At 34.6% G+C, this 114,382-nt stretch carries 116 protein-coding genes and 1 tRNA gene; 66 read left to right on the forward strand and 51 right to left on the reverse strand.

Annotation, left to right across the window (positions count from 1 at the left end; genetic code table 11):
- Window positions 1-344: 344 nt before the first annotated feature.
- The 11 genes from NZ698_RS18465 to NZ698_RS18515 all read right to left on the reverse strand — a co-directional run bounded on the left by NZ698_RS18465 (window position 345) and on the right by NZ698_RS18515 (window position 10,077).
- A complete protein-coding gene (locus NZ698_RS18465; protein WP_263004724.1) occupies window positions 345-1,709 on the reverse strand; it encodes a DUF5458 family protein in 1,365 nt (454 codons plus the stop codon).
- 15 nt (window positions 1,710-1,724) lie between these two features.
- A complete protein-coding gene (locus NZ698_RS18470) occupies window positions 1,725-2,186 on the reverse strand; it encodes a hypothetical protein (protein ID WP_263004725.1) in 462 nt (153 codons plus the stop codon).
- Between the two features lie 69 nt (window positions 2,187-2,255).
- Complete coding sequence (locus NZ698_RS18475) at window positions 2,256-4,082, reverse strand: type VI secretion system baseplate subunit TssF (protein ID WP_263004726.1); 1,827 nt, start codon at window positions 4,080-4,082, stop codon at window positions 2,256-2,258.
- 20 nt (window positions 4,083-4,102) lie between these two features.
- A complete protein-coding gene (locus NZ698_RS18480) occupies window positions 4,103-4,531 on the reverse strand; it encodes a GPW/gp25 family protein (RefSeq protein WP_263004727.1) in 429 nt (142 codons plus the stop codon).
- A 5-nt stretch (window positions 4,532-4,536) separates the two neighbouring features.
- Window positions 4,537-5,229, reverse strand: coding sequence for a hypothetical protein (locus tag NZ698_RS18485; RefSeq protein WP_263004728.1), 693 nt, complete (start codon window positions 5,227-5,229; stop codon window positions 4,537-4,539).
- Window positions 5,207-5,794 (reverse strand): hypothetical protein, encoded by a 588-nt coding sequence (locus NZ698_RS18490; RefSeq protein WP_263004729.1) that lies wholly within the window; start codon window positions 5,792-5,794, stop codon window positions 5,207-5,209. The genes NZ698_RS18485 and NZ698_RS18490 overlap by 23 nt, the downstream gene beginning before the upstream one ends.
- 9 nt (window positions 5,795-5,803) lie before the next feature.
- Window positions 5,804-6,316, reverse strand: coding sequence for a type VI secretion system TssO (tssO, locus tag NZ698_RS18495; protein ID WP_263004730.1), 513 nt, complete (start codon window positions 6,314-6,316; stop codon window positions 5,804-5,806).
- Between the two features lie 34 nt (window positions 6,317-6,350).
- A complete protein-coding gene (locus NZ698_RS18500; protein WP_263004731.1) occupies window positions 6,351-7,511 on the reverse strand; it encodes a hypothetical protein in 1,161 nt (386 codons plus the stop codon).
- 9 nt (window positions 7,512-7,520) lie between these two features.
- Entirely contained in the window at window positions 7,521-8,492 is a 972-nt protein-coding gene (locus NZ698_RS18505; protein ID WP_263004732.1) for a TssN family type VI secretion system protein, read from the reverse strand.
- A complete protein-coding gene (locus NZ698_RS18510; RefSeq protein WP_263004733.1) occupies window positions 8,489-9,424 on the reverse strand; it encodes a type VI secretion system baseplate subunit TssG in 936 nt (311 codons plus the stop codon). Before NZ698_RS18510 ends, NZ698_RS18505 begins: the two co-directional genes overlap by 4 nt.
- Window positions 9,425-9,426: 2 nt before the next feature.
- Window positions 9,427-10,077: a C40 family peptidase gene (locus NZ698_RS18515; RefSeq protein WP_263004734.1), complete on the reverse strand. Its 651-nt coding sequence runs from the start codon at window positions 10,075-10,077 to the stop codon at window positions 9,427-9,429.
- Window positions 10,078-10,165: 88 nt separating this feature from the next.
- On the opposite strand from NZ698_RS18515, the gene NZ698_RS18520 reads away from it, so the two are divergent.
- The 3 genes from NZ698_RS18520 (at window position 10,166) to NZ698_RS18530 (ending at window position 14,752) form a co-directional block, all read left to right on the forward strand.
- Complete coding sequence (locus NZ698_RS18520) at window positions 10,166-11,266, forward strand: PKD domain-containing protein (protein ID WP_263004735.1); 1,101 nt, start codon at window positions 10,166-10,168, stop codon at window positions 11,264-11,266.
- Between the two features lie 19 nt (window positions 11,267-11,285).
- The gene (locus tag NZ698_RS18525) at window positions 11,286-13,757 is read left to right on the forward strand and encodes an AAA family ATPase (protein WP_263004736.1); all 2,472 of its coding nucleotides are present in this window, start codon (window positions 11,286-11,288) and stop codon (window positions 13,755-13,757) included.
- Between the two features lie 539 nt (window positions 13,758-14,296).
- A complete protein-coding gene (locus NZ698_RS18530; protein ID WP_263004737.1) occupies window positions 14,297-14,752 on the forward strand; it encodes a hypothetical protein in 456 nt (151 codons plus the stop codon).
- 347 nt (window positions 14,753-15,099) lie between these two features.
- Here the strand turns inward: NZ698_RS18530 and NZ698_RS18535 are convergent, their stop codons facing one another.
- The 11 genes from NZ698_RS18535 to mce form a co-directional block, all read right to left on the reverse strand.
- Complete coding sequence (locus tag NZ698_RS18535; protein WP_263004738.1) at window positions 15,100-15,495, reverse strand: hypothetical protein; 396 nt, start codon at window positions 15,493-15,495, stop codon at window positions 15,100-15,102.
- Between the two features lie 8 nt (window positions 15,496-15,503).
- Complete coding sequence (locus NZ698_RS18540) at window positions 15,504-16,283, reverse strand: hypothetical protein (protein WP_263004739.1); 780 nt, start codon at window positions 16,281-16,283, stop codon at window positions 15,504-15,506.
- A gap of 69 nt (window positions 16,284-16,352) precedes the next feature.
- Window positions 16,353-16,754, reverse strand: a complete 402-nt coding sequence (locus NZ698_RS18545; RefSeq protein WP_263004740.1) for a hypothetical protein — start codon at window positions 16,752-16,754, stop codon at window positions 16,353-16,355.
- Between the two features lie 61 nt (window positions 16,755-16,815).
- Complete coding sequence (locus tag NZ698_RS18550; RefSeq protein WP_263004741.1) at window positions 16,816-17,262, reverse strand: aldo-keto reductase family protein; 447 nt, start codon at window positions 17,260-17,262, stop codon at window positions 16,816-16,818.
- Between the two features lie 10 nt (window positions 17,263-17,272).
- On the reverse strand, window positions 17,273-17,707 hold the full coding sequence (locus tag NZ698_RS18555) for a hypothetical protein (protein ID WP_263004742.1): 435 nt from the start codon (window positions 17,705-17,707) through the stop codon (window positions 17,273-17,275).
- Window positions 17,708-17,718: 11 nt separating this feature from the next.
- Window positions 17,719-18,123, reverse strand: coding sequence for a hypothetical protein (locus NZ698_RS18560; protein ID WP_263004743.1), 405 nt, complete (start codon window positions 18,121-18,123; stop codon window positions 17,719-17,721).
- A 27-nt stretch (window positions 18,124-18,150) separates the two neighbouring features.
- Window positions 18,151-18,810 carry a hypothetical protein gene (locus NZ698_RS18565; protein WP_263004744.1) on the reverse strand — a complete coding sequence of 220 codons (660 nt, stop codon included), beginning with the start codon at window positions 18,808-18,810 and terminating at the stop codon, window positions 18,151-18,153.
- A 15-nt stretch (window positions 18,811-18,825) separates the two neighbouring features.
- A complete protein-coding gene (locus NZ698_RS18570; RefSeq protein WP_263004745.1) occupies window positions 18,826-20,001 on the reverse strand; it encodes a PQQ-binding-like beta-propeller repeat protein in 1,176 nt (391 codons plus the stop codon).
- Window positions 20,002-20,680: 679 nt separating this feature from the next.
- The gene (locus NZ698_RS18575) at window positions 20,681-20,950 is read right to left on the reverse strand and encodes a hypothetical protein (RefSeq protein ID WP_263004746.1); all 270 of its coding nucleotides are present in this window, start codon (window positions 20,948-20,950) and stop codon (window positions 20,681-20,683) included.
- Between the two features lie 106 nt (window positions 20,951-21,056).
- A tRNA-Ile gene (locus NZ698_RS18580) sits at window positions 21,057-21,130 on the reverse strand.
- A 62-nt stretch (window positions 21,131-21,192) separates the two neighbouring features.
- Window positions 21,193-21,591 (reverse strand): methylmalonyl-CoA epimerase, encoded by a 399-nt coding sequence (gene mce / locus NZ698_RS18585; protein ID WP_263004747.1) that lies wholly within the window; start codon window positions 21,589-21,591, stop codon window positions 21,193-21,195.
- A gap of 128 nt (window positions 21,592-21,719) precedes the next feature.
- On the opposite strand from mce, the gene rbfA reads away from it, so the two are divergent.
- From rbfA to NZ698_RS18620, 7 genes are all read left to right on the forward strand, one after another.
- Window positions 21,720-22,079, forward strand: coding sequence for a 30S ribosome-binding factor RbfA (gene rbfA / locus NZ698_RS18590; protein ID WP_263004831.1), 360 nt, complete (start codon window positions 21,720-21,722; stop codon window positions 22,077-22,079).
- A gap of 6 nt (window positions 22,080-22,085) precedes the next feature.
- Window positions 22,086-23,291, forward strand: a complete 1,206-nt coding sequence (locus NZ698_RS18595; protein ID WP_263004748.1) for an ABC transporter permease — start codon at window positions 22,086-22,088, stop codon at window positions 23,289-23,291.
- Window positions 23,292-23,340: 49 nt separating this feature from the next.
- The gene (locus tag NZ698_RS18600; protein WP_263004749.1) at window positions 23,341-25,134 is read left to right on the forward strand and encodes an endonuclease; all 1,794 of its coding nucleotides are present in this window, start codon (window positions 23,341-23,343) and stop codon (window positions 25,132-25,134) included.
- A gap of 63 nt (window positions 25,135-25,197) precedes the next feature.
- On the forward strand, window positions 25,198-25,935 hold the full coding sequence (locus tag NZ698_RS18605; RefSeq protein WP_263004750.1) for a shikimate dehydrogenase family protein: 738 nt from the start codon (window positions 25,198-25,200) through the stop codon (window positions 25,933-25,935).
- A gap of 71 nt (window positions 25,936-26,006) precedes the next feature.
- Entirely contained in the window at window positions 26,007-27,812 is a 1,806-nt protein-coding gene (locus NZ698_RS18610) for a DUF349 domain-containing protein (RefSeq protein ID WP_263004751.1), read from the forward strand.
- A gap of 59 nt (window positions 27,813-27,871) precedes the next feature.
- Window positions 27,872-28,900, forward strand: coding sequence for a bifunctional diaminohydroxyphosphoribosylaminopyrimidine deaminase/5-amino-6-(5-phosphoribosylamino)uracil reductase RibD (gene ribD / locus NZ698_RS18615; RefSeq protein WP_263004752.1), 1,029 nt, complete (start codon window positions 27,872-27,874; stop codon window positions 28,898-28,900).
- Between the two features lie 7 nt (window positions 28,901-28,907).
- Window positions 28,908-29,513: a YigZ family protein gene (locus tag NZ698_RS18620; protein ID WP_263004753.1), complete on the forward strand. Its 606-nt coding sequence runs from the start codon at window positions 28,908-28,910 to the stop codon at window positions 29,511-29,513.
- Between the two features lie 2 nt (window positions 29,514-29,515).
- On the opposite strand, the gene NZ698_RS18625 is transcribed toward NZ698_RS18620, so the two are convergent.
- Window positions 29,516-30,223, reverse strand: a complete 708-nt coding sequence (locus NZ698_RS18625; RefSeq protein ID WP_263004754.1) for a zinc metallopeptidase — start codon at window positions 30,221-30,223, stop codon at window positions 29,516-29,518.
- Between the two features lie 107 nt (window positions 30,224-30,330).
- On the opposite strand from NZ698_RS18625, the gene NZ698_RS18630 reads away from it, so the two are divergent.
- From NZ698_RS18630 to NZ698_RS18720, 19 genes are all read left to right on the forward strand, one after another.
- Window positions 30,331-31,455: a GTP cyclohydrolase gene (locus NZ698_RS18630; protein ID WP_263004755.1), complete on the forward strand. Its 1,125-nt coding sequence runs from the start codon at window positions 30,331-30,333 to the stop codon at window positions 31,453-31,455.
- Between the two features lies 1 nt (window position 31,456).
- Window positions 31,457-31,633 (forward strand): hypothetical protein, encoded by a 177-nt coding sequence (locus NZ698_RS18635; protein WP_263004756.1) that lies wholly within the window; start codon window positions 31,457-31,459, stop codon window positions 31,631-31,633.
- Window positions 31,634-31,754: 121 nt separating this feature from the next.
- The gene (locus tag NZ698_RS18640; RefSeq protein ID WP_263004757.1) at window positions 31,755-32,126 is read left to right on the forward strand and encodes an NADH-quinone oxidoreductase subunit A; all 372 of its coding nucleotides are present in this window, start codon (window positions 31,755-31,757) and stop codon (window positions 32,124-32,126) included.
- Window positions 32,127-32,227: 101 nt separating this feature from the next.
- Window positions 32,228-32,788 (forward strand): NADH-quinone oxidoreductase subunit B, encoded by a 561-nt coding sequence (locus tag NZ698_RS18645; protein WP_047447216.1) that lies wholly within the window; start codon window positions 32,228-32,230, stop codon window positions 32,786-32,788.
- 4 nt (window positions 32,789-32,792) lie between these two features.
- Complete coding sequence (locus tag NZ698_RS18650; RefSeq protein WP_263004758.1) at window positions 32,793-33,287, forward strand: NADH-quinone oxidoreductase subunit C; 495 nt, start codon at window positions 32,793-32,795, stop codon at window positions 33,285-33,287.
- Window positions 33,288-33,349: 62 nt separating this feature from the next.
- The gene (gene nuoD / locus NZ698_RS18655) at window positions 33,350-34,573 is read left to right on the forward strand and encodes an NADH dehydrogenase (quinone) subunit D (protein WP_047447218.1); all 1,224 of its coding nucleotides are present in this window, start codon (window positions 33,350-33,352) and stop codon (window positions 34,571-34,573) included.
- A 133-nt stretch (window positions 34,574-34,706) separates the two neighbouring features.
- The gene (locus tag NZ698_RS18660; RefSeq protein ID WP_263004759.1) at window positions 34,707-35,216 is read left to right on the forward strand and encodes an NADH-quinone oxidoreductase subunit NuoE family protein; all 510 of its coding nucleotides are present in this window, start codon (window positions 34,707-34,709) and stop codon (window positions 35,214-35,216) included.
- A gap of 102 nt (window positions 35,217-35,318) precedes the next feature.
- Entirely contained in the window at window positions 35,319-36,674 is a 1,356-nt protein-coding gene (gene nuoF / locus NZ698_RS18665; RefSeq protein ID WP_059125191.1) for an NADH-quinone oxidoreductase subunit NuoF, read from the forward strand.
- A 15-nt stretch (window positions 36,675-36,689) separates the two neighbouring features.
- On the forward strand, window positions 36,690-37,526 hold the full coding sequence (locus NZ698_RS18670; RefSeq protein ID WP_263004760.1) for a hypothetical protein: 837 nt from the start codon (window positions 36,690-36,692) through the stop codon (window positions 37,524-37,526).
- Between the two features lie 56 nt (window positions 37,527-37,582).
- Window positions 37,583-38,581 (forward strand): NADH-quinone oxidoreductase subunit G, encoded by a 999-nt coding sequence (locus tag NZ698_RS18675; RefSeq protein ID WP_263004761.1) that lies wholly within the window; start codon window positions 37,583-37,585, stop codon window positions 38,579-38,581.
- Window positions 38,582-38,670: 89 nt separating this feature from the next.
- The gene (gene nuoH / locus NZ698_RS18680) at window positions 38,671-39,732 is read left to right on the forward strand and encodes an NADH-quinone oxidoreductase subunit NuoH (protein WP_047447228.1); all 1,062 of its coding nucleotides are present in this window, start codon (window positions 38,671-38,673) and stop codon (window positions 39,730-39,732) included.
- A gap of 135 nt (window positions 39,733-39,867) precedes the next feature.
- Complete coding sequence (locus NZ698_RS18685) at window positions 39,868-40,425, forward strand: NuoI/complex I 23 kDa subunit family protein (protein ID WP_047447230.1); 558 nt, start codon at window positions 39,868-39,870, stop codon at window positions 40,423-40,425.
- Window positions 40,425-40,922, forward strand: coding sequence for an NADH-quinone oxidoreductase subunit J family protein (locus NZ698_RS18690; RefSeq protein ID WP_047447235.1), 498 nt, complete (start codon window positions 40,425-40,427; stop codon window positions 40,920-40,922). The genes NZ698_RS18685 and NZ698_RS18690 overlap by 1 nt, the downstream gene beginning before the upstream one ends.
- 3 nt (window positions 40,923-40,925) lie before the next feature.
- On the forward strand, window positions 40,926-41,255 hold the full coding sequence (nuoK, locus tag NZ698_RS18695) for an NADH-quinone oxidoreductase subunit NuoK (protein WP_047447237.1): 330 nt from the start codon (window positions 40,926-40,928) through the stop codon (window positions 41,253-41,255).
- Window positions 41,256-41,258: 3 nt separating this feature from the next.
- Window positions 41,259-43,172 (forward strand): NADH-quinone oxidoreductase subunit L, encoded by a 1,914-nt coding sequence (nuoL, locus tag NZ698_RS18700; protein ID WP_263004762.1) that lies wholly within the window; start codon window positions 41,259-41,261, stop codon window positions 43,170-43,172.
- Complete coding sequence (locus tag NZ698_RS18705; protein ID WP_263004763.1) at window positions 43,172-44,665, forward strand: complex I subunit 4 family protein; 1,494 nt, start codon at window positions 43,172-43,174, stop codon at window positions 44,663-44,665. Before nuoL ends, NZ698_RS18705 begins: the two co-directional genes overlap by 1 nt.
- 140 nt (window positions 44,666-44,805) lie before the next feature.
- Window positions 44,806-46,191: an NADH-quinone oxidoreductase subunit N gene (locus tag NZ698_RS18710; protein WP_263004764.1), complete on the forward strand. Its 1,386-nt coding sequence runs from the start codon at window positions 44,806-44,808 to the stop codon at window positions 46,189-46,191.
- Window positions 46,192-46,294: 103 nt separating this feature from the next.
- Window positions 46,295-46,780 (forward strand): hypothetical protein, encoded by a 486-nt coding sequence (locus tag NZ698_RS18715; RefSeq protein ID WP_263004765.1) that lies wholly within the window; start codon window positions 46,295-46,297, stop codon window positions 46,778-46,780.
- 222 nt (window positions 46,781-47,002) lie between these two features.
- On the forward strand, window positions 47,003-49,306 hold the full coding sequence (locus tag NZ698_RS18720; RefSeq protein ID WP_263004766.1) for a GAF domain-containing protein: 2,304 nt from the start codon (window positions 47,003-47,005) through the stop codon (window positions 49,304-49,306).
- 75 nt (window positions 49,307-49,381) lie between these two features.
- Here NZ698_RS18720 and NZ698_RS18725 read toward each other — a convergent pair whose 3' ends face one another.
- Window positions 49,382-50,554, reverse strand: coding sequence for a Pycsar system effector family protein (locus NZ698_RS18725; protein WP_263004767.1), 1,173 nt, complete (start codon window positions 50,552-50,554; stop codon window positions 49,382-49,384).
- A 26-nt stretch (window positions 50,555-50,580) separates the two neighbouring features.
- On the opposite strand from NZ698_RS18725, the gene NZ698_RS18730 reads away from it, so the two are divergent.
- On the forward strand, window positions 50,581-54,294 hold the full coding sequence (locus NZ698_RS18730; protein WP_263004768.1) for a metallophosphoesterase: 3,714 nt from the start codon (window positions 50,581-50,583) through the stop codon (window positions 54,292-54,294).
- Between the two features lie 39 nt (window positions 54,295-54,333).
- Window positions 54,334-54,933: a hypothetical protein gene (locus NZ698_RS18735; protein WP_263004769.1), complete on the forward strand. Its 600-nt coding sequence runs from the start codon at window positions 54,334-54,336 to the stop codon at window positions 54,931-54,933.
- 24 nt (window positions 54,934-54,957) lie between these two features.
- Here the strand turns inward: NZ698_RS18735 and NZ698_RS18740 are convergent, their stop codons facing one another.
- The 5 genes from NZ698_RS18740 to ruvX all read right to left on the reverse strand — a co-directional run bounded on the left by NZ698_RS18740 (window position 54,958) and on the right by ruvX (window position 58,493).
- Window positions 54,958-55,830 carry a hypothetical protein gene (locus NZ698_RS18740; RefSeq protein ID WP_263004770.1) on the reverse strand — a complete coding sequence of 291 codons (873 nt, stop codon included), beginning with the start codon at window positions 55,828-55,830 and terminating at the stop codon, window positions 54,958-54,960.
- Window positions 55,831-55,835: 5 nt separating this feature from the next.
- A complete protein-coding gene (mazG, locus tag NZ698_RS18745; protein ID WP_263004771.1) occupies window positions 55,836-56,609 on the reverse strand; it encodes a nucleoside triphosphate pyrophosphohydrolase in 774 nt (257 codons plus the stop codon).
- A 254-nt stretch (window positions 56,610-56,863) separates the two neighbouring features.
- The gene (locus NZ698_RS18750) at window positions 56,864-57,427 is read right to left on the reverse strand and encodes a DUF5606 family protein (protein ID WP_263004772.1); all 564 of its coding nucleotides are present in this window, start codon (window positions 57,425-57,427) and stop codon (window positions 56,864-56,866) included.
- An 80-nt stretch (window positions 57,428-57,507) separates the two neighbouring features.
- Entirely contained in the window at window positions 57,508-58,080 is a 573-nt protein-coding gene (def, locus tag NZ698_RS18755; RefSeq protein ID WP_263004773.1) for a peptide deformylase, read from the reverse strand.
- The gene (gene ruvX, locus NZ698_RS18760; protein WP_263004774.1) at window positions 58,077-58,493 is read right to left on the reverse strand and encodes a Holliday junction resolvase RuvX; all 417 of its coding nucleotides are present in this window, start codon (window positions 58,491-58,493) and stop codon (window positions 58,077-58,079) included. Before ruvX ends, def begins: the two co-directional genes overlap by 4 nt.
- 114 nt (window positions 58,494-58,607) lie before the next feature.
- On the opposite strand from ruvX, the gene NZ698_RS18765 reads away from it, so the two are divergent.
- On the forward strand, window positions 58,608-59,090 hold the full coding sequence (locus NZ698_RS18765; RefSeq protein WP_263004775.1) for a SixA phosphatase family protein: 483 nt from the start codon (window positions 58,608-58,610) through the stop codon (window positions 59,088-59,090).
- A gap of 437 nt (window positions 59,091-59,527) precedes the next feature.
- Here the strand turns inward: NZ698_RS18765 and NZ698_RS18770 are convergent, their stop codons facing one another.
- Window positions 59,528-61,069 (reverse strand): serine hydrolase, encoded by a 1,542-nt coding sequence (locus NZ698_RS18770; protein ID WP_263004776.1) that lies wholly within the window; start codon window positions 61,067-61,069, stop codon window positions 59,528-59,530.
- 77 nt (window positions 61,070-61,146) lie between these two features.
- Between NZ698_RS18770 and NZ698_RS18775 the strand changes: the two genes are divergently transcribed.
- From NZ698_RS18775 to NZ698_RS18790, 4 genes are all read left to right on the forward strand, one after another.
- A complete protein-coding gene (locus NZ698_RS18775) occupies window positions 61,147-61,644 on the forward strand; it encodes a metallophosphoesterase family protein (RefSeq protein ID WP_263004777.1) in 498 nt (165 codons plus the stop codon).
- Between the two features lie 234 nt (window positions 61,645-61,878).
- Window positions 61,879-62,373: a DUF8465 domain-containing protein gene (locus NZ698_RS18780; protein ID WP_263004778.1), complete on the forward strand. Its 495-nt coding sequence runs from the start codon at window positions 61,879-61,881 to the stop codon at window positions 62,371-62,373.
- Between the two features lie 18 nt (window positions 62,374-62,391).
- Window positions 62,392-63,108 (forward strand): DUF3822 family protein, encoded by a 717-nt coding sequence (locus NZ698_RS18785; protein ID WP_263004779.1) that lies wholly within the window; start codon window positions 62,392-62,394, stop codon window positions 63,106-63,108.
- Between the two features lie 72 nt (window positions 63,109-63,180).
- Window positions 63,181-63,780 carry an RsmD family RNA methyltransferase gene (locus NZ698_RS18790; protein ID WP_263004780.1) on the forward strand — a complete coding sequence of 200 codons (600 nt, stop codon included), beginning with the start codon at window positions 63,181-63,183 and terminating at the stop codon, window positions 63,778-63,780.
- A 105-nt stretch (window positions 63,781-63,885) separates the two neighbouring features.
- Here NZ698_RS18790 and murI read toward each other — a convergent pair whose 3' ends face one another.
- The 5 genes from murI to NZ698_RS18815 form a co-directional block, all read right to left on the reverse strand.
- Window positions 63,886-64,716, reverse strand: a complete 831-nt coding sequence (gene murI, locus NZ698_RS18795) for a glutamate racemase (RefSeq protein WP_263004781.1) — start codon at window positions 64,714-64,716, stop codon at window positions 63,886-63,888.
- Between the two features lie 64 nt (window positions 64,717-64,780).
- The gene (gene hemW / locus NZ698_RS18800; protein WP_263004782.1) at window positions 64,781-65,905 is read right to left on the reverse strand and encodes a radical SAM family heme chaperone HemW; all 1,125 of its coding nucleotides are present in this window, start codon (window positions 65,903-65,905) and stop codon (window positions 64,781-64,783) included.
- Window positions 65,906-65,957: 52 nt separating this feature from the next.
- Window positions 65,958-66,908: a PorP/SprF family type IX secretion system membrane protein gene (locus NZ698_RS18805; RefSeq protein ID WP_263004783.1), complete on the reverse strand. Its 951-nt coding sequence runs from the start codon at window positions 66,906-66,908 to the stop codon at window positions 65,958-65,960.
- 51 nt (window positions 66,909-66,959) lie between these two features.
- Window positions 66,960-68,024 (reverse strand): RluA family pseudouridine synthase, encoded by a 1,065-nt coding sequence (locus tag NZ698_RS18810; RefSeq protein WP_263004784.1) that lies wholly within the window; start codon window positions 68,022-68,024, stop codon window positions 66,960-66,962.
- Between the two features lie 71 nt (window positions 68,025-68,095).
- The gene (locus NZ698_RS18815) at window positions 68,096-69,151 is read right to left on the reverse strand and encodes a PASTA domain-containing protein (RefSeq protein WP_263004785.1); all 1,056 of its coding nucleotides are present in this window, start codon (window positions 69,149-69,151) and stop codon (window positions 68,096-68,098) included.
- 154 nt (window positions 69,152-69,305) lie between these two features.
- Here NZ698_RS18815 and NZ698_RS18820 point away from each other — a divergent pair, with 154 nt between their 5' ends.
- The 3 genes from NZ698_RS18820 to NZ698_RS18830 all read left to right on the forward strand — a co-directional run bounded on the left by NZ698_RS18820 (window position 69,306) and on the right by NZ698_RS18830 (window position 71,495).
- Complete coding sequence (locus NZ698_RS18820; protein WP_263004786.1) at window positions 69,306-70,295, forward strand: D-alanine--D-alanine ligase; 990 nt, start codon at window positions 69,306-69,308, stop codon at window positions 70,293-70,295.
- A 90-nt stretch (window positions 70,296-70,385) separates the two neighbouring features.
- Window positions 70,386-70,856, forward strand: a complete 471-nt coding sequence (gene coaD, locus NZ698_RS18825) for a pantetheine-phosphate adenylyltransferase (RefSeq protein ID WP_263004787.1) — start codon at window positions 70,386-70,388, stop codon at window positions 70,854-70,856.
- Window positions 70,857-70,862: 6 nt separating this feature from the next.
- Window positions 70,863-71,495 carry a trimeric intracellular cation channel family protein gene (locus NZ698_RS18830; RefSeq protein WP_263004788.1) on the forward strand — a complete coding sequence of 211 codons (633 nt, stop codon included), beginning with the start codon at window positions 70,863-70,865 and terminating at the stop codon, window positions 71,493-71,495.
- A 70-nt stretch (window positions 71,496-71,565) separates the two neighbouring features.
- On the opposite strand, the gene NZ698_RS18835 is transcribed toward NZ698_RS18830, so the two are convergent.
- On the reverse strand, window positions 71,566-72,132 hold the full coding sequence (locus NZ698_RS18835) for a DUF2892 domain-containing protein (RefSeq protein WP_263004789.1): 567 nt from the start codon (window positions 72,130-72,132) through the stop codon (window positions 71,566-71,568).
- A 75-nt stretch (window positions 72,133-72,207) separates the two neighbouring features.
- Window positions 72,208-72,702: a dihydrofolate reductase gene (locus tag NZ698_RS18840; RefSeq protein WP_263004790.1), complete on the reverse strand. Its 495-nt coding sequence runs from the start codon at window positions 72,700-72,702 to the stop codon at window positions 72,208-72,210.
- A gap of 153 nt (window positions 72,703-72,855) precedes the next feature.
- Between NZ698_RS18840 and NZ698_RS18845 the strand changes: the two genes are divergently transcribed.
- The 5 genes from NZ698_RS18845 (at window position 72,856) to NZ698_RS18865 (ending at window position 77,405) form a co-directional block, all read left to right on the forward strand.
- The gene (locus NZ698_RS18845; RefSeq protein WP_263004791.1) at window positions 72,856-73,464 is read left to right on the forward strand and encodes a LemA family protein; all 609 of its coding nucleotides are present in this window, start codon (window positions 72,856-72,858) and stop codon (window positions 73,462-73,464) included.
- A gap of 1 nt (window position 73,465) precedes the next feature.
- Window positions 73,466-73,894 carry a TPM domain-containing protein gene (locus tag NZ698_RS18850; protein ID WP_263004792.1) on the forward strand — a complete coding sequence of 143 codons (429 nt, stop codon included), beginning with the start codon at window positions 73,466-73,468 and terminating at the stop codon, window positions 73,892-73,894.
- A complete protein-coding gene (locus NZ698_RS18855; RefSeq protein WP_263004793.1) occupies window positions 73,875-74,669 on the forward strand; it encodes a TPM domain-containing protein in 795 nt (264 codons plus the stop codon). Before NZ698_RS18850 ends, NZ698_RS18855 begins: the two co-directional genes overlap by 20 nt.
- Window positions 74,670-74,995: 326 nt before the next feature.
- Window positions 74,996-75,517: an NAD(P)H-dependent oxidoreductase gene (locus NZ698_RS18860; RefSeq protein WP_263004794.1), complete on the forward strand. Its 522-nt coding sequence runs from the start codon at window positions 74,996-74,998 to the stop codon at window positions 75,515-75,517.
- 1 nt (window position 75,518) lies between these two features.
- Window positions 75,519-77,405 carry a monovalent cation:proton antiporter-2 (CPA2) family protein gene (locus NZ698_RS18865; RefSeq protein WP_263004795.1) on the forward strand — a complete coding sequence of 629 codons (1,887 nt, stop codon included), beginning with the start codon at window positions 75,519-75,521 and terminating at the stop codon, window positions 77,403-77,405.
- A 1-nt stretch (window position 77,406) separates the two neighbouring features.
- On the opposite strand, the gene NZ698_RS18870 is transcribed toward NZ698_RS18865, so the two are convergent.
- The gene (locus NZ698_RS18870; RefSeq protein ID WP_263004796.1) at window positions 77,407-78,207 is read right to left on the reverse strand and encodes a head GIN domain-containing protein; all 801 of its coding nucleotides are present in this window, start codon (window positions 78,205-78,207) and stop codon (window positions 77,407-77,409) included.
- Window positions 78,208-78,376: 169 nt separating this feature from the next.
- Between NZ698_RS18870 and NZ698_RS18875 the strand changes: the two genes are divergently transcribed.
- Both NZ698_RS18875 and NZ698_RS18880 read left to right on the forward strand, forming a co-directional pair.
- Window positions 78,377-80,518, forward strand: coding sequence for a M3 family metallopeptidase (locus NZ698_RS18875; protein WP_263004797.1), 2,142 nt, complete (start codon window positions 78,377-78,379; stop codon window positions 80,516-80,518).
- A gap of 130 nt (window positions 80,519-80,648) precedes the next feature.
- Window positions 80,649-81,026 carry a YchJ family protein gene (locus tag NZ698_RS18880; protein ID WP_263004798.1) on the forward strand — a complete coding sequence of 126 codons (378 nt, stop codon included), beginning with the start codon at window positions 80,649-80,651 and terminating at the stop codon, window positions 81,024-81,026.
- Between the two features lie 64 nt (window positions 81,027-81,090).
- Here NZ698_RS18880 and NZ698_RS18885 read toward each other — a convergent pair whose 3' ends face one another.
- Both NZ698_RS18885 and NZ698_RS18890 read right to left on the reverse strand, forming a co-directional pair.
- Window positions 81,091-81,591 carry an FKBP-type peptidyl-prolyl cis-trans isomerase gene (locus tag NZ698_RS18885; protein ID WP_263004799.1) on the reverse strand — a complete coding sequence of 167 codons (501 nt, stop codon included), beginning with the start codon at window positions 81,589-81,591 and terminating at the stop codon, window positions 81,091-81,093.
- Window positions 81,592-81,694: 103 nt separating this feature from the next.
- Window positions 81,695-81,946 carry a VF530 family protein gene (locus NZ698_RS18890; protein WP_263004800.1) on the reverse strand — a complete coding sequence of 84 codons (252 nt, stop codon included), beginning with the start codon at window positions 81,944-81,946 and terminating at the stop codon, window positions 81,695-81,697.
- Window positions 81,947-82,202: 256 nt separating this feature from the next.
- On the opposite strand from NZ698_RS18890, the gene NZ698_RS18895 reads away from it, so the two are divergent.
- From NZ698_RS18895 to NZ698_RS18940, 10 genes are all read left to right on the forward strand, one after another.
- A complete protein-coding gene (locus NZ698_RS18895) occupies window positions 82,203-82,373 on the forward strand; it encodes a hypothetical protein (protein ID WP_263004801.1) in 171 nt (56 codons plus the stop codon).
- Window positions 82,370-83,575 carry a metallophosphoesterase family protein gene (locus tag NZ698_RS18900; protein ID WP_263004802.1) on the forward strand — a complete coding sequence of 402 codons (1,206 nt, stop codon included), beginning with the start codon at window positions 82,370-82,372 and terminating at the stop codon, window positions 83,573-83,575. Before NZ698_RS18895 ends, NZ698_RS18900 begins: the two co-directional genes overlap by 4 nt.
- Window positions 83,576-83,578: 3 nt before the next feature.
- Complete coding sequence (locus NZ698_RS18905) at window positions 83,579-86,620, forward strand: AAA family ATPase (RefSeq protein ID WP_263004803.1); 3,042 nt, start codon at window positions 83,579-83,581, stop codon at window positions 86,618-86,620.
- Between the two features lie 41 nt (window positions 86,621-86,661).
- On the forward strand, window positions 86,662-87,105 hold the full coding sequence (locus tag NZ698_RS18910) for an STM3941 family protein (protein WP_263004804.1): 444 nt from the start codon (window positions 86,662-86,664) through the stop codon (window positions 87,103-87,105).
- An 8-nt stretch (window positions 87,106-87,113) separates the two neighbouring features.
- Complete coding sequence (locus tag NZ698_RS19540; protein ID WP_263004805.1) at window positions 87,114-88,202, forward strand: sensor histidine kinase; 1,089 nt, start codon at window positions 87,114-87,116, stop codon at window positions 88,200-88,202.
- A 2-nt stretch (window positions 88,203-88,204) separates the two neighbouring features.
- Window positions 88,205-88,879, forward strand: coding sequence for a LytR/AlgR family response regulator transcription factor (locus NZ698_RS18920; protein ID WP_263004806.1), 675 nt, complete (start codon window positions 88,205-88,207; stop codon window positions 88,877-88,879).
- 334 nt (window positions 88,880-89,213) lie between these two features.
- On the forward strand, window positions 89,214-89,942 hold the full coding sequence (locus tag NZ698_RS18925; protein WP_263004807.1) for a dioxygenase family protein: 729 nt from the start codon (window positions 89,214-89,216) through the stop codon (window positions 89,940-89,942).
- Window positions 89,943-90,045: 103 nt separating this feature from the next.
- A complete protein-coding gene (locus NZ698_RS18930) occupies window positions 90,046-90,690 on the forward strand; it encodes a pirin family protein (protein WP_263004808.1) in 645 nt (214 codons plus the stop codon).
- Window positions 90,691-90,700: 10 nt separating this feature from the next.
- Entirely contained in the window at window positions 90,701-90,964 is a 264-nt protein-coding gene (locus tag NZ698_RS18935) for a T9SS type A sorting domain-containing protein (RefSeq protein WP_263004809.1), read from the forward strand.
- Between the two features lie 110 nt (window positions 90,965-91,074).
- Window positions 91,075-91,575, forward strand: coding sequence for a hypothetical protein (locus NZ698_RS18940; RefSeq protein WP_263004810.1), 501 nt, complete (start codon window positions 91,075-91,077; stop codon window positions 91,573-91,575).
- A 44-nt stretch (window positions 91,576-91,619) separates the two neighbouring features.
- Here NZ698_RS18940 and NZ698_RS18945 read toward each other — a convergent pair whose 3' ends face one another.
- Window positions 91,620-92,639 carry an LLM class flavin-dependent oxidoreductase gene (locus NZ698_RS18945; protein WP_263004811.1) on the reverse strand — a complete coding sequence of 340 codons (1,020 nt, stop codon included), beginning with the start codon at window positions 92,637-92,639 and terminating at the stop codon, window positions 91,620-91,622.
- Between the two features lie 234 nt (window positions 92,640-92,873).
- Window positions 92,874-95,015 (reverse strand): S9 family peptidase, encoded by a 2,142-nt coding sequence (locus tag NZ698_RS18950; protein ID WP_263004812.1) that lies wholly within the window; start codon window positions 95,013-95,015, stop codon window positions 92,874-92,876.
- Between the two features lie 448 nt (window positions 95,016-95,463).
- Between NZ698_RS18950 and NZ698_RS18955 the strand changes: the two genes are divergently transcribed.
- From NZ698_RS18955 to NZ698_RS18965, 3 genes are all read left to right on the forward strand, one after another.
- Window positions 95,464-95,976: a YceI family protein gene (locus tag NZ698_RS18955; protein ID WP_263004813.1), complete on the forward strand. Its 513-nt coding sequence runs from the start codon at window positions 95,464-95,466 to the stop codon at window positions 95,974-95,976.
- A gap of 73 nt (window positions 95,977-96,049) precedes the next feature.
- Window positions 96,050-96,877: a 4,5-DOPA-extradiol-dioxygenase gene (gene ygiD / locus NZ698_RS18960; RefSeq protein WP_263004814.1), complete on the forward strand. Its 828-nt coding sequence runs from the start codon at window positions 96,050-96,052 to the stop codon at window positions 96,875-96,877.
- Between the two features lie 56 nt (window positions 96,878-96,933).
- Entirely contained in the window at window positions 96,934-98,103 is a 1,170-nt protein-coding gene (locus NZ698_RS18965; RefSeq protein WP_263004815.1) for a carboxypeptidase-like regulatory domain-containing protein, read from the forward strand.
- A 59-nt stretch (window positions 98,104-98,162) separates the two neighbouring features.
- Here the strand turns inward: NZ698_RS18965 and NZ698_RS18970 are convergent, their stop codons facing one another.
- Window positions 98,163-99,665 (reverse strand): S8/S53 family peptidase, encoded by a 1,503-nt coding sequence (locus NZ698_RS18970; RefSeq protein ID WP_263004816.1) that lies wholly within the window; start codon window positions 99,663-99,665, stop codon window positions 98,163-98,165.
- 157 nt (window positions 99,666-99,822) lie between these two features.
- On the reverse strand, window positions 99,823-101,313 hold the full coding sequence (gene hutH, locus NZ698_RS18975; protein ID WP_263004817.1) for a histidine ammonia-lyase: 1,491 nt from the start codon (window positions 101,311-101,313) through the stop codon (window positions 99,823-99,825).
- Window positions 101,314-101,439: 126 nt separating this feature from the next.
- Here hutH and NZ698_RS18980 point away from each other — a divergent pair, with 126 nt between their 5' ends.
- Together NZ698_RS18980 and uvrC are read left to right on the forward strand one after the other, a co-directional pair.
- Window positions 101,440-102,204, forward strand: coding sequence for a hypothetical protein (locus NZ698_RS18980; RefSeq protein WP_263004818.1), 765 nt, complete (start codon window positions 101,440-101,442; stop codon window positions 102,202-102,204).
- A 79-nt stretch (window positions 102,205-102,283) separates the two neighbouring features.
- Complete coding sequence (gene uvrC, locus NZ698_RS18985; protein WP_263004819.1) at window positions 102,284-104,077, forward strand: excinuclease ABC subunit UvrC; 1,794 nt, start codon at window positions 102,284-102,286, stop codon at window positions 104,075-104,077.
- A 69-nt stretch (window positions 104,078-104,146) separates the two neighbouring features.
- Here the strand turns inward: uvrC and NZ698_RS18990 are convergent, their stop codons facing one another.
- A complete protein-coding gene (locus NZ698_RS18990; protein WP_263004820.1) occupies window positions 104,147-104,980 on the reverse strand; it encodes an anti-sigma factor in 834 nt (277 codons plus the stop codon).
- Between the two features lie 2 nt (window positions 104,981-104,982).
- On the reverse strand, window positions 104,983-105,549 hold the full coding sequence (locus tag NZ698_RS18995; protein WP_263004821.1) for an RNA polymerase sigma factor: 567 nt from the start codon (window positions 105,547-105,549) through the stop codon (window positions 104,983-104,985).
- Window positions 105,550-105,688: 139 nt separating this feature from the next.
- Here NZ698_RS18995 and msrB point away from each other — a divergent pair, with 139 nt between their 5' ends.
- Together msrB and NZ698_RS19005 are read left to right on the forward strand one after the other, a co-directional pair.
- Window positions 105,689-106,165, forward strand: a complete 477-nt coding sequence (gene msrB / locus NZ698_RS19000; RefSeq protein ID WP_263004832.1) for a peptide-methionine (R)-S-oxide reductase MsrB — start codon at window positions 105,689-105,691, stop codon at window positions 106,163-106,165.
- 138 nt (window positions 106,166-106,303) lie between these two features.
- Window positions 106,304-106,873, forward strand: coding sequence for a fasciclin domain-containing protein (locus NZ698_RS19005; protein WP_263004822.1), 570 nt, complete (start codon window positions 106,304-106,306; stop codon window positions 106,871-106,873).
- Between the two features lie 60 nt (window positions 106,874-106,933).
- On the opposite strand, the gene NZ698_RS19010 is transcribed toward NZ698_RS19005, so the two are convergent.
- From NZ698_RS19010 to NZ698_RS19030, 5 genes are read right to left on the reverse strand one after another with little or no spacing between them, the layout of a single operon-like run.
- Entirely contained in the window at window positions 106,934-107,692 is a 759-nt protein-coding gene (locus NZ698_RS19010) for a hypothetical protein (protein WP_263004823.1), read from the reverse strand.
- Between the two features lie 41 nt (window positions 107,693-107,733).
- The gene (locus NZ698_RS19015; protein WP_263004824.1) at window positions 107,734-108,405 is read right to left on the reverse strand and encodes a hypothetical protein; all 672 of its coding nucleotides are present in this window, start codon (window positions 108,403-108,405) and stop codon (window positions 107,734-107,736) included.
- A gap of 4 nt (window positions 108,406-108,409) precedes the next feature.
- Window positions 108,410-109,492: a putative type IX sorting system protein PorV2 gene (locus NZ698_RS19020; RefSeq protein ID WP_438265587.1), complete on the reverse strand. Its 1,083-nt coding sequence runs from the start codon at window positions 109,490-109,492 to the stop codon at window positions 108,410-108,412.
- Window positions 109,493-109,504: 12 nt separating this feature from the next.
- Window positions 109,505-110,383 (reverse strand): DMT family transporter, encoded by an 879-nt coding sequence (locus NZ698_RS19025; RefSeq protein ID WP_263004826.1) that lies wholly within the window; start codon window positions 110,381-110,383, stop codon window positions 109,505-109,507.
- Between the two features lie 33 nt (window positions 110,384-110,416).
- Entirely contained in the window at window positions 110,417-110,947 is a 531-nt protein-coding gene (locus tag NZ698_RS19030; RefSeq protein ID WP_263004827.1) for a hypothetical protein, read from the reverse strand.
- A gap of 121 nt (window positions 110,948-111,068) precedes the next feature.
- Between NZ698_RS19030 and NZ698_RS19035 the strand changes: the two genes are divergently transcribed.
- The 3 genes from NZ698_RS19035 (at window position 111,069) to NZ698_RS19045 (ending at window position 114,052) form a co-directional block, all read left to right on the forward strand.
- On the forward strand, window positions 111,069-111,329 hold the full coding sequence (locus NZ698_RS19035) for a hypothetical protein (protein ID WP_263004828.1): 261 nt from the start codon (window positions 111,069-111,071) through the stop codon (window positions 111,327-111,329).
- Between the two features lie 428 nt (window positions 111,330-111,757).
- The gene (locus tag NZ698_RS19040) at window positions 111,758-113,386 is read left to right on the forward strand and encodes an acyl-CoA carboxylase subunit beta (RefSeq protein WP_263004829.1); all 1,629 of its coding nucleotides are present in this window, start codon (window positions 111,758-111,760) and stop codon (window positions 113,384-113,386) included.
- 192 nt (window positions 113,387-113,578) lie between these two features.
- Window positions 113,579-114,052 (forward strand): VanZ family protein, encoded by a 474-nt coding sequence (locus tag NZ698_RS19045; protein WP_263004830.1) that lies wholly within the window; start codon window positions 113,579-113,581, stop codon window positions 114,050-114,052.
- Window positions 114,053-114,382: the final 330 nt, after the last annotated feature.

A 114,382-nucleotide genomic window follows, 5' to 3' on the forward strand; every position in this document is an offset into this window, starting at 1 on the left:
ATGGTCTTCCTGTTGGGTCGGTTTCCTGTAGCATTCCGAAATCTACAGCCAAAATGTTGCGCTCAATACCCGAAGATTTGAACTTTGCTTTAAATGACATAATAATATATTTTAAGGTTAAATATCTAATAATACCAAAAATGGAAATATATCCTCCGAATATGCAATATACTTTTTACAATCACCAACAAGGGAATATATCTTCATCAAATGTATAAATTATTTTTAATATAAAAACAATTTTTTTATATTTTTTTTAATTATTATATTATGTTAAATGAAATAATTTAACATAAAAATACAGGAATAGAAAATTCCTGTATGTACATATAGATTCTAAAAATCTATTTTTGCTCGTATTCTGTTTCCCATTCGTTACCGTCATCCCCTTTGTGACCATCCATTTTGATAAGGAAGTTTTTTGCAGGGAAATAAGGTTTCATATGAATATCCAAATGGATTCTGTCTTTCTGAATAGGATCCTGCTCAAATTTTCTGATTTCAAAATTTTCAATCAGTTTACCCGGACCTGTAATACCATCAAGGAAACGAACAATCTGGTTCATAATTTCTTTTCTTGTAACAGCTGTGAAGTTTTCAAATGCTCTTCTGTTTAAGAAATCCATCAAAACTTTAGTTACATAATCAAAAACTCTAACTACAGAATAAGTTTGAAGACCTAAATTATCACCATTGAATAAAGTTTTTCCAGAAAAAGCCATTACTTTTCCATACTCATTGACCATAGGAATCAATCCAAGATTTTCAAGATTTGCGATTTCGCTTTTCTTTAAATCGAATTTAACTCCGTCAACTTCATTGATTCCACCGAATTTTTTACCTGCAGTTACCTGAGACATCAATGTTTTATAAATTTTTCCTGCCAAAGCTGCGGAAGGTGGTATATAAAGATCTTCTGTCTCATTGATGTCTTCAAATCTTCCTCTTCCTACCAACCAGTTACAAGTCATCAAAACATTGGCTCTGTAAACATCACCACCCGTCAAATAAGCCTGGTCAAACATTTCCATAACATCATCCGGTTCGTCAAGATGTTCAAAATCTGTCACCAACATTACTTTGTTCTCATGAGCCAATTTTGCCCATTTTTCAACTACTTTATTTGATCCCAAATATCCCGGAATTACAAGAATTCCATAGTTGCTTTTAAGATCCAATCTGTCATAATTATCTGATAATTCTGCATGAATTGTATCGATAAATCTTGTATTATCAAGATCTTTCAACTGCTCAAGATTGGCATTGACTACGGTAATATTCTTTACTTTCTCAGACTCTGTATTTTTATAAAACAAAGCTGCAGTTCTGTAGTTTGCTTCCAATTCTCTGGTAATATCCACAGCTTTCGAAAGGTTTTTAGAAAGTAAATCTTCAGAAGATTTTCTCTGATCTTCACAGTTTGCCACCATATCAGTCAGAGATTCACTTTTGCTGATCACATTTGCCCAAAGTTCCAATGTTTTCTTCAAAGTCTCTCTTTCTTTTTCTTTTCCTAATTCTGTAAGGAAAATTTTTCTTCTCGCCTTTCTGTCGGGATTAATATTCTGAACCCCTTCAATTGAAGTTTCTAAAAGATCAAAACCGCCGTAACGAGCTAATTTATTAAGACTGCTGTCTAAGGATACTGTGCCTTTTTTCTGCTCCAATACCGGAGCTGCAGTTTGCAAAGATTCTTCTTGTTTTGCCATAATTTGTGTTTTGTTTTAGTTATTATTAATGGTATTGCTCTCCAATTCTTTGATTAATGATTGCAAAGTATCGAGTAATCCTTTTTTTGCATCAGGATCTTCAATAGCAGCTTTCAGAATTTTGTTTGTTTTCAGTTGCTTGATGATTTTCTGGTACTGATCTTTCTCTGTTTCAAGACCGCTCAAAAATCCGCTTTGACCTGTAATTCCTTTTGTGCCAAAATCGCCAAGGTTTTTGAATTTAAGATTTTCCATTTTCACAGAACCTTCTGCGTCTTCAAAATCTACTTTGATCTCTGGTTTGAAATGTTCGAAAACTCTTTCAATGGTATTCAATCCTTCCACCAGTTCAGGTTTTACAGGATCGTCTGCTGTTAGTTTTTGTGCTAAAAGCGTTCTGTTTTGAGGGATTTCAAAAATCGCCTCACTCGCATCAAGTGGAACTTCATTTCCACCAATTCCTTTGTTTGATAACATAATGTTTTTTTTAAAGGGGTTAATAATTGTGTTTAGTTGTCAATATCATAAACTATTTTAAGTGATATTCTATTTTTCAAAAATCCTGTAAGGATAAATATTGGCTGATGATTTTTTGAGCTTAAGCAAAAAACTCTCGCACAAATATTCCCACTCAGACTCTTTTATTGTTTCTTTTATTTCGGGATTACGAATCAGAAAAATGTCTATCGTTCGACTGAAACCTCCCTTTAACGAAACTTCTTTCTTTGTTCCTTTAGAAACTTCAATATTTTTAATGGTATTTTTAAAATGATTTAAACCGAAAATCCTTATATCAGCTACAGTTACAATTCTTCCTCTCGTCAGTAATGAATTTCTGTATTCTAAAATTTTGTCTTGTGGAGAAAGACTTTTTCTTCCTCCAGATGAAGGTTTTATCATCACTGCAGTTTTGTCCAAAATCACGACATCAGAACCTTCAACAATAAGAGTTGTGGCAGGTTTGATATCATTTCCTTCTTCCGCATGGGTAAGCCAGTAAGAAATATTACAAGCAATCTCAGAGTTTTGAGAATCTGAAGTAATGACTAAGTAAGGATTATTTGCCTGTGCAAAGCTTTTCTCTTTTGCCAATTGATGCAATGCTGCAACATTCTGATTGATCTGTCGTAAGGTTTCTTTCGCACTATCTCCACCGATTCCCGAAAAAGCAGCAGTTTCGTCTTTTATTAATTCCAAAAGATATTGTAGTAATTCCGAAGCGCCACGTTGGTCGAATCTGGAAACGCCTCCTTTTCTTAAAACTGCTGAAGTTCCGTTGCTTTCGGCAGTATAATTTTTTAGGTCAAACCTTCTTCCGCTATCATCTGCAACATAATCAAGATCTAAAAAAAAATCATCTGACTGTATCGGAATAATGTTTAATCTTCCGGTAACTCTGTGATAAGACGTTACATTATATACATTTACAACCGGAATACAATTTAATGTTACACTCACATTTTCCAAGACTTCATTAACTACTGCTTCCGAAAATTTAAATTTCAGCCAAATAATATTATCTTCTTCTGCAAGTCTGTTTCCTTTAAAATATTTCTCAAAAAGCTCATCCTCTTGAGGTTTCTCGCTATGCAAGATTTTTTCTTGTATGGTGAAAAAATTAGAAAAATAATATTCATTCACATCTGTATAGATATGTTCCAGATCCGAATAATTTTTTGTAATAATATTGTCAAGATTTATATGTCCTTGATCTACATTATATCCTTCATTTAAAGAAAGTTCTTTCTCTCCGAAATAAATTTTTGCCTGTTTCAAATAATAAAAAAACAACTCTTTCTGATAATTGTTATTGATATCAATATACAGCATCAGATTTTCAAGATCAATTTTGTTGGGACAACGTATTCCTATCCACATTTCTCCGGACGGAATATGCTGTTCACCTTTTGACAGTGTATCTGTGAAAAAAAAGCTTTCAACATGATTCAGAGTATTTCCGTAAACGATATATTCTACTTTTGCTGTGGTCAATTTAGCTTCAATTGTCGGACAAAAGAAAATATCTTTACTTCCACTTTCAGCAGGATTGAAAACATTATGAATTCTTTTGCTCGTCTTAAAATGATTTTTTAATGAAATTTTTGACTGATTTTCTAAAGGAAAAACCTGAAGCAAAGACCTTGAAGGAATCACACCGGAAACTTCTTCCGGAAACATAATTTCAAGAATTCTCTCAATAATACGTGATCTTGAACTTTCAAGTTCGAATCCCAACTTCTCCAACTCCGACGCAGTTGCCGACAAAAGTAAGCTCACTACAGGATCGAAGGACGTTTCAGCTTCCAGCTCATTGTATCCCCAAAGTCTGGCTGCCCGTCGTAATATTCTGTCTTTTATTCTTTCCTGATTCATTTGTTAATCTGGTGTTTATACTAATATGAAAGCGGTCCTACAAAAAAAGAGTTTTGAAAAAGAAAAGGTCTGTTGGTTTCCAAAACCTGCCCTTTTACCGAAATAACTACGCGTTTTTTCATTCTGCTTTTCCCACTACTTCCGAGATTATGATCTCTCACAGAAACTTCTACATCTTCCAGAAGAAGTCTTTTTTCATGCAATACAATAGATTTTTTCATTGAACCTGCAATAAATTCTTTCAATGTATTGTCACTTTTCAGCAGATCAAAATCCATCTCCCAAATCTCTGTTCCGAACGTTTCATCGAACTTGCATTCTCCCAAAGCAGTTGTCGAGATGAGAAAAATCTGTTGACTTATAGAATTGTCAATAGATATTTTCTCGGCATCTTTTTTATTGACGATCATTCCAAAATCTATCGGTATTTTATAATAAATTCCTCTCATTTCTTTTAAAAATAAATTGTTCTCCTAATGTTTCCTTTGTCATCATATTCGAAGTTTTTAGAAACTTTACTTCTTCTGATGATTTGCATCTCTACTTTTGGAGTCAGCTTTAAAAATTTTTCTCGATATAAAATATCTCCTACAAAACTTTTCCCGTCATGATCATCAACAATAATAAAGTACTGTGAAATATCATTGGGTTTTGTAAAATCATTAATATCTCCTGCGTAAATCAATATATTCTGTTTATCTCCTGACAACCGATAGGTCAACTTTTCCTGCGACAAACTCCGGTAACGAGAAATGTCAAATTTTTCAATAGTTTCACTAAGCGGCTCGTAAGCTATATTTTCATATAAAAAAGAAGTTTTATCAAATTTTTTAATTCCTAAAAATGACAGAAAACTTTTCTTCGTAGTCGTTTTTACAAAGTTCAATGTGTCACGAGTAACCTGATAAGCTTCTGTTTCATTGGTTTTATCATCAGTAACTATCAACTTATATGTTGGAACTTCCACTTGGCGATTGTTGATCTTCAGAAAAACTTTTCCTACTTCCTGATCAGAAATTATAATAGATATAGTATGTTTATGCAACGCAGAGTCAGTACGCGTTACAATAATCTCTTCCTTATCTGAAGAAAAAGATTTACCATTATTAATTCCTAGATTAAGATTAAGTTCCGGAAGCGGGCTCATTTTTCTTTTTTTTGATTTTTACTTCTTCTGTTTTTTTAATTTTATAAGCAGACAGGCAATCCAATTGATTATCAATATCAATATTCTGCACTTCGCTTACATATAGTTCGTAATTTTTCTCATAAGTATATAATTTGATCATATCAATATCGTTTAGCCTGAGTTTTTGAAACTCTTTTTTACTAAGTTGCTTGGCAAAAAAACCATCACAATTGAGTGCAAATCCGTTTTTATAGGTTACCACTTCACCTGTTTTAAAAAAAACATCTAAAATCTTATCTTTCTTCACGCATACATTTTTGTCTAAAATCTGTATGTACATGAATATTTTATTTTTTCTTTTACCTAACTGGAGGGTCGCATATACATAATTGCTATTATTTACCCTTAAATGCAGAGGCGTTGTACTTGCAAATGCTTTTTTGCTGAGCTTTTGTTTGGTCTGCACAATTCCACAATCGAAACTTGCAAATGATAAACTGTCGGAAACATTTTGATCCTGAGCTTTTGTCGAGCTTATTCCGAAAAGAAAAATTAAAATAAAGAATATATAGCCTGTTCTCATTCTTATAAATTATTGAGCCTGATACAATTGACGGCAAACATCAAGATCTGTTCTCATTTTATCATACTCCGTTTTCAATGTTTTATTGATCGTGCTCAAACTATCCATTGTTGCCTGATTTCCTGATAATTGTTTGATCTGTTTTTTAGAATCAATAAGATCTTTAAAAGTAAGAATGGTATTATTATACATTACTTTATTCTTCAAAGTGTCTTTAGGAAGCTGTTTGTACATGTCTGCAAGGATTGACAGAGATAATTTTTCGTTAAAGAAATCATTTTGTCCGGGAACACCTATTGAATCTACAGCAGCTTTTACTTTTTCCAATTGAAACGAAAACTCATCCTGCTTTTCCATTTCTTTTTTCATTCTGGCGTTTTCTGTTTTCAATAAACTGTTTTCTTTAAAAGGAAAATATGCGTTGAAAAAGACTGCAATAAGTAAAACGATTACCGTGATTACAAAGAATAAAATGAAAAATGAAAAGGCTCTCGAACGTTCTTTTTTATTAAGGACTTCCATATAAATGAATGATATTTGTGTTTTTAATTAATATTTAATCTGCTAAAAAAGTTCTGCTTCGTTTCGCATGAATTACAGAATCTCTGTCATCAGTATTTTCAGAAACGAAAATGCTTCCGTCACGTTTTTTACCAATGTAATCAAGCCTGTTAAGCACTGAATATAAATCTTCTAAAGTCTTCATAAAAGTTTTCACTTTGGCAATCGTCACATCCATATGATTATGATTATAATCTGAATTGATGACATCTGAGAAAATAGTTTCAAAATGTCCCTGACTTACATTACACCATTCAGCAAAATAATTAAGCAACTCTTCTTTACCTGCTCCCGATCTTGCATCAATAAAATTTTTCAGAACTCTTGCTAATGCAACCACAGATAAAAGCATATTTGCCGGTGAAGTTTGAGGAGAAAGCCATCTGAATCTGTTGATTTCATGACCGAGATAATTCAGAGTTTTATCTGACATCAATCCCATCATCAGTGCTAAAGAATTATTCTGTTTTTTTACATGAATTTTTTGTTCGATCTGGACAGAATACAACTCAATCTGACCATAGAAACGATCAATTTCAACATATAAATCCTGCAATTTTTTATAACTTGAAACACTCACACATGGTGGAATGTAGTTCTCATCAATCTTTGATTCTCCTGCATTGACCAAAATTTTACCAATTGTTAAGTAACTTGTTCCAAAGCCTAATGTATTTTTCAGCTCGTTTTCGGGAACAAGATTTAATGAATATTCAGGTTGTGTGTAAGGATATCTTGGCGGATTTTCTTCAGGATCTGGTTCTCCATAAGGCGTTCTTTTGAAATGATTGACAGAAAGACAAGCCATTAAAACTACACTTTCGTCATTTTTTATCTCGAATGCCGCTTCAGGATATGGAATTGAGAGATTTATTGCTTCGGAAGTTCCAGTACCAATGTCTATTCTTGCTCCGCTCGGAGTAATTGCGTGACATTCTTCTACTTTTATCCTTAATAATTTATGATTATCGATGATGAGGCTCAATTTTATGGAATCATTCACAGGCAATAATCCATAATTGATCATAGAAGTATGAATACCTACAGCATCCCTTATCGAATCGCTCACGAAATTCTGAACATCAGCAAAGTGGTTTTTATTTATTTTCATCCCGTCGATCCAGTTTACGGGAAAATGATTTAGTTTCTCTATCATGGTGTCTTTTTATTCGCTTAAAACTCTTTCGTTGTCTTTTTCTTTATTATATTCAAAATCAGGAACTTCACTTTCCGATCTCCCTTCCGGAAGTGCCAAATCATTGGTTCTCATACAGAAAATCACGCTGTTTTCTTCAATTCCGTTCATGTAAAGTGTGAGATCGGGATCAATATATTTGGTTGATTCATACCATTTTGGCTGTAAAAAGAAAACCCAGCTGTATAGTCCGTTTGGTCCTTCGATTTCTATCTGATCTTCAGTATGTCTTTCATTATAATCTACTACAAAATTGTAAAACAGTCTTCCAAAATCTACTCTGGTTGGTCCTTTTGCACGGTAAACGCTATATTTTTTGGCATGTCGATCTTTATCCATCAGAAAAGTAAAAACCACAAGATCCCTCATTTCTTCATCGCTCACTCCTGCAAGTTCTTTATAGTTCTCAGGAAACTGCCATGTTTTATATATCCTTGGTGGGATTGCCATAGCTTTGTTAAATGTATCATTCAGAAAAGTCGGAATAAAGAAAACAAGGTAATGTCCCAACATCAAAAAAGTAAAATCAACTCCATTTAAAAATGTAAAAATCAGAACAAAAGGAATCGCTGAATACATTATGGTAACCAAAGCAAACAAATATTCATTCCCTACTTTTTTTGTTCCGAATTTCTTAAAATAAGTTCTGTACATCGAGCAATGAATGATTCCGATTACTAGTGAACAGAATTGATAGAAAATGAATTCGTACAAATTGTTATCTAAAAACAATTTATTATATCCCAAAAATGCAATGATCGAATAAATAAACACAATGGAAAACAGGTAAGTGTAAAATCTTCCTCTGTATTTTTGTTTAAACTCAGGAACTCTCTGTGAAAAGACCATCGTCAGAATGATGCTGAATGCCAGCAAAATAAGAAGTGCAGCCAGAATTTTAGGCTCTAATAAATGAATAAAATATTTTTTCAATTGCATCATATACGTGTGTTATATCCTAATACTGAATTTTGTTGTGAAGAGAATTCAAAATTTTCTTTTTCTTCAGGAAGTAAAATCGTTGTTTCTATTTCCACCTCGATTGGAAAAAAATATTCATAAAAAAGATCTACGAACTTCTTCATTGCCCCATCATGAATGTATTCTGAAAAATTTAACTTTTTCAAAGGTCCGATCTGCAGGTTAAAATGACTTGAATAATCATCATAACTATTACCTGTAATGAGTTCCAATCCCAACCTGGATTCGCCCAACAGAATACTTTGATCATCATCTAAGTATTTTTGATAAGTTCTGGTGCTCGTGGTAACTTTTTCCTCTAATAGAGATGAGAGTATTTCACAGGCTAAATTAATATTGCCGACAATTTTATAAGCAAATGGCAAAATCCTGATAAATTTTGAAACCAATAATGAGGGAAGATCTCTACTGATGCCCCAAAAGTCATAAAACATATCCGGAACTAAAAGACCATTTAAATCTGATAAAAAATCCTGCTCAAATCCTTCAATCTGAACTCCATAGCTGAAAATTTCGTTCTCAAAAGGCTGAAAAAATAATCTTGACTCCTTTTGCTGCTTTTTTTGAATCTGATATTCCCGGATCATCCCATCGACATCCTTTTCCGGAGAATCGTTTCTGGCTGCATGAATAAGATTTTGTGGAAGCATATCATAAAAGCCGTCTCTGGAAAGCACAATTTTCAACATTTGATTGGTGTCCAAATCATAATCGATCACGTCAGAATCTAAAACATCATAACGAAAAGCTCTCGAAAACTGACCATTCTTAAAGATTACATACTGCGACTCATCAATATCATTATTTTTCAGAAGATTATTGACAATCACTTCAGCTTTTATATCGTGTTTTAGCCACGTTATCTGCTTTGCAAGATTTTGTATCTTTTCCATGATTAGTTTTTAGGTTTTAATCTTCCTGCAGCTACATACCTCAACTGAAAATACTCGTCGTTGAAGTTATAAATATTAAGACCTTTTTCCGTACAAGCCAATATTCTGTCATTATGCAGATAAATTCCGACATCTGATATAGGATGCTCTTTATTATATCTGAAAAATAAAAGATCCCCTTCTTTCAAAAATGTTCTTCCGGTAAATAACTGAACAGCTTTTGACCGGAAAATACCATCCGGAGTTTTCTGAAAAGTTTCTCCATACACATCGCTGTATAAAGACTGTACAAAATACGAACAGTCGACACCTATTTTTTCGTCTAAGGACTGTTTTTTATATGGAGTTCCAATCCAATGATCAATATAAGTGTAGAGTTTATAGTTATTGACTTCTTTCGGCATCACTTCCATGATGATAGAATATTTTTCTTTAATTCTTAATTCCTCATCACTCAATTTTTCAAGATTATCATCCAGATTCGAGTATTGAGAATCTAAATTATTTTTTAATCCATATGAAGAATTGCTGAAATCATCCGATGAAAAGTTGTAAGGAATCTCCTGAATATATTTCTGAGAACTGCAGGATATTAAGAAAAGTATCAACCAAAATGCTGTTCCCCATCTGTAGAAGTATTTAATATTAATCATCAATGTCTTTGTGTGTTTTTACAAATGTATTTAAAAAATCAATACAAAAAACAATTTTCTATAAAAAAAACACTTGCCTGTGATTAAAATGATAAATATATTTGTACCCGACACAAAAAACGCAATGAAGAAAACTAAGATTAATTTATTTTCGAATGTTGATCCCAAAGTATACGCAAGTTTGGGAATCCTTTTAATGATCAGTCTAATTGTACTTTCTTATCAGTACACCCGACATGTAGATTGTGAAAACGCAAAGTTCATTGTTCATTCTGATGAATTTATGACCAATCGGGTTGTAGAGTTTTACGACAATACCGACGGAGCCAAATCCTGGGAGTGGGATTTTGGAGACAGTACAGCTGTTGATATAAGGCAAAGAACTCTGCATAAATATAAAAAACCGGGAGATTATATTGTAAAACTGAAAATTAACGGAAACTGTACTCACGAAAAGCTAATAACAATCTCAAGCATCAGTCAGCAAAAAGGATATTTGCCTACAATTATAAGTCCGAATGTAGTTGCTGTAGGAGAAACGATAAACTTTGATGCCGCTAAAGAAGGTGGAGAATCCTGGGAATGGAGCTTCGGAGAAACCACCAGAACGGATGCGTTAGAAAGAAACCCTTCTTATAAATTCAAGTCAGTCGGTGAAAAAAAAATAACATTGATCGTAAACGGTGATGTAGAACATACAGCTGTAAAAACAATTTATGTTGCACCAAAAACAATCAGAGCAAAGCAAAATTTAGACATCAAATCTTACGAATTTGAAAAGCCTCACGTTGCCTTCTCTTTACCAGTCGGAGCTGCTCAGAAAGATCCTTTGGTAGATATGCTTCAATATATTCCGGTGTCTCCTAAATCTAAACTGAAGAAAGATTCTCTCGTTGCAGAAAAGAAAGCTCCGGAAATCTCAAACGAACAAATGCAATTGCTTCTAAATCAGGTTACTGCGCAACTGAAAACAAAAGATGATTTTAAAGATTATGTGTGCGGAAAATATGATATCCCGGTGGTTGTCAATGATAAAAAATTAGTTCCGTTTGATCAGTTTTGTCAATTAATTGCCGGAAAAAAAATAAAAATCACAGCATTAAGAATCAATAAGGATCAAAAAAACTGCATTCAAAATTTAAATATTCAGTATAAAGTCAAAAAAATGATGATTTGGATCAAAGAATAAAAACACAAAAACCAATACGATGAATCAAGAAGAAATTACTTACAGCCAGGAAGTCACCAAAGCCCTGAATATTGCCCAAAAAATAGGGAGAGAAAATCTTAACGCTCAATATACCGGAGCTCATTTATTAAAAGCGATGCTCAACCGTGATCTGTCTTTATTGAAACATTTAGAAAATCTATGTGTAGATGTTTTTTATCTCGAAGAATGGGCAGAGGTAAGAATCGAAGAACTTCCAAAATCTCCCAACAAATACTCTTGTGAACCCGATGAAGTAATCGATGAAATATTTGCAGAAGCAGATCAGATAAGAGAAATTTTAGAAGAACAGGAAATTTCACTTTTTGCAATCATGGCAGCAATCAGTTCTCCGGGAGTTGCATTCAGTTTTGATCAGATGAAAACGTTTCCTGTAACAAGAAACGAATTATTAAAAGACGTAAATTTATTTGGAGAAGACCATATGACAGGGACAGCCGAACCTACACAAAAAGCAAGTAAGGGATTTATTCAAAAATACTGTATTAATACAAAAGACAAAGTCAAGAAAAAAAACAGAAAAGAATTATTGGTTGGAAGAGATACTGAAATCAATAAAATCACAGAAATCCTGTGCCGATACAGCAAACAGAATGTTTTGATCATTGGCGATCACGGAGTCGGGAAAACTGCGTTGATTGAAGGCTTTGTACAGAAAGTTTTATTAAAACAAATTCCGGATATATTAGGCGGACTGGAAATTTTCGAACTCGACATGGGAGCACTTATTGCAGGAGCTTCGTATAAGGGAGAAATCGAGGATCGCATCAAAAATATTGCACAGGAAATGAAGGCTATTCCAAAAGCCGTTTTAATTATTGAAGAATTTCATTCGCTGTTTGGAAACCATGGTTCAGATTCAGGAATTATTAATCTTTTAAAAAGTGAACTTTCTAATGGTCTTACCTTGATCGCAACCTCAACGATTGAAGAATATACCAAAAAAATCGAAAAAGAACAAGGTCTTGCAGGAATGTTTGAACTCCTGAAACTGGAAGAGAGCACTGACGAAATCCATTTCAGAATGCTGAAACAAACTCTTGAAGATTATCAGATTCACCATAAAATCAGTATTGATGACCAAACGATGAGAGAAGCGATAAGACTTTCTCAAAGATATATGAAAGAGAAAAGTCTTCCTGCTTCTGCGATTGATCTTATTGATCATACAATGTCGGTATTAAAAACTGCCGGAGAATCTTTTTTAAAGGAAAGAAATCATCTTCTTACAAGAATTATTCATCTTGAAGACAATACCAATAATTATCTTGAAGATGAAAGAAAAATGCATGCAGACTGGTTGCTAAAGGATTTAGTAGAAAAAACAAAATACCTCATCAGTACTGCCGAAACAAATGAACATGAAAACGAACTTCCTGAATTTGAAAGTACAGACCCTCTTTTAGCCTATTCCCGAAATCTTATTGTGAAAACCGAAAAAATTGCTCAGGAAAAAAGAACAAACATTACCGATTTTGATCTTGCATTGATCATTTCACAAAAAACTAACATTCCTATCGGAAAACTGAAAGAAGAAGAAAAACAGAGACTCAACGAGATGGAGGGAGTTCTCGCCAAAAGAGTTGTCGGACAGGATCATGCAATTACCATTGTCTCGGAAGCTGTATTGGAAACCCGTTCAGGATTGAGCAAAGCAGGACAACCGATCGGTTCTTTCTTTTTCCTGGGACCAACCGGAACTGGGAAAACGGAATTGGCAAAATCTTTGGCAGAGTTTTTATTTCAGGATGAAAATGCTATTATCCGTTTTGACATGTCTGAATTTAAAGAAGAACATTCGGCAGCGTTACTTTATGGAGCTCCTCCCGGATATGTCGGTTACGAAGAAGGTGGACTTTTAGTCAATAAAATTAGACAAAAACCCTATTCGATTGTACTTTTTGATGAAATTGAAAAGGCGCATACCTCCGTATTCGATGTCTTTTTACAAATCATGGATGAAGGGAAACTTCATGACAGACTAGGAAAAGAAGGAGATTTTTCAAATGCTATCATTTTATTTACTTCAAATATCGGATCAGAATTTATTGTTGAATCATTCGGGAACGGTGAAATTCCCCAATCTTCTAAATTACTGGAAATGATGAGTCGTTTTTTCCGTCCGGAGTTTTTAGGAAGATTGACCGAAACGATTCCTTTTGCACCAATCAGTAAAAATAATGCATTGAAAATCTTTGAAATTCACTTAAAAAAAGAATTATTGGATCTTGCAAAAGGTTTAAATATCAATTTAAACATTACCGAAGAAGCAAAAGAGTATTTATCAACCGAAGGTTATGACATAAAATACGGAGCAAGACCACTAAAAGGTGTTATCAGAGGAAGATTAAGAAGACCTTTGGCAAAAAAAATCGTGTCTGGAGAATTTAAGGAGGGAGATGATATTGAAGTTTCACTTAGCGATCAGGAATTAATTTGGAAAAAATTGTAATTAATAATTCATAAATCCAAACAGGAGAAATATTAACACAGAAGAAAGGTTGCAAAATTTGCAACCTTTTTTTAAATAAAATCATGTAATTTAATTTACATCAGAATCATCATACTTTATTTTTCCATCAACTCCCTTTTTATTTTTTATACAAAAAACATCATATTTTATAAAAGGCATTTAATAAATCAAATTATAAAAATTTGTAAGAAAACATTGATCAACAGCAAAATTTCACATAAAAAAGTAAATGGATTTTTACATTTTCACCTTTAAAAAGTTCCTAAAAACAGATTAATCTACAACAAACACACATACTACATCATTTACATATATAACTAATTATCAATACGATTACACTATTAATATTTGTAAAAATTTACGAATATTTACAACATAATGCATTATTTTTTAAAATTAATAGTACAAAAAATCTTTAACGGTACTATCTTTGGTATAAGCAGCATGAGAATATATTTAAAGCAGATTCTTAACATTAACCTAAACCTATACTAAACTTAAATATTATTCAAGGAAAAATGAAAGTCTCCAATTGCACCATCGCGAAAATCACGGCTTACAGCCTGTTACTAATGACCGCCGTTATGCTGGTCTGTGTTTTACTAATTGATCAAACAATCTTTGACAGTGTACTTTTTGCGGCAATTGTATTATTGCTTGTGATACTGACCAAAATCAGAATTGTAACTTATGAATTTTCAGGCGGATGCGTCACTATACGAAAGATACATCCTTTCTCATTCAGAAGATTCATTTCTCCGGCGGTAGAATTTCCTCAAAATTATATTCGTGATTACAATGTCAATCACCATATGGTTTCAGGGTCTCTGGTATTGAAAGTAAGATCTAAAAGAAATAAAAAATACGCGGTGAAAATCAAGCTTTTCGGATTCACCTACGCACAGCGACAAAAAATATCATCATCACTGGTTTCTATTGTCTCCCAAAATAATTTCAACCAAACTTTTAATTAGCAGAAAGTTGCTCATAGAAACGCTTTTCAAATAATTGACACCAAATCATCATTATATTCATTAAAAAATCCCCATAGTTTTATTGTAAACTGGGGATTTTGCTTTTTGTACTACTTTGGAAGATAAGATAATTCTACTCAATAATATTTTAACATGAAAAAGCACCTACATTACGTAAGTGCTTTTGCGTGGTCCCACTTGCGCTCTAATATTTTAATTTCCATTATTTGTGGGACTTTCAAACATTGTAATTTTGAAAGGAGGCGTTCCACATTATAAAGATTCACATTTTCCGTGTCCGCAAAGAAAATTAATCTTTTGTATTTACTTTTAAAAAAACTATTAGTTTAATTTTTACTATTTAAATGATCTAAAATCTGAACGATCTCTACTACATGATTAACTTCTAAATATATTTTTCGACGTCCGAAGATCATGATCTCTACCGCATTTTCGGTGTCATTGTATTTTAAATGAAGCTGAGCATCGCCCGATTCCCAAAAAAAATCATCCTCATCTCTTTTGTAAAGCTTTTCGGTATATGGCTTTTTTATAAAGCTGGGATCTTCCCATATTTTTCGCGAAACTTCAGTGAGTATTCCGGCAATTTCATCGGCATCAGAATAGGTAAGAAAACATGATGTATTGTTTTCTTCATGTAGCTCGATCACAATATGATGCTCATACTGATCGATGATGACATTGCCTCTTTTTACACTCCAGCTGTAGATTTTTCCGTCCATATATTTTTTTAACCTCTGATTCCCACCGCAGTCATCGATTTGCTTTCTATTTTGTTTTTTCCGTTGGTGAATTTTTCACGGAGCTTAGATTTTACAAACCCCACCGGATTGAATGGTTTTTTGGGCAGATTGCTTTTCTGATAAAGGATGCTAACTTCCATCGTTTTGGCATCATATTTTTTTGTTAAAGTAATTCCAGGCTCTACAATTTCCTGAAATTCTACATTCTGATCTGTTATTACCTGAATGTAAGCAGTCTGATTGATGGTGGTATTTTTAAACTTCGCTAAAATAATCGATTTTGTCTTGGTATCTGCAGACAACATACTTGCTTTAATACCGCCAAAATCTTTGGTATACACAGATCTGTCTTCTGCTTTACCCGACCATGAATACAGCGTTTTTGGGTCTGTCGTAAAATCACCCGGATTTTTTGCCAGCTGATCACTGAGCTGTTTCTGGCATTCTTCCATCGATTTGCCTGTTTTGAAACTTACGACATCAGAACTACAGTTCCAGCCGGATATTTTTTTCTCATACCGATAGATCAATACGCTCTCTTTGTTTTCTACAAATGCGATTCTGGAAGTGTTGATATGCTTTTTTTGAAATTCGGTTTTTTTGATCACAAAATCTGCATAATCTTGTACTTCCTGAGTTTCATAACCGTAGTCGCTACAGATCCCGCGTTTTGCTTTTTCATAAATACCGATGAGAAGACCCGATTTTTCTTGACCCGGCAGTCTTGAACAGAATAGAAAAAGAATTGGTAATACGATTGATTTCATAGCTGTGATTCTTAGATCAAAAATTAATTGGAAACGGTTGAAAGTTCCCAATTAATTCAGGAAAAAAAATTATTCGGAATATTTGTAATTAATGGTATTGAAATATACAATTTCATATCCTAATCTTTTAAGCCTTGACATTTCCGAGCTTCTGCTGTCTGCAGCTGCTTCATAAGAATCTCCGCCGTTGCTCATGTAAGAAGAGTAACCTCCTTCTGCTCTGTAGTTTGTACGTTCCGGAATGTAATCCATCATATATCTTCTCAGCGACAGTTCGCAATCCGTCAGTTTTGTATATTTGTCTACAGTGCTTGAAACAACCTGCGTAAAGCCTACTTTATTCCCTTCCAAAAGTGTGTAAGAATAATAGTAATGAGTTTGGTTCTGAGCTTTCATTGTTGCTGTACCAATAAAAAAGAAGCTCAGCAACATTGCGATGCTTAATGCGATTTTTACAGTTGTTGTTTTCATGATTATATTGTTTGTTTAAAGTTTTTAAATATTTAAAAAAAATTAATCGTTTGATATTTAATCAGTCAAAAGGATCTTTTTCTTTTACACATAGTGTCTGTAAGTGTTTAAGTGCTTTTTCAAGCTTTGAAATGTATGTCGGCGGAAAACGGTATAATCTACCGATCATTTTATTGTCTTTATCCAATAGCTCAAAGAATTTCCAGTATTCATTAAATTTTTCAAAATCAAATACATTAAATGATCCTTTTAGATTTTTGGTCTCTTTACTGTAATTTAAATTTCTGTCAAGATGCGAATAAAGAATTATTTTGCCGTTTTTTTCTGCGATGATCCCATGGATTAGATCTCCACTGTCACTGCCGTTATTAAACCAGCTAATATTTGAACCAGAGTTTTCCTCAATAATCTTATTGATGTAATTTACGGTTTCGTCAAATGTTAAGCTTTGTGCATTCGTAAATCCCAATCCTAAGAATAAGACGAAAATTGTAAGTAGTTCTTTCATGATTTTTTATTTAAAATGTTTCTTTTTTCTTGGGACAAAAGGTGTTCAGGTGATTTATGGCTTTTTGTAGCCTCGTATAAATATCCGTTTCACATTCCCTTACATTTATAACTTCTGCTTCTTTATAATAATATGTTGTTGAATTCCAGTGCCAAAAATGTTTTATTGTCGATAGTTCACTTTCTATTTTTTTGGAAATTATTATTCCTTCTGTAGGTATTGTCACAGTATGATAAGATGGTGAGCCATCCTTTTGAGGGTTATTATATTTTACAATAATTTCACATTCATTAATGCTGATTATTTTCAAATCGGTATAGTAATTACTTAGACTAAGACAAGATGCTAATTTTTCTTTCAGCCAACTTATTGTCTCTTCTTTTGTCTGTGCATTTGCAAGAACTGGAACTGCCATCATCAAGCAAATTGTAAATAGTTTTTTCATATTGTCAAAAATTAGTTTTTCTTATAAACATCATTCCCTACCTCGAAAGACTGTTTGTCATCTTTCATTTTAAGAAGCACCTCGCCCTGTTCTACGGTATGGCCGTTCTGTTGCCTGTAGACATTGTTTACTGCTTTCCAGGTATTTCCACTGACGTATTTTATCTGAGTAAATTTATACAGATAGCCTACAACACTTTTTGGCCAACCACTGTTGCCAACATTCTGAATTGTGGCAAGAGTTCCGTCAAATAGATCGGCGCCTAATATGTTTATTTTCATCCCGTCTTGTCTTATCCAGGTTCCGTCGAGATCTTTTGCTCTGAATTTAGTCTGTGCATTGATTTCTGTAATACTCATTAGCATTAAGAATAATATTAAGACAAATTTTAAAACTGATGTCTTTGTTGTTTTCATGGTTTTATTTTTATATTTAATATGGTTTTATTCAAAATTGATGGGTTCCGGTGCGCCGCAGAGTTTGCGAAGATGGTTGAATGCCTGTAAGATTTTTTTGTGTTGAGATTTGTAATCGACATTATCACTTGTTGAGTAAAAACTTAATGGGAATGAAACATTTTTTTTGAGAGATGAAGTTTCTGGTAATTTCATATCATTGTAATCTTTTTCAGTATCTTTCTGCTGGCTTAATGTCATTTCTGTTAAGAAGTGTTGGCTCGATTCACCAGTGGCAGCTACAAATGTTAAATTAGCATCCATCATATCTGAACGAGCATTTAAATAATTGGACGCAATGAATATTTCTTCAATTTTTTTCAGATCTATTATGATTTTGTTTTTTGTTAAAATTTTATACATACGCACGGAAGTATCATTTTTATAATCATATGAAAATGTAGTGTTATAGTGAACGGTTGGTTTACATTTATCCAAACTAAAATCGATAGAATAATTGTCAACCCTATTTTGTAGTATTTCACTTACAGGATATGTGTTTGCTTTTCCATTATATTCTCCACTATTAAAATCTTTCAGATAATCCTTAATAAAATCGATAGTCTGCTCTTTTGTTGGTCCGCTTTTTTGTGCGTGAGCTGTAACAGAAATAATGGCAACTAAAAATATCGTAAAGATTTTTTTCATAGTTCTTTATTTTAATTAATTTTTAAATTTTTCTTCAGCTGCTTTCGCTGCTTTTATTTTATCAGGATTTGGGAGATCACATTTTAAATGATCTTGTCTGGCTTTGGTTTCCTGCATTATTCTGTTGATGTTTTCATCCGGTTCAAATTCGAGATGATACAGCTGTCCGTCGTTTGCGGAGATCAGCCAAATATTTTTGCCATCTAAGATCATCTGTTGCGGTCGCCAGTTGCCGAGAAAAACATTCCGAAGCATTTTTTCTTTTTTCACATCGTAATGAATGAGATGATTTTGATGAATGAGCCAGATTTTTTTGTTTTCAGCATTAAGAATAGCTGATAAAGTCTGGTTTTCATATTCTTCCGGTGATATAAGGTTCTCCAAATCCAGCTGTATTTTTTTCTTGCCCTTTTTCCCTATTACGGTGAGGTATTTTTCGTTAAGGACAAAAGTATAGTGCTGATTTTTCTCTATCTTAAATTCTGAATCCGCAAGTTTGTTTTTCCTGAGCCATTCTTTGGTAAGGGGTGTTTGGTCGTGGCTTAAAAAAAGAAACTTTTTTGCAGTCACTTTCATTTCGTCAATATAAGTGAATGTTTCAGATTCTTTGTTGATGAAATTCCCTTTAAAATCCACCTCAAACCACAAATCATCTTCTGCGTTCACCACAATCCTGTCATTTAAATAAACCGGCTGCACATCGGCTCCGAAATTGATCTTGTGCTGCCATACAACTGTATTTTTTTCAAGATCATAAGCAATCTGTTTTCCGCCGTCATTCATTGCTGTTGTATACATTACTGATTTTTCGAAATGCGGTTTTGTATTAATCGATTCTATTCCTAATTCCCGAATAGTTTTGCCCGTCTCAATATCATACTGATGAATTTTCCGATCGCTACCATTATAATTTCCGTAAAAAAAGGTGTTTTTGAATATATATGGAGCTGTATTTGAGCGCCATCCGATTTTTCTTTCCCAAACCGTCTGATAGCTATCTTTATCGATTGCATACAACACAAAATTATCTGCATTAAAGACAATTTTATTATTGGCCATTACAATAGATGAGGTAAATTTTTTATTTTTTGATGTGTCTACAACCATCGTAGATTTGTACATCTGCTTTTGGGCAGAAAGATGTACAATGAAAAAAATCAGCGAATATTTTAATAATCGTAAATTATTCATCAATAGCTATTAGTGTGATAAATTTAAGATAATTTTATTAAAAATTAAAATTATTTTGTAATTTTTCCAAACGTATCCTGCACTAAGATCAATTATGTTTTTTTTATTATTATTCAAAACGGAAGCTGAAATCTGACATTTAATGAAGTTTCTTTTAAAAAACATCATATTTCTGATTTCAGGATTTGTGAAAAACAAATTAACAAAAAAACGCGGCTTTCCATGAAAAAAAACTTTTTTGTATTATATTTTTTGTAACCTTTCTGTTTCCTTATAACTGAGCTGTTTTCCCGGGATATTGAGGTTTGTACTTGTCCACCAAATAAAAATTCGGTTGTATAATTTTTTTTTAAATTCTTAATTCCCTGATTAACATCACGTTATTAATATTATCAGCTTTTTCGGATTACGTTTTTATAAATCTGCAATATCATTAATATAATAATAAAGTGTACAACTTATTAAAGATTGAACTGACTTGGGAGCATAATTACTTACAAGGCTCAAAGTATCTTTTTCATCACATTTCTGTGCCGAAACACGACAGAGATGGCATAATGTAGCTAATGAGTTATTTTATTACCATAAGCAATTTTTTAACATGAAAATTCACGCAACTGTTTCCTTCTCAATAATCCTTATATTTATTTTTTTTCCGAATAAAATTTTAACTGTTGAACTAATATTTACAGGGAATAGTATCTTCTGTATCTCTTGCAACAGGTACACCATTTGGGTCTAAAATCATCGCTTCCTGAATATTGGTTTGATGCAGTGTGGCTCCGCTTGCAATCAATTTATATCCATTTTCGTATTCCGTGAAATATCCGCTTGGATAAGCTGAATATCCGTTGGGTAACAGCACTTTGATCTCATGCTGAAATCCCCAAGATATAACTTTTTGATTGAGTATATATTTCTCAAATGCTTCGTAGAAGTTTTCTGTCATAGTTTAGATTATTTAAATTTTCATTATCTAAAACTCAAAAATAATAAATTGTTGTATTGAAAAGCAAAAAAGCACCAACATTTCTGTAAGTGCTTGATTTAAAAAGTGGTCCCACTTGGGCTCGAACCAAGGACAACCTGATTATGAGTCAGGGACTCTAACCAACTGAGCTATAGGACCTCAAAACTTGGTTAAATTTTGTGTTTGCAAAAATAGTAAAAATTCTTTCACTACAAAATTTTTTATGCCTTTTCTTGACAAAGTTCTACCAAGACTCCATTGGTAGATTTCGGGTGAAGGAAGACAACTAATTTGTTATCAGCGCCTTCTTTCGGTTCTTCGGAAATAAACTGAAATCCTTCTTTTTTTAATCTTTCTACCTCTTCTAAAATATTTTCTACTCCAAAAGCCAAATGATGAATTCCTTCGCCTTTTTTTTCGATAAATTTCGCAATCGGACTTTCAACATTATCGGCTTCTAATAATTCTATTTTACTTTCACCTGTGTTATAAAAAGAAGTCGTAACCCCTTCCCTTTCAACTGTTTCGTTTTTATAAGATCTTTTACCTAAAAGTTTTTCGAAAAGTTCGTCAGAAACTCCCAAACTTTTTACAGCAATGCCGATATGTTCTAATTTCATTTTAAAATGTATTTATGATGATACGGAATACCCATTTATGGGGTTTGATTTGATTGAAATCGTAAATTTGACAGACCTTGCAAATTTCAATGAGCAATTCAAACAAAAATAGTAAATTTGCAGAACTTATGGAAAGCAACAGACAAAGAAAAGTAGCACAGATTATACAGGAAGATTTCGCAGAACTTTTCCGCAAGCAGTCGGCAGAAAGCAAACAGAGTTTTTTAGTATCAGTTTCTGATGTCAAAATTTCACCGGATTTAGGTGTTGCCAAAGTTTATCTCAGTATTTTCCCACAAGAATTCAGAGCTTCAATCATGAAAGAAATTGAGGAAAACAAAGCACAGTACAGAAATTTCCTCGGTCAGAAAATGGCAAAGCAGGTACGAGTGATCCCTCATCTGAATTTTTATCTTGACACTGCCCTTGATGACGTAGAAAAAATAGAAAAAGAACTGAGAGGCGACGGCGACAATCCTGTATTGTAGAAAGACTTGAAAAACATTTCATTTTATATAGCATCCCGATACCTTTTATCTAAAAAAGGCAGCACCGCTGTTACGTTTATTACGTGGTTGGCAGTTGGTGCTATGACCGTTGCTGTTGCTGCGATGTTTGTCATCATTTCTGTTTTCTCAGGTCTTGAAGTTTTCAACCAGAAACTTATCTCGAATCTTCATGCCGATCTGACGGTAAAAAGTACTTCGGGAAAAACCATCGCCGACCTGAAGAAAACCAACAGCATTTTAAAAAACAATAAAGATATTCTTCATTTTTCCAGAGTTATAGAAGAGAAAGTATACATCAATTATAACGGAAAGGGCGACATTGCTTATCTCCGAGGTGTAGATTCTGCTTACATTAAAGTAAATCCTATTGACAGCACCATTTTCTACGGAAAATATCCCAGTTTCAGATATTCCAACGAGGTCATCATGGAAAATTCTCTGGACAACCGACTTTCTATTCCCGTTGACACGATACAAGACTTCGCCACTGTTTTTATGCCGAAATCCGGTACCGGAATCATCCAAAAAGAAGAAGATATTTATAATAAGAAAAACATTATGGTAACAGGTGTTTTTCCGGGAAATGACCAACTGAACAATTATATCATTGCCCCAATTGAGCTTTCTGAAGAATTGTTGCAGCTGCCTAAAAAATCAGCTTATCAGATTGTCATTAAACTTAAAAATCCTGAAAATGCAGATCAGGTAAAAAAAACATTGATCAAATCTCTCGGTAAAAATGTTGAGATCAAAACGAAACAGGAAGAAAACGCCGCTTTCTGGAAGATGATCAACACCGAAAAACTCTTCATTTATCTTATTTTTGCGCTGGTGATTTTCATTACGACTTTTAATCTAGCAGGAGCTATCATTATTTTACAGCTTGATAAAAAAGAACAGGCAAAATCATTGATTTCATTAGGCTTTCCTTTAAGCAATTTGCGTACAACCTATTTTTATACAGGACTTTTGATTGTTGTTTTAGGAGTAATTGCCGGTTTGCTTTTAGGAAGCATACTTTGTCTCTTCCAACAATACACAGAATTTTTCAAAGCAGTAGAAAACGTTCCTTTTCCAGTAAGAATTGTTGCAGAAAATTATTTGATTGTCGCTGCAACCGCTTCCCTATTCGGAATTTCTATTTCCTGGTTTTTCTCAAAAATCAGTAAAGATTACATTACTAAAAGTTAACATCTATCAGTTAATTTTTTTCGTAAATTTGCCTTCCAATTTAAAAAAAATGAAGCGAATATTATATTCTTTATTGCTAAGCATTCTATCCATCAATGCTTTTGCACAAATTCCTACCGGATATTACAGTACCGCTACAGGAACCGGAGCAACCCTTAAATCTCAATTAAAAGCGATTATCACGAGCGGTCATACAGATCATGGATATACAGGTTTATGGACTGCTTATCAAACAACTGATCGCGACAATATTCCAGGACTTCCGGGATATGAAAACGATAATACGATTTTAGACATTTATTCTGAAAATCCAAACGGAGCAGACCCTTACAATTACAACATTATCGTCAACCAATGCGGTAATTACAGTGGTGAAGGCTCTTGCTACAACAGAGAACACATTGTTCCGCAAAGTTTATTTAATGAAAATTCGCCGATGGTTTCCGATGTACATTTTATCAGAGCTACAGACGGTAAAGTAAACGGTATGAGATCAAATTATCCTTTCGGAAAAGTAAACAGCTCACCTTCTTTCACATCACAAAACGGTTCAAAATTAGGAACTTCCGTTTCTCCGGGATATTCAGGAATTGTCTTCGAACCCATCGACGCCTTCAAAGGGGATGTTGCAAGAATGATTTTTTATTTTGTAACCAGATACGAAACTCAACTTGCCGGATTTAATTCAGGAGATATGCTCGGAGGTTCTGCTTATCCCGGATTACAGACGTGGGAATTAAACCAATTATTAGCATGGAACGCTTTAGATCCTGTTTCTCCGGCGGAAATTGCAAGAAATAACGCTTCTTATAATTATCAGGGAAACAGAAACCCATACATCGATAATCCTTCTTATGTCAATCAGGTTTGGGGAACTCCGGTTGTTGATACACAAGCTCCAACTGCTGCGACCAATTTGACTACAAACACTCCGACTGCGAATTCAATTTCATTAGGCTGGACTGCTTCTACTGACAATGTTGGAGTTGTTGCTTATGATATTTATAAAGATGGAGTTTTTTATGCTACAGTTTCAGGAACGACAGCTACAGTTTCAGGACTAAATCCGTCTACAACGTATAATTTTTACGTGATTGCAAAAGATGCAGCAGGAAATGCTTCTGCGGCAAGCAATACTGCTACGGGAACTACTCTCGCAGGTGGACAGCCAGGCGGAAGTTGTGGTACAGAAGATTTCACCAATATTCCTGCAAGTGCATCAAGCTATGGAGTTCAAACATGGACCAGCAATAATATTACATGGACTGCAACAGATGCAAGAACAGATCAAACCATCAACGGAAGGGCAATCAACATAAGAAACGGAAATCTGACAACTTCTACTATTTCCGGAGGTATTAGCAGCTTAACGGTTACTACCAAATTGCCATTTTCAGATACAGCAGGTAACCTTATTTTACAGATCAACGGAAATAATGCGGGAACCATTCCATTTGGTACAGCAGCTATAACTACTACGATCAGCAATATTAATGTTGCTAATAATGTTGTAATAAAGATTATAAATGCAGAAACAGGAAAAAGAATTTCAATTGATGATCTAAGCTGGACGTGCTATACCGCACCACTGGCAACTTCAGAGGTCTCAAGAGATAAATCATTCAGTATTTACCCAAATCCGGTAAAAAACAATGAATTGTCTGTAAAAGGTGAAAACCTAAGCAAAGTTTTAAAAGCTGAAATCTATGATCTCTCAGGGAAACTGATTCAGAGTATTGCCAATCCTTTTAAAAACTCCAATAAGATCAACCTTCAAGGAATTACAAAAGGAACTTATATTCTGAAAACCGACAACAGTTCTTCAAAATTCATTGTAGATTAATTTAAACAAAATATAATTTAACTTAAAGACCGATTTTTTCGGTCTTTTTTTTATTTTTGATTTATGGATTCCAAAAAAAAACTAGGTCTTGTCGGGAGAAATATTTCCTATTCCTTTTCTAAAAAATTCTTTGAAGAAAAGTTTCAGAAACTGATGCTTGATCAGTTTTCGTACAGCATTTTTGATTTTCAGGAAATTGACGAAGTTGAAAGTCTTTTCAAAGATCCTGAACTCTTGGGTTTTAATGTAACCATTCCCTATAAAGAAAAAATCATTGATTATCTGGATGAGCTCAGTGATGAAGCCAGAGAAATAGGTGCAGTTAATTGTGTTTTAATTAAAGACGGAATAAAAATCGGTTACAATACTGATGCATTCGGTTTTGAGAAAACTTTAAAGATCCATAGAAAATCTCACCAAAACTCTGCGCTGATTCTAGGCAACGGAGGTGCCGCAAAAGCAGTACAATATGTTTTAAATAAAAACGGAATATCCACGCAAACTGTCTCAAGAAAATCTGACTTAAATTTTGAAAATTTAGATAAAGAAACAGTTCAGAATCATCATATCATTGTGCAATGTACTCCTTTAGGAACATTCCCAAATACAGAAGACTGCCTGGAATTTCCTTTTGAAGGACTTTCAAAAGAACATCTGGTTATTGATCTGATTTACAATCCGAATTACACCAAATTCATCATTAATTCTGCTGAAAGAGATTCAAAAACCGTCAACGGATATTACATGCTTGAGCAGCAGGCAGAAAAAGCCTGGGAAATTTGGAATTTTAAAAAAAAATAACATAAATTAGTACTTTATTTGGCTTTTCCCTATATTTAAAGAATAAACGCCACTCACATAAAAGATTTGCTATGACTACAGAAAACAATCTTTCTGAAAACGAAGAAAACAAAATTTCTACCGAGGTAACTCCACAGGAAACACCGGAAAACACTGCTCCTGAAGAACAAAGTACCCCAGAAGAGGAAACGGAACATACAGAAGAACATGTAGATGCCGAAATCTCTCTGAGTGAAGCCCTCAAAGAAATGGAAACAATCATCAATTCTAACAACGCAGGTGAGAATTTTAAAAGATTCAATGCGTTGAAAGAAAAAGCAAATCACGCTATCCATGATGAGATCGAAGACAAAAAGCACGAATACACAGATGCAGGAAACGCACCTGAAAACTTCAGCTTCGAACATCCTGCACAGTCTAAACTTTCCGGATTGATTCATATTTTCAAAGAAAAACACGATACCTTTCAGAAAAGTCAGGAAGAAGAGCAGAAAAAGAATCTTGATCACCGTCAGGAACTGATCGACCGATTAAAAAATCTGTATACAAATTCTGAACCGGGAACCAACCTTTTCAAATCGATCCGTGAAATTAAAGAAGAATGGTCAAAAGCAGGACAGGTTGCAAAATCTGAATTTAAAATCCTTAACAATAATTATTTCCATCATCTGAATCAGTTTTATCAAATGCTGGATCTGAATAAAGAATTTCTTGAGCAGGAATACAGCCACAATCTTGAAAAAAGACAACATATCATTGCCCGCGCAAAAGAATTGGAAAACGAGCCTGTTGTACAAAAAGCTTTGAACGAATTACAATATCTACATAAACTCTGGAAAGAAGAAGCTGAGCCGGTTGCAGAAGAATTCCGTGAGAAAACCTGGGACGAGTTTAAAGAAATTTCAAATAAAATCCACGAAAGAAAATCTGAGCTTTCTGCAGCTATTGAAACGGAGCAGAACGCCAATCTTGAAAAGAAAAATGAGCTTATTGCTGAGATTAAAAAATTATCTGATCCAAAAGACACTCCCAACCACAATTACTGGCAAAACTCGATCAAAAGAGTGGAAGAACTCCGTTCTGAATTTCTGAAAACAGGAAGTGTACCCAGAAAATTATCCAACAATAACTGGAATGATTTTAAAACCACCCTTAGAAATTTCAACACGACAAAGAACAATTACTATAAATCATTAAAAGGTTCCCAACAGGAAAATTTAGATGAAAAATTAAAACTGATTCAAACAGCAAAAGACAATATGCTTTCTGAAGACTGGGATATTGCCGTTGCACTTTTCAAAAAACTTCAGGAAGACTGGAAAAAAATAGGTCACGTTCCGAAAAGCATGACCAATAAGATCTGGGACGAATTCCGTGAAGCCTGCAATACATTTTTTAATAATTACAGAGAAAAAAGCAACGCTTCTACCGACAACTGGAAAGAAAACTATAAGCTTAAAAAAGAAATTCTTGAAGAGCTGAAAACAATTTCTGACGAAGAAGGAAGCATTGAAAAAATTGAAAACATCAAAACTTCGTGGAATAACATCGGAAAAGTACCGAGAGATAAAATCGGAATCAATTCTGAATTTAATAAGGCTTTAAGAGAAAAATTGAAGCTTAACAAAATCAACGAACTTGAACTGAAAGAAGAAGGCTTATCTGAAAATCAACTGACCGACAAAGCCAGAAAGATCAAAAATCAGATTGCTGATCTGGAAGCAGAAATCGTAAAACTTGAAAACAATTTATCGTTCTTTAAAAATCCATCAAGAGAAAATCTGATGTTAAGAGATACGTACAATACGATTGATGATAAAAAAGCTCATCTGGAAACATTGAAGCAAAACCTCCATAGTATTATTGCTGGAGAATAAAATATTAATACAACTGATAACGGCGAAGCAAAGAAATTTGTCTTCGCTTTTTTAATATCATGCAGGACGAAATTTACATTAAAAGATGCATTGAGCTGGCTAAAAAAGCTTTAGGAAACACTTATCCTAATCCTTTGGTCGGAAGTGTGATCGTACATGACGGAAAAATCATCGGAGAAGGTTATCATCACAAAGCGGGTGAAAATCATGCAGAAATCAATGCTATCAATTCTGTTGAAGATAAAAGTCTGATTCCTGAATCCACCATTTATGTTTCTTTGGAACCTTGTGCTCATTTTGGGAAAACTCCGCCGTGTGCTTTAAAAATCGTAGAATTAGGATTTAAAAAAGTCGTCATCGGCGCAATGGATTCTCATGATAAAGTCAACGGAAAAGGCAAGAAAATCATCCAAGATGCAGGAATTGAAGTGGTATCCGAAATTCTAGAAAAAGAATGTGTTGATTTGAATAAAAGATTCTTTACTTATCACGAGAAAAAACGCCCTTTTATTGTCCTGAAATGGGCACAATCCAGCGATGGATTTATGGATAAGGATTTTAAACCTACACAGATTAGTAATTCTTTAACGAAACAATTTGTACACGAACTTAGAAACAACGAACACGCTATTTTGATCGGAACAATGACCGCTCTGCGTGACAATCCAAGTTTGACAACGAGAGAAATTACCGGAAGAAATCCTGTAAGAATTTTGATTGATATCGATTTGAAAGTTCCGGCTGATTACAATATTTACAATAATGAAGCTGAAACTCTTGTTTTTAATTCTGTAAAAAATTCTGACGAAGGAAATATTAAATTTATTAAAACTGAAAGAGAAAATTTCATTGAAAAACTGATTAAAAAATTATATGAATTACAGATCCAATCTGTAATTGTTGAAGGCGGAAGTGTGGTTTTACAACAGTTCATCGATGCTGATTTGTGGGATGAAACGATCATCATTAAAAATGAAAACCTAACCATTGGAAACGGAACGAAAGCTCCAAAATTCCAACATGAACCTTTTGAAATTAGACCATTCAGAGATAATCTGATCGAGTTTCATCAAAATATCAATTCTTAGCTGAACGATGCTGCACGAATACAAAACCATTGAAAAACCTGTTGAAAACACACTTCTTAAGGAAAAAGGAAGTAAGTTTATCGGGTTTGCCTTTCCCGTCAATAATGAAGATGAGCTTAAAAATGCTTTAGAAAAAATAAGAGCAGAACATCCAAAAGCGACCCATCATTGTTATGCATTCAGAATGGGTTTAAATGGAGAAAATTACAGAGCAAATGACGACGGCGAACCTTCGGGAAGTGCAGGATTGCCGATTTACAATCAACTCTTAGCTAACGAAATCACCAATGTTGTGGTGATCAGTGTACGTTATTACGGCGGAACAAAATTAGGTGTTTCAGGTCTGGTAAAAGCATATAAAGAATCTGCTAAAATCACTTTAGATGATGCTGAAATTATCACCAAAGAATTAGAAACAGAAATTGAAATTCAGTTTCAGTTTAATCAGCAGAATGTCATTTTCACACTGCTCTCAAAATTTGACGCTAAAGTTTTAAATTTTGATGCTGATGAAAACTGTATTTTATCCGCCTCGTTAAAAACAGTACAAAAAGAAAACATCTCAGAAAAACTTTCTGAGATGCAACATATTTCTTTTGAATTTAAAAACTAAATTTATCTTCTGCTACTCATTAAGATTGAAACCCAATATAAAAGCTGAGCCAGAGATCCGATTGCTGCTACAAGATAGGTTCTTGCTGCCCAAGTCAAACTGTCTTTTACTCCTACAAATTCTTCTGAAGTCACTGTTCCTGAATCTTTCAGCCATTTCATCGCTCTGTTGCTTGCATCGTATTCTACAGGCAAAGTGATAAAAGCAAAAAGTGTTGTTGCCGCAAACATGATTACACCGATCATCAATACCAAAGTGTTTCCATTCGGATTATCAATTGATCTTGTTGCTGCCATAATTCCGATACCTGCAATGATGACAAACTGCATCAGATTTGAACTGATGTTGACAATCGGAACTAGTTTTGATCTTAACTGCAACATTGAATATCCTACTGCATGCTGTACTGCATGACCGCACTCATGAGCTGCAACAGCCGCTGCAGCTGCATTTCTCTGCATATAAACGCCTTCTGAAAGGTTCACTGTTTTGTCTGCTGGATTATAATGATCTGTCAATTGTCCCGGAACTGAAATAACCTGTACATCATTGATTCCGTTGTCTCTCAACATTTTTTCTGCCACTTCTTTTCCTGAAAGTCCGTTTCTAAGATGTACGTTGGAGTAATACTCGAATTTAGATTTCAATCTTGAGGAAACCAGCCAGCTGATCAGCATCGAGATTCCTATAATAAGATAATAACCTGTCATTTTTTCTGAAATTTTATATATAATAATTCTATTAAGGGATGTAATAATTGTGCCAAAGTATTAACAATTATTAATTATATTTGTGGTTGAAATTACCCCAAAATACTATGTCAGAAGTTTCAATTCTTGAAGTAAAAACACCTTACGAATTAAAACAATTTGTAAAATTCCCGATGGATTTGTACAAGAACAATCCCTATTATGTTCCGTCTTTTATTAAAGATGAATTGAATGTGTGGAATTCTCAGGAAAACCCAGCGTTGCAGTATTCCGAGGCAAAGCAGTTTCTGGCATTTAAAAACAGTAAAATAGTTGGTAGAATCGCAGTAGTCATTAACCATAAAGAAGAAAAAGAACTCGGCATCAGAAAAGTTCGTTTTGGATGGATTGATTTTATTGACGATAAAGAAGTGTCTAAAGCATTAATCGACACTGTGATCAATTATGCTAAAAGTCATCAGATCGACAATATTGAAGGACCGATGGGTTTTACCAATCTTGACAAGGCGGGAATGCTGACCTTCGGATTTGAAAAAATCGCGACAATGATTGGTATTTACAACCATGAGTATTACCCGAAACATATTGAAAGTCTTGGACTTATAAAAGAAAAAGAATGGGTAGAGTTTGAAATGAATTTCCCTAAAATTCTTCCTCCAAAAGTGGAAAAATTCAGCAAACTGATTGCTGAAAAGTATAATTTAAGAGTTTTAGATTTTAAAAATAAAGAAGAGATTTTACCTTACGTAAAACCGATGTTTAAATTGCTCGACGAGACGTATAAACATCTTTCCACCTACACTCCTATTTCCGAAGAACAGATTAAAACCTATAAAGAAAAATTCTTCCCGATGATTGCTAAAAACTATGTGATCTGCGTAGTTGACGAGTATGATGAATTGGTTTCTTTTGCCGTGACGATGCCTTCCTATTCAAAAGCTTTGCAAAAAGCCAAAGGAAAACTTCTTCCTTTTGGATGGTGGCATTTCATGCAGGCACAGAAGAAAAATGACAGAGCCAATTTCTATTTGATTGGAATTCATCCGGAGTATCAGAGACGCGGTGTAACGGCTATTATTTTTAAAGAAATCTTTGTCCGTTTCAACAATATGGGAATCGACTTCGCAGAAACCAATCCCGAACTGGAAGAGAATAAAAGTGTACAGGTTCTCTGGCAGGACTACAACCCTGTGAATCATAAAAGAAGAAGAACTTATTCTTTAAAATTCTGATATGAAAATACACCTTATGATTTTCGCAGTATTAATTGCCGGATTTATCTCTTACAATCTCTTTTTACAGTCTGAAGACGGCCGTCATAATACCATCATCAATATCCTTTATGCAAGTGTACTTTTTGGATATATTGCTTTCATGGCGTTTGCTCTACTTAAAAAAATGAAGAAATAAACACTATTTTTATTGATTCTAAATTATCGGTTTTTCCTATTTTCATCAGACTTTTAAGTTGATTAATTTCATGCTTTATTGTTTATTGTCTAAATTTGCAACTTGAGATAATAATGTAAAAATGAATTTACCTGAAAGTTATATTCCAATACTTATACAAGCCGGTGTAGCCATTGGTTTTGTTGCCATTTCTTTGCTTGGCGCCCATTTTTTGGGTCCACAGCAGAAAAAAGGGAATTCTGTAAAGAACTCAAGCTGGGAATGTGGTATTCCTGTTGAAGGAAATGCAAGAACTCCATTCTCTATTAAATATTTCCTGACGGCAGTACTTTTTGTACTGTTTGATATCGAAATCGTATTCTTTTATCCATATGCAGTTAACTTCAGAGAATTCGGATTAGAGGGATTCTTTGCAGTATTAATGTTCGTTGCCATTTTCTTCCTTGCATTCTTCTATGTATGGAAACGTGGAGCACTGGACTGGGATAAATAGTCATCATCATTTTAAATAAGAGATTTAGATAAACACAATCAAATTAAAGTTAACATTAACGGCAATTTGGAATCTAAATTAGAATATTAAAAATCAACAAAATGTCAGATCAAAAACCAATTATAAGAACAGATGCACCAGCTCCCGAAGGATTTGAAGGAGAAGGTTTTTTCGCAACAAAACTGAGCAGTGTGATCGGTATGGCAAGAAAGTTTTCACTTTGGCCATTGCCTTTTGCAACTTCTTGTTGTGGTATCGAATTTATGGCGACGCTTAACCCAACATATGACGCATCACGTTTTGGTATGGAAAGAAACTCTTTCTCACCAAGACAGGCAGATATGCTGATGGTTTGCGGAACTATATCTAAAAAATTAGGCCCTGTTTTAAAAGAAGTATACACGCAAATGGCTGAACCGAAATGGGTTGTTGCTGTTGGTGCATGCGCTTCCAGCGGTGGTATTTTCGACAGCTACTCTGTTTTACAGGGAATTGACAAAATTATTCCTGTGGACGTTTATGTTCCTGGATGCCCGCCAAGACCGGAGCAGATTATTGAAGGAGTTATGCAGGTTCAGGCTTTGGCAGAAAGCGAAAGCATCAGAAGAAGAGATACTCCTGAATATCAGCATTTATTAGACTCTTATAATATTAGCAACTAAGAGAATGACGAACGAATTTGTATTAGAAGCCATTACAAGAGAGTTTCCTGAAACGGTAATTACCAGCTCAGAGCCTTACGGAATGCTGACAATTGAAGTTAAAAAAGAAGACCTTAAGAAAGTAGTTCATTATCTGAAAGACTCATCGATGGAAATCAATTTCCTTACCGACGTTTGTGGAATCCATTACCCGGAATTCCCAGATAAGGAGATCGGTGTGGTTTATCATTTACAGAATATGATGACGAACTTCAGATTACGTCTGAAGATTTTCATGACAAGAGAAAATATCGAGGTAGACTCTCTCACTGAACTGTATGCAGGAGCCAACTGGATGGAAAGAGAAACTTTTGATTTCTACGGAATTAAATTTAAAGGTCATCCGGATCTCAGACCTATTTTAAATATGGAAGATCTTGGATACCACCCTATGTTGAAAGAATATCGACTTGAAGACGGTACCAGAACCGATAAGGACGATGCAATGTTCGGAAGATAATATAGCCAATGGCGGATGGCAGCTAGCCAATAGCCAGAAGCAAATAGCTAAAAGCAAATATTATGAAAGATAACTCATTATCTAATATACTTAACCAACACGAAAGTAAAGAACAGATTGACGGGCAGTTATACACCCTGAATCTTGGTCCTACTCACCCTGCAACACACGGAATTTTCCAGAACGTGTTGACGATGGATGGAGAAAGAATTCTTCATGCTGAGCAGACCGTTGGTTATATCCACAGAGCTTTTGAGAAAATTTCTGAAAGAAGAAACTATTCTCAGATTACTACTCTTACAGACCGTATGAACTACTGTTCAGCTCCTATCAATAATTTAGGATGGCACATGACGGTTGAAAAACTTATCGGTATCAAAGTTCCAAAGCGTGTAGATTATATGCGTGTTATTTTAATGGAATTGGCAAGAATCGGTGATCACCTGATCTGTAACGGGGTAACCGGAATGGATGCAGGTGCCATTACAGGATTGACGTATATGTTCATCGAAAGAGAGCGTATTTACGATATGTATGAGCAGATTTGTGGAGCAAGGATGACGACCAACATGGGAAGAATCGGAGGTTTTGAAAGAGATTTCACTCCAAAATTCCATGAGTTGCTGAAAGATTTCTTAAAAACTTTCCCTGCTAGATTTGCAGAATTCGGTCAATTGTTGGAGAGAAATAGAATCTTTATGGATAGAACCATTGGTGCAGGAGCAATTTCTGCTGAAAGAGCTTTAAGCTATGGGTTTACTGGTCCGAACTTACGTGCAGCAGGTGTAGATTATGATGTAAGAGTTGCAGAACCTTATTCTTCTTACGAAGATTTCGACTTCATTATCCCTGTAGGAACTGCAGGTGATACTTATGACCGTTTTATGGTTCGTCAGCAGGAAATCTGGGAATCATTAAAAATAATCAATCAAGCTTACGATAATCTTCCAGAAGGACCATTCCACGCAGATGTTCCTGACTTCTATCTTCCTGAAAAGGCAGATGTTTACCAGAAAATGGAAGCGTTAATCTACCATTTCAAAATTGTAATGGGAGAAACTGATGTTCCGAAAGGAGAAGTTTACCACGCAGTAGAAGGAGGAAACGGAGAATTAGGATTCTATTTGGTAAGTGACGGTGGTAGAACGCCGTACAGACTGCACTTCAGAAGACCATGTTTCATTTATTACCAGGCTTATCCTGAAATGATTACAGGTTCTGTGATTTCAGACGCCATCGTTACGATGTGTAGTATGAATATTATTGCGGGAGAATTAGACGCATAGGAAAATTATAAATTTTAGATTATGAATTTTAAATTAATCTAAAATTATTAAACATAAAATTATAAAATTGATAAGATTTTTAGAACAAGATTTTCATCTAAAATCTAAAATCTAAAATCTAAAATCTTTAAGTATGAGCGAAACAATAGCTTTTAAACCGGAAAGTTTACAGCAGGTCCATAAAATCATGGCAAGATACCCTGAAGGAAGACAAAAATCTGCTCTTCTTCCTGTGCTTCACATTGCACAGAAAGAATTCGGAGGTTGGTTAGACGTTCCTGTGATGGATTATGTTGCTGAATTATTAAGTATTAAGCCAATTGAAGTATACGAAGTAGCTACTTTCTATACCATGTTCAATATGAAACCAGTTGGTAAATATGTTTTGGAAGTTTGCAGAACCGGACCTTGTATGGTTTGCGGAAGCGAAAAAATATTAGACCACATCAGAACGAAACTGAACATAAAAGACGGTGAAACTACTGCCGACGGAATGTTTACCTTAAAGCCAGCTGAATGTCTTGGTGCATGTGGATACGCTCCAATGTTACAGTTAGGAAAGTTCTATCACGAAAACTTAACGATAGAAAAAGTAGACGAAATCCTTGATCTTTGCAGAGAAGGACAGGTTGACCTGGACTAAAAAAAATTTAAACTAATTAAAAAAAGCATAAACTGTCACACTGAGCTCGTTTAAGTGTAAAGGCCAAAAGCCAGCAGCTAAATGCTAAAAGCATAATTAAAAATGAGTAAAAAACTTTTACTTAAAGACGCACACATAGAAGGCATCCGCTACTTTGAAACTTACCGCAAACAAGGAGGTTACACGGCAGCAGAAAAGGCCCTGAAAATGACACCCGAAGAAATTCTTGAAGAAGTAAAAGTTTCAGGTCTTCGTGGTCGTGGTGGTGCAGGTTTCCCAACAGGAATGAAGTGGAGCTTTCTGGCAAAACCTGAAGGCGTTCCGAGACACTTGGTAGTGAATGCTGATGAATCTGAACCGGGAACTTTCAAAGACAGATATTTAATGGAATTTCTTCCTCATCTTTTGATTGAGGGAATGTTGATTTCATCTTATACTTTAGGTTCAAATGTTTCTTATATCTACATCCGTGGTGAGTATTCATGGATTCCGGATATTTTGGAAGAAGCGATTGAAGAAGCTAAAGCTGCAGGATTTTTAGGTAAAAACATCTTAGGAACTGGTTTCGATTGCGAAATTTATGTTCAGAGAGGTGGTGGAGCTTATATCTGCGGTGAAGAAACTGCTTTGCTTGAATCTCTTGAAGGTAAAAGAGGAAACCCAAGATTGAAACCACCTTTCCCTGCTGTAAAAGGACTTTGGGAAAGACCAACGGTTGTTAACAATGTTGAATCGATCGCAGCTATTGTTCCGATTATCGATATTACCGGTGCAGAATATGCTAAAATCGGTGTTGGAAGATCTACAGGTACAAAATTAATTTCTGCCTGCGGAAATATCAATAAACCGGGAGTTTATGAAATCGACATGACCATTACGGTTGAAGAATTTATTTACTCTGATGAATATTGTGGCGGAATTCCAAACGGTAAAAAGTTGAAAGCATGTATTCCTGGAGGAAGTTCAGTTCCGATTGTTCCGGCAAACTTATTACTGAAAACCGTAAATGGTGAACCAAGATATATGAACTATGAATCTCTTGCTGACGGTGGTTTCGCTACCGGAACAATGATGGGTTCAGGAGGTTTCATCGTTTTGGATGAAGACCAGTGTGTTGTAGAACATACCATGACTTTGGCGAGATTTTATCACCACGAAAGTTGCGGACAGTGTACTCCTTGCCGTGAAGGAACGGGATGGATGCACAAAATTTTAAAGAAGATAGAAAAAGGAGAAGGAAAAATGGAAGACATCGATTTGCTTTGGGATATCCAGAGAAAAATCGAAGGAAATACCATTTGCCCATTGGGTGATGCGGCAGCATGGCCTGTAGCAGCAGCGATCCGTCATTTCAGAGATGAATTTGAATGGCACGTGAAAAATCCTGAATTAAGTCAAACTCAAAACTACGGATTGGCCAATTATGCAGACCCTATCCCAGTTGCAGCAAGTAATTAATAGAGTCTCAAAGAATTGAAAAATATAATCGTTCTTTTATTATTAATCGGATTCAGTTCAGTTAATGTAAAAGGACAACAACAGGAGGAAAACAGCAGAGTTTTCAAAAAAGGAAGCTTCTTGGTGTTTTGGGGATGGAACAATGCAAAATATTCAAAATCAGATATTCACTTTAAGGGTGATGGTTATGATTTTCAGTTGGATAATGTAGTTGCAAATGACAGACAGACCAAATTTGACTGGGGAACCTATTTTAATCCGGGAAGCATAACAATTCCTCAGGTTAATTACAGGATTACTTATTTTCCGAAAGATAATTTAGGAATAACTTTAGGAATGGATCACATGAAGTATGTGATGGATCAAAACCAAACTGTAAATTTAAAAGGATATATCAATGATCCTAAATATGCAGGAATGGTGAACAATGGGACAGTAGACCTGAACAGTGGAGAATTTTTGACATTTGAACACACAGACGGTCTTAACTATATCAACATTGGAGCACAGAAATATCATAACGTTTTAAATAAAAAACATATTGCTATTTTTGCGAGCTACGGAGGTGGATTAGGTGCTTTACTACCAAAATCTAACGTTCAGCTGATGGGAAATGAGAGAAGTGACAGATTCCATTTAGCAGGATTTGGAGTGGATGCCAGAGCTGCGGTGAGTGTGGTAATCATTAAGCATATTGTTCTTCAGGCAGAAGGAAAGCTTGGATACATCAATATGCCGGATATTAAAACAACACTGAACAATAAGCCGGATAAAGCCAATCAGGATTTTGTATATGCACAGTTTAATGTAGGAATTGGATATACTTTTAATACGACAAAAAGATCAAAGTAATTTGATTTTAATTAATAAATAGAACTATTGCTTAGCGCATTATAAAGCGAAAGAATATGAGCGAAGAGGTTAAGAAATTTAAAATAACGATAGACGGACAGACTGCTGAAGTTTTGCCTGGAACTTCTATTTTGGAGGCAGCAAGACAAATCGGCGGAAAATCTGTACCACCTGCAATGTGCTATTACAGTAAATTGGAAGCCAGTGGAGGAAGATGTAGAACATGTTTGGTAGAGGTTTCTAAAGGTTCGGAAGCAGATCCGAGACCGATGCCGAAATTGGTAGCAAGCTGCAGAACGAATGTGATGGACGGAATGGAAGTGAAAAACCTTTCTTCTGACAAAGCACAGGAAGGCCGTAAAGCGGTTACCGAATTCTTATTAGTGAATCACCCGTTAGACTGCCCGGTTTGTGATCAGGCTGGAGAATGTCATCTTCAGGATCTGGGTTACGAACACGGAAATCTTGAAACCAGAACTGAATTTAAGAGAAATACCTATGATGCAGACGACTTAGGTCCACACATCAAGTTGAATATGAACCGTTGTATCTTGTGTGCAAGATGCGTTTTGGCGGCTAATCAATTGACGGGTGAGCGTGAGCACGGAATTTTGTTCAGAGGAGATCATGCTGAAATTTCTACGTATTTAAATAAAGCTTTGGATAATGATTTCATCGGAAACGTAATCGACGTTTGTCCGGTTGGAGCATTAACTGACAGAACAGCACGTTTTGCAAGCAGAGTTTGGTTTACAAAACCAATGAATGCATCTTGTAAATGTGATAAATGTTCAGGGAAAACTACTGTATATTTGAAAGGTGATGAAGTAGTAAGAGTTACTGCTAGAAAAGACCAGTGGGGAGAAGTAGAAGAATTTATCTGCGACACTTGCCGTTTCGAAAGAAAATCATTGTCAGACTGGAACATTGAAGGTCCTAGACATATCGACAGACATTCAGTTATTTCATTAAACCATTACGAGAAGCCTAAAGACGAATTGAGAGTTTTAGATAATCCGATGGCTAAAGAAATCAGCGAAAAAGACGAAAAATAATTTTTAAAGACGTAAGATTTCAGATATCAGACCTCAGATTTAAAATCTGATATCTAGCATCTGGTATCTATTATCTAAATAAATAAAAAATGGATTTACTTACATTTAAATTGATACTTGTACTGGCACTTTTCCTGTTATCATTGACGATAGCGGCCTACTCTACCTGGGCAGAAAGAAAAGTGGCAGCAATCATGCAAGACAGAATTGGACCTAACAGATCTGGACCATTCGGTTTATTGCAACCTCTTGCAGATGGTGGAAAATTTTTCTTTAAGGAAGATTTTACTCCTCAAAATGCAGAAAGATTCCTTTTTGTATTGGGACCTGCATTGGTGATGTTTATTTCACTGATTACCGGAGCGGTAATTCCTTGGGGTAAAACATTGAATATTGGTGGTGAATCATTCGATTTACAGGTTGCTAACATTGATGTAGGTGTACTGTTCATTATCGGTATGGCTTCTATCGGAGTTTACGGAATTATGATCGGAGGATGGGCTTCCAACAACAAATATTCATTATTGGGTGCCATCCGTGCTTCTTCGCAGATGATTTCTTACGAATTGGCGATGGGTCTTGCATTGCTTTCCATCATTATGATGACAGGAAGTTTAGATTTAAAAGTAATTACAGAAACTCAGACTTCAGGGAAAATCTGGGGTCTTTTTGAGATAGACGGATTAAACTGGAATATACTTTACCAGCCTTTAGCATTTTTAATTTTCTTCGTATCGGCGTTGGCTGAAACCAACCGTCACCCTTTCGATTTACCTGAGTGTGAATCTGAATTGGTAACAGGATATTCTACAGAATATTCTTCAATGAAGTTAGGATTGTATATGTTTGGTGAATATGTGAACATGTTTATTTCAAATGCATTTATCGTAGTTCTTTTCTTCGGAGGTTACAACTATCCGGGAATTGAGTGGGTAACTCAGAACTGGGGAGAAAATGCAGCCGGAATCTTAAGCATCGTAGCATTCTTAACAAAAACGGTTGTCGGAATTTTGATCTTTATGTGGATCAGATGGACGCTTCCAAGATTCAGATATGACCAATTGATGCACTTAGGATGGAAAACTTTAATTCCATTGGCATTGGTTAACTTAATGATTACAGGAGCGGTTATTTTAGCTTTCGGTAATTAATAAAGAATTTGAAAATTTGATAATGAGATAATTTGAAGATTAACATTATCATTTTAAAATTAAATAGTAAATAATTAAGATAACAGACAAGATTAGTCTAAAATCTAACGTCTAACATCTAATATCTATAATTAAATGAAACTTACAAACAGATCAAAAGTTGTTTCGAATAAAGAAATGACCCTTGCTGAAAAAATCTACCTTCCGGCGATTTTCAAAGGTATGGGGATTACTTTTAAGCATGCTGTGAGAACCGTTGTAAAACGAGCTCCGAATGTTTATTCTTATCCGGAAGTACAAAAACCGAGAGCAGATATCTGGAGAGGTCAGCACGTTCTGAAAAGAGATGAAGAAGGCAGAGAAAGATGTACAGCTTGTGGTTTGTGCGCGGTGGCATGTCCTGCTGAAGCGATTACAATGACCGCTTCTGAAAGAACAAGAGAAGAAAAAGATCTTTACAGAGAAGAAAAATATGCATCAGTATATGAAATCAATATGTTGAGATGTATTTTCTGCGGTATGTGTGAAGAGGCTTGTCCGAAATCTGCAATTTATCTGACAGACCGTTTGGTAGATGTAGAAACCAACAGAGGTTCTTTCATTTATGGAAAAGATAAATTAGTTGAAAAAATTAATGAAAGGATTGACATCACTGAAAGACAGTCCGAGAAACAAAAAAATGCAGTAAAATAATGGATCAGTTTTTATTTTTCTTGGTGGCGTTTTTAGCAGTGTCAAGTGCGGTTTACTTCGTATTTGCGAGAAATCCTCTCTACGCTATTCTGTCATTAATTGTTACAATGTTTTCAATCGCCGGAATGTACATTCTTCTGAATGCTCAGTTCCTGGCCATCATACAGATCATCGTTTACGCAGGTGCGATCATGGTTTTATTCCTTTATATCTTAATGATGCTTAACCTTAATAAAGAAGACGAAAGTAAGAAGAACAATACTTTAAAGTTTGTCGGAGTTTTTACTGCAGGTCTTTTATTAATTGGGGTTTTAGGTGTTTTCAGAGGAGTTCAGGAACAACACGTAGTGGTAGAAAACGTAGACAAAGGCGTTGGTCTTACAAAGAATCTGGGAAGACTTTTATTCAACGAATATGTTTTGCCGTTTGAGCTTGCTTCCATCCTGATTTTAGCAGGGATTGTAGGTGCGGTATTAATCGGTAAAAAAGATTTATAAATTATGGGAGAAGTAAATACTTTTATGCAAAGCGTCCCTTTGGAATATTTCATTATCCTTTCGTCAGTACTGTTCTGTCTTGGGGTTTTGGGAGTATTGCTGAGAAAAAACGCGATTGTAATTTTGGGTTGTGTGGAGCTTATGCTTAATTCTGTAAACCTTTTGCTGGCTGCATTTTCAGCGTACAACGGGAACAGTGACGGACAACTTTTAGTTTTCTTCATTATGGTGGTTGCCGCTGCAGAAGTTGCTGTAGGTTTGGCAATTATTGCGATGCTATATAGAAATACCCGTTCTGTGGATGTAAGTATATTTAATAAATTAAGAGGATAAAGAATGGAGAATTTAGTCTATGCAATAATACTTTTACCACTTTTAGGTTTTCTTATTAACGGTTTATTCGGAAAAAATCTTCCAAAAATAGTTGTTGGAAGCCTGGCTACCATTGCTGTTTTCGGATCTTTCTGTATTGCGGTAAGCTTATTTCTGAATTTCGATTCTGAAAGCCAGCCCGTAATCGTAAAAGCTTTTGAATGGTTCAGAGTCAACGGAATTCAAATTAACTTCGGTTTCCAGATCGATCAGCTGTCATTAATGATGGTGATGATCATTACAGGAATCGGATCTCTGATTCACCTCTACTCTATCGGATATATGAGTCATGATAAAGGTTTCTATAAGTTTTTTACTTATTTAAATCTGTTTATCTTCTCTATGTTACTTTTGGTAATGGGAAGCAACTACCTAATCTTATTCATCGGATGGGAAGGTGTAGGTTTGTGTTCTTACTTATTGATTGGTTTCTGGTACACGAACGAAGAATATGGGAAAGCGGCAAGAAAAGCTTTCATCATGAACAGAATTGGTGACCTTGCTTTGTTGATCGGAATCTTCATGATTGCTTCTCAGACAAATGCAGTTGATTACTTAACAGTTGCTCAAAACGCAGGAAAATTTGAACTAGACGGAACAATTATCATCTTTATCACGGCGAGTTTATTTATCGGTGCTACCGGAAAATCTGCTCAGGTTCCTTTATATACTTGGTTACCAGACGCAATGGCTGGTCCGACTCCGGTTTCTGCATTGATTCACGCAGCGACGATGGTAACGGCAGGTATTTATTTAGTGGTAAGATCAAACTTCCTATTTACTTTAGCTCCAACCGTACAGGACGGCATTTTATTAATCGGATTTTTAACTGCGGCTTTGGCCGGTTTTTATGCACTTCGTCAGAACGACATCAAAAAAGTATTGGCATACTCTACAGTTTCACAATTGGGTTTCATGTTCATCGCTTTAGGTTTGGGAGCTTACACAACTGCGATGTTCCACGTAATGACACACGCTTTCTTTAAAGCTTTGTTATTCTTGGGTGCAGGTTCTGTCATTCACGCAATGAGCAACGAACAGGATATGCGCTTCATGGGAGGTTTGAAAAAATATATTCCAATCACTCACGCAACTTTCCTGATCGGAACTTTAGCAATCTCAGGATTCCCTTTATTATCAGGGATGATTTCAAAAGACGAAATTTTAGTTGCAGCTTATGCTAAAAACCCTGTTTACTGGGTGATGCTATTCATCTTGGCGGCTGTTACTGCAACCTATATGTTCAGACTGTACTACTTAACTTTCCACGGAGATTTCAGAGGTACGGATGATCAAAAACATCATTTACACGAAAGTCCATTAAACATGACTTTGCCGTTAATCGTTCTGGCTGTCTTTTCAGTGCTTGGAGGTTTCATTAACCTTCCTCACTTCATTGGTCACGGTCATTATGCTAAATTAATGGAATGGCTGAAACCTGTATTGACAGAAGAAAGCTTTAAGCAAATGGAAACTACACTTACAGGAGTGGCAGAGAGCACCGAATTTATTCTTTTGGGAGCGACTGTTGCTATGTTCTTTGCAGTTTGGTTTATCGTGAAAAATACTTATGTAAATAAGAAGAAAAGAGCTATTGCTGAAGACGATTATACAGGATGGGAAAAACTTTCTGCTAAAAAACTGTACGTTGACGAACTTTACAATGCATTGATTGTAAAAACCGTTGAAGGACTGGGACGTGGCGGAAAAATGTTTGACAAAGGCGTTCTGGATCGTTTTGTAGACTACATCGGAGAAGGCGCTGAAGACAGCGGAAGATCGATGAAGCGTATACAGAACGGAAATGTAGAAAACTACATTCTGATCATGTCTTTAACTGTGGGAATTATACTGATTGTTAACTTTATATTACAATAATGTCTTATTTACTATTAACATTATTACTTTTACCTCTAGTAGGTTCGGGATTGGTCTTTGCATGGAGGAATACTTCCAGCAAATACCTGGCATTAGGAATTGCTTTGATTCAAATGCTGCTTACATTTTACGTTGTTTCGGATTTTGATTTTAATCCAACCGTAGACAGCGTATTGCAGTACGAGATCAATTATCCTTGGTCACAATTTATAAAAAGTAACCTTCATTTCGGAATTGACGGGATGAGCTTGCTTCTTTTATTGCTGACCAATATTTTGATGCCGATCATTATTTTATCATCTTTTAATGAAAATGTAAGCTATAAAAATTCTTTCTACGGTCTGATTTTGCTAATGCAGTTCGGATTGGTAGGTGTTTTCACTGCTTTAGACGGATTGCTATTCTACATTTTCTGGGAAGTAACTTTGATTCCGATCTGGTTTATCGCCGCCCTTTGGGGTCAGGAAAATAAAAGACTGGAGTTCACTACAAAATTCTTCGTGTATACTTTCGTAGGATCTTTGTTTATGTTGGCTGGTTTAATCTACGTTTACACGCATTCAGCATCATTTGCTTTAACAGATCTGTATAACGCAGACCTTGGTGAAACTCAACAGATTGTTGTTTTCTGGTTTATCTTCTTTGCATTTGCAGTAAAACTTCCGGTTTTCCCATTCCACACTTGGCAACCGGACACATATACATACTCTCCTACTCAGGGATCGATGTTGTTATCAGGGATTATGCTAAAAATGGCAATCTATGGTGTACTTCGTTATCTGATTCCGATCACACCGACAGCAATCTTCGGAATTTCAGGACAGATTGTAATCATTTTAGCGATTGTAGGAATTGTTCACGGAGCGTTAATCGCAATTATCCAGACTGATATGAAGAGAATCATTGCGTATTCTTCTTTCTCTCACGTTGGATTGATGGTGGCAGGTATTTTCTCTTCTGCAGTACTTACTTTAAGAGGAACATTTACCATTGAAGGAGCTGAAGGAGCCTTAGTACAGACATTTGCTCACGGTATCAACGTGGCAGGTTTATTTTTCTGTGCCGATATTTTATATAAAAGATTTAAATCAAGAGACATCAGACAGATGGGAGGTTTGGCGAAAGTCGCTCCTAAGTTTGCCGTTTTGTTTTTAATTATCATATTAGGTTCAATGGGCGTTCCGTTGACGAATGGTTTCATCGGAGAATTTATTTTGATTAAATCTATCTTCGACTTTAATGTACTGGCTTCAGTAATTGCAGGTCTTACTGTTATTCTTTGTGCAGTATATTTATTGAGATTCTACGGAAAAGCAATGTTTGGACAGGGCGATGAAGCAGTTTTAAGTACAGCTAAAGATTTATCAGCGGTAGAATTCTCGGTATTGGCAAGTATTGCAGTATTTGTAATTGTATTGGGAGTTTTCCCTCAGCCGGTCATTGATATGGTAAGTAGTTCACTGAAGTTTATTTATACTTCAATGATTAATTAACATTAAAAGATTTAAATAGTAAAAGATTAAAGAATTAAGAGGTAAAAAGTAAATAGAGTAAAAGAAAAAGTTCAACTTCAAACACTGACCTGAAAACTTTAAACTAAAAACTTTAAACCTTCTCATCTCAAATATAAATTATGAGTGTTTTAATTATTGTTTTCCTAACTGCAGTTGCTGCGTTATTTTCGGGAGTTTTTGAGCAAGGAAAATTCGCAAGATACATTGGGATTTTTGGATTAATCGTTGCCTTGTATGTGAGTTTCTTACCTGAGGCTTCATTCTTTGCGCAGTACAGACACATGTATGACTACACCGCAAACACTGCGTTGTTTACAAAAATATCTTTGGTAACAACTTTACTGCTGTTCTTTTTAGGAGGTTTTGCATTCAGCAATCACAGAAGCCACCAGTCAGAATTGTATGCCTTGATGCTTTTCGCTTTGAGTGGCGGAATCATCCTTTTCGGTTTCCAAAACCTAGTGACTTTATTCTTAGGAATTGAGATTCTTTCTATTCCGTTATACGTAATGGCGGGAGCAAACAAAACAGATTTAAGATCAAACGAAGCTTCTATTAAGTATTTCCTGATGGGTGCATTTGCGACAGGTTTCCTGTTGTTTGGTATCGCATTTATCTACGGAAGTACAGGAACTTTCGATTTATACAGAATTCAGGAATTCACCATTACGAATCCTAAAAATATCATGTTAATTTTAGGAGTGATTCTAATGCTTTGTGCAATGTCATTCAAAGTAGCTTTGGCACCTTTCCACATGTGGAGTCCTGATGTTTATGCAGGTTCACCTTCACTGATTACGGCTTTCATGGCAAGTGTGGTGAAAATCTCAGGTTTCTTTGCTTTATTCAGATTAATGACCATAGGATTCTCCGGCGTAACTGCTGAATGGATTAACATTCTTGGAGTTTTCTTAATCATCACTTTGGTTCTTGCCAACGTTATGGGACTTGCGCAGACCAATGCAAAAAGAATGTTGGCCTACTCTTCAGTATCTCACGCAGGATATATCGGTTTGGTTTTCTTCGGAATGAATGCACTTTCTACGTATACATTAGCTTTCTATTTATTTGCATATTCACTTTCTACAGTAGGAGTTTTTATGTGTTTAATCTGGGTAGAAAAAATCAAAAGAGAAACCTCTTTCGGAGCTTTCAAAGGATTGGCGAAAACAGAACCTTTATTGGCTGTTGTAGCAACGATCTCTTTATTATCAATGGCGGGAATTCCCTTGACGGCAGGATTTATGGGTAAATTCTCATTATTTGCTCAGGCGTTGACAAAAGATGACAATACTTTCTTAGTAATTGTAGCAGTTTTAGGTTCGGCAATTTCTATTGCCTATTATTTAAGACTGATTATTGCCATGTTCTTCTTTAAAGAAACGACTTTTAAAACTTCAGAAAAAGTAACGGTTACTTACAACATTGTTGCGGTCGTGATTATTGCTTCATTAGTGGTACTGGGCGTTTTCCCTGATTTGTTTGCAAAGCAGTTCGGATTGTAAAAATTCAATTCTAAAATATACTTAACCTTTCAATTTATTTTGGAAGGTTTTTTTTGTACTTTTTTTAAACTAATTTTACTCGATAATAATTTATAAAAGATATATGAGAAAAATCGTATTAGCAGGAATAATAGTTTTTGGAGGATTTTTAACAGCAAATGCTCAATGTAAAACAGTTACCACAATTACAGAAAATTTTGACACCTGGAAAGACATTAATAAATGTTGGACTGCCCATCAGGGAAAAGCGATGCTTTATGCAAGTGACAAAAAAATCGTTTTCTATTCGATGACTAGTCCGGGAGAAAATATGTATTTGGTGACTCCAAAAATTAAAGCAGGAAAATATACTTTGAATCTTGATATTTCAGATAACGGCGGTGAAACCACATTGGAGCTGTTTTCAATAAACAACCCATCAGACACAAAATCATTCATTTCAATAGCTAAATCCGCAAAAATTGCAGGAGGCAAAAAAACATATGATATTTCTTTAAAAAAAGATTCAAATTTGGGTTTGAAAGTTTTATTAAATGGAATACATCAGGCAGTTTATGTAGATAATTTTTCTCTGAAACCAAAAAAATAAATCATTCCAGATTCTAAAAAAAATGTTACTCAAAACTTACAGATTTTGAGTAACATTTACATTCTATTCTGCTACAGAAAACATTGCAGAGATTTAACTTAAAATAAGTAGCTGAAACTTATTTATTATATATTTTGACAAATATTTCACTATAATTCTCCCACTACATTCGCCTTTTAAAAAACCTTTTTTCATACCTTTACCCTCACATTTTTTCACATTTTGGCAAATCTTTACAAGAAAGAAAGTCCGTTTCAGGTTTTTATATCGTTCAAAAAATATTTGGATGTGCTTGAGCATATCCGATACAACGACCGATTGGAGTATCGTGCCAATTATGCAGAATCTTTGATTGAAAAAACCAAGAATTTCCAGGAATTGCGGGATGGTTTTCAGGATCTTGCGGTGTTTGAAAAACATAAAGACCTAATAAGACTTTTATTAGCTGATCTCTTCCCGACCGGTTTGACGAAAAATGAAATTAAAGCCGCCGGAATTCCTTTAACGAATCTTACCTTCAATTATACCGAAAGATTTCAGAATATTCTGAATGATGCAGGAAAAGATTTTGAAATCGAATTCAGAGACATCAGCGATGACGAATATTATGTTTTCTGTTGCTGCCTCATTTTGCAGACTTATCTGAAAAGAGACATCAGAGTCACCATTCCTTTTTATTATGATATTCCCGACAAAAATGGGATTATTAAGCATTATAAAATTACAGTTAACTCAGATTTCAGCTATGTTTATCCGGCAGAAGGAACAAAAATCCCGGCTGATGATGTTATCGATATGCTGCTCGAAAACTTAGATGATATTCAGCTTTGGAAAAAACATTTCCCGTCAGAATCTTGGATTTTAAACGGATTTAGCATTATTTCACTCGTCGATTGTACTACAGAAGTTGCTTTATCGGATCTAAAATCTACGCTTATCAAAGTTGATCTTGAAAACCCTTCACCGGATGAAAATCTGAAAGAAATTTTCAAATCCTATTTTGATGTTGCCGAACTCAATTTTGGGCTGATGCTTTTTAACAATAAAAATAAAAGGCTTGAAAAACTTCCAATCTATGACAGCGTTTTTACCAATTATCTCTTAGATTTTTGGTTAAACACATTTGATGAAGAGGTTCGTAAAACTGCTTTTGAAAACATCACATACAACTCAAAGCCCGTCGTTATTTCTGATGTTGATAAAATAGATGAAGAAATCAAAAAACTGCCTTCATTTAATATTTTGAAAGATCATCAGATCAACAGCTTCATGGTTATTCCGATTATGAAAGATGGCGAACTGCTGGCTATCATGGAGTTTACATCACCTACCGCTAACAGCTTAAATGGTTTAAAACTGAAAAAACTCGAGTTCGTAGCAGACATGATTATTTTCTCTCTGAGCAGATTTTCTTATGAAAGAAATAATCAGATTGAAGCCATCATTCAGCGGGAATACACCACGATTCACGACAGCGTCATCTGGAAATTCAGAAATGAAGCTGAACGATATTTTAATGCTTTTTTATCTAAAAAAATATATACTTTAAAGGAGATTTCGTTTAAAAATCTTACCCCTTTATTCAGTTTTTCAGACATCCGCTCTTCATCAGACAAACGTTTTAATCTGATGCTTGAAGATCTGAATCAGCAAATAGAAGGACTTCACGAAGTAATTACTTTGCTCAACTCGTCAAATGCCGAAAAATATTTATTGGCACTCGATGTTTTTGAAAATGAACTGAATAACGAAATTAAAGCCGATACTGAACAGCGTTTTCAAAGGCTTTTACGGGAAGAAATTCACCCATATTTACAAGGTCAGCTTGAGATAAAAAGCGATGAAAATATTAAAGATAAAATCAAAAATTATTTCAGTCAGGTTTTTGTACAGAATGATCTTTTTTATGCCAACCGAAAAAATTTAGATGATTCCATTACGCTGCTGAACCGTAAGTTAGCAGATATTTTGGATCAAAAACAGGTTATTGCTCAGGAAATTTTCCCACATTATTTTGAGAGGTTTAAATCTGATGGCGTTGAACATAATCTTTACATTGGCCCCAACATCGCACCGGAACTAGCCTATTCTGCAAAAGTCGTTCACGAATTGAGATACTGGCAGCTGGAAACCATTTGTACGATGGAACATGAATTTCATTTATTCAAAGAAGACCTTCCTATTTCGCTGGATATTGCATCGTTGATTTTTGTTTATAATGAAAAAATAGACATTCGTTTCCGAATGGATGAGAAGCGTTTTGATGTTGACGGAGCATTTAATTCTAATTTTGAAATCATTAAGAAAAGATTAGAAAAAGCCCACGTTAAAGATTCAACAGAAAGAATTACCTGCCCCGGGAAAATAACGATTGTCTATTTCGGGATGGAAAATCAACGGGAATATCTGCAATACATCAACAGACTTCAAAAACTAAATGTTCTGAAAGCAGATGTTGAGTTTTTAAGGGTTGAAGATCTTCAGGGAATTACAGGATTGCTGGCGATCAGAGTTTCTTTTGTTTGATTTAAATTTTCGCTTATTTCTTTTCAATCTAATAAATTTCCGCTTTAAATATACCCAATTTAAATTCTCATTTAATTACAGACTAAGAAAAGCATACGCAAAAGCAAGTACCGAAGAGATAATTCCTGCCATAAAAATGGTGTAGGTAATAGAAAGTAATTTATATTTTCTATCTAAAACTTTCCCGAGAAAATATAAATCTTTCACCATAGAATCATAAATATAATCTCTGTCTTTGATGAGATCATGCATCGAGCTCAGGTAATGATCAAATTTCATCTGATGAAAATTTCCGAAGAATAAAAGATTCACTTTTCGGTCTTCAATATCCTGATTGGTAAAAGTAGTCTTTGTAACATTCGGTTTTGTAGAAAGAATGGCAAAAATGATCGTCATAACACTCGAAATCAACAGAAAAAAAGTTGGGATAATCAAATGTGCATTTTTCGGAGTATCTAGTTTCGGAACCAAAACAGACAAACAAACCGAAATGATAATCGCATTTACCGAAAGCAAAATATTTGCCTTGCTGTCTGCAATATCACTCAATCTTGTATGATTATTCAAAGTCACTCTGAAAAGCGTGTCTACACTTCTGTCAGACTTTGGGTCTTTATCTTTTTTTGAATCTGAATTTTCCTTTTTTGGTTTATCTTCTTTATCAATCTTCTTTTCCAATTTTTTTACATTTTTCAGTTTGAGTGGCTCCCAGTTTTCTTTGGCGTAATCTGTAAAATATCTATGTTTGTTTTTCAGAAAATCTACATTCATCACGTTCCATTCATCATTAGAAAAGCACATTCCGCCGGTCAATTCCCATTCTTTACGCAGAGCTTCCGCAGAATCATTGTAAAACGGACTTGCAAAATGACTAAAATCTGCATCTTTCATGATTTGCTCAAGAAAATTTTGTGGCTGATGATATTTTTCGGTCGAAAGAATCAGTTTTGAAACTTCATCAATATATTCTCTGGATGCATTCTCACGAAGCAAAAATTCGGTAACGATTTCCACTCCTTTTTTCTCATGCCCTTCTGCATTACAATCGGTAAAACCAACGTCATGAAACCAAAGTGCAAGCAAGATTTTTTCTCTATCTGCCTCAGAAACTTCAGAGTGGCTGATGATCTCTTCAGCTTTGTTGACAGCGTATGTGGTATGAATAAAATTATGATAAAAATATACGGAAGATAACTTATCTTTGAATAAGTTTTCAACATAATCTTTGGCTTTGTTTAAAACGCTCATTTCTGAATTTTTCTTAATGTAAATGTATGAATTTATCCTTTAAATTTGACCGAAAAATGTTCTCAGCAATTGCGAGAATGATTCTTCTCTCCGGATTTCTATTTTCGTGTGCAACCTATAACGTACAAAAAGGAAAAAACTTGCATGAAATACGAAATTCTGATATAAAAACTGAAAATGATTTTAAAATTTTCCTCGTTGGTGATGCCGGAAACGCCGATGAACCGCAAGCGCAGCATACTTTAAATTTCATTAAAAACAAATTGGATTCCGCTGATAAAAACTCAATGCTTCTGTTTTTAGGAGACAATATTTATCCACTGGGAATGCCAAAAGAAACTGACAAAGGGTATCCTTTAGCCAAACAAAAACTGGAAAACCAATTAGCGATCACTAAAAATTTTAAAGGAAAAACTTTAGTCATTCCCGGAAATCACGATTGGTATCACGGCGTAGAAGGCTTAAAAGCACAGGAAGAATTTGTAAAATCTTATCTGAATGATAAAAAAGCTTTTTTGCCTAAAAATTCTTGTCCGATTGACGATATCAATTTAACCAAAGACATCAAACTGATTGTTCTTGATTCTGAATGGGCCTTGATCAACTGGGACAAATATCCCGGAATCAATAAAGGCTGCGACATCAAAACAACAGCAGATTTTTATGCCGAGTTTAAAGATTTAATTACAAAAAATCAGGATAAGAGAATCATTGTGGCGGTGCATCATCCCGTGATCAGCTCGGGTGTTCATGCGGGTTTTAATTCTGCTAAATCTCACCTTTCCTCTTTTCAGGGAAAACTTCCCGTTCCGGGAGTTGCGAGTTTGATTAATGTTTTGAGAAGTTCTTCCGGAGCGAGTATGGAAGATATTACGAATACTCATTATGCCGAATTTGCCAACAGAATCAAAAGCATTATTCAAGATAAAGAAAATGTGATTTTGGTCTCCGGTCATGATCACAATCTTCAATATCATGAAAACAAAAATATTAAGCAAATCATCAGCGGCGCAGGCTCTAAAACGGATCCGGCAACGATTGTTGAAAAAACGGATTTCTCTTCAGGCGGAAGCGGTTTCGCTGTTTTAAACCTCAGAAAAGATCTAAGTTCTGATGTTGAATATTTTTCGACTAAAAACAATAAACTTGAAAAGCTGACTCAAATTGCAGTCCTTAAAAAACCTGAAGTATTTCAAAATAACTATCCTGATATTTTACCTGCAACCGTAACATCAACAATTTACTCTGAAAGACAGGCAAAAGCAGGAAAATTCTATAGTTGGCTTTGGGGAAATCATTACAGAAAATATTACGCTCTTCCTATTGAAGCCCAAACTAAAAATCTTTCAGACATGAATCCCGGATATTCTCCTGTAAGAGAAGGTGGTGGAAATCAGTCGAACAGTCTCCGCTTGAAAACCAACGACGGACAGGAATTTGTAATGCGCGGAATCAAAAAAAGTGCAGTCCGTTTTCTGAATGCGCAGGCTTTTAAGAAAAACAGTTTCGGAAGCGAACTTAACAATACTTTCCCTGAAAGATTCTTACTGGATTTTTACACAACCAATCATCCGTTTACAGGATTTGCCGTCAACAATATGATTGACAAATTGGGAATTTTCCATAGCAATCCTGAATTGTATTATATCCCCAAACAAAAATCTTTAGGACAGTATAATCAAAATTATGGCGATGAACTGTATATGATCGAAGAACGTTTTTCATCTGATCCGAAAACTTTACAGTCATTGGATAATGCTTCAGACATTCTTTCGACTGCAGATGTTCTGAAAAACATGAGAAAAGACGGAAAATATTCTGTTGATCAGGATCTTTACATCAGAGCAAGAATTTTTGATATGCTAATCGGCGATTGGGATAGACACGAAGATCAGTGGAAATGGGCAGAATATAAAGTTGGTGACAAAGTGATTTACAAACCCATCCCTCGTGACAGAGATCAGGCTTTCAGCAATTACGATGGTGCAGCTTTTAAAGTGTTGATGAATATTCCTGCAATCCGTCATATGAAGACATTTAAAGACGATATTAAAAGCGTGCGTTGGATGAATATGGAGCCTTATCCTATGGATTTAATCTTCTTAAAAAACGCCAATCAGGAAGATTGGACAGCTCAGGCAAAATATATTCAGGAACATTTATCAGACAACGATATCGACCGCGCTTTTGATAATTTACCAAAGGAAGTTCAGGACGAAACAATTAAAGACATTCAGAGAAAACTGAAACTGAGAAAAGGCAAATTGGAAGATTATGCAACAAAATATTTTGATGTTTTGCAGGAAAAAATTCCTTTAACAGGAACCGTGAACAAAGATAAGTTTGTCATTATTAAAACCGGAAATTCTGTCGAAGTTAAACAATATCAATTAGACGAAAACAAAGGAGAAGAACTGGTTTTTGAAAACAAATATGACGATACCAAAACCAAAGAACTTTGGATCTACGGTTTGGAAGAAGATGATATTTACGAAGTTTCAGGAGAAGGAAGATCTAAAATCAACATCCGATTAATTGGTGGTTATAATCATGATACCTACAATGTAGAAAATGGAAGTAAAGTGAAAATTTACGATTTTAAATCACAGAAAAATACCTACAACGCAAAATCTGCAACCAAACACATCAGTAACGATTATCATGTCAACACCTACAATTGGAAACATCCGAAATACAATTTCTTCGCAGGTTATCCAATGGCAAACTTCAATCCTGATGACGGAGTTATTCTGGGGATTGTTGCAAACTATACAGTTAACAATTTCATCCGTGATCCTTTCACCCAAAAACATAGTTTAAGCGCTAATTTTTACACAGCAACTGGAGGGTTTAATGTTGGTTACAAAGGAATTTTCAAAAAAGCAATTGCTGGTTGGGATGCAGGAATTGATGCGACTTACACTACTCCGTTTTTTGCAAGAACTTTCTTTGGTTTGGGGAACGAAACGGTGTATGAAAAAGATGAAGTAGAAAGAGATTATAACAGAGTCCGAATTTCTCAGTTTAAATTTGCGCCCTCTATCTCAAAAACCAGCTGGCTGAATCTGAAGCATCAGTTTCAGTTGAATTTTGAACATGCAAAAGTGGAGTTCAATGATGATCGTTTTATAGCTGTTTCTCCAGAAGTAAATCCTGAAGTGTTTAACGGACAACAATTTGCGGGAGCGAACTATACATTTAGTTTTAAAAATTTAGACAATAAAGCCTTCCCAACTTTAGGGTTGGAAATGATCTTAAATGCAGGCTGGAAAGCCAATCTATCAGAATTCAATCAAAACTTCGCTAATTTCAACGGAACTCTAAACATCTTCCACAGAATTGATAAACGCGGAAAATTTGTGTTTGCCAACTCGAGCAACGCAATGATTATTAACAATAACAATTTTGAATTCTACCAAACTGCAGCAATCGGCGGAAACAACGGAATGCGCGCTTATAGAAATGAAAGATTTGCTGGGAAATCATACTTTGCCAACAATTCTGAGATCCGTTGGAATTTCGGAAGAGTAAAAAACAATATCGTTCCTACGAACTTGGGTATTTTAATTGGTTATGATTTGGGAAGAGTCTGGAAAGATGGTGAGCAATCCGACAAATGGCATCAAGGAGTCGGTGCAGGTTTCTGGATGAATATTCTGGAAACTTTTTCTGCGAGAGTCGATTATTTTATTGGTGAAGATGGAGGAAGGATTTCCGGTGGTGTGGGATTGAGCTTTTAAAAAAATAATTTCTCCGTTATTATTAAATTGTTTGTACTGATGAAAAAAATCTACCTTCGACTTATATTTTTAACCATCATTGTTGCCGCATTTATTATGCATGATTTAAAACTGCGTGATCAATCGCATAGTATTGGAAATGATGTAGACATGAAAGTAGTAATGAGCCCTGAATTATTAGTGTTCCAGTTTCAACCTTCACTGAATGAAAATACAGAAGTAATTATTAGCTTTGAAAAAAAATATTTAATCTTCAGAAGCATATATTCATATTTTCCTGAACCTCCTCCACCTCCATCAATGAAACGAAATGATAATGAAGAATTTATTGATAGAAGAAAACCTGTAAAACCATATTATGCTAATCTTTCTAATGAAGAAGTAAAATACTTAGAGAATATACTTAATATATTATCTGATAGAGATTATAAACGACTTGAATCGCCTAATATAGACGGCATGTCGTACAATTTCAGCACTCTTTATTCAAACAAAAATTTAAAAAACGGATTTATTGCTCAAGATAAAACCGATAATCAAAGAAAACTTGTTTTAGAAATTTTGAATATTCTTCAAAAAACAAATAATTTCGAAGAAAACAAATCTCTCATTTCCTATTACTATAAAAGCATTCATTGAGAAACCGTGAAGGTTTCTCAATATTTATTTTAAAGAAAACTGGTACACATTCCCACCCGTTTTCTTATCCTTTTCATCGGCAATCAATAACGTTTTATCATCCACAAAAACGACTGCCTCTTTTTGTGAATTGTGATTTAATGATATTTTCTGAATTTTAGCTGAACTAAAATCAGTTGCTGTAAATCCTGAAAGTACATTGATATTTTTATGATTCAACAAAACAATTTCATTTTTAGAATTGATAGTTGCTGAAGTAATAGCAGCATCGCTGTAACTTCCTTCCAGTTTAAGTTTACCAACCAATTTCGCTTCAAAATCACCTTCCTTATTGGGAATCTGGAAAATCAGAAAAGTTCCGTCAAAACCTTTGCTTCTGTTTTTGGTGAAGAGGTAAAAACTTCCGTCTTTCTCTACAAAAGCCTCACAATCGTACAATAAATTTGATTTTTTTGGAGGAAATTCAGTCTGCCCTTCATAATGAAATTTCGTTGTCTGAATAACCTTTGTTGACTTTTGAGAATCGGTTTTCAAATCTAATTTTAAGATAGAAAGATTCTGTCTGTCGTTTTCATTATTTCCAAAATCTCCAATGTAGATATTTCCGGCTGCATCTTTAGTAATGTCCTCCCAATCGTTATTTTCAGCGTTTTCCACCAAAACGTCAGTAGTCAATTCGCCTTGACGGTTCAGTCCGTACACTACATTTTTATTTCCTGCATCTTCAATGGCCCAAATCATTTTCTGATCCTGCGAAAGAGCCATTCCTGAAACTTCTTTCAGCTTTTTTGGTAGAGAAAATTCTTTTTTTAAAGTATCTTCTGTAGCCTGAACTTTTTCAGTTTTTGGATTACATCCGATAAACACGAGCGAACAAATCGCGTAAAGAATATACATTTTCATTAGTTTTTATTTAAAAGTTTTGCTTGCTCCCAAAGTTCGTCCATTTCTTCCAAATTCATATCAGCTAATTTTAAATCAGCCTCAGCTGCAAGCTGTTCCATTTTCTGGAATCTTGAGATGAATTTCAGATTGGTTCTTTCCAAAGCCGAATCCGGATTTAAACCTGAAATTCTTGCGTAATTGATCAATGAGAAAAATACATCTCCCAATTCCTGTTCTTTTTTATCTGAATCAGTCTCCTCATGAAACTCCTGAATCTCTTCATCTACTTTTTTCCAGGCATCTTCCGCATCATGAAATTCAAAGCCAATTCCTTTTACCTTATCCTGAATTCTGTACGCTTTTACCATACTCGGCAATCCTTTTGGAACTCCGCCCAAAATAGATTTATTACCTTCTTTAAGTTTTAGTTTTTCCCAATTCTGTTTTACCTCTTCTTCATCTTTCACTTCAACATCACCATAAATATGAGGATGACGGAAAATCAGTTTTTCGTTTAATGAATTGATGACATCTGCGATATCAAAACTCTCTTTCTCTGAACCTATCTTAGCATAGAAAACTAAATGAAGAAGTACATCACCCAATTCTTTTTTAATTTCAGTTAAATCTTCCTGCAACAATGCATCTGAAAGTTCATATGTTTCTTCCAACGTTAAATGACGAAGCGTCTGAAGCGTCTGTTTCTGATCCCACGGACATTTTTCACGAAGGTCATCCATAATATCCAAAAGTCTTCCAAAAGCTTCGATTTTTTCCTGTCTGGTGTTCATAGTTGAGAATTAAAAAAGTGGTACAAATTTAATTATAATAATGTTTCTTTAATGTCTGTTCAAAATAAAAATCAATTTATTTCCCCGACCCTAAAGGGAGTAAATCGATTTTTAGGTAATACCTTTGGAATATAAATTTCTTCCTCCCTTTAGGGTTGGGGTAAGAAGAAATTTCCCCAAACAAATTTTGTAGATTGATACAAAAAAACCTCATCATCACTGATAAGGTTTTGTATAAATTCAGATAAATTGAATTATCCCATTTTTCTGTGTGTACTTTTTGTAGCTGCTTTTGCTCCTGAGCTTGCTTTTACTTTGGGAGTTGCAGGTTTGTCAGCTTTTGGAGCTGCTTTTTTCGGAGCTGCTTTGTCTGCAGTGATATCACCTTCAGCACTTTCTCCTTCCGTAGTTTCAGCCTCAGCTTTTACGAAGCTTTCCGGAGTAATATATCCTGCTTTGTGAAGGATATTGTACCATTGAGCCAATTTTTTGATATCAGAAAAATATACTCTTTCTGTATCATAATTTGGAAGAGATGCTCCCATAAACTCTTTCAACTCATCTTCAGTAGATTTGTGAGAAATAGTTTCTTTGTACTCATAGTTTTTAGCAATATTTTCAAAAACTTCGAACAAAGGAACTTCTTTATCGAATGTGAACATTGCAATATTATCCAACAAACTCACCTGGCTTGAGTTACCGATGCTTACTTTCTTTTTTGTTGTAACGTCTTCAATAATAAATCCGTTTTTCAATTGCGAAACTAATTTGTAAAGACCTGGTTTACCAGAAATCGAAATTATTTTTTCTAACAGCATAATCTTATTTTTTTTAAAATTTTAGCAATTTGCTCAAGACAAACTACAGTTTATTATTTATTTACTTATTTTCTATTTTATTATTTAGGAAATCTCATTTTGTAGTTGATTGCTACATCACCCTGAGAAATTTTCACCAATTTACCTTTTACCAGTTTTTTCTTTAGAGAACTCAAATGATCCGTAAATAACGTCCCTTCAATATGGTCATATTCATGCTGAATTACGCGGGCTCTAATATCGGAAAAAGTTTCTGTATGCTTAACAAAATTTTCGTCATAATATTCTATGACGATCGTACTTTTTCTCTTCACATCTTCCCTTACATCAGGAATTGAAAGACATCCTTCATTAAATTTCCATTCTTCACCCGACTCTTCAAGAATTTGAGCATTGATAAATACTTTTTTGAAGTCTTTCAACTCTTCAGCAATATCTTCATAATCCTCATCTTCTGCCAAAGGCGAAACATCTACGATAAACAGACGGATGTCTAAACCAATCTGTGGTGCTGCAAGACCAATACCATTGGCACTATTCATCGTATCAAACATATTGTCGATGAGTTCCTGCAAACCAGGATAATCTTGATCTATATCTTTTCCTACTTTTCTCAAAACAGGATCTCCAAAGGCTCTAATTGGTAAAATCATCTTGTTCTTTGTTCTAAAAAATTCTGCAATATGATGGTTGCGCTTACTTTATCTATTAATCCTTTCTCCTGTCTCTGTTTTTTACTTTTTCCGCTTTGGGAAATAAAAAACGAAGCCATTTTTGATGTAAATCTCTCATCCAAACGATGAACCTGAATATCCGGAAACTCAATTTTGAAACTTTCTATAAATTTCAGAATATCCGTTTCCACTTCAGAAAGATTTCCCTTTAAATCTGTCGGAAGACCTACGACAATGTCTTCTACTTTGTTTACATTGAAATATTTCTTCAAAAATTCCATCAAAAACTTAGTTTCTACAGTCTGCAGTGCACTGGCAATAATCCTCATATCATCGGTCACCGCAATGCCACAACGAGCCTTTCCGTAGTCTATCGCAAGGATTTGTCCCATAAGTCTGCAAATTTAAGAAATTTTAATGATTTTATCCATAACGCAGTTTTTTTTATAAAATGATGTGACTTTCCACAATTTTTTTTATAATTTTAATGTTCCAAACTCCGAACTATGAAGAAACTCATCCTGGTAAGACACGCCAAAAGCGACTGGCCGGAAGAAACCGAAGACTTTGACAGACCATTGGCAGACAAAGGGTTACAAGACGCTTTAAAGATGTCTAAATTTTTAAAGAACAGTAGTGTGGCAATCGATTACTTGGTTTCCAGCCCCGCTGTGAGAGCGCTGAATACGTGTAAAATTTTCAATCAAACGTACAGACTTAATTATATTACCAACGAAAAATTGTATAATCCTTCTGAAAATAATTTCCAGTCGGTGATTTATGATTTGAATGACGATGTCAATTCGGTCGCATTTTTCTCACACAACAATGGAATTTCCAATTTTGCCAATTCTATTTCAGAAGATATTTTTCATTTTCCGACTTGTGGAGTTGCAGGTTTTGAGATCAATTGTGATTCGTGGTCTCAGTTTGATGGTGCTGATAAGAAGCTTTTATTTTTTTACGAGCCGAATAAAATTCAGTTTTAAAATTCTATTTTAATGAAAACCCGATTGAATATTTTCGTTTTGACAGCAAGCATTTTTTGTTTGGGATACATTTTATTTTTAGTGTATTATTCTTCAAAAATGGAAAAGATCAATTTAATAAATATTTTTGCGGAAATTTTGACAATTCCGATCATCCTTGGAATCGTTTTCTTTTTCTTCTTTAATATTTATATTTTAATTAAAAATAAATTTAAATCTGCTTCAATAAATATTTTGAGTTTTTGTGTACAATTAGTCTGCTTTATAACAATGTTTCTTGCTGATTAATAATTATCTTACTAAGTTTTGGCTAAAGCCATTTTAAAAAATTAAAATTAAAAAAACGGACTAAAGTCCGTTTCTATTGATAAGTGAGCCATTAAGATTTATAAGGTTGATCAATATATCTAAGTTTATAAATCTTAATGGTTCTTTTTTTATTTTCTCTTCAAATCCAGATCATCAAAATCAAAGCTAAAATCGGTAACATCAGAAATCGCTTCCATTTTTGCAGATTGAGCTTTCCCGTTTTCATTATAGGTGAAAATAATGTAGGCATCGGCATCATAGCTTCTGTCGTCCCATTTAATAATAAAAGAATTATTCGAATATGGCAGCAATTCGCCTTTTAATCTTGGCGAGTTCTGGCAAGAAATTCTAAATGTATTTCCTTGTTGAATAATTTCTACATCACCAAACCAGATATCATTGTATTTTCCAACAAATTGTTCGGGTCTTGGCTGAAGATTTTTTTCTTTTTTAAAGGCTTCAGATTTCGCAAAGGCATCTTTCTTTTGTTTCTCATAACCCTCTTCCATTTTCTTCATTCTGTCACCGTAAGTCTTCAACCAATTTCTATCGGAAATTCCTAAATAAGAATCTTTCAAAGTGTTTGTAATCGTATTGAAAGCCGCTCCGGATTGTTGATTGGTCAAAACTACAATTCCTAATTTCATATCAGGAATCAAAGTAAACTGAGTTACCGTTCCGATTAATCCACCTGTATGCTGAACTTGCTTATGACCTTTAACGTCACTTAAAAACCAACCCAAACCATAACCGTAAAAACCTGTATCATAAGGATTTTTCATTGCAACCGGACTTGCAATCTGCAAATTCCAAAGCTGCTGAATCTGTTTGTCTGAAACTAATTTCTTTCCATCTTTCGTTGTAAATCCGTTTAAAAGAAATTCTGCCCAAGTCGTCATGTCTTTGATGTTACTCATAATTCCACCAGCAGCATTTCCGGTTTCGTTCCAGTCATGAGGAACGGCGATTGCTTTTCCGTCAACCGGAGCATGAGCATCAATTTTATTTGTTATAGCTTTTGCCCTGTTGTAACTTCCGAAACTTGAATTCATTCCGACAGGTTTCATAATTCTTTGTTCGATAAAATCTGCCCAAGATAATCCCGAAACTCTGTGAATCACTTCTCCGGCAACGATAAACATGATATTATTATAATCTAAAGTCGTTCTGAACGGGTTTTCAGGTTTTAAATATCTCACATTGTGAATAATATCATTGACAGTCAGATTTCCGCCTTCCGGAAAAAACATCAAGTCACCTTGTCCCAAACCTAATCCGGCCCTATGTGTAATTAGATCTTTAATCGTAACATTTTGAGAAACATAAGGATCATACATCTGAAATTCAGGAATATATTTTGAAACTTTATCATCCCAGTTCAGTTTTCCTTCATCTGCCAAAATCGCCAAAGCTGTACAGGTAAATGCTTTGGAGTTTGAAGCAATACCAACCAAAGTGGTATCATCCATCGATTGTTTTGTCGTCAAAGAACGGACTCCAAAACCTTTTGAATAAATGATTTTACCGTCCTTGATCACTCCGACAGACATTCCCGGAACATCGAAAGTTTTTAAAGTATTTTGAATTAATTCATCTAATTTCTTTTCTTCGATCTGAGCGAATGTTATAAAAGAGACAAGAACAAACAATAGAGATAGCTTTTGCTTCATTTTTTTAATTTTTCCAAAGTTAATCAATTCGGTATTATTGAGTAAATTTGCACTTCAAAAGAAATTTTCATTTAACAATGACAAAAATCCTTCTCCTCTCTGATTCACACTCCTACATTGATGAACGAATTTTAGATTATGCGAAGCAAGCTGATGAAATTTGGCATTGCGGAGATTTTGGAAGTTTTGAAATCATTGAACAGCTTGAAAAAATCAAACCATTAAAAGGTGTTTACGGAAATATTGATGGCGCAAAAATCCGTTCTGAATTTCCGGAAGTGACACGCTTTTTTTGTGAAAATGTAGAAGTTTTAATGATTCACATCGGTGGTTATCCCGGGAAATATACTCCTTTAGCTCAGAAAGAAATTTCTGAAAAAGCTCCGAAGTTGTTTATTTCTGGGCATTCTCATATTTTGAAGGCAATGTTTGATCCGAAAAATAATCTTTTGCATTTAAATCCGGGAGCTTGCGGAAAACAAGGATGGCACAAAATGAGAACGATGATGCGTTTTGTAATTGATGGTGCGGAAATAAAAGATTTGGAGGTGATTGAATTGGGAACGAAAGTCTGAGACTTTTTGTTTATTGTTTTTAAAAGTTTAATTTAATGATTGAGAAGTTTAAAAATTAAAATTTAAACCATTAAGGTTTATTAAGAAGTTGAGAATAGTTAAGCGGGGCTTCGCTTTAAGAAAAGTTTTTTTAAAAAAAACCTATTTGATTTTCCTTAATGAAACGAAACTCCTTAAAATCATCTTAGTATTTCAAAATAACTTTGTTTCTCGCAATAACAAAAAGAAAAATATATGAAAATTAATGATAAAGTTTCGGTGGTAGATGAAGATTTGAGCGGAGTAATCACTTCTGTAAATGGAAATATCGTAGTTTTCAAAGACGAATATGGTTTTACTTATCAATATCCAAAAGAAAAACTGGTTCCCAAAAATGCTTCTATCTATGAAAATATGAAAGTAGTACAAAAGGCTGAACCCAGAAAAGTAGCGTCTAAAAGACATGATAAAAATCCTTTGGTTCTTGATCTGCATTTTCATAATTTAGTTAAAAATCCGAATGATTACGACAGTTTCGAGAGATTGTTTATGCAGAAGGAAAAGCTGATTCAGACCATTAATTTTTGCCGAAGAAATCATTTAAAAAGACTGGAAATCGTTCACGGAATCGGCGATGGTGTACTTCAGAAATTAGTCTGGGACGTGCTTGAAAGTCAAACAGGTCTGGATTTTTACAACAAGGAAATACTTCATCATCAATCGGGTGCGGTAATGGTAGAATTTCACTAAATTTGCAGCAATTGTCATATGAACGTACTTAATTTACTTTTCACGAAAGACGGACTGATCTATCAGATTTCCAAGAACAAAAATGTTTTGGAAGAGAAATCTTACCTGGTTGATGAAGAATCTCCGAAGAATTTTATTGCTCAAAAACTTGAAGAAGTTTTACTGAAACAAAGGTTTGATGAAGTTTCAGTAATTTCAGCTTTAAATCATTTTACGCTAATGCCTGAAGGTTTTGCGGAACATGATTCGGGATATGATCTCATTTCTTTCAATGCGCCTGTTGATAAGGAGAATGAAGAACTGATGCTTTCGGTCAATAAAAAATTTAATGTACAGTTTTATTATACTTTTCCGAAAGATTTTTATCGCAAAATTAAAGACCTTTCAATTCCTGTGAGATTTAATTTCTCGGGAGAAAAGTTTTTAAACTCGATTCATAATAAGAACAAGAAGGAAATTCATATTAATCTTTATCATAATCAGTGCGAGTTTTTTGCCATTGATAACAAGAAAGTAATTTTATACAATAATCTGGATGTCAATTCGGAAGTTGACTTCCTTTATTTCGTGATGTTTACATTAAGCAAAATTGGTTTTGGAATCAATGACACCAACTTTTTTGTTTATGGCGAAACAACAGAAAACGAAACGTTTATTTCAGAACTTCAGAAGTTTGTAAAAAATATAAAGATCGTTTTTGATAACATTCCAAATAAGAATTTCATCCTTAATTAGGTTGCAGGATGCAGTTTTTAGAATTTAGTTTCTAATGCTACCTTTTACCTACTATCTAAAACCTAACAAAAAATGTACAGAATAATTGCCGGCAAGTGGAAAGCCAAAAAAATAGCAGCTCCAAAAAATTTTGATGTAAGACCGACCACTGATTTTGCAAAAGAAGCATTATTCAGCATTCTTGAGAACACTTATGACATGCAGTCGATCTCGGTTCTTGATCTTTTTGCGGGTATCGGATCCATCACTTTTGAGTTTGCTTCAAGAGGCTGCAAAGATCTTACTTCGGTCGAAATGAACCCGAAACATACTTCTTTTTTAAATTCTACAGCTTCAGAACTGGGTTTTAGTTTAAATGTAAGTGTGCAGCGTGGTGATGTTTTTGACTGGCTAAAGAAATTCAGAAATAAAAAATCCTACGAAATCGTATTTTCTGATGCGCCTTTCGAAATGGAAGAGAAAAAATATTACGAATTGATTTCATTGGTTTTAAACAATAAATACTTGAAACCAAATGGTATTTTGGTGATTGAGCATCAAAGCAGGTTGAAATTTGATCATCCTAATTTTGTTGATACAAGAAGATACGGAAATGTAAGTTTTAGTTTTTTTAAACCAAATCAGGAAGATATAACGGATTTAGAAGAAACAGATAATCAGGAAGAAATATAATTCCTGTTCATACTTTTATGAGCTGATGTCTCAGAGATAGTTGCGTAATCGACGAAACCAGTTTCAAAACTCATTGTATAAAGACTCATTTTTTGAGTCTTTTTTTTATAAAACTTTCAATTCTAAATCTATTGTCTTTCCAAAGAATTTTTTTGAAATTTTCTCAAAGTTTTTGGTGATGTCCGAAAGATAAAACTGATACTGTGGTTTCGGATTATTATGATTTAATAAGTTGTATTTATCCAAAATAATATTGAGGTGATTTGCCACAATATTTGGCGAGTCTATTACACGAACACGATTTCCGTAATATTGCTTAATCTCGTCAATCAAAAGCGGATAATGGGTACAACCTAGAATCAGTGTTTCGATATTTTTCAATTTAGCATTACTTAAATAATTGTAAATGATTGAATGGGTAATCGGATGATTTTTAAAGCCCTCCTCAATGGCAGGAACCAACAACGGAGTCGCCAATTCATCAACTTTGATAAATTTATTATGCTTACGGATGCTTTTTTTGTATAAACCTGAATTTACGGTCGCTTTCGTTGCAATCACTCCAACATTCGTATGAATCTCGTAAGCAACCTTTTCAGCGACCGGATTGATCACATCAATTACCGGAACTTTTCCTGCGACTGCTTCCATCACATCGTTTAAAGCATTTGCTGTAGCAGTATTGCACGCAATTACAATCGCTTTGCAGTTTTGCTCAAGCAGAAAATTGGTAATTTTCGTAGAATATCCTATAATTGCTTCTTTGGATTTTTCACCATACGGAAGATGTTTGGTATCTCCGAAATAAATCAGATCTTCATTGGGAAGAAGTCTCTTGATCTCTTTAGCCACCGTTAAACCTCCCACTCCACTATCAAAAATTCCGATAGGCTGCTTTGCTGAAAGATGCGAATAATCCTGTTTTTTAGTTTTCAAACGAATGAAATTTTATGCAAAAATACTTAAAGATTTTAAATTGTAGATTCTAGTTTTCAGTTTTTTAAACCTGAAACAAATCTGAAGCAATTCCGTCTGCCATAAACCAATGTTTTTCAGGAATTTTGAGGTGATTATTTTCTTTAATTAAAATTCCATTAGCCAATTTTTGTTGAATTTCTTTATTAAATGTATCTAAAATTTCTTCTTTAAATTTATTTTTCAAACTTTCAAGATCTACGCCCCAAGTTGTTCTCAATCCGATCATGATCATTTCATTAAACTGATCTTTAGTTGAAAGAATTTCTGTCTCTTTAGCTAAAAGATTTGAGTTTAATTTTTTGATGTACTGTTGATTATGGGCAATATTCCAGCTTCTTACATCAAATCCGTTGTAAGAATGTGCAGAAGGCCCGATTCCTAAGTACTCACTATACTTCCAATATGCAGAATTATGCCTTGAATGAAAGCCTTTTTTTGCAAAATTGGAGATTTCATAATGATCAAAATCATGATCTTTCAGAAAATCAATCATGTAATAAAACTCTCTGTTCTGTTCTTCTTCCTTCGGATTTGAAACTTTTCCGTTGGCAATCCATTTTTCCAAAGCAGTTTTTGGTTCGACTGTCAATGCATAAGATGAAATATGGGGAACTTCAAGCGCGATGGTTTTATTTAAATTTTGTTTCCAAATTTCTAAATTGGAAGTTGGTGAGCCGTAAATCAGATCTATACTTAAGTTCTCAAAGCCAAAATCCTGAGCTCTTTTGATAGAACCTTCCGCATCAGAAGCATTATGCGCACGATTCATCAACCGTAGATCTTCATCAAAAAAGCTTTGTGTCCCGATTGAAAGACGATTAACAGGAGAACTTGACAGTTGTTTTAAAAAGTTTTTATCTAAATCATCTGGATTTGCTTCTAAAGTAATTTCAATATCCGAATTAAAACTAAAATATTTCAAAACCTCATCAATCAATGACTTGATTTCGTCACCAGTAAGAATGGAAGGAGTTCCGCCACCGAAATAAAGGGACTGTAGATTTTTATTTTGAAGTTCATCTTTGCGGAGAAATATCTCTTTTTTCATCGCGGCAATCATTTCATCTTTAAAATTTAAAGACGTTGAAAAATGAAAATTGCAATAGCTGCACTTCTGTTTGCAGAAAGGAATGTGAATGTAGATCATAAAAAAAGCTCTGAAAAAATTCAGAGCTCAAATTTATTTAAATTAAATCAGATTAATATCTAAATCCTCTATGATTAATAAAGTTATCAAAGTTGTAACCTAAACCGATCATGAAGCTGTTTCCACCGTATTCCTGAATGTCAGACATTCCAAGGTTGTAAGTAGCACCGATCATAAATTTGTTGAATCTCACCTTTACAATCGGAGAAATACTCAACTGTTGGTTATCAAATCTGTTTTGAACACCTCTGTAGCTAACTCCGAAAGAGAATGCATTGATGTCATTTGAGAATGTAGCCATCAAGTTTAAATCCATCATTCTTGTAGAATTTGTATTTAAGTTGATTAAAGCTGAAGGAGTAATTGCAATATTATCTGCGATCTTCCAGTCATATCCTAAGTTTAAGAAGAATTTGATTGGTGATGGCTCATAGTTGTTAACGATAGATTCGTCATTGCTCAATGCAATATCATTTACCGAAACACCTCCAAATAACCCTTTGTATGTAGCAGCTAAACCGAAGTTTGCATAAGCCATAAAGATATTGCTTTCGTTTCCTTGCAACAATGGATCGTAACCGTCTTCTGTATTAATTTTAGAATAATCAAAATTCATATTATAAAAATTAACACTCGTACCAAAAGAAAACTGATCTTTTCTATCCCCTTCACTGCTTAATGGGATAAAATAAGAAGCTCCCGCTGTAATACCTCCTGCAGATATAGGACCGTTGCTATCTCTGAAAACGGAAATACCCGCTCCCACTCTATCAAAAATATTAGCGTTGATTCCCACAGACTGTACGTTTGGAGATTCGCTAAATTTTGAAAATTGTTGTTGATAGTTTAGATTAAGCTGTACATAGTCCGTTTTACCATATTGTGCAGGGTTGAACAGGAACTCACCATCTAATAGATATTGCTGATAGTATGGTAATGATTCTTGTGCTTTGTACGCATTAGACAAAAGAGCTAAACATACGATAGCATATAGTTTTCTCATAACAAATCTTGATTTCAATTCAACAAATATAAAAAAATTCTCAATATATTTTTAGTTTTCTAAATAATTTCTCCATTTTTTTACGGCATCCGCCATATCTTGAGGCATTGGGCTCTCAAAATACAATTCCTTTTTGGTCGTGGGGTGTATAAATCCGAGAGTATGGGCATGAAGTGCATGTCTTGGCAAAATATCAAAAACATTTTTTACAAATTGCTTGTATTTAGGCAAATTAACTCCACGAAGGGCGATATTTCCTTCATATCGCTCGTCATTGAATAAAGTATGACCAATATGTTTAAAATGTGCACGGATCTGATGCGTTCTTCCTGTTTCCAATTTGCATTCTACCCAGGTCATGTATTTAAATCTTTCCAAAACTTTATAATGCGTTACGGCATGCTTTCCTGCGCTTCCGTCGACATAAGTATACATCTGCATTCGATTCTTGGGATGTCTTCCAATATGACCTGTAATCGTTCCTGTGTCTTCTTTTACGTTTCCCCAAACAAAAGCCCAATATAATCTCTTGGTTTTTCTTTCAAAAAACTGTTTAGCAAGAAAGCTTAATGCATATTCGTTTTTAGCAATAACTAAAAGTCCGGAAGTATCTTTATCGATTCTGTGAACCAATCCTACTCTATCCAGATCTGACTTTTCACCTTTCTTATCAAAATGAAAAGCCAAAGCATTCACTAAAGTTCCGTCCCAGTTTCCGAATCCGGGATGCACTACCATTCCCGGCTCTTTATCGACAACAACAAGATCATCATCTTCATACACAATATTGATTGGAATATCCTGAGAAATGATAACATTCAATCTCGGTGGATGAGCAAGCAATAGAGAAATTTGATCCCCCGGCTTCACACGATAGTTCTGCTTCACAGGATTTCCGTTTACTACAACGTTTCCAGCTCTGCACGTTTGCGAAATTTTATTTCTTGAAGAATTCTGACGGAAATTTAAAAGGAATTTATCTATTCTTAAAGGTTCTTGTTTGCCATCAACAGTAATGTTTACATGCTCGTACAAACCCTTATTTTCCTCATCAATATCTACATTGTTGGGATCTAATAATTCTTCGTCTAAAAATTCTTCGTTATCTTCTGTCATTCTATTCTTTTTTACATAAAAGGCTCCAACATTTTAAAGTTGAAGCCTGAATTTTATTATGAAGCTATCTTTTAAATGATAACTTTTTTACCTTTTGGTTTTTCAGCAGCAGGCGTTGCCGGCTTCGCTGAGTTGTCTGGATTTCCACCAGAAGTTTTTGGCTTCGTCTCAGTAGTTTTTGTCGTACTGACTGGCTTAGTGGTTGATTGCACACTCGCTTTTGGAGTTACCGGTTTCGGAGTTACTGCGGGAGGCGGAACATTATTTACCGGTTCATCCTGAAAATTTGGAACTTCTTCATACCTGATTGGAGGCAATGTAGTATCAATTTTCATTCTGTAAGTAGAATTCAGCTGATCAATTTTATCACGAAGTTCTGCCGGAGTTTTTTTACTCGCCCAAAGATCAATCTGCATTCCCTGATCTCTCGCATCACCTGCAGCCGGATCCTGATAATAAATGATATCAGATTCATCTTTACCGCCATCTTCATGGTCTACGATTCCTACTTCAAACAGGTTTCTAGCAATAAGTGCTCTAGCTTCTTTCACCGTCAAACCTACAACATTTGGTATTGAAATATTTCTCATCGGTCCAGAACCTACTACAACATCAATAATTGAGAATCTTGGAATTTTTGTTCCCGGACTTAAAGACTGTCCTTTAAATAATATTCTCAAAACCGCATCTTTCTGAATGCTCGGTTCAAAAATAGTATCTCCCACTTTCAGACCAACCTGATCCAATCTTTGGAATGCAAGACCCGAATATTTATTGATAACATCTGGTACAGCAACAGGAGCCCAACTTCTTGGGTTAACTTTTAAAGTGATTGCTCTTCCGTCCTTTACACGAGAGCCCGGAGCTGGATATACCTGAAGAACCTGAAAAGGTCTGTATTTAGGATTATAGGTTGCGCTGTCTACTTCATAATCGAGACCTGTGTCTTCTAAAATTTTGACAGCATCATGTACAGATTTATTAACAACATTAGGAACAGGAATCTCTTGCCCATGGTTTGTATGGTACTCCAGCCAACGAAATGTAAGCCATACCAATCCCACGAAAACAGCGATCGCTACTAATAAATTAACTAAAACTTTCCAATTGAAAAGTGATTTAAGCATACTTAAAAATACTTGAATTATAACGGCAAATATAACTAATAATTTTTGATTGCACTTTTTATTTAACAGAATTAGCATTTGTTTCAAATTTTCCTAAATTCAATTCGTGCGTGATATAATTTCATTAAATTTGCCTTAAATGATATAAACGGATATGAGCAAAAAACACGTTGCTGTAGTGATGGGAGGCTATTCTAACGAATATAAAGTTTCCCTGAAAAGTGGGCAGTTGATCTATGATTCTTTAGACAGAGATCAATATAATGTATATAAAGTAGTCATTCTAAAAGACGAATGGTACTTTTTAGATGAAAACGAAAACAAACTTCCTATTAATAAAGGAGATTTTTCAGTTAGTTTAAATACAAATGAAACTTTAAAATTTGACGTTTGCTTCAACATTATCCACGGAACTCCCGGCGAAAACGGAATCTTACAAGCTTATTGGGACGCTATCGGACAAACTTATACCGGATGTGATTTTTATCAGAGTGCTTTGACGTTTAACAAAAAAGATACTTTAGCCGTTTTATCAAAATACGGAATTCCGTCTGCGAAAAGTTTCTATTTAAGAAAAGGAGAAGAAATTAATGTTGGCGAAATTATAGAAAATCTTGGACTTCCTGTTTTTGTGAAGCCCAATCAGTCAGGTTCGTCACTTGGAATTTCTAAAGTGAAAGATCAGTCTGAACTGATTGCCGCAACGGAAATTGCTTTTAAAGAAGATGACGAAATTTTAATTGAAAGCTTTCTTGACGGAATGGAAGTTTCTGTTGGCGTTATAGATTTCAAAGGAGAAACCATTGTTTTAGGAATTACAGAGATTGTTCCTCAAAATGAATTCTTTGACTACGAAGCCAAATACGAAGGTGCTTCAGAAGAAATTACTCCTGCGAGAATTGATGATGAAACCACAAAAAGAGTAGAAGAAATTGCGAAAAGAGCTTACGATTCTCTAGGAATGAGTGGCTTTTCCAGAAGTGAATTTATTTTGATGGATGGCATTCCGTACATGTTGGAAATGAATACCAATCCTGGTTTTTCTCCTGCAAGTATTCTTCCTCAACAGGCAAAAATCTACGGAATTTCCATTAAAGATCTTTGCGGAAATGAAGTTGAAAAAGCTTTAAATAAAAAGAAATAAAGACTGGAAGATAGATGTTGGAAGATCAAAGTGAGATACTTTGATTTTTTCAACTCCAGATTTAAGCCTATAACCTATAATTAATTACGCATGAAAATTGCCGTTTTTCCGGGATCTTTTGATCCTATTACATTAGGACATTACGATATTATTGAGAGAGCTGCGGCACTTTTTGACAAAGTCATCATTGCAATCGGGCAGAATTCTCAGAAAAAATATATGTTTCCGCTCGAAAAAAGAATGGAATTCATACAAAATTCAGTCGCCGAATTTCCAAATGTTGAAGTAGATCATTTTGAAGGCTTGACTGTTGATTATTGCTTTGAGAAAAATGCTCAGTTCATTTTAAGAGGCCTTAGAAACCCTGCAGATTTTGAGTTTGAAAAAGCAATCGCACATACCAATCGAACTTTAGCTCACAAAAAACTTGAAACTGTTTTCTTGCTAACTTCATCTGGAAAATCATTCATCAGCAGCAGCATTGTAAGAGAGATTATCAATCACGGTGGCGAATATGAATTGTTGGTTCCAGATGCGGTTCGTGTTGAGAAAAACAAGTAGAAATATATGCATGAGCAGCTCAATTTAGCTATAGAAATTCTCGGGACGATCTCATTTTCGATGTCGGGAAGTTTTGCTGCAATGCAGAAAAGACTTGATCCGTTTGGTGTTTTGATTATAGCTTTCGTGACTTCTGTTGGTGGCGGAACGGTGAGAGATTTACTTTTAGACATTCCGGTTTTCTGGATGCATGATCTTTTGATGTGCGGTTTGATCCTGGCAACAAGCATTTTCTCGATGATCTTTAAATCTATTGAGAAAAATTTCAAAGTCACTTTGTTTATTTTTGACAGTTTCGGATTGGGATTATTTACGATTATCGGCGTTCAGAAAGGTTTAAATTTAGACATTCATCCTTTAATATGCATTGGTTTAGGAACCATAACAGGTTGTTTTGGTGGAATTATTCGGGATATTTTATTAAACAGAATTCCTTTGATTTTCAGAAAAGAAATTTATGCAAGTGCCTGTATTATTGGCGGTTCAACATTTTTATTATTGACACATTTCACAACTCTTTCTTATACTTTTATTCAGATTTTCACAATTTTAATGATTGTAAGCGTAAGAACTTTAGCCGTAAAATACCAATGGCAAATTCCTAAATTTTATGGGTATGAAAGTAATTCGGAAATGTAGATTAAGCTATTAGACATAAAAATGCACCAAACAATTTGGTGCATTTCTTTTATTTAAATGAGTCGTCTTATTAGAACTTCCCTCTGTTTCTCATGTGAGGATTGTGAATATGCTTTTGCATCGTAGGCATTTTCAACTGATCTTTCATCATTTTAATCTGATCGGTCATCATTCCCGCAGTATCCAATGCTTTTGCTTCATCCAAAAGTCTTTGTCCTTCCTGTCTTCTTCCTTTAGAAATTGCTCCGGCTGCCAAATTTAGTGTTGCCATCGCTCGGTCATGCTTCATATTTAAGCCATATTCTAAAGCTTTTTTCATCAACGGTTCAACTTTCGTTGGGTGATCCTGAGCTAAAACCAACCCTTGAAGATAATGGTAATAACCATATTGAGTTTTGTGAAGCTGAGATTTATAATCAGTGATATTAGTTAAAAATTTCGAAGCTTTTACCATATCCTGTTTTCTCAGTTGCCAAAATGCCAAAAGAATATTTTCATTTTTAAAAAATAAGAAAATAGGTAAAGCAGATAAAAGGAAAACCACGATTCCCCATCCTAAGTTTCTTGTGAAAATCATCATGTAAAGACCTCCCAGAATCAGAAGTGCCGCAACTGCGATTTTTATGTATTTGTTCATTATTAAAATTTAGAAGTGCAAAGATAAAGAATTTTGATGTTAGAAGCTAGATGTTAGAAGCTAGAATTATAACAACTAATCTGTCTTTATTTTTTCATAAGACTGAAAAGAGAAATCGTATTGATTTTTCTCATCTTTTTCATGGAAAACTTCTTCAGATAATCTCCAGATTTTTGAATCAATCTTAGGAAAAAAAGTATCGGCTTTTAATTCTGCTTTTACCAGAGTAACTTCTAATCTGTCAGCGATTTCCATTGTTTGTTCGTAAACATTTCCGCCACCAATAATGAAAATATTTTCATCGATTTTTTTTGCAAATTTCACGGCTTCTTTAATACTTCCTACAATTAAAATCCCTTCCTCAAACCAGTTTTTCTTTCTGGAAATAACAATATTAGTACGATTTGGCAGTGCTTTCCCAATGCTCTCATAGGTTTTTCTTCCCATAATGATCGGATGTCCCGATGTAATATCTTTAAAATGTTTTAAATCTTTCGGAAGATGCCAAAGCAATTGGTTATCAGCACCAATTTCGTTTTTCTCGCCCATCGCGACCACTATTGTTGTCATTTAATTAATTTTCTGCAAAATTAGCACATAATTTGTATATTTGGGTAGCACAAGAAAAATTAAAAATAATCAATCTGCATCATTAGAAAACTCTCTTAAAGCTGCAGAACAACACTTCAAATAACTATTAAAAAAATAAATAAAAACTCACATATGAAAAACAAAGGTTGCCTGAGCGCCGGAACCATCGGTATTGCTCTTTTAATTATCGTTGCTGTATTATTTTTCTGGGGAAAAAGCGGATACAACAATTTCGTCACCAAAGAACAGACTGTCAATACCAAATGGTCTAATGTTGAAACCGTTTATCAGAAACGAGCCAACCTGATTCCAAATTTGGAAAGAACAGTAAAATCTTACTCAAAATTCGAACAGGAAACTTTAACTAAAGTTGTGGAAGCTCGTTCAAAAGCCACATCGATCAACATCGATCCAACAAATATGACCGAAGCTGATTTGGCTAAATTCCAGGCAGCGCAGGGAGAATTATCAGGAGCATTGAGCAGATTGATGGCTGTGGTAGAATCTTATCCAAATTTGAAAGCTGATCAACAATATATTAATTTCCAGAGAGAATACACTGCGATAGAAAACAGTATTAGAACCGAAACCGTTTATTATAATGGAGCTGCTCAGGATTACAATACTTCAATCAAGACATTCCCGAATAATATTCTGGCGAATTTCACCAATTTTAAAGAAAAACCATACTTCAAGGCAGCTGCAGGTGCAGAAAAAGCACCGGAAGTTTTCACAGAATAAGATGAATCAGTTTCTTACAGATCAACAAATAGCTTCCCTCGTGGAAGCTATTCAGTCGGCAGAAGATCATTCTACTGGAGAGATTCGGGTGCATATTGATTCAACTACTGATAACAACAATGCAGAAACTGCTTTTGAGGTATTCACTGAACTTTGTAAGGATAAAACTGCAGAAAAAAACGCGGTTCTTTTTCATGTTAATTTTGAGCAGAAATACCTTACAATTATAGGCGATACTGGAATTCACGCAAAAGTAAATCAGTCGTATTGGGATCATCTTCATGATTTTATCACGTCAGAATTTGCAAAAGGCAATTATTATAAAGCCTTAAAAAGTGCTATTCTAGAAACCGGTCTCGAACTCAAAAAACACTTTCCCATAACTGGAGAAAACCACAACGAATTACCCAATGAGATTACGTTCTCTTAAAATACTGTTTTCATTTTTCCTTATTTGCTTCTACTCTTTTGTATCGGCACAATACACTATTCCTGAAAAACCAGCAGTCTTATATCCTGTTTACGATGAAGGAAATCTTTTAACCAATCAGGAAAAAACTGAACTCAATAACAAGCTTATCAAATTTGCAGATTCTACTTCAACGGAAATTGAAGTCATTATCATTCCTTCAACTAAAGGCGAAGACATCAATTATCTTGCAACCATGTTTGGTGAAAAATGGGGGATCGGACAAAAAGATGTAGACAATGGGGTTGTTTTCCTAATTGCAACCGAAGACAGAACCATGTCGATTCAGCAAGGTCGAGCTGTTGAACAATATTTAACAGCTTCAGTTGCCGGACAGATTCTTGATTATATAGTCACTCCAAATTTTAAACAGGGAAAATGGTATGAAGGAATCAACAGAGGAACTTCTGCGATTATGGAAGCTGTTCAGGGTAAATTTAAGCCTTTAGCCAATAAAAAAAAATCGGGAGAAATCAGTGTTACTAAATTAATTGTTATCGGCTTTGTAATTTTCATCATTCTTATTGTTTTGTTTAGAAACAGAGGTGGTGGTGACGACGATGGAGACGTAATTCTAAGCCGAAGAGGGCGCAGAAATTATCCCGGAGGATTCTTCCCTTTCCCTGGAAGTTTTGGCGGTGGAGGTTTCGGAGGAGGAAGTTCGGGCGGCGGCGGTTTTGGAGGATTCGGCGGTGGCGGAAGTTTTGGAGGTGGCGGTGCTTCTGGAGGATGGTAAAATCACTTTTATTTACTTTGTTGTCATTCCGGAGGAATCTCAACGAATATTTAAAAGAAGTCTGGTTTCTTTCGGAATGACAAACGAAACTCTTATTTTTTACGAATTATTTGCATACATCATTTTTAAATCAGTTTAACAAATATAGAATCGGTCATTTTCAGACCGATTTTTCCTTTTTTGATCAAATTTAAAACTCTACAATTATAAAATTTCTTTATATTTTAATATTAAATTCAATTTTTCATGTTGAAAAGTTAATAGAAACGACTCAAAAACGGCTTTTATCTAATATTTTTTAATTATATTTACTAAAAACAGGTTCTATGAAGAAAACGCTGGCAGTTTTTGCGCATCCTTATTTGGAACACTCAAACTCAAACGTAGAGTTGATCAACTTCTACGTTCGTCATCAGCATTTTACCTTACGCGACCTTTACGAAGAATATCCTGATTTTCATATCGCAGCTTTTCGTGAGCGAAAACGCCTGAAAAATTACGACCGTTTTATCTTTCAGTTTCCACTCATCTGGTTTGGGATGCCACCTTTGTTAAGACTCTGGATCGACGAAGTTTTCGATAGAAACTGGCTAAATGAGGGAGAAGACAATCCCTTAGAAGGAAAAGAAGTCTACATCGTTGTGACAACCGGTGGAAAAGAAAGATCGTTCAGCAAAGAAGGCACTTATGGTTACACGGTTGAAGAACTAATAAGCGGACTGATTGTTTCTTTAAAGGTTTTCAAAGCCAACATCAAAGACATCATTATCGTTTACGAAGCCAACAAACTTTCAAAAAAAGAAATCATTTTACACAAACAAAAATTTGCAAAACTTTTAAATCAATAGTATGGAATCTACTTTAGCCATGAACACTCTCCTCTTCTTAGGAGTTGCTATTATTATGGTTCCGTTGGCGAGAAAGCTGGGTCTAAGTTCGGTGATCGGCTATATTTTAGGTGGAATTATTATTGGTCCTTACGTTCTCAAACTCACAGGAAAAGATGTTAACGACATTATGCACGCCAGTGAATTTGGAGTTATCATGCTTCTTTTTTTAGTTGGTCTGGAATTGGAACCGAGAAAGTTCTGGGAAATGCGGAAGAAAATTCTCGGCTTGGGAATGACTCAAATGGTTTTGACGATTGCATTATTATTTTTAATATTCATCGCCGTTGGCTGGAAAATCGACAAAGCTTTTGCCGTTGCCATGTGTTTTGCGCTTTCCTCTACAGCTATCGTCCTTCAAACTTTGCAGGAAAAAAATAGTTTCAAAACCGTTGCAGGTGAAGCCTCGTTCTCTACCCTATTATTTCAAGATATTGCGGTGATTCCCATTTTGGCCATTTTGCCTCTGCTTGCTCATTCAAAGGCGAAACAGAATGAAAATGAAGTTCAGGTTTTAATCCAGAAACTTCCTGAATGGCTTCAGGCAGGAACGGTAATCTTGGGAGTTGTCATTTTGATTTTATTGGGAAGATATGTTTTCGTTCCATTTTTAAGATATGTTTCAAAAGCCGGAATGACAGAATTGTTGACCGCCTCTTCCCTTTTTTTAGTTATTGGAGTTTCTGAATTAATGGTTTCCATCGGGCTTTCTCCCGCTTTGGGAGCTTTCTTGGCAGGTGTCATGCTGGCAAACAGTGAATTCCGACATGAATTGGAGGCGCAGATCGATCCGTTCAAAGGATTGCTACTTGCCGTCTTTTTTGTGAGTGTAGGTTCAACGATGAATTTTAATGTCATTGCAGCAGATCCTTTATTTATATTCTCAACAGTATTCACAGTTTTGGCTGTAAAATTTGCTGTTCTTTTTTCTATAGGTAAGTTTTTTAAAATGGATAATCCGCAGAGTTTGTTCTACGCATTTGCATTATCGCAAGTCGGGGAATTTGCTTTTGTATTGATCAATTACGGATCCGATCTCTATCTTTTTGGAGCAGAATTAAATGCACAAATGATGGCAGTTACAGCAATTACGATGTGCATCACTCCGTTTTTTTTAATCATTAATGATAAATTGATTACACCAAAATTCTTAAGTGGAATTCCAGACGAAAAAAGTGATTTTGATATTCTCGAAAACAATATTCCACAAAAGAAAATTATCATCGTTGGATTTGGTCATTTTGGAAGTACAGTTGGTCGTCTTCTGAAAGCAAATAAAATTAAAGCAACCGTTCTCGATAGAGATTCCGACCGGGTAAAATTACTTAGAGGTTATGGTTTTAAAGTGTATTACGGAGATGCCACAAGAATTCCGGTTTTGAGAGCTGCAGGAATTGAGGATGCCGAAATTTTGGTTTTATGTCTTGATAATTCAGGCGACAATAAATTTATTGCGGAACTGGTAAGTGAACATTATCCTGATGTGAAAATATTTGTCCGTGCGAAAAACAGAATCGATGCCTATTCATATTTAAATAACGGAATCGACAATATTTACCGTGAAACTTTAGGAACTGCTGTCGATATGGCAGTCGATGTTCTTCACGAAACCGGAATGCGAAAATATGCAGCAAGACGTCTCGGTCAAAGATTTATGGCAATTGATAAAGCATCCATCAGGAAACTGGCAAAATCCGATGACGATGACGAAATCCGTTTATTTACAACAAAAGAAATCCTCCAGAGAGAGGAGGATTTATTGGCTTATGACAATCTCAATTTTGATGGTAAAAATTGGGAAGGTTCTTCATCTTCCGCCGAAGAAGACGATGAGGAAAACAAAGACTAATTTATTGAATAGAAACACTTCCACCGCTGCTTTCTTCTTTTTTCACGGTCGTCACATTTCCTTTTTTATAAACATTCACACTACCTCCAGAAGAAGCTTCTGCATCAACTGTTGACGTTGCACTTACTTCTAAACTTGCACCACTTGAAGCATCTGCTTTCAGATTTTCAACAACGACATCTTTTCCGTTGATACTGCTTCCTGAAGAAGAACTCAGTTCTGCATTTTTAGATTTTCCTGAAATTGAAATACTTGCTGCCGAAGATGCATCTACATCCAAATCTACAGCCCAGATTTTTCCGTCAAAACTACTGCTGCTGTCAACAGAAATTTCCAGATCGTTTGCTTCCAAATGTCCTGTGATACTTGCAGCGCTTGAAGCTTCAACATCTGTTTTTTCTTGGGTAAATTTATCTTTTACATTAATACTTGCTGCAGAATTGGCAATCAGCTTCACGAAATCTTTCGCATAAATTTTAGCTTTTACATTGTTCGTGTTCATCACTCGGAATCCTGTGTTGTAATGAATATGAATTTTTCCGCCTCTTCTTTCTACCAAAACCTCATCAATAATATTGGCAGGTGCAGAAATAACTACTTTTTCGACATCAGATTTGATGATTTCAGCTTCAATTGCCTGAGAAACTTCGATTTCGTCAAAATCTCCACTAAATTCTTTTTGTTTTAATGGTCCGTGATCTTTATTGGTAACATCAGGAAGCCACCTAGATTTTTCAGATTTTTCATTGCATGCGGAAAGAACAATCAGGCCGGAAAAAAGTAAAATTGCTGGATATTTCATGGTTGGTTTTAATGAATTTTGTTTGTATTAATAATGACAACTAAAATATAAAAAATATTACATCATTTAAGAAATTTGTGAATGAGTGTTTGTTCTGATGCATAAAAAGTAGTTGCACATCATTTATCAATTACTTTTAATACCTTTAGACTTTAATAATAATTCATTTATGAAAAACATTTCATCAGCATTATTAATTTCTGCTTTGGCATTCAATTACTCATGTACCACAATGAAAACAAACGATATAAAACAGGAAATTCCTGTTCCGGATTCTTCGCTTTCCTCGAATCCGTTTATGAAAAAAAGTAAGCTTCAGTACGAAGCTCCGGAATTTGATAAGATTAAAAACGAACACTTCAAACCTGCTTTTGAATTTGGTCTAAAACAGCATGACGCTGAAATCCTCAAAATTGCCAACAATTCTGAAGCAGCAACTTTCGAAAATACAGTTGTCGCCTTAGAAAAAAGTGGCGAAGTTCTGAAAAGAGCTGTAACAGTTTTTTCAAATTTGACCAGTGCAAATACAAATCCTACATTACAGGCTTTAGACGAAGAATTTGCTCCTATTTTTGCGGCCCATTCTGATAAAATGTATCTGAATGAAAATTTATATAACAGAATTAAATCTATTTCCGAAAACGGTTTAGATTCTGAAAGCAAAAGATTATTACAATTCTACAAACAAAATTTTGAAATTGCCGGAGCTAATCTTTCGGGAGCAGATAAAGAAAAGCTAAAGCAGTACAATCAGGAAATGGCTTCTTTGTCAACGCAATATTCCAATAAATTGCTTGAAGCGAGAAAAGAAGGCGGAATTATCATTGATAATGTTAAAGAATTAGACGGACTTTCAGCTGATGAAATTGCAGCTGCCGCAGCCGACGCAAAAACTGCAGGAAAAGAAGGAAAATATCTTTTAGCACTTCAAAACACAACACAACAACCAGTCTTACAAAACCTGACCAATCGAGCAACCCGTGAAAAAGTTTTTAAAGCTTCATGGATGAGAGCCGAAAAAGGTGGAAACAGTGACACCAGAGAAACCATTGAAAAATTGGCAAGCTTAAGATTGAAAAAAGCTCAGATTTTAGGAAAAAAAAGTTTCGCAGAATGGAAATTGCAGGATCAAATGGCAAAAAATCCTGATGCAGCAGTTAAATTAATGAATCAATTGGCAACTCCTGCTGTAGAAACTGCAAGACGTGAAGCAAAAGATATTCAGGATTTGATCGACCAACAAAAAGGTGGTTTCAAATTGGAACCTTGGGATTGGAATTTTTACGCTGAACAGGTGAGAAAAGCGAAGTTTGACTTAGATGAAAACCAGATCAAGCCATATTTTGAAATCACAACCGTTTTAGAAAAAGGTGTTTTCTTTGCTGCCGAAAAATTCTACGGTCTAACTTTCAAAAAGAGAACAGATCTTCCGGTTTATCATCCCGATGTTGTAACCTACGAAGTTTTCGATCACGATGGAAAATCTTTCGCAATCTATTATTTAGATTTCTATACGAGAGATTCAAAAAATGGTGGCGCATGGATGAGTAATTTCGTTGAACAATCTTATCTGTTAGGAACAAAACCGGTGATTGTCAACTGTTACAATTATCAGAAACCGGCTCCGGGAAAACCTTCATTAATCAGTTATGATGATGTGACTACCATTTTCCATGAGTTTGGTCATTCGATCCACGGAATGTTTGCCAACCAGAAATATCCTTCACTTTCAGGAACTAATGTTCCGAGAGATTTTGTGGAATTTCCTTCGCAGATCAATGAACATTGGGCTTTAGATCCTATAGTTTTGAAAAACTATGCAATTCATTACGAAACGAAACAGCCGATTCCACAAGCTTTGGTTGATAAAATTAAAAATGCAGCAACATTTAATCAGGGTTACATGACAACTGAGTTGGTTTCTGCCGCTGCTTTGGATATGGATTGGCATTCTGTAACAAACGCAGGACAATTGCTTCCAGTTTTAGATTTCGAAAAACAATCTTTAAATAACCACGGATTTAATTTATCAACGGTTCCGCCAAGATATCACACTCCTTATTTTGCACACATTTGGGGAGGTGGTTATTCAGCAGGATATTACGCATATTTATGGTCTGAAACTTTAGACAGCGACGCGTGGGAATGGATTATGAAAAACGGTGGATTGACCAGGGAAAATGGTGACCGTTTCAGAAAATATATTCTTTCAGTAGGAAATTCAGTTGATCTGAATCAGGCATTCAGAGATTTCACGGGACACGATCCGGATATCAAGCCGTTGTTGAGAAATAGAGGTTTTATTAAATAAATTTTAAAAGCATTCATTTTGAGTGCTTCTTTCTTTTAAAGATAAAATATAATCCCTAGCAGATTTCAGCTTTATGATATTCGCGCAAAAAATATTCGTGTAAATTTGTTTTTAAATAAAAATCAAAAAAATGAACTGCCCCTGCTGCTCCGGAAAACACTACGAAGAATGTTGCAAACCTTATCACACAGGAGAAAAACATGCACCAACTGCAGAAGCATTGATGCGTTCAAGATTTTCGGCATTTGCCATTCCGAACGGAAAATATTTAATGGAGACAACATCTCCGAGCAAGAGACAATTTCACAATACAAAAGATTTGCAGGAATGGGGAGAAATTAATGAATGGACAAAACTGGAAATTGTAGATAAACCATCCATGAATAAAGTGGAATTTAAAGCATATTACACTGATGAGGACGGACAAAGACAAATTCATCATGAATTATCAACATTCAAAATGATTCAAAACCGTTGGTATTATGTTTCTGGAGAATTTTTAGAATGATTTAATTAATAACAACAAAATGTCCGATCAAAAGTCGGACATTTCATATTATATTTAAATATTATTAGTGAGCTTCGTCTCCGTCAACTCCATGAGCGTGACCGTGAGCCAATTCTTCTTCTGTTGCAGGACGCGTATTCAAAATTTCAACCTGGAAATCCAAAACTTTCCCAGCCATTGGATGATTAAGATCTGCAATGACAGCTTCAGGAGTAACTTCTACCACAAACGCCTGGAAATTATTTCCCTGATCATCAGATAATGGTAAGATAGCTCCTACTGGTGGAATTCCAGCTTCACCAAACATATCGATTGGCAATTGTGCAATAGCATCTTCCTGTTTTTCACCGTAAGCTTCTTCCGGCTGAATTACAAAATCGGCTTTATCACCAGCTTTCAAACCTAAGATATTTTGTTCAAATTTTGGAATCATCATTCCAACTCCATATAAAAATGTAAGCGGATTTTCTGCAGTCGTTTCTTCTACAAGGATTTTGCTTCCGTCCTCTTCGATAGTGTGAAGAATGTACTTTACAGCTACCACATGATTGTTATCAATAGTCATATTTCTTTTTTTGCGTGATCTTTTTCACGATTAAACGGCACAAATATACTGTTTTTGAAAGAATTGATTAAGGAAATATGTTTAAAGAATTATCTGAAGGATACTACTTTTTGTTTTTTGCTTCAGCCTTTTTTTTCTGTCTCAAAACATACAGATACAGACTTTCTACTTTCGCTCTTGCCCAATCGGTTTTCCGTAAAAATTTCAGTGAGGAATTGATACTTGGGTTGTCCGTAAAACATTTGATATTGATTTGTTTTCCTAATTCCTCAAAGCCGTTATAATAATCTACCAATTCTTCCAAAATGGCATCAAGACGTTTTCCGTGTAAAGGATCTTTTGATTGTTGCTCCATGCTGTAAAAATAGAAATAAAATTGTATTTCGTTACAAACAAGACTGTATAACTCCGGTTGTTTTACACAATACCGTTTTAAATAACCTAAAAAATTGCTCGTTCTCAAACTGACTGGTTTTAAATAAAATTATTTTTGAATAAATAAAACTTTATATTTAAGTACTGAAATACCATTTGAGATAAGTTTTCTCTAAAAGAATAGATTAATTTAGCAATACCAATTTTAAAGTAAAATCTACCTAAAGAATGTTGAGATGAGTAGAAATACAGACGCCAATAAAAAAACATACAATAAGATAATCGCCAACAAAAAGCGAAAAATTCAGGAAGCAGAACTGAAAAGAAAAAACCGCTTGAAGGAAATGCGTGAAAATACGAAAGCTAAATCAGCTGCAGAAAAGGAACAAGAAGACGAAATAAAATGAAAATCCTCCACACCGCCGATTGGCATTTAGGCAAACGTCTCGATCGTTTTTCACGTCTGGAAGAACAGGTCTTGGTTTTAAATGAAATTGTTGAAATTGCCGATGAACAAAATGTTGATCTTGTTTTAATTGCCGGAGATTTGTTCGACAATTTTAATCCGAGTGTTGAGGCGACAGAACTTTTTTATAAAACTTTAAAACGTTTATCATTAAACGGAAAACGTCCTGTCATTGCGATTTCAGGAAATCACGATTCACCAAATCTCATCGACGCTCCGGATCCGTTGGCAAGAGAATGCGGAATTATCTTAATCGGTCATCCAAAAGCTAATATTACTCCTTTTGAATTGGAACATTTTAAGATTTCAAATTCTACAAATAGTTTTATTGAATTACAATTAAAAAATCAAAACTTTCCTATAAGAATTTTACATACACCTTATGCGAATGAAGTTCGTTTAAAAGAATATTTTGGCGAAAACAAGGAGGAAGAACTCAACAAAGTTTTGGCAGAAAATTGGGCAGCCATCGCCAATGAATTCTGTGATGAAAATGGAGTCAATCTTTTAATAGCTCATTTATACATCAATAAAAAAGGAGCGCCGATTCTTGAAGAACCGGAAGGTGAAAAACCGATCAAGATTGGTAATGCAGACCTTATTTATTCTGATATTATTCCTCCGCAGATCCAATATACAGCTTTAGGACATTTACATGGATTTCAAAATATCGGAACTTTGGAAAAGCCTGTTGTTTATTCTTCGTCACCACTTTGCTACAGTTTCAGCGAAGCCGGACAAACGAAATATGTTTCTATCATTGAGGCTGAACCCAATAAAGAAGTTTCATTTGAAAAATTAGCTTTAAAAAACGGAAAAATACTCGTGAGAAAAACTTTTGATTCTGTTGAAAAAACGGTTGAGTGGCTAAGCGAAAATCCGAATGCTTTGGTCGAACTCACTTTAGAAAGTAGAACTTTTCCGAAAGTTGAGGAAATAAAATTGATTCATCAATCTCACGACGGAATTGTGCATTTTATTCCGAAAATTAAAAATCAGAATTTTAATGAAAATCCGTTGAATGAAATTAATATTAGTCGAGATCCTCTCCCTTTATTTATTGAATATTTTAAATTTAAAAATAATGGACAGGAGCCTAATGAGGAATTAATAAATTTATTTAAAGAAATCGAAAACTACTAATCTATGATTCCTGTTCAGTTAATTATTGAAGGTTTGTATTCATATCAAGAGCGTCAAACAATTGATTTTAAAAGCCTTACAGAGGCTGGTTTATTCGGCATTTTCGGTTCAGTAGGTTCGGGAAAATCATCGATTTTGGAAGCAATTTCGTTTGCGCTTTACGGCGAAACCGAGCGTCTAAACAGGCAAGACAAACGTTCGTATAATATGATGAATTTAAAATCAAGCAAATCATATATTGAATTTGATTTTATCAATTTTGAAAATAAAAAATTTAGAATTACAAGAGAAGCAAAACGTAATTCAAAAAACTTCAGCGATGTTAAGCCCTCTTCAGTAGTTTTGTATGAAGATCAAAATAACAAATGGATTCCTTTAGATCATACTGATATAAAGAAAATAAATGGGAATTTGAGCTACGAAAATTTCAAGCGCACAATCATTATTCCGCAAGGTCAGTTCAAAGAATTCCTGGAACTTGGAGCAACTGAAAGAACGAATATGATGAAGGAGATTTTTAATCTTCAAAGATTTGATCTTCAGAATAATGTTTCGGTTCTAAGTGCTAAAAACAGATCAGAACTGGATCAATTGGAAGGTCAGTTGAAAGGTTTTGAAGAAGTAAACGAAGAACAGATTTCCAATCAAAAAGAAACTTTGCAGCTTGAAAATCAAAAACTTGAATTGATACAGATTCAGTTTAAGCAGATCGGAGAAAAATATCAGCAACTCAAAAATTTAAAAGAAGATTTTGAACTTTTAAAAAAGAAAAAAGAAGATTTCGAAAAACTTTCTGTTGAAAAAACTGAAATTGATATTTTAGATACACAAACTGAATTGTTTGATCAGGTTTTTCGCACTTTTAATCCTATAATTATTGAGAAAAATAAACTTCAAAAAGAAATTGAATCTCATCAAAAGGATAAAGAAAATCAGACTAAAATTTTGTTGGAAACTGAGGCTGAATTTAAATCTTTAACGGAAAAACTGTCAGCGATTTTACCCAAATTTGCAGCTTTGGATCAGTCAAAAATTCAGGAAAACGATCTGAATTTAATTTTGCAAATGCTGAAGTTTTCTGATGAAATAGAAATTCTGAAGGACAGAACCAAAAAAGGTTCGGAAAAAGTACAGGAAGTTGAAGCCAATAATAAACTGATTGAAAAGAAACTTACCGAACTTGCACAGGAAACAGAAGTTTTAAAGCCAAAAAAATTAGAATCCACTTTAATCATTAATGTCGGAAATTGGTTTTTAGAAAAGAAAAATCTGAGTGAATCTTTTCAAAAACAAACCGAAAAAACCGATCAAAAAAAAGCCGAAATTGAAAAGATTTCAGCAGAATTAAAACCTTTTGAAATCAATATTGAAAGTTTTAAAAATGATTTTAAAACTCAAATTGATGCTTTAGAAATTCAGAAAAAAGAACTTACGGAAAAACAAAAACATCTGGAAGTTCAGCAAAAGTTATCACATTTTGCGAGTGAATTGCATGACGGAGAATCTTGTCCACTTTGTGGATCGTTGGAACATCCGAACGTTGTAGAATTTGATGATGTAAACTCTGAACTGAATGAATTGCAAAAACAAATTGAAAATCTTGAAAATCAAAAGCAGGAAATTCAGAAAAAATCTTTAGAAATTGAGAAAATTCTAGATCGTCAGATTATTTTTGAAGAGCAATTGAAATTTGAAGAGGAAATTTTAAAACAAATTCAGATCAATGTTCAAAATCATACCCAGAACTTTATCTGGAAAGAATTTAATTCCGAAAATGAAACTGAATTTGAACAAAAACGTTTGCAGTCTTTTGAAATAGAAAAACAGATTGAGCAGATCAGTCAGAATTTTTCTCAGGAACAGAAAAATCTTGAAAAAGAGCGCGAAACCCTTGATTATTACAACAAAGCTTTGGAAAAATTCAGGTTGGATGAAGCGAAAAAAGCCGAACAGATAAAAACCAATGAATCAAATCTGAAAATTATGAATTGGAAAGATTATGAGGAAAAGGCGATTGTTGAAGTTGAAGAAAGCTACCAAAAACTCGCACAGTCAAATCTTGAAACAGAGCAGAATTATCAGAATTTAATAAAAAAAGAGAAAGAGCTTTCACCAAAACTTGCGGAACAAAAAACAATCGTCAGTCAACTCGAAAAAAGAATTTCAGAACTTGAAAAAGAAATTTCTGACAATGAAAATTTGATCAAGCAATCGTTAACCGAACAAAATTTTACAGATTTAATCGAAGTTCAGTCAATTTTATCACAGAAAATTGATATTCAAGAAACAAGAAATAAAATTCAGAAATTCAGAATCGATTTTGAAACGCTGAAAAACGGAATTTCTGAACTCGAAACGAAACTGAAAGATTTTTCATTTGATGAAGAACAGTTTTCAGTAGTTGAAATTCAGTTTAAAACGATTGAAAGTGAAGTGAAAATTGCTAATGATTCGGTTGTGAAAATCAGTTCAGAAATCGAAAGATTAGAGAAAGAATTTAAGAAAAAAGGAAATCTTTTAGTTGAATTATCCAAACTTCAGAAACGTGCAGACAATCTGAAAGTAATGACCAATCTCTTTAAAGGAGCCGGTTTTGTGCAATATGTTTCGTCAATTTATCTTCGTCAGTTGTGCGATCATGCAAATGTCCGTTTCCACAGAATGACCAGAAATCAGCTGAGTCTTCAACTCAATGAAAACAACGATTTTGAAATTGTAGATTATCTCAACGAAGGTAGAAGCCGAAGTGTAAAAACGTTGTCTGGCGGACAGGCTTTTCAGGTTTCTCTGAGTCTGGCTTTGGCTTTGGCAGAAAGTGTTCAGGCGAATGCAAAATCGGAAAAGAATTTCTTCTTTATCGATGAAGGTTTCGGAACTCAGGATCTGGAATCTGTGAATGTTGTTTTTGAGACTTTGATGAGCCTTCAAAAAGAAAACAGAATCGTAGGAATTATTTCGCACGTTGAAGAACTGAAAGAAAAAATTCCTGTGTCGCTCAATATTACGAAAGATGAGGAAAGAGGAAGTTTGATCGAAATATCTTAATTACGAAGCTTTTTATATACATTTGAATTTTAAAAATTATCATGCAGAAATTACCAATTACATTTTATCCGGGAAAAACTAAAAATATTTTTCTAATGTTGATCAGTTTAGGCTTTGTGATTTTAGGGATTAGTCTTTTAGATAAAAATATTTGGGTTGCTGTTTTAAACATTCTCTTTTTTGGAATGTGTTTTATTGTTTACGTCATTAATTTTATCCCGAATGCTACTTATTTGAAACTCAATGAAACAGGAATCGAGATGAAAACGCTATTCAAAACCACTTTTATACCGTGGCAAGCGATAAAAAGTTTTGGTACCAGAAATATCGTTGTCATGAAAACGGTGACTTTTGAGCTTGATGAAAATGTGATTGACGCCACAGTAAAATCGAAAACTGGAGCATTTCCCGATACTTATGGAATGTCTGCGAAAAATTTTGCGACATTAATGAATGAATATAAAAATCAAATCGTTAACTCTTAATTTTTTAGGTGAAAAAACTTCTGCCCCATATCATCCTGATTCCGTTGCTTTTAACGATTCCGATTGTTTCGTCGCCGGATTTTGATGGTACTTTATCGGTTTTCAGGGTTTCACCTTTTCAGCGGGAATTCATCAGATTTGTACTCGTCATTATCTTTTTTTATTTAAATCTAAATCTTTTTCTCCCAAAGTTTTTCAGTAAAAAGAAATACACGATCTTTTCAGTTTGCGTGGCAGCAAGTTTTGCATTGATGGTATTTTTGCCTTATTATCTTTCTTCACAAAACTTATTTGCGTCAGAACCTTCAATGCAAATGAGACCTCCCGAAATGCGACCACCGAATGGAAATATGCCTTCTCCACCGATGGTAGGAAGACCCCGTTTTGAAAATTTCGGTCCGAGAAATGACGGATCTTATTATCAGATGATTTTTTCTTCTGTGCTTCCGTTTTTATTTTCTTTTTTATCTTCATTATTTATCTATCGGAACAACGAGAAAAAAGAGCTGGAAAGATTAAAGGCGAAAGCAGAATTGCTCAATTTAAAATATCAATTGCAGCCACATTTTTTATTTAATATTCTCAATTCTATTTACTCATTAGCATTGTTAAAATCCGACGATGCGCCCAACGGAATTCTGAAACTTTCCAACGTGATGCGATATGTCGTGCAGGAAAGCAGCAAAGATTTTGTAGAATTGACTAAAGAAATTGATTACATCAAAGATTATATTGCATTGCAATTGGTAAGAACCGACAACAGTTTAGATTTTTCGTACACGGAAATTGGTGATCTGAAGAATCTGAAAATTGCACCTTTTATTTTGGTTACGTTTGTTGAAAATGCTTTTAAATATGGCTTTAATGCTGAAGAAAATTCAAAAATTGCAGTAAAATTGATTGTTCAGGAAAATGTTTTGAATTTTACTGTTTTCAATAATATTGTTAATACGAATATCTCCGACGAAAACAGTTTGAAAATTGGTTTAAGAAATACTTTCGAGCATTTAAATCAAATTTATCCTGAAAAACACACTGTGAAAATCAACGAAACTGAAAAGACTTATGAAGTAGATTTAACCATCAATTTAAGCTAAATATGATAAGAGCCATTGCTTTGGATGACGAAATTCTTGCCCTGAAAATCATCGAGAATTATTCCGAAAAAATTGAAAATTTAACGCTGGAAAAAATTTTCAACAAACAAAGTGATGCCCAAAAACACCTCAACAAATTTCCGGTCGATCTCATCTTTCTTGATATTGAAATGCCGACAAAAAACGGACTTGATTTTTATAAAAGCATTTCCCAAAACACAAAAGTGATCTTCACGACGGCTTACTCTGAATATGCAGTTGATGCTTTCAATGTGAATGCGGTTGATTATCTTCTGAAACCTTTTTCATTTGAAAGATTTAAAACTGCCGTTGAAAAAGTAAAAATGAATGACGAAAAAGATGAAGCAAAACATTTGTCGATTCGTGCAGATTACAAGCTTCACAAGATCAATTTTAATGACATTCAGCTGATTGAAGGTTTGGACGATTACATTCAGATTCATTTAAAAGATTCTTCAAAAATCACCGCCCGTTCTTCGATGAAAAATATTATGGAAAAGCTTTCCGAGAAAGATTTTATCCGTGTTCACCGTTCTTATATTTTACCTGTGAAAGATATAAAAACAATTGTCAATAGAAATATTCACGTTGGAGATTTTATTATTCCGATTGGGGAAACGTATAAGGATGATGTGATGAGGATTGTGAATGGATAATATTAATTTCTTTTGTCTTGAAACAAAAGAAACAAAAATTCAAGACTTGGAAACCTCTGCTAAAAATTAAAACCTAATCCTAAAATTCCCAAAACTCGCGCGAATTAAAGATTGGTTTTTCTATTTAAGATTTGTCTCGCGCTTCAAACAGTGGGAATTTTTTTTTGCGGATTAAATTTCAATTTTCTTAACGCTTCAGTTTCCTAAGTCAGTACTTAATATCGTTAAGGTTTCTTAAAAAATCATTATTTACCGACACATTTTTTCAGTTTACCTCATAAATTTTCTGATCTCTTTATTTGAAAATACCTTTGACGTAAGAAAAATGAAAGAGATGAAAACAATTGACAGAAAAGGCTTTTTGAAAAGTTTAGGTTTAGCAGGAGTAACTGCTTTAGCTGCACCGGTTTTGATGCATTGTAGCAAGGATGATGAAGATTCTGCAGCGGCAGTTATCGACAATAGTATTTCTACCGCTTGTTCGGTGACCAATTCTGAAACTGAAGGCCCATTTCCAACGAAAACTCCATCAAGTTTGGTGCAGACCAATATTGTGAGCGACAGAACGGGAGTTCCCTTTACGATCGGGATTACAGTTCAGAATACCAATGCAAATTGCGCGAATTTACAGGGCGCAATCGTAGACATTTGGCATTGCGACAAAGACGGAAATTACTCAGAATACGGAGGAACAGGAATGCAGTCTGCCAATTACACATCCGTTCATTTTTTGAGAGGAAGACAAACTACCGATGCCAATGGAAAAGTGAATTTTACCTCGGTTTTTCCGGGTTGGTACAATGGAAGAGCAACCCATATTCATGTACACGTTTACAATTCTTCGGGGCAATCACTTTTGGTGACACAGATTGCGTTTCCTGAAGGCAATGACAGCGCAGTCGTACAAGTCGGCGCAAGTACAGGTTATAAAGGAATGAGCGGTTACACCTACAATTCGAATGATAATGTTTTCAGTGACGGAACCTCCAACGAAATGTCCAGTATTTCAGGAAGCGTAAGCGGAGGTTTCGCTCTGACACACACGATAAAAGTTTCGGCTTGAGTTTAAGTTTTTAGTCATTGATGAAGCGGTAAATGATCATGAAATGATTTTGATGAAGATTGAAATTCATTTATCGCTTTTCTTTTTTTTAATTATTAAAATTATGCTCGTACAGACTCCATCAAAGATTTTCAAGTCAGATTTTGCAATCTGGAAAGAAGACAATTCCTGTATGATCAGGGAAATTTTTACAGAATGTGAAAATTCAAACCTGAAAAAAATTACTGAAATAGTTTTTGATGAAGATGGAAACTACGATTTTCAATATGTAGCGAACTGCAACGTTCTGATTTTGGTCTTGTATGGTGAGATTTTAATTAATGATTTTAAAAAGAACATTTCTGCCCATCAGGTTTTCACCCTAAAATCGACAGAAACGGACGTTCTGACAATTAAAAATAACCTCGAAGGCGAAAAAGCAGACATTCTCATCATTGAGCTGACATCAAAAAAGCATGACAACTCTTTCAGAATCAAAGATCTGAATATTGATTTCAGAAATTCATTTATTCAGATTGCAGAAGATGTCGACTATCCGAATTTTATTGGATTGTATGACGGCAGAAAAGAAGATAACTATGTTTTGTATCATCCTCAAAGATCGGTTTTCGGAATGGTAATTAACGGTGCTTTTGAATTTCAAAACAGGTTATTGGAAACCAGAGATGCAATTTTATTGAATCAAATAGACAGATTGGAATTTGAGGCTTTAAGTGAAAATGCTTTGCTCTTATTTTTAGAAGTCTGAGAAAAATAAAGTGAAAAAAAATCATCCCAACGCTTTTCGGCAGGAAACTGTTTTTTCGATTGATTTGGAGGAAAAATCTGCGGTCAGCATCGAACTATTTGAAGCAGACGGGAAAAAACTATTTTCTGTTCTGAACCATCAGAATCTTTCGGCTGGGAAACAGGAAATAAAAATTTCCAGAAATCAATTGGATTCCGGAATTTATACGGCAAAAATTACAATTGAAAACTCTAAAGGTGAGTTTATAGAAAATATAGAAGTTATAGTTCATTAATACAGTCTAGCAATAGATTATTTTTTCATTATGTGTGTTTAGGATCAGGGCAGAATGGAAGACTGCCCTGTTTCTTAAAATGAAATTAAAATCTTTCACTAAAAATTAATATGAAAGCTAAAATAAAATTGGCATTTCGAATTGTGATCGACCAGAATTCTACGTTGCCTTGGGATAAATTCGTTTTTGAAGACTCTCATTTTGAATATAAAATTCAGCATCAGGTTTTTGATGATAAAGAAAATCCTGTGAAAAATTACTGGGAACTTTTAGCTAAAAATCCGAATGCAGAAAAGATTGCCTTTCTGTTGAGTTCGGCGGTTGTTAATTATGTTTCGCAACTCAACGGAGAAATCAAAAGTCTTCCTGACGTTTTAGGTAATACTTTTTTCCCGGTTGATACATTTAAACTTGATCTCATCAGCTCAAATATTGAAGATGCGGCAAAACACAAAATCGGTTTGACTTTTTTTACTCCCGAATTATTATTAATTGATATCATCGACAACAAATATCTTCTAAGCAAAGACACTGAAAGCGAAAACGGTTTTGAAACCTTCATGTTCGCTTTTCATCCGCAAGTCGGAATTTCTCATTATTTAATTTTGTGAAAAGCGCTCCGTTGAAATTCAACGGAGCGCTTATTTTTTTATTTCTATCTCACTTTCGGAGCAACTTTTTCACCGAATAATTCGATTGATTTCATCATGATATCGTGATTCGGATCTCCAACATCCATATGACCGACAAATCTTGTAATCCCGAAAATCTCTTTGATGTAATTGATTTTATCGGCAACCTCATCTGCATTTCCGATAAATAAAGCTCCGTCTTTTGCTCTTCCGCCTTCATACTGCATTTTTGTAAATGGAGCCCAACCTCTTGCACCTCCAATTCTATCCATCTGAGATTTATAATTATTGAAATATCCGTCGATAACCTCTTTATCATCGCTGACAAACGTGTGTGAATGAATGGCAATCTGCATTTCAGATGCATCATGACCTGCTTTAAGGTATTCCTGTTTGTAGAAATCAACCAAACTCTTAAACTGAATCGGCATTCCGCCAATGATGGCAACAACTAATGGCATTCCCAATTTGGCAGCACTCAAAAGTGATTGCGGAGTTCCGCCAACGGCTCTCCAGATCGGAAGTTTACCATTGTTTTTCGCTCTCGGATAAACAGTCTGGTTCTGCATCGGAGCACGAAGTTTTCCTGACCACGAAACGTTTTCTTCAGAATTAATTTTTAATAATAATTCTAATTTTTCATCAAAAAGCTCTTCGTAATCATTCAGAGAATATCCGTACAAAGGAAAAGATTCGATGAAGCTTCCACGTCCCACGAAAATCTCTGCTCTTCCATCGGAAATCAAATCTAATGTCGCAAAATCTTCATAGACTTTCACGGGTTCAGAAGAGCTCAGAACAGTTACTCCACTTGCTAATTTTATATTTTTTGTAATGCTTGCAGCAGCTGCCAAAACCATTTCGGGTGAAGAAACTGCATAATCGGGACGGTGATGTTCTCCCATCGCGAAGACATCAATTCCCACCTCGTCCATCAGTTTTACCTGGTCAAGAATTTCACGGATTTTTATTCCTGCATTTTTATATTTTCCGGTTTTCTGGTCTAAAGCCAAATCGCCGAACATTCCTATTCCTATTTCCATATTGTTGATTTTTATAACAACAAAATTAGCTTAATGATTGTTTAAAAACATTGATGAATGATAAGAAAGAAATGATGTTTTAACAGGAAAAATTAACACTTATTTTGTCATTCCGTAGAAATCTAGATTTAGTTTTAAATACTTTGTTGAGATTCCTCCAGAATGACAAACCGAATGGATAAGTAAAATTTTTAGACAAAAAAAATCCAGCCTAAAAAATAGACTGGAATTATATTATTTTTTTAAATTCTGATCAAAATAATCCGTGACTTTCTGCATCAGATGCACTCTGTCTTTTCCGATCACGTTATGCGGGTGTCCAGGATAAACGAAGTAATCTAACTGTACCCCATTATCAACTGCTGATTTGATGAATTTCATCGAATGTTGCCAAACCACAACATCATCCTGCGCTCCGTGAATCATTAACAGTTTCCCTTTCAGGTTCTGAACCTTATCTAAAAGATTTGAGGTTGCATATCCTTGAGGATTTTCCTGTGGAGTATCCATATATCTTTCTCCGTACATAATTTCATACATGCTCCAGTCAATTACAGGTCCTCCTGCAACTCCTACTTTGAAGGTTTCAGGATGACGAAGCATGAAACTTGTTGTCATAAATCCTCCAAAACTCCATCCGTGAATTCCTAATTTTTCAGAATCTACATAAGGAAGAGATTTTAAATAATCAACCCCTTTCAATTGGTCATTCATCTCTGTAGTTCCTAAATTTCTGAAAACAGCCTGTTCGAATTTCATCCCACGATTAGAAGAACCTCTTCCATCCATTGTGAAAATGATGTATCCGTTTTGCGCCATATATTCATACCAAAGATTTCCTGAAGCCGGGAAACTGTTTGTAACCAATTGCAAATGCGGACCATTATATAAATAAACAATTGCAGGATATTTTTTATTCGGATCAAAATTGGTCGGAAGAATGATCTTTCCATATAATAAAGTTCCGTCGTCTGCTTTTAAGTTGATGTTTTTAATTTCCGGTCGCTGATAATTTTTTAACGGATTTTCTGCAGTCAGAAGATTTGTTGATTTCAGAGAATTGGTATTGATGATATTGGCAATTCTCGGTGTATTTGAATTGGTGTAAATGTCATACAGATAGTTTCCATCCTTACTTAAAACTCCTGAATGCATTCCTTCTGCATTATCCAATTTTTGAGTTTTGAATGTAGCCCAGTTGATTCTGTACAAATGTCTTTCTGTCGGACTTTCCTGAGTAGAAACGTAGTAAATTTCTTTTTTCTTTTCATTAAATCCTAAAATATCGGTCACCAACCAGTCACCTTTAGTAATCTGCGCAATCAGACCTTTTTCCAAACTGTAGTGGAACAAATGATTATATCCTGTTCTCTGACTTTGCCAGATAAAATCTGTATTAGAATTTGGGAAGAATAATAAAGGATGTTGTGGCTCCACATATTTGCTGTCGGTTTCTTCGAATAAAGTTTTCATTAAATTTCCTGTAGCAGCGTCGTACTGATTCATTTTTAAATGATTCTGACCTCTGTTTAAGACTCCCACAAAAATATATTTAGAATCCGGACTCCACGTAATTGCCGTTAAATACTGATCTTTTTCACCTTCAACTTTTAAGAACGTCGTTGATTCATTTTTAATGTTGTAAACACCCAATGTTACTTCGTGCGAAGTTTTTCCTGCCATCGGATATTTGATGTTGGTATTCACAGCCGGAGTTACAGACCAGTCGATGATCGGGTAATCTGCAACCATTTTCTGATCCATTCTGTAAAAAGCTACACTTTCAGAATTCGGAGCAGGGAAAATTCCACTATCAATTCCGAATTCGTTTCTGTGAACGTTGGAAGCTCCGTTAAGAATATTTTCGTCAGAATCGTTGGTTACCGCAATGGTTTTCCCGTTTTTGCTGATGAATAAATTGTTCTTTACCGTGTAAGCAAAAGTCTGGTTGTCCGCAAACATCTTCATGTTTGAAACATTCTCATCCATTGCAGATGAACGTTTTATCTTCCAGTCGTTTCCTGATTTCTCTACCCAGTACATTTGATTATTTGCACTGAAATAACCGTTTGAAGTATTAGTAAATTTAATCGGTGGAACACCTTTCAGCTTTTTATCTGCAAAATTTTTGTTGAGCTGCGTCAGAGAAACCAAAGTATCCTGTTTGTTGGTTTTCAAATCTGTCACCAAATATCCTCCTTTCACAGCCTGAATGTAAGATTTACCGTCATCTGACCACGAAAACTGAGAAATACTTTTCACTGCAAGATTGCTTCGCAGTCCGTTTACAGCTTCTGCCATGGTATATTTCTGGGTCTGCGAAAATGCAGATCCGCCCAAAACTACCATCAATAAAGAAAATTTATATAATTTCATTGCATAAAAATTGAATCTGTCAAAAGTAAGAAATAAAACCCGTCCGTTAAAAAATGTTAAATAAAAGATCTCTTTATTTGAATTTAGTAAATTAGAGAGGATTAATGAAATCATGACTTGTTAGATTTCTTGAAAACATTTGATTATTATCAAAAAGTCTTTACAATGGCGTAACACACTTTCCCTTCTTCCGGAAAACCTGTTGCAGGGGTGCGACAAGCTTTCCTGCTTTCCGGAAAGTTCGCTGCAGGGGTGCGACAGACTTTCCGGTAACAGGGAAAACACTGTACAAGGGTGCAGGAAGGTTTCCGGTAGAGCTTTTGATTTTGGTTTGCTACAGTTTAATAAATAATATAAGAGAAACTCATTTCTTATCCTAAATCAATGAATCGAGCATCGTTCTTGTTATACATTTGCATCATACAATAACAACTAAAAAATAAATACAATGGCTACAAAATGGAATTTAGACCCAACGCACAGTGAAATTACTTTTAAAGTAAAACACATGATGATTTCTAATATCAAAGGAAATTTCACCAATTTCACTGCTGAAATCGATGCCGATGACGATACTTTTAAAAATGCAAAAACTACGGCAACGATTCAGGTTTCTTCAATCTCTACGCACAATGCAGACAGAGACACTCACTTGAAATCTGCAGAATTCTTTAACGCAGAAGCGAATCCTACAATCACTTTCGAATCTGATGCTCTGAACGATTCTATTACAGGAAATCTTACAGTAAACGGTATTACCAAGCCGGTAACTTTGGATGTAGATTTCGGAGGAATCAACGTAGATCCTTGGGGAAATACAAAAGCTGGGTTTTCTTTCGAAGGAAAAATCAACAGAAAAGACTTCGGACTAAACTGGAATGCAGCTCTTGAAGCAGGAGGTGTAATGGTAAGCGAAGATGTAAAAATTGCAGGAGAACTGCAATTTGTAAAGCAAGCATAGTAAATTAAATATAGTTTTCTGAGGATCCGGTGGTTTACTATAATCACCGGATCTTTATTTTAAAACCAATATTATGAATCTCAACGATCTACAAAACATCAGCGACAATTTTAAAAATACTCAGAAAATGCCTGTCCTTTTTCTGGGACACGGTTCGCCGATGAATGCTATTGAAGAAAATCAGTTTGTACAGGGTTTCAGAAATGTAGCGAAGGAAATTCCGAAACCGAATGCTATTTTGTGTATTTCAGCACATTGGTTTACAGCTGGAACGTTTGTCACCGCAATGGATATGCCCAAAACCATTCATGATTTCGGAGGTTTTCCACAAGCTTTATTTGATGTAAATTATCCTGCTCCCGGAAATCCTGAACTCGCAAAGGAAACTGCCGAACTTTTGAAGCCAATTTTGGTGGAGGAAGATCACAACTGGGGTTTGGATCACGGTGCATGGTCGGTCATCAAGCACATGTATCCCGAAGCAGACATTCCTGTGATTCAATTAAGTATCGATTACACAAAACCTCCGCAATATCATTTTGATTTGGCTAAAAAACTCAATAAGCTCCGTGAAAAAGGAATTCTGATTATCGGAAGCGGAAACATCATTCATAATTTAAGATTAATAGACTGGCGAAACATCAATACTGTTGGAGCCGGTTGGGACTGGGCAATTGAAGCAAGGGAAAAAACCAACAATTGGCTTTTGGACGGAAACTTCCAGAATATTATTGATTATCAAAAACAAGGTGCTTTTCTGCAATACGCAGTTCCTACTCCTGATCATTACTTACCATTAGTTTACAGTCTGGCTTTGAAAGATCAATCTGAAGATCTTGTTTTGTTTAATGATGAATTGATCGCCGGAAGTCTGAGCATGACGAGCGTAAAGATTGGGTAAAATAATTTTTTTAACAGTCTTTTTTTATCACTATAAATTTAGTAATATTGTTTACCATGAAAAAAACGATATTACTTTTAATTATTTTTTTACCGTTTTATCTCACAGTTGCTCAAACAATTAAAGGAACGGTGGTGAATGACCTTGAGAAACCGATCTCTAATGTGAATATCTATCTTGATGGAACGAAAACAGGAACAGTTTCTGCACCAGACGGAAGTTTTACCTTAAATCTTCCATCAGCAAATAACAACAGTCTGGTTTTTCAGAAAGACGATTATGAAACATTTACGATCTCTGTTTCACAGGTTTTAAATAAAAAGCTGAAAGTTGTTTTAATTAAAGCTAAGGAAATTGAGGAAGTAAGAATTGTTCCTTACACTGAAGCTGCATACAAAAATTACATCCGCTTTTTCCTGGATTCTTTCATTGGAAATGATAAGGAAAATGTACGCATAAAAAATCAGCGCTCGCTCAAGTTTTCATTTGACAAAGAAAATAATATTCTCAAAGTGAAAGCTCCACAAACATTGATTATTGAAAATAAAAATCTCGGTTATACCATTGATTACAATCTCGTGGAATATATTGCTGATTTTGAAAACAACACGACCCGATTTATGGGAACGAGCTTTTTTAAAGAAACAAAAAGCACCAGTAAAGTAAAGCTCAACCGAATGAATGCTTACGACGGAAGTCAGGTTCATTTCTTCAGAAGCGTTTATGAAAGTAAGGTTGCTAATGAAGGTTTCATCGTGAATCAGATTACTAAATTCCCCAATTCCAAATACCCAACTGAAGAAGAATTACAGCGGCTGAAAGATTTTGCAAAAACATTAAAATCAAAAAAAACGCTGAATGTTCCTGAAGATATTTTAGATATCGGAAATAGAAAACGTAACGAACCTCCGTACAAAATCGCTGTTACGAAAACTCAGATTCCTGAGTCTGATTATACTAAAAAGACTGATGGAAAATTGTTTTTGGATTATGATTACATGATGCAGATCAATTTCAAAAAGTTTTTTTATGAATTGAAAAAAGATCAGTTTGTAAAAGGTACAATACCGATTATGCAGACCTCATTTCTCCATCCTGAAGGAGATACTTTTGAAATTTATTCGGATGGAAACACTTCAAATCCTGGTCAGTTAATCAATCAGGGAGAGTTTGCAAAAGATAAAATCGAGAAATTATTACCGCTGGATTATAAATTAGGAGATTGATTTTATTACAACAAAAGCCTCCAAAAAGGAAGCTTTCATCATTTAAATTTAATATTAAACTATTGTACAGCCTGTAAAACATTAATATTTCCATAACCAAAATCTGAATTTGGTGTTGGATAATAGGTTGAAGACTGTCTCATTTTGGTTAAAACCTGTTCTCTAGTCCATGAAGGATTCTTTGACCACACCAAAGCTGCAATTCCTGCAGTGGAAGCTGTCGCAACTGAAGAACCACCAACATAATCAGTTTGAGCATTATAATAACTTATCACCGGAATATTATTTCCTGAAGCTCTTTCCATTTGGTAGGTAAAATCAATTTCAGCTCCAGAATGACAGACATCACATTTTTGGTTTGAAGTGTTTTCTTTCACACCTGTGATTGCTTGAGTTTCAGGCATCCAAGCCGGGAAAATTACACCAACGAAAGTTGTAAAACTTGTTGAAGTTCCACCTGCGCAAAAGATCAATTTACCTTTTGAATAAGCGTATTTTACACCGTCTTCAATTTTCCCAACAGAGAAAATATGTCCCATCGACATTGAAATAATCTTCACAGAAGTATTATTTGCCAAAGCGGTAAATGCTAATTTTACACCTTCCTGTTCGTGATAACCATCTAAAACTACATTGGAAGCTGCTCTGTACGTCACTAAATTTGCATTATATGCAACTCCAACAGGTTGTCCCTGATTATTTCTAGGAGCCGCCATCGCAGAAGCCATGCTTGTTCCGTGACCGCATTTGTCATCTGAGCCGTCAAAACCTGAGCTCCAAGGCCAAATAGAATCTACATACACTCCGTTTTTACTGATTGATCTTCCGGAAGATAAACCGTTATTAAAACTGCTGCCCAACAAACTTTGATTCGCTGAAACTCCCGAATCAATCAATCCAATCGTAATTCCTGCTCCGGTACTGTAGCTCCATGCGTTGGTGATATTGTGTTTTGCAAATGACCACGGTGCTTTTGCGTTGGGTGTTACTGTTGTATAATCTGCTGCATTCAAAGCGGTTGATTCAAATCCGCAACCGGAGGAGCTTCCGCTTGATTTTGCGACACCGTTTGTTTTATTTTCATTTTCAAAATAATGATAATCAGCAGGTTCGAAATAGCGAATTGATTTTAGTTGACGAAGAGCGATCACTGTTTCTTGTTTTTCGATGTAAACATCCATTTGATTCAGATACTCATCGGATGCCAATAAAATTCTATCCTTTTTACCTTCATATTTTGAAATTACATCTAAAATTTCGTTCTGTAAAGCTTCTGAATTTGAAGATTTGCTTCGGTCAAAATCATTTTTAGAATCGCCAAAACCTATGGAAGCAACTTTATTGCCCTGCACGATTCCGCTCCATAAGAAATGGGAAGAAGATTCGTTCCAGGAAAATCTGCCTTTGGTTTTAGTTGTCTCGTTGATTTTGTCATTGATTTGTCTTGTAGTAAGCGGATCGGTCTGTACAATTTCACTTTCGACTGATGAGGTTTGCAGATCATCATGGTTGCAAGAACTCAAAGCGAAAGCCGTGAGTAATAGGAATACACATTTTTTCATAGTAAAATATTTTTTTTGGTTTTACCAAATTAATACTTTCTATTGAATTACAGATATTTGATGTTTGAAATTTAATATTATGAGCATAAAATCTCATTTTTTTAAACAAAAAAAGCTTCCATCTCGGAAGCTTTGATATTACATATAATATTTAAATTTAAAAATTCACTACAAATTGTCTCTCATTTATCAATTCAGCAATCGCCAACATATCTTTTCCGATCAATCTGTCATCTTCAAGCTTAGCGACTTTTGTACGAATAATTGCATGGTTTTCTTCGATTATTTTAGAACATTTCGCAGGTCTTCTGAATTCTAAACCTTGAGCAGCAAACATCAGCTCAACTGCTAAAATATTTACTAAATTACCAAGAACTTGATTGAATTTTCTCCCTGAAATACTTCCCATTGAAACGTGATCTTCCTGTCCCAAACTTGTAGGAATAGAATCTGCTGAAGCCGGGAAACAAAGCGTTTTGTTCTCTGTCACCAAAGCCGCAGAAGTATATTGAGGAATCATAAATCCTGAATTTAAACCTGAACTTTCCGTTAATAATCTCGGTAAACCGTATTTTCCTTCCAACAATAAATAACTTCTTCTGTCAGAAATATTTCCTAATTCTGCTGCTGCCAAAGTTGCATAATCTAAAGGCATCGCCATCAGTTGTCCATGGAAATTCCCTCCAGAAATCGATTCTTCTGCACTCAAAACGATTGGATTGTCGGTTACAGAATTCAATTCCGTTTCTGCCATTAATTTTAAATGTTCAAAAGCATTTCTGCTTGCACCGTGAACCTGAGGAACACATCTCATTGAGTACGGATCTTGTACTCTGTCGCAATACTCGTGAGATTTTAAATTGTCGGAATTCTTTAAAAATTTAAGCATTCTTGCAGCAACTTTTTTACTTCCTTCAAAAGGTCTGATATCGTGAAGTTCTTTTTTAAACGGGCTAGACGAACCTCTGTATGCTTCGAGACTCATTGCAGCGGTCATATCTGCCAAATCTAGAAGGTATTCGAATTTCTCTAAACCTTTGATGGCATGAGCCAAGATAAACTGAGTTCCGTTGATCAATCCTAAACCTTCTTTCGGACCTAAAACCAAAGGTTCCAAATTATGTTTTTCAAGGATTTCTGCGGTTTCAAAAATTTCACTACCGACCCAAACCTGACCAAGACCCAAAAGTGGTAAAACCAAATGTGACAAAGGCGCCAAATCTCCCGAAGCTCCTACAGAACCTTGCTCCGGAACTACAGGAATAATGTCTTTTTCGAGCATCAAGATCAGTCTTTCAATTACTTCCAGAGAAACACCCGAAAAACCTTTTGACAGTGCATGAACTTTCGTAATCATCATGATTTTTGAAAATTCTTTATCAATCGGCTTACCAACACCGACTGCATGAGAAATAATTAAATTATATTGAAGCTGAGCCGTTTCGTCAGCCGAAATTTTAGTATCACAAAGCGGTCCGAATCCTGTGTTGATCCCATAAACACAACGATCAGACTCTACAATTTTCTGTACATTATCCTGAGATTTTAGGATCTGCTCTTTTGAAGCATTATTTAAACTAGCCTTATTTGGGGTTTTACAGATTTCCAAAACATCATGGAAACTCAAAACGTCTACTCCGTATATCATTTAAAAAAATTTGGTTAAAAATACACATTTTGAGGAGAACTGAAAATGCTTGGTGATCGCTTTAAAATATTTTAAAAACCAATCATTTTATTCTTTATTTTTACGCCTTAATAAAAACTAAAACTTATGAAATTCAAAGCTTTATTATTGGCTCTTTCGTTAGTAAGTATTTCTACTTTTGCACAGGAAAAAGTAAAATACACCAAAGAGCAGGTCAAAAAAATGGAACAGTATCTTTTTAACGAAGGATTTCCGGGACCATCAACAAAGAAAATCTCAACCATCATTTCAAAAGATGGGACTGTCAATAAAGGTTATTGCGACAATATTGAAACCAAAAAAGGACAGATTTATGAAATTTCAATAAAAGACAGCGCAACAAAAAAACAGATGGTTTTCAACGCAGACAATGTGAACGAAATGTACATTTACCCTACGAAACTGGCGAAAATTTTGAAAGTTGGAAAACACATGACTAATGTAAGAAGCTTAAGCACTAAAAAACTGAGTAAAAATACAACAGATGGTCAAATTCAATTTGTAAACCAAACCGTTTCGTTAAAAAATAAAAAAGATGATAAAGAGTTTTTAATGCAACTTATAAATCCTGAATTTAGCGAAATTATTTCTGTATATCATGATCCGAGAGCCAAGGAAACTTCAGGTATGACAGTAGGATTTGGGATGCAGCTTGGTGGCGGACTTGCAAAATCGTTTTATGTAAAAAAAGGGGATAAAGTTCTTTGGCTTCACAAAGATGATTTTGAAGACAATTATGATTTCTTGTTCGGTGACAATGCAGAATTCATGAAAAAATATCCGAAAAAATCTGTAGAATGGGGATTTTTCAGCTTTTTAGTCAATGAATATACTGAAATGAGCAACGGATAAAATTTAATTTTAAAATATTTCAAAGCTGTAGAAAGTTCTGCAGCTTTTTTTGTGCATTGAAATTGCTTAAATTTGTTTTATGAATCCTTCTTTAGAATTACAGCTTAAAACTTTGCCATCAGAACCCGGAGTTTATCGTTATTACGATAAAAATGGAAACCTGCTGTACGTAGGAAAGGCTAAACATCTAAAGAAAAGAGTACTTTCCTACTTTAATAAAAATCTTTTAGGTTCCAGAATAAAAATAATGGTGAGCAAAATTCACCGACTGGAAACCACCATTGTCAACAGCGAATACGATGCGCTTTTGTTGGAAAATAATTTAATAAAAGAACATCAGCCTTTTTACAATGTCATGTTGAAGGATGACAAAACCTATCCGTGGATTTGCATTAAAAATGAAGATTTTCCGAGAATTTTTCTGACGAGAACAAAGATCAAGGACGGATCTGAATATTATGGACCTTACGCGAAAGTACGTCCGGCAAAGATTCTTTTAGATACCATAAAACATATTTATAAACTGAGAACCTGTAATCTCAATCTAGCTCCAACTAAAATTGATGACGGTAAATATAAAGTCTGTCTGGAATTTCATATTAAAAACTGTGAAGGACCATGTGAAGGTCTGGAAAGCAAAGAAGAATATGACGAAAAAATTGATGCAATTCGTGGAATCATCAAAGGAGATTTCCAGACTGCCAAGAAATATCTCGTCAATCAAATGATGAAATATGCTGAAAATCTTCAGTACGAAAACGCACAGATCATCAAAGAAAGGCTTGATATTCTGGAAGATTATCAGGTTAAACATACGGTAGTCAATCCAAATATTGACGACGTAGATGTTTTCGGAATGACGAGTGACGAAACTGCAGCTTATGTCAACTACTTTAAAATCAGAAATGGAAATATCATTCAAAGTTTCACGACTGAAATCAAAAAAATTATTGAAGAAAGTGATGAAGATATTTTGGAAGAAGCTTTAATTGAAATCCGTCAGAAATTTGAATCGAATTCCAAAGAAGTTCTGATTCCGTTTCATTTGACTCTGGAAATTCCGAATGTAAAACTGATCGTTCCTAAGATGGGCGACAAAAAGCGTATTGTAGAACTTTCTGAAAAAAATGCGAAGGAATATAGAATCGAAAAGCTGAAACAGGTACAAATCGTTGATCCTGAAAGACATTCCAACAGAATTATGGCAGAAATGCAGAAGCTTCTGAGAATGCCTGTTGAACCGCGTCATATTGAAGGTTTTGACAACTCGAATATTCAGGGAACCAATCCTGTTTCAGCTTGTGTTGTTTTTAAAGACGGTAAACCGAGTAAAGCAGATTACAGAATTTTTCATCCTAAAACCGTTACAGGTCCTGATGATTTTAAAACGATGGAGGAAGTTATTTTCCGCCGCTACAAAAGAATGTTGGACGAAGGTGAGTCTTTGCCACAACTGATCTTGATTGATGGTGGAAAAGGACAGCTTTCATCAGCCATTAAAAGTTTAAAACTTCTCGGACTTTACGGTAAAATTACAATTGTTGGAATCGCCAAAAGACTGGAAGAGATTTTCTTTCCGGAAGATCCGATTCCTTTGTATTTTGATAAAAAATCTGAAACGTTGAAAGTTCTTCAAAGAGTGCGTGATGAAGCGCACCGTTTTGGAGTAAGACATCATAGAACAAGAAGAACCAATTCAACCATAAAATCTGAGCTGGAAGAAATTCCTGGGGTGGGTGACAGAACAATTGAAATGCTTTTATCGAAATTAAAATCTGTAAAAAGAATAAAAGACGCAAGCTTGGAAACTTTAGAAGAAATTTTAGGAAAAAGCAAAGGGAAAATAGTCTTTGATTTTTTCAATAATATATAAGTTCGTTATAAACAAAAATCAGCTCAAAAATTTGAGCTGATTTTTTATGTAGTTATATTTTTATTAAAATTAAACTCCCCCCATCACATACATATTTTCCATAGTCGGAACTTCACTTCCTCCTTTTTTCTCAAGTGTTATTGCAAAAGCCTGCGCATTAGGAATATTTGCTAATGCAATTCTTCCGTCTTTATCTTCAGAATACATTCCTGCATTTACAGGTTTTCCGTCTTCGATTGCCCACAATTGGTACTGCATTCCTTCCGGAGCTTTCGGAAGATTATTTACGTTAAGATAAACATCTTTAGAACTGGTATCCCACCAAACAGTTGCTTTAGATTCAGGATGTTTGTCGACACCTGCCAAAACTACTTTTTTCATGTCAGGATTTGCTACGACATCTAATTTCTGTTGCATATTCTGCATCGCCAGATTTTTAGATTTCGATTCACTTTCCAGTTTTACCAATTTTTCATTGATCTTAGATTGGCTGTTCATCCAGTAGAGATTTGCTCCCGTACTTACTAAAAACAGTAAAGAAGCAGCGATCGCAAAGTTTTTCCAGCTGCCGTTTTTCTCAGTTTTAATATCCTGAACCTCCGTCTTCACTTCGTTTTGTTGAACTTTGGTATCAATTGGAGTAATCGGTTTTTCAATAATTAATTCAACTTCTTTTTCCTGTAGTTGAATTTTGTTCCAGATTTTAGATTTTAAATCATCTGGTGGGGTCACAGCCTGCGCAGTGGCAAGCATCTCAAAAGTCTTTTGTGCTTCTTCAAAAGCTTCTCTTACTTCATTGCTGTTCTTCATCACACACTCCAAAATACCCGCTTCCTCGGGAGAAGCATGACCTAGAATGTATGATTCTAGAATTCCGGATGATATGTATTCTTTATTATTCAATTTTATTGATAATCTTTTAATAAATCTTTTAGTTTCATCAATGCATTACGCATTTTCGTTTTTACAGTACCTAAAGGCATGTTCAGTTTTTCTGATATCTCACTCTGCGTATACCCCTGATAATAAGCAAGATTTATAAGTTCCTGCTTATCAGACTCCAAAGTTTCAAGCACATTGCTGAAACCAATAAAATCTGAATTATTGGTCGTTGAAAGTTCCGCATTGTTATATACGAAATCAGGTAGTGATTGGTTTTTTAATTCGTTCTGAAAACTTTTAGATTTTAAATAATCAATTGCCGTATTTCTGGCGATGTTGATCATCCAAGTGTAAAATCTTCCTTTTGCAGTATCATACTGATGGATAGAATTCCAGATTTTCATAAAAACATCCTGAATAATTTCTTCAGTATATTCTTTTGACTGCACAATTCGAAGAATCACCCCATATAATGCACCAGAATAATGGTCATATAAGTGGTGGAAGCCTGATTCGCTCTTTTCTCTGAGCAAAGCAATAAGTTCGTCCTCTGAATAGTTCGTTTTAATATTGAATATTTTACCTACCAAATTTAATGAAATAAAACATACTATAGAAAAAATCTTTCAAAAAATTTATCTCGTATATATTCATAAACAGTTATTATAAAATTTAATTAAAATGAAAAATACAATTACGAAAATATTTTCCGCATTTCTCTTGATTTTGATGTTTGGAAATATTTCAGCACAGTCAGAAAATTTTAAAGCAAAAAATCCTTATTACTCCAGAACAGCAACTACTCCATTGAAAGTAAGCAATACAGAATGGAAGAAAATTCTGAAACCTGAATTGTATCAAGTTGCGAGAGAAGGAGCCACCGAAATGGCTTTCACAGGGAAATATTATGAATTTGATGTAAAGGGAACTTATTACTGCGCAGTTTGTGGTAATGCTTTATTTCTGTCAACATCAAAATTTGCTACAACTTGTGGATGGCCTTCTTTTTATGAACCCTTGAGAAAAGATGGTGTAAAATATAAAAAAGACAATTCTCACAATATGGAGCGCACTGAAGTTCTTTGTGGAAGATGCGATTCTCATTTGGGACATATTTTTGATGACGGGCCAAAACCTACCGGAAAAAGATTCTGTATGAATTCGGTTTCTTTAGAATTTGTTCCCAATCAAAAAACAAAGAAATAAATTTAATTTATTGATTTTCAAATACATAAAATAAATATTTAAAAAATGTAAAACTGAAATCGTTTTACTGTCGTAGATGAAAGCAAGAACAAAATTTTGGAAATACTCAAATAATAATAATTTAAAAAATCAAAAAAAATGTACACAAGATCAAAATTCGCAGTATTAGGAATGGTCGCTTTATCATTCGCGTTAAGTGGAAACGCAGCTGCTCAAAAAATGAAAGAAAAGACGGTAATGGTTGGTGGAGCACCAATGTATCCTTCTAAAAATATCGTTGAGAATGCAGTAAATTCTAAAGATCACACCACATTGGTTGCAGCAGTAAAAGCAGCAGGTTTGGTTGAGACTTTACAGAGCGCAGGACCTTTCACAGTATTCGCTCCAACAGACGCAGCTTTCGCAAAATTACCTGCAGGAACAGTTGAAAATTTAGTTAAGCCTGAAAATAAAGAAATGCTTACCAAGATTTTAACCTATCACGTTCTTCCCGGAAAGTACAGCTCTAAACAAGTTTGGGCAGCGGTAAAAGCAGGAAACGGAAAAGCAATGATGAAAACAGTTGAAGGAGAACAACTTACTTTTTGGACGAAAGGAAACGATTTATACGTAACTGACGCAAAAGGTAGCAAAGCAAAAATAACAATTGCTGATGTCAATCAGTCAAATGGAGTTATACATGTAATAGACACTGTTCTATTACCATAGTTTTAGTTTTTTATGGTTTATTTTAAGGAAGCCTTATCTGGATGACAGATAAGGCTTTTTTTATTTTGCTATGAAAACTTCTTTTATATATTCGTCATTTACCTTTGGCATTTCTATGACGATATTGCCGTTTTCAAAATATCCGATAGTAGAATCTCCTGAATCCAATTTCACTCTAAAAACATCTCTTTTAATTGCTGCCCTGAAAGTTGCAAATGGAATTGAGCTATTCTCTCTAACTAATATAAACTGATTATTGTTGATCTGTATTTTTTGTAAAGTCAATTTTGCGTTGACAAACTTTACAGATTCATTTGAGGAACTTTCCACTTTCTCCGCTGAAACTTCTTTTACTGGTTCTGAGGATTGTACTTCCTGAACAGCAACTTGTGTGGTCTCAATTTCTTTAGGAAAAGAAACCGGAACTCCAACTAAAGCCTGTTTCAAAGCATCCTGAAAACCAGCTTCATATTCTTTAATCGGCGTACTTCCCTTTTGACTTCCAACTACTTTACCATTACAATCTTTAAATTCCAAAACAACTTTGTTTCTCAAAAAACCACTGTCATTGATGACATCTGCATTTAAAACGCTGCATGGATTTGAATTGGCTTCCGCAGTCCACATACTTCTGTTTCCCGAAACAACTATATATTGTTTTTGTTTGAGAGTTTTAGAAAGCAATACATCCATTTTATACTGCTCATTTTTAAATCCGCTAAATTTCTCTGGAAGCGCGATATATTTATAATCGGAAACCTTTTGCGCATACGAAAACGTAATGCAAAGAGTTGCGATAATTGTTGAAAGTTTTTTCATTATTTTATTTTGTATTAAGCTTTTGAATTATGAAATTTATATCATTTAAGATTTTCCAAAGCATTACTAAAACTACCTATCAGTTGTTTTTCATATTGCTTTATAAAGTCCATTTGTATAGACAAAGAATTAACCAAGTTTTTATTTTTGTCTACAACCGCTTCTTTTTGTTTATGCTTTACAAACTCGTAATGTAAAGATTCTTCTTTTACTTTGGGGTAAGTTAAACTTAGTTTTTTAGTATCCGCATTATAATATGCCATCTGCGCACGATTCATATAATAGATCGTTTTCTCTTTTCCTATCTGAGTAAGTATTCCAAAATCAAATTTTAAATTAAATAGATTTTTATACGGAGAAGATTGTAGAAAATAGTGGTTTCTATAAAATATGATGAGTTTTTTCACACCCTTTCCCTCACAAAATTTATCCAAGTATTCTATCATCTTTTTATTTTGGAAACCATTAAAATTGGTCATAGTTTCAAAATCAAAATCAGAAAGACTTTTCACTTCTATTTTTGAACTTTTAAGCATGTCAGCCAAAAACAGGTTTAAATTATATTCAAATACTTCGGTATTCTGAACACCAACATTACTTCCAACTTCAGCGTGGATATGTTTAAGTTTAGGATTAATCTCAGAAACAAATCCGACTTGTGAATAGATAATGCAGTGCACAAAAAGAAACAGGAGAAAAAATATGTTTCTCATCATTTTAATCATTTCTGAATTCTCCCATATCCAGTTTTAGAGAGAAGAAATTAGAAAAGAAATTAGATCCTCCAATCCCTGAATTGCTGATTGCATAATCAAGCGTCAAACCTCTATATCTGATTCCCAAACCTGCACTTGGCTGGAATGAAACTTTTCTGCTTAAATCTTCAATATCCGTAATTGATTGAAATCTGTTGACCCCAACTCTCACAAAAATCATTTTCTGATAACCCAATTCAGCACCTGCATACGGAGTAATACTTGCGAAATCTGTTGAAAGAAGTGCTGCTGTTTTCGCAAAATCTACATTGATTCCTGCCTCTGGTAAAACATATAAACTGCTGTTGATATTGAATAATTTACTTGCTCCTGCATTCAGCTTAGGCATTGTTAGTTCCATTTTATCTGTTGGAGCTGGGTTGAACTCTTCACCATTGACAACTGCTGATAATTCGTTTTGATTGATGCTCCAGAAATTGACTGTAGTTGTTGCATCACGAAGGATTCCCCCGAACTTCCAGCCGTTATCTGCTTTATAAATTGCACCGACATCAAAACCGAAACCGTAACCGCTTGCAAATTTCCCTACATTTCTATAAACAATTTTTGCATTGACACCGACATCTACTTTAGGATTTCCACCGGGATGGAAAGCATAGGTAATAATTCCTGCGTAATCTGATTGTGAAAACTTGGTAATTTTATCGTAATCAATATTTCCTTCAGTATCGATCAACTGAGTTGTATTTAAAATATTATCAACTCCCAATCTTACAATCGAAACACCGAAAACACCTTCTTCTAAAACTTTTGCGTAAGCTAAATAATCATACTTCGCAATCGATTCAAAATATTCTGCGTGCATTGCAGCTCCCTGCCAATCTCTAGTGATTCCATTCAAACCTGCGGGATTCCACATGGGTGAATAGACGTCATCCTGGTTGGAGATTACAGCTCCACCCATCGCCAAACCTCTCGCTCCGGCACCGATATTTAAAAATTCATTGGAATATTTTCTGATAATCTGAGATTGAGAAAACCCAAATACGAGGGAAAATAATAATAAAAGATATTTTTTCATCATGCAAATTGATGCTTAGTTAATTGTTTTTTGTTTCCTTGTTTTGATCAAAGCATTTGTTACAATTGCTAAAATCATAACCAACGACGCCACATAAAATACTGGACTCATGTGTTCTGATTCCCCAAAGATAAAAAAAGCTAGTATAATTCCGTAGACTGGTTCTAAATTTACTGTTAAAATTAATGTGAAAGGCGAAATATATTTCATCAACTTTACAGATTCAAGCATCGGGAACGCTGTGAAAACACTTGCCAACAAGCATATTAACGCCAAATCTCGGTAATTTATTTCATTTATTGAAAATATTTGACCAGACAATAAATAAAATATAGCTAAAATAAGCCAACCACTAAAAATTTCGTAAAAAATAATGTTTCCCGGGCTGGTTTTTCCAAACATCTTCCCGTTAAAAACAGAAAATATAGTCCCAAAAACAGCGCACAAAATTCCGAAGAAAATACCTTCTTTATAATGAAACTCGGTTTTAAAAATAAGAAGAATACAGGCAACAATCACGATTCCCATGACGACTTCCGAAACATCAACTTTTCTTTTAAAAACCAAAGGTTCTAAAATCGCTGCAAATAATGTCGACAACGACAGACAACTCAAAGCAATCGAAACATTGGAAACTTTAATAGAATAAAAAAAACAAAGCCAGTGCAAAGCCATAAAAAATCCTATTGCTGCAAGCTGTAAAAAAAGCTTTTTGGAAATTTTAATGCTTTCTTTTTTGAAAACTCTAATGAATACGAATAAAAATATGGCCGCAAACAGCATTCTGTAGAATACCAAAATTTGTGCATTTGCAGTAATCAGTTTACCCAAAATTGCAGTAAATCCCCACAAAAAAACAATCAAGTGCAATCTGAAAAGAGCTAATTTTTGCATACTTATATCTATTAAATTCTTTATTTAAAATTATTATCTCAATCGTGGTTTTTCGTTTTGCTTTTTAAGAGCGTCCAAAAGTTTTGTTTCAAAATCAAGAATAATTTTTTTTGACCAAAACTCTCCGTAGAATGGAAGATTAGATTTTATTGTATAATCACAAACTAATATTAACTCAGTCGAATCATCATCAATATTTCTCAATTGATAAGTGATATTATTAAAAACCAAATTTTCATTTTTCAAAATATGACTAAAAGTTTGACTTTGTTTTAAATCAGACTTATCAACATTTATTTTGAATGACAATTCTTCAAACTGTTTAGAAGATGCAACACTTTCAGAAAGAACAATTCCATTAGTAAAATATCCCAATCTTATATTTGATTTTTTATCATATTGAGATCTTACAGGATTTGGAAACCCGAAATAGTTGAATGCAGAATTTTCAATATAATTTGTTAAATCAGGAACTGAATATAATCGCTTCCATATTTTTTGCTTAGGAATATTGATGATGACTTTTTTAGAAACAGTAAATTGCTCTTCTTTTTTTTCAATCATTTTTTCAATATTACCTATTAATAATGGTATCGCAAGTATTAATAAACTATTCTTAGTTATGTTTTTGGAAGAATCGGTGTGATCATGTTCTTGTATAATTGTTCTCAAGATCATACTGATTATGATAGAAAAAAATGCATATGGTGGAAACAAGAAAATAGCACATCCTAAATCTTCCAATCTAGAAACAAATGCGATAATCAAAAACAAAGAGACACTTATTATTGGAAAAAAAGCGGATTTTACTCTACTTTCAAGAAACACTTTCTTATTTAGTATAAAAGGTATGAAGCCGATAATAATTGGGACAAGAATGATGTACGTCCAGGAATTAATTTCAACAATATTAAATTCCACTAAAATTCTAAAGAATAATGCATAAATAGTAGAAAAGATAATTCCCAAATATTGTTTCATCTATACTACTATTTTATTAAAGTGATTATTTAATTAAACAAGCAAATTTACAAATACGTTTTTAGAAATCATTATTATTTAATTAATATAATCTGATTTAAACCTGTTTAAAATCATTTAATCACATTCATAAAAAAACCCTGAAAGTCTGTTCAACTTTCAGGGCCTTCAAATAATAAACTATTAAAAAAATAAACTAGGAACAGAGGATTTATAACGGAGTAATCAGCTCCTTTCCTCTTATGTAAAATTATAAAAAAAACAAACATAAAAAAACTTATCTGTGTTAAATATTTCATAATTTTATGATTTTCAATGCGTTGAATCATAAAAAATGATGATTTTATATATTTTATAAAAGTAGTATCTTAGGCACATTAAAATAGAAATTTCATGGATATTGAATTCAACAAACGAGAAGATCAAAACAAATTAAAATTTTCTGAAATAAATCGTTTACTTTCTGAAATAAAAAAAGGAGGAGGAGAAAAAAGACTTCAAAAGCTTCGCGATGAAGGAAAAATGACAGCACGAGAAAGAATTGAATATCTTCTCGATAAAGATTCAGATTCCATTGAAATTGGTGCTTTTGCAGGTTACGAAATGTACGAAGAGCACGGTGGCTGTCCAAGTGGCGGTGTGGTTGTTGTAATGGGATATGTCTCCGGAAAACAATGTCTTGTTGTTGCCAATGACGCATCTGTAAAAGCTGGTGCATGGTTTCCAATCACAGGAAAGAAAAACCTGAGAGCACAGGAAATTGCAATGGAAAATAAACTTCCAATTATTTATCTTGTTGACTCAGCCGGAGTTTATCTTCCAATGCAGGACGAAATTTTCCCAGATAAGGAACATTTCGGAAGAATTTTCAGAAATAATGCAAAAATGAGCGCAATGGGAATCATTCAGATTTCTGCTGTCATGGGAAGTTGTGTTGCTGGAGGTGCTTACCTGCCAATTATGAGCGACGAAGCAATGATTGTTGATAAAACAGGCTCAATCTTTCTTGCCGGAAGTTATTTAGTGAAAGCGGCAATCGGTGAAAGCATTGATAACGAAACTTTAGGTGGTGCAACAACTCACTGTTCAATTTCGGGAGTAACAGATTATAAGGCGAAGGATGATCAGGATGCTTTAAACAGGATAAAAAATATCATGAAATCTATCGGAAGCTACGAAAAAGCTGGCTTTGACAGAATTGAAAGTTTTCCTCCAAAAGAAAAAATTGATAATATTTTCGGAATTATGCCGGTTTCTCGTGCTGACCAATATGATACTTTAGAAATTATAAAATGTCTGGTTGACAATTCTGAATTTGAAGAATATAAAGCAGACTACGGAAAAACGATTATTTGCGCAACGGCAAGAGTTGATGGCTGGTCTGTAGGAATTGTTGCCAATCAAAGAAAATTAGTGAAAAGTGGAAAAGGAGAAATGCAATTTGGTGGCGTAATTTATTCGGATTCTGCTGATAAAGCTACACGATTTATTGCAAACTGTAACCAAAGAAAAATTCCTTTGATTTTCTTACAGGACGTTACAGGTTTTATGGTGGGTTCAAAATCTGAACATGGTGGAATTATCAAAGATGGTGCAAAAATGGTAAATGCTGTCGCCAATTCTGTGGTTCCCAAATTCACGATTATCACAGGTAATTCGTACGGAGCAGGAAATTACGCAATGTGCGGAAAAGCTTATGATCCAAGATTGATTGTAGCTTGGCCATGGGCGGATCTAGCGGTAATGGGTGGTTCTCAGGCTGCGAAAGTTTTGGCTCAGATTCAGGAATCTACTTTGAAAAAGCAAGGAAAAGAAATTACTGAAGAAGCTCACACAGAAATTTTAGATTCGATTTCTAAAAAATATCAAAAACAAACTGAAGCTACTTACGCGGCGTCAAGATTATGGACGGATGCAATCATTAATCCTGTTGATACCAGAAAATGGATTTCTATGGGAATTGAAGCTGCTGATCACTCTCCTATTACTGAGAAATTCAATCTAGGACTCATTCAAGTCTGATAAATACACAATTTTACAATAATCTGCCTCACTTTTTAAGTGGGGCTTTTTATATTATGTTAAATAGTCCTAAAGAATTATAAACTGTCTTAAGAGCATACTACAAGGGTCAGATTATTGTTATATACTAAGAACTCAAAAACTAATAAGCACTTCAACCTCTTTTTAATTACTAATCCCAAAAGGAAACCTATGAAAAGATATTTTGCAGTATTTATTGCCTTATACACTATCGTTTTATTATATATGATGTTTTATGCTTCTGGTAGAGAACCATCAGAAATTTCCTACATTCAGTATCAGCCATTTATCACGATTCAGCATTTTTTTAACGATCATGATGTAGATAATCAAGCTTTTATAATAAATATTTTTGGTAACATATTCTTGTTTAGTCCATTTGGCTGGTTAGGTTTATGTATCAGAAAATTCAACCGTTTTGTTCCTATTACTTTATTTTTTCTAATCATCATAAGTATTATAGAATCCATACAATATTTAACAGGAAGAGGAGTTGCTGATGTAGATGATGTATTTTTGAATACGATAGGTATGTTAATTGGTTTCTTTCTATTTAAATATGTGACCTGGAAAAATATTGCCAATATTAAATTTCATTTTGATTTGTTAGATTCCAAAAAGAATCGTATATCAACAGCTTTATAATATTAAGTGGTAGAATAAATTAACTTTTATGTTAAATTATTAGTGATCATCATATTAAATTTTTTTGGAGCTTGATCCAGCTCTTCACTACATCTTTTTTGTACTTGTGCTTTTGCCAACTCATAAAAAAGGATGCCGTTGCGATCTGGGCTAAGGAGGATTATACTTATATTATTTTTCAAAACAATCATTTCTTTCACTTACAGAGTTGATTGTTGATTGTTGAAGAACATGCAATTACATTTTTTCGATATATTTTTAAAAACAGTAAGGATTCTTGATGTTTAATCATTAAAATCGAGAGATTGTTCAATCACCTTTAAATATTCA

Origin of the sequence: Chryseobacterium edaphi, from assembly GCF_025628985.1 — a bacterium.
Classification (GTDB): domain Bacteria; phylum Bacteroidota; class Bacteroidia; order Flavobacteriales; family Weeksellaceae; genus Chryseobacterium; species Chryseobacterium edaphi.

Coding starts and splice junctions, on each gene's coding strand:
- NZ698_RS18600 (WP_263004749.1), top strand. CDS start 23,341: ATGAAGCGAATATTATATTCTTTATTGCTAAGCATTCTATCCATCAAT.
- NZ698_RS18845 (WP_263004791.1), top strand. CDS start 72,856: ATGAAAAACAAAGGTTGCCTGAGCGCCGGAACCATCGGTATTGCTCTT.
- NZ698_RS18905 (WP_263004803.1), top strand. CDS start 83,579: ATGATTCCTGTTCAGTTAATTATTGAAGGTTTGTATTCATATCAAGAG.
- NZ698_RS18900 (WP_263004802.1), top strand. CDS start 82,370: ATGAAAATCCTCCACACCGCCGATTGGCATTTAGGCAAACGTCTCGAT.
- NZ698_RS18850 (WP_263004792.1), top strand. CDS start 73,466: ATGAATCAGTTTCTTACAGATCAACAAATAGCTTCCCTCGTGGAAGCT.
- NZ698_RS19030 (WP_263004827.1), bottom strand. CDS start 110,947: ATGATTGAAAAAAAAGAAGAGCAATTTACTGTTTCTAAAAAAGTCATC.
- NZ698_RS18855 (WP_263004793.1), top strand. CDS start 73,875: ATGAGATTACGTTCTCTTAAAATACTGTTTTCATTTTTCCTTATTTGC.
- rbfA (WP_263004831.1), top strand. CDS start 21,720: ATGGAAAGCAACAGACAAAGAAAAGTAGCACAGATTATACAGGAAGAT.
- NZ698_RS18805 (WP_263004783.1), bottom strand. CDS start 66,908: ATGAGAAAACTATATGCTATCGTATGTTTAGCTCTTTTGTCTAATGCG.
- NZ698_RS18660 (WP_263004759.1), top strand. CDS start 34,707: ATGAGCGAAACAATAGCTTTTAAACCGGAAAGTTTACAGCAGGTCCAT.
- NZ698_RS18520 (WP_263004735.1), top strand. CDS start 10,166: ATGATAAATATATTTGTACCCGACACAAAAAACGCAATGAAGAAAACT.
- NZ698_RS18885 (WP_263004799.1), bottom strand. CDS start 81,591: ATGACTATTGATAACAATCATGTGGTAGCTGTAAAGTACATTCTTCAC.
- NZ698_RS18710 (WP_263004764.1), top strand. CDS start 44,806: ATGAGTGTTTTAATTATTGTTTTCCTAACTGCAGTTGCTGCGTTATTT.
- NZ698_RS18945 (WP_263004811.1), bottom strand. CDS start 92,639: ATGGAAATAGGAATAGGAATGTTCGGCGATTTGGCTTTAGACCAGAAA.
- NZ698_RS18525 (WP_263004736.1), top strand. CDS start 11,286: ATGAATCAAGAAGAAATTACTTACAGCCAGGAAGTCACCAAAGCCCTG.
- NZ698_RS18560 (WP_263004743.1), bottom strand. CDS start 18,123: ATGAAAACAACAAAGACATCAGTTTTAAAATTTGTCTTAATATTATTC.
- NZ698_RS18575 (WP_263004746.1), bottom strand. CDS start 20,950: ATGACAGAAAACTTCTACGAAGCATTTGAGAAATATATACTCAATCAA.
- NZ698_RS18880 (WP_263004798.1), top strand. CDS start 80,649: ATGAACTGCCCCTGCTGCTCCGGAAAACACTACGAAGAATGTTGCAAA.
- NZ698_RS18840 (WP_263004790.1), bottom strand. CDS start 72,702: ATGACAACAATAGTGGTCGCGATGGGCGAGAAAAACGAAATTGGTGCT.
- NZ698_RS18870 (WP_263004796.1), bottom strand. CDS start 78,207: ATGAAATATCCAGCAATTTTACTTTTTTCCGGCCTGATTGTTCTTTCC.
- NZ698_RS18730 (WP_263004768.1), top strand. CDS start 50,581: ATGAATTTATCCTTTAAATTTGACCGAAAAATGTTCTCAGCAATTGCG.
- NZ698_RS18645 (WP_047447216.1), top strand. CDS start 32,228: ATGTCAGATCAAAAACCAATTATAAGAACAGATGCACCAGCTCCCGAA.
- NZ698_RS19005 (WP_263004822.1), top strand. CDS start 106,304: ATGTACACAAGATCAAAATTCGCAGTATTAGGAATGGTCGCTTTATCA.
- NZ698_RS18965 (WP_263004815.1), top strand. CDS start 96,934: ATGAAAAAAACGATATTACTTTTAATTATTTTTTTACCGTTTTATCTC.
- NZ698_RS18750 (WP_263004772.1), bottom strand. CDS start 57,427: ATGCTGTTAGAAAAAATAATTTCGATTTCTGGTAAACCAGGTCTTTAC.
- hemW (WP_263004782.1), bottom strand. CDS start 65,905: ATGATCTACATTCACATTCCTTTCTGCAAACAGAAGTGCAGCTATTGC.
- NZ698_RS18785 (WP_263004779.1), top strand. CDS start 62,392: ATGAACGTACTTAATTTACTTTTCACGAAAGACGGACTGATCTATCAG.
- NZ698_RS19015 (WP_263004824.1), bottom strand. CDS start 108,405: ATGAGAAACATATTTTTTCTCCTGTTTCTTTTTGTGCACTGCATTATC.
- NZ698_RS18690 (WP_047447235.1), top strand. CDS start 40,425: ATGGATCAGTTTTTATTTTTCTTGGTGGCGTTTTTAGCAGTGTCAAGT.
- NZ698_RS18500 (WP_263004731.1), bottom strand. CDS start 7,511: ATGATAGAGAAACTAAATCATTTTCCCGTAAACTGGATCGACGGGATG.
- mce (WP_263004747.1), bottom strand. CDS start 21,591: ATGAAATTAGAACATATCGGCATTGCTGTAAAAAGTTTGGGAGTTTCT.
- NZ698_RS18920 (WP_263004806.1), top strand. CDS start 88,205: ATGATAAGAGCCATTGCTTTGGATGACGAAATTCTTGCCCTGAAAATC.
- NZ698_RS18970 (WP_263004816.1), bottom strand. CDS start 99,665: ATGAAAAAATGTGTATTCCTATTACTCACGGCTTTCGCTTTGAGTTCT.
- NZ698_RS18820 (WP_263004786.1), top strand. CDS start 69,306: ATGAGCAAAAAACACGTTGCTGTAGTGATGGGAGGCTATTCTAACGAA.
- ygiD (WP_263004814.1), top strand. CDS start 96,050: ATGAATCTCAACGATCTACAAAACATCAGCGACAATTTTAAAAATACT.
- NZ698_RS18625 (WP_263004754.1), bottom strand. CDS start 30,223: ATGACAGGTTATTATCTTATTATAGGAATCTCGATGCTGATCAGCTGG.
- NZ698_RS18470 (WP_263004725.1), bottom strand. CDS start 2,186: ATGTTATCAAACAAAGGAATTGGTGGAAATGAAGTTCCACTTGATGCG.
- NZ698_RS18875 (WP_263004797.1), top strand. CDS start 78,377: ATGAAAAACATTTCATCAGCATTATTAATTTCTGCTTTGGCATTCAAT.
- tssO (WP_263004730.1), bottom strand. CDS start 6,316: ATGGAAGTCCTTAATAAAAAAGAACGTTCGAGAGCCTTTTCATTTTTC.
- NZ698_RS18775 (WP_263004777.1), top strand. CDS start 61,147: ATGACAAAAATCCTTCTCCTCTCTGATTCACACTCCTACATTGATGAA.
- NZ698_RS18940 (WP_263004810.1), top strand. CDS start 91,075: ATGAAAGCTAAAATAAAATTGGCATTTCGAATTGTGATCGACCAGAAT.
- NZ698_RS18555 (WP_263004742.1), bottom strand. CDS start 17,707: ATGAAAAAACTATTTACAATTTGCTTGATGATGGCAGTTCCAGTTCTT.
- NZ698_RS18910 (WP_263004804.1), top strand. CDS start 86,662: ATGCAGAAATTACCAATTACATTTTATCCGGGAAAAACTAAAAATATT.
- uvrC (WP_263004819.1), top strand. CDS start 102,284: ATGAATCCTTCTTTAGAATTACAGCTTAAAACTTTGCCATCAGAACCC.
- NZ698_RS18895 (WP_263004801.1), top strand. CDS start 82,203: ATGAGTAGAAATACAGACGCCAATAAAAAAACATACAATAAGATAATC.
- NZ698_RS18780 (WP_263004778.1), top strand. CDS start 61,879: ATGAAAATTAATGATAAAGTTTCGGTGGTAGATGAAGATTTGAGCGGA.
- NZ698_RS18675 (WP_263004761.1), top strand. CDS start 37,583: ATGAGCGAAGAGGTTAAGAAATTTAAAATAACGATAGACGGACAGACT.
- NZ698_RS18565 (WP_263004744.1), bottom strand. CDS start 18,810: ATGAAAAAAATCTTTACGATATTTTTAGTTGCCATTATTTCTGTTACA.
- NZ698_RS18550 (WP_263004741.1), bottom strand. CDS start 17,262: ATGAAAGAACTACTTACAATTTTCGTCTTATTCTTAGGATTGGGATTT.
- NZ698_RS18735 (WP_263004769.1), top strand. CDS start 54,334: ATGAAAAAAATCTACCTTCGACTTATATTTTTAACCATCATTGTTGCC.
- NZ698_RS18930 (WP_263004808.1), top strand. CDS start 90,046: ATGCTCGTACAGACTCCATCAAAGATTTTCAAGTCAGATTTTGCAATC.
- NZ698_RS18570 (WP_263004745.1), bottom strand. CDS start 20,001: ATGAATAATTTACGATTATTAAAATATTCGCTGATTTTTTTCATTGTA.
- NZ698_RS18620 (WP_263004753.1), top strand. CDS start 28,908: ATGCTGCACGAATACAAAACCATTGAAAAACCTGTTGAAAACACACTT.
- NZ698_RS18815 (WP_263004785.1), bottom strand. CDS start 69,151: ATGCTTAAATCACTTTTCAATTGGAAAGTTTTAGTTAATTTATTAGTA.
- NZ698_RS18610 (WP_263004751.1), top strand. CDS start 26,007: ATGACTACAGAAAACAATCTTTCTGAAAACGAAGAAAACAAAATTTCT.
- NZ698_RS18635 (WP_263004756.1), top strand. CDS start 31,457: ATGAAAATACACCTTATGATTTTCGCAGTATTAATTGCCGGATTTATC.
- NZ698_RS18630 (WP_263004755.1), top strand. CDS start 30,331: ATGTCAGAAGTTTCAATTCTTGAAGTAAAAACACCTTACGAATTAAAA.
- mazG (WP_263004771.1), bottom strand. CDS start 56,609: ATGAACACCAGACAGGAAAAAATCGAAGCTTTTGGAAGACTTTTGGAT.
- NZ698_RS18725 (WP_263004767.1), bottom strand. CDS start 50,554: ATGAGCGTTTTAAACAAAGCCAAAGATTATGTTGAAAACTTATTCAAA.
- NZ698_RS19025 (WP_263004826.1), bottom strand. CDS start 110,383: ATGCAAAAATTAGCTCTTTTCAGATTGCACTTGATTGTTTTTTTGTGG.
- NZ698_RS18980 (WP_263004818.1), top strand. CDS start 101,440: ATGAAATTCAAAGCTTTATTATTGGCTCTTTCGTTAGTAAGTATTTCT.
- NZ698_RS18770 (WP_263004776.1), bottom strand. CDS start 61,069: ATGAAGCAAAAGCTATCTCTATTGTTTGTTCTTGTCTCTTTTATAACA.
- NZ698_RS18790 (WP_263004780.1), top strand. CDS start 63,181: ATGTACAGAATAATTGCCGGCAAGTGGAAAGCCAAAAAAATAGCAGCT.
- NZ698_RS19020 (WP_438265587.1), bottom strand. CDS start 109,492: ATGATGAAAAAATATCTTTTATTATTATTTTCCCTCGTATTTGGGTTT.
- NZ698_RS18715 (WP_263004765.1), top strand. CDS start 46,295: ATGAGAAAAATCGTATTAGCAGGAATAATAGTTTTTGGAGGATTTTTA.
- NZ698_RS18860 (WP_263004794.1), top strand. CDS start 74,996: ATGAAGAAAACGCTGGCAGTTTTTGCGCATCCTTATTTGGAACACTCA.
- NZ698_RS18530 (WP_263004737.1), top strand. CDS start 14,297: ATGAAAGTCTCCAATTGCACCATCGCGAAAATCACGGCTTACAGCCTG.
- ruvX (WP_263004774.1), bottom strand. CDS start 58,493: ATGGGACAAATCCTTGCGATAGACTACGGAAAGGCTCGTTGTGGCATT.
- nuoL (WP_263004762.1), top strand. CDS start 41,259: ATGGAGAATTTAGTCTATGCAATAATACTTTTACCACTTTTAGGTTTT.
- NZ698_RS18510 (WP_263004733.1), bottom strand. CDS start 9,424: ATGGAAAAGATACAAAATCTTGCAAAGCAGATAACGTGGCTAAAACAC.
- NZ698_RS18545 (WP_263004740.1), bottom strand. CDS start 16,754: ATGAAAACAACAACTGTAAAAATCGCATTAAGCATCGCAATGTTGCTG.
- NZ698_RS18490 (WP_263004729.1), bottom strand. CDS start 5,794: ATGAGAACAGGCTATATATTCTTTATTTTAATTTTTCTTTTCGGAATA.
- NZ698_RS19045 (WP_263004830.1), top strand. CDS start 113,579: ATGAAAAGATATTTTGCAGTATTTATTGCCTTATACACTATCGTTTTA.
- nuoK (WP_047447237.1), top strand. CDS start 40,926: ATGGGAGAAGTAAATACTTTTATGCAAAGCGTCCCTTTGGAATATTTC.
- NZ698_RS18475 (WP_263004726.1), bottom strand. CDS start 4,082: ATGAATCAGGAAAGAATAAAAGACAGAATATTACGACGGGCAGCCAGA.
- NZ698_RS18830 (WP_263004788.1), top strand. CDS start 70,863: ATGCATGAGCAGCTCAATTTAGCTATAGAAATTCTCGGGACGATCTCA.
- NZ698_RS18740 (WP_263004770.1), bottom strand. CDS start 55,830: ATGTATATTCTTTACGCGATTTGTTCGCTCGTGTTTATCGGATGTAAT.
- NZ698_RS19035 (WP_263004828.1), top strand. CDS start 111,069: ATGATAGAAAAAAATGCATATGGTGGAAACAAGAAAATAGCACATCCT.
- NZ698_RS18505 (WP_263004732.1), bottom strand. CDS start 8,492: ATGATGCAATTGAAAAAATATTTTATTCATTTATTAGAGCCTAAAATT.
- NZ698_RS18835 (WP_263004789.1), bottom strand. CDS start 72,132: ATGAACAAATACATAAAAATCGCAGTTGCGGCACTTCTGATTCTGGGA.
- NZ698_RS18480 (WP_263004727.1), bottom strand. CDS start 4,531: ATGAGAGGAATTTATTATAAAATACCGATAGATTTTGGAATGATCGTC.
- NZ698_RS18515 (WP_263004734.1), bottom strand. CDS start 10,077: ATGATTAATATTAAATACTTCTACAGATGGGGAACAGCATTTTGGTTG.
- NZ698_RS18535 (WP_263004738.1), bottom strand. CDS start 15,495: ATGGACGGAAAAATCTACAGCTGGAGTGTAAAAAGAGGCAATGTCATC.
- NZ698_RS18640 (WP_263004757.1), top strand. CDS start 31,755: ATGAATTTACCTGAAAGTTATATTCCAATACTTATACAAGCCGGTGTA.
- ribD (WP_263004752.1), top strand. CDS start 27,872: ATGCAGGACGAAATTTACATTAAAAGATGCATTGAGCTGGCTAAAAAA.
- NZ698_RS18705 (WP_263004763.1), top strand. CDS start 43,172: ATGTCTTATTTACTATTAACATTATTACTTTTACCTCTAGTAGGTTCG.
- NZ698_RS18810 (WP_263004784.1), bottom strand. CDS start 68,024: ATGACAGAAGATAACGAAGAATTTTTAGACGAAGAATTATTAGATCCC.
- nuoH (WP_047447228.1), top strand. CDS start 38,671: ATGGATTTACTTACATTTAAATTGATACTTGTACTGGCACTTTTCCTG.
- coaD (WP_263004787.1), top strand. CDS start 70,386: ATGAAAATTGCCGTTTTTCCGGGATCTTTTGATCCTATTACATTAGGA.
- NZ698_RS18485 (WP_263004728.1), bottom strand. CDS start 5,229: ATGAGCCCGCTTCCGGAACTTAATCTTAATCTAGGAATTAATAATGGT.
- NZ698_RS18540 (WP_263004739.1), bottom strand. CDS start 16,283: ATGAAATCAATCGTATTACCAATTCTTTTTCTATTCTGTTCAAGACTG.
- NZ698_RS18890 (WP_263004800.1), bottom strand. CDS start 81,946: ATGGAGCAACAATCAAAAGATCCTTTACACGGAAAACGTCTTGATGCC.
- NZ698_RS18465 (WP_263004724.1), bottom strand. CDS start 1,709: ATGGCAAAACAAGAAGAATCTTTGCAAACTGCAGCTCCGGTATTGGAG.
- NZ698_RS18950 (WP_263004812.1), bottom strand. CDS start 95,015: ATGAAATTATATAAATTTTCTTTATTGATGGTAGTTTTGGGCGGATCT.
- def (WP_263004773.1), bottom strand. CDS start 58,080: ATGATTTTACCAATTAGAGCCTTTGGAGATCCTGTTTTGAGAAAAGTA.
- NZ698_RS18955 (WP_263004813.1), top strand. CDS start 95,464: ATGGCTACAAAATGGAATTTAGACCCAACGCACAGTGAAATTACTTTT.
- NZ698_RS18765 (WP_263004775.1), top strand. CDS start 58,608: ATGAAGAAACTCATCCTGGTAAGACACGCCAAAAGCGACTGGCCGGAA.
- nuoD (WP_047447218.1), top strand. CDS start 33,350: ATGAAAGATAACTCATTATCTAATATACTTAACCAACACGAAAGTAAA.
- NZ698_RS19040 (WP_263004829.1), top strand. CDS start 111,758: ATGGATATTGAATTCAACAAACGAGAAGATCAAAACAAATTAAAATTT.
- hutH (WP_263004817.1), bottom strand. CDS start 101,313: ATGATATACGGAGTAGACGTTTTGAGTTTCCATGATGTTTTGGAAATC.
- nuoF (WP_059125191.1), top strand. CDS start 35,319: ATGAGTAAAAAACTTTTACTTAAAGACGCACACATAGAAGGCATCCGC.
- NZ698_RS18685 (WP_047447230.1), top strand. CDS start 39,868: ATGAAACTTACAAACAGATCAAAAGTTGTTTCGAATAAAGAAATGACC.
- NZ698_RS19010 (WP_263004823.1), bottom strand. CDS start 107,692: ATGAAAAAACTTTCAACAATTATCGCAACTCTTTGCATTACGTTTTCG.
- NZ698_RS18865 (WP_263004795.1), top strand. CDS start 75,519: ATGGAATCTACTTTAGCCATGAACACTCTCCTCTTCTTAGGAGTTGCT.
- NZ698_RS18605 (WP_263004750.1), top strand. CDS start 25,198: ATGGATTCCAAAAAAAAACTAGGTCTTGTCGGGAGAAATATTTCCTAT.
- NZ698_RS18650 (WP_263004758.1), top strand. CDS start 32,793: ATGACGAACGAATTTGTATTAGAAGCCATTACAAGAGAGTTTCCTGAA.
- NZ698_RS18925 (WP_263004807.1), top strand. CDS start 89,214: ATGAAAACAATTGACAGAAAAGGCTTTTTGAAAAGTTTAGGTTTAGCA.
- msrB (WP_263004832.1), top strand. CDS start 105,689: ATGTTTGGAAATATTTCAGCACAGTCAGAAAATTTTAAAGCAAAAAAT.